Consider the following 115343-nt stretch of genomic DNA (forward strand, 5'->3'; position numbering starts at 1 on the left):
AACGCACATCGGTTAATTAACTGAGTAAAAACGTAAAAAAAAAGCTGGCTTATGCCAGCTTTTTGCGTTTTGAATGCCCTTCCTTACTGGAAGCAAATGTCTTTTTCTAAAGCACTTGATATAGCAGAAATCAGTTTATCGACATGCTGCTCTTCACTTATGTACGGAGGCATCATATAAATTCGATTCATAAACGGGCGAATCCAGACACCCTGCTGAACAAAATGCTCCTGAATCACTTCCATATTGACGTTCTGATGGGTTTCTACAACGCCAATTGCTCCCAGCCAGCGCACGTTATTAACGCGTTTATGAGATGCTAGTTTTGGAAGCTTTTCCGCGAACCAGCTTTCTATGTCCTGTGTTTGTTGTTTCCATTCATTGGTTTCAAGCAGCGCTAAACTCGCACTGGCAACGGCACAGGCTAAAGGGTTGCCCATAAACGTGGGACCATGCATAAAGCAGCCTGCTTCGCCTCCGCAAACGGTATTCGCGACTTCTTTTGATGCCATAGTGGCAGAGAGGGTCATGTATCCCCCGGTAATGGCTTTTCCAACGCATAGAATGTCTGGTTCAATTCCAGCGTGTTCAGATGCAAACATTTTACCCGTACGACCAAACCCAGTGGCAATTTCGTCGAGAATCAGCAGAACCTTGTATTCATCGCACAAGCGACGAACCTCTTTCAAAAACTGGGGATGATATATATGCATGCCTCCAGCACCCTGAACAATGGGTTCTAAAATGACCGCAGCAATATCGCTTTGATGAGTTTTGAGTTTCTGCTCAAAATCTGCGATGTCATCTGGATTCCATTCATCGAAATACCCAGACTTTGGGTTTTCAGCAAAAATGTGTTCTGGCAGAAAGCCTTTATACAGGCTGTGCATGGAGTTATCAGGATCGGTGACGGACATCGCCGCAAACGTGTCGCCATGGTATCCATTTCTCAAAGTTAAAAACTTCGGACGCTTTTCTCCTTTGGCATGCCAGTATTGTAATGCCATCTTCAAACTGACTTCGACAGCGACTGACCCAGAATCGGCGAGGAATACGTGTTCCATTCTACTTGGCGCAACGTTTAATAGCTTCTTACAGAGCTCAATGGCGGGTTCATGAGTCAGCCCACCAAACATCACGTGAGACATTTTATCGATTTGAGTTTTTGCTGCTTGATTCAGAACTGGGTGGTTATACCCATGAATAGCCGACCACCAAGACGACATCCCATCAATAAGGTCTTTACCATCTTCCAAGTGGATCTTAACTCCATTGGCTGATACGGCTGGATAGCAGGTCAGAGGTGTGAGGGTAGAAGTGTAGGGATGCCAGATGTGCTCTCGGTCGAAGGCTAAATCCATGGTGCTCTCTTTAATTTTAATTGTTTAAAAAATGAACAATTGTAAACCTTGTTTGGGTTTGCAATGTTGACAGTCTATCGGTTGTCAGTACACTAGCCAAGTAGCAATTAACAATAATCAAAATTAAGGATACGCACGTGGAAGTACGTCATAACTGGACTCATGCTGAAGTCAGAGCCCTTATGGACAAGCCGTTTATGGATCTGTTGTTTGAAGCACAATTGATTCACAGACAACATCAGCAGCACAACCATGTTCAGGTAAGTACCCTGCTTTCAATCAAAACCGGTGCGTGTCCCGAGGACTGTAAGTACTGCCCTCAGAGTGCCCGTTACACAACTGACGTCGAAAAAGAGCGTTTGATGGAAGTGGAACGAGTTCTCGATGCGGCTCAGAAAGCCAAAAATGCTGGTTCAACTCGTTTTTGTATGGGAGCGGCCTGGAAAAACCCAAAAGAAAGAGACATGCCACACCTAACCCAGATGATCAAAGGGGTAAAGGGTATGGGTTTAGAAACCTGTATGACTTTGGGTATGTTAACGCCGGATCAAGCTAGTGAACTGGCAGATGCTGGTCTGGACTACTACAACCACAACCTAGATACTTCACCTGAATTCTACGGCAGCATTATCACCACTCGTACTTATCAAGATCGTCTGGATACGCTTTCGCATGTTCGTGATGCAGGTATGAAGATCTGTTCTGGCGGTATTATCGGTATGGGTGAAAGTGTAAATGACCGTGCTGGTCTTTTGGTTGAACTGGCGAACTTACCAGTTCACCCTGAGAGTGTTCCTATCAACATGTTGGTTAAAGTGAAAGGTACGCCACTTGAGAGTGTGGATGACGTTGAACCCTTTGATTTTATCCGTCTGATCGCTATTGCGCGTATCATGATGCCGATGTCGGCAGTTCGCTTATCAGCAGGTCGTGAAAACATGAACGAGCAGATGCAGACGTTATGTTTTATGGCTGGTGCTAACTCTATCTTCTATGGCTGTAAGCTACTGACCACACCAAACCCTTCCGAAGACAAAGATATGCTTCTGTTCAAAAAGCTTGGAATCAACAGCCAGGCTGTTAGTCAGAAGCCAGACGAAATTGAAGAGAATGAATTGCTTGATAGGGTAGTGGAACGTGTAGCAGCACGCCCAGCAAAAGACGATTTGTTCTACGATGCAAGCGTTTAAAGACCGAATCCAGTCCCGGCTAAAAGAGCGTGAGGAGAAAGGGCTATCCCGCCGCCTCACGGCTTTGAGTGGGGCAAATAGCTCAGGTTTTCAACGAGATGGTAAGCAATACCTAAATTTTTCCAGCAACGATTATCTTGGTTTGGCAACAGAGCCAAGCTTAGTGTCTGCATGGCAGGAAGGGCTGAGTTTATACGGTGCGGGAAGTGCGGCTTCTCCGCTTATTACTGGCTTCTCGGATGCTCACTGCAAGCTAGAGGAGACCTTGTGCGAATGGCTGGGTTTTGAACGAGCCATCTTGTTCAGTTCAGGTTTTAGTGCGAATCAGGCTGTGCTTTTTTCCCTTTTGGAAAAAGATGATCTTCTGATCCAAGATAAACTAAACCACGCGTCGTTAGTGGAAGCGGGGATGCTTTGTCCGGCTTCCATGAAGCGTTTCAGGCACAATGACATCGACCACCTTAATTCACTTGTTGACCCTTCGAAATCTACATTAGTGGTGACCGAAGGAGTGTTCAGTATGGATGGAGACCTGTCTCCATTGTCTTGTCTGGCAGAAAAAGCAGAACAGAATAATGCTGCTTTGATGGTGGACGATGCCCATGGAATTGGCGTACTGGGCGAAGAAGGTCGGGGTAGTTGTGAACACGCTGGTATTAAACCAGACATTCTGGTGGTGACATTTGGTAAAGCCCCAGGCTTATCTGGTGCGGCAGTTATGTGTAACGCCAATTTGGGTGATTACTTTACGCAATTCGCTCGTCATCATGTTTATTCGACCGCAATGCCGCCTTCTCAGGCGCACGCTCTGACTCACTCTGTTTCATTGATGCGTACACAGCAATGGAGAAGGGACAAACTAGCTGAGTTGTCAGGTACTTATGATGAAGCGCTTGCCGATTTACCTGGATTCATACACACAGATGCTCCGATTAAACCTTTTCTTTTTGGGGAAGCAGAAGTAGCGGTAGATGTCGCTCATAACCTGAGAGAGCAGGGGATTTGGGTGACGGCCATTCGTCCTCCCACAGTGCCTAAAGGTCAGGCGAGGCTGCGCATTACATTGACAGCGAATCACTCGATAGCAGACGTAGCAAAGATGGCAAACAAGATTAAACAAGTAGTAGCGAGTCGCGTATGTTAGAACAAGCGGTTTTAATCTCTCATCACACATCCGATAAACGAGCCATTTCCGAATCTTTTGGGCGTGCTGCAGCAACGTATGATCAGCATGCTGCGTTCCAGCGCCAGGTTGGCCATCTTCTTCTTGATAAAATGCCTGAGGATCTGACAGGAAAAGTCATACTGGATTTAGGCTGCGGTACGGGTTACTTCTCTGAAATTCTGGCTATCAGAGGTGCTAAGGTGGTGGCGGCAGATTTATCGGAGGCAATGTTGTCCGCGACAGAACACCGATGTGAGGGACTGAACGTGCACTGCGAAAATGTCGATGCAGACTCTCTACCATTTTCTGACAACAGCTTTGATTTTGTTTTCTCCAGCTTGGCATTGCAGTGGTGTGATGATTTATCCGTGCCGCTAAGGGAGATTCAACGAGTAGTAAAACCGGGTGGGAAAGCATGGTTTTCTACTCTTCTGGATGGCTCATTGATAGAGCTAAAGAACGCATGGAGCAAAGTTGATGCATATCAACATGTGAATGCATTTTTATCCAGTAAACAGGTAAAACTTGCGTTAGCGCAAGCAGGATGCAGTACTCATCACATAGACTCGTTTCCCATCACTTTGAGATACAACTCTGCTCTGGAGTTGATGCGAGACTTAAAGGGCATCGGTGCTAACTATGTCGAAGGTCGCTCAGTTGGTCTGGTTACAAAATCCAAGCTGAAAGACGTAGATAAAGCCTACCGACGCTTGTATGCCCATCAAGGTCTATTACCTGCAACTTACCAAGTTTGTTTAGGAGAGATATCAGCATGCTAAATGCATTTTTTATTGCCGGTACGGACACCGAAGTGGGAAAAACGGTTGCTTCAAAAGCAATTCTCCAAGCCCTTAATGACAAAGGATTTTCAACCATTGGCTACAAACCGATTGCCTCGGGGTGTGAGCTGACAGAACAAGGGAAGAGAAATTCAGACGCTCTTCACCTGCAAGAAGCTTGCAGTCTTGATGTAAGCTACGATGATGTAAATCCATTCCCAATGATGATCCCTGCTTCTCCACACATTGCGGCTAAGCGCGACGGTATGGAAATTGATTATGACGTGCTAAGCGAGAAGCTTTCTCAACACAAACAGAAAGCGGACGTGGTTCTGGTTGAAGGAGCGGGAGGCTGGAGAGTTCCAGTCTCAGATTCTGATTGCCTGTCGACTTGGGTTAAGAAAGAAAAACTGCCTGTAGTGCTGGTGGTTGGGATTAAGCTTGGTTGCCTGAGCCACGCGATGTTGACGGCTGAAGTTATCAAAAATGATGGTTTGGAGCTTGTAGGCTGGGTGGGTAACCGAATTAATCCAGGTACTGAGCATTATGCTGAAATCATCAAGATGCTTGAAGACAAAATCCCTGCACCTAAGCTGGGAGAGATCCCATACGTACCAAGTGCCAAGAGCAAAAATATTGGTAAGTATATTGATGTGTCGGCTTTGGTTGAAGAAGCCATATTGGCTTAATTGACCACTGCTTTGAACAACAAAAAACGGCTGCTCAAAAGCAGCCGTTTTTTGTTTTGGAATTTCTTATTTTTCTGCAGTTAGACCCATCAATGCTTGCTGAGTGTCAGTGATCTGCTGCTGGCGTTGAACGTCTGACTTCAACCCTAGCTGCTCACGTGCCTCATCTTCGGTTAAACCCAAGTGGCAGCAAAGCATATCAATAGCCATCTGAAAATTTCCGTTGTCATTCATGTTTCCATTCTCCGTGGATATTCTATTTGGGAATCGCTTTCCGACGCCCCAACTCTAGATCTAGTGTCATTCGACGGCAATAAGACTATGGTCTAATACCCGAGTATCAGACCGCTTGTTTGTGCGATAACTTCCTGAAGTTCTTAAGATTGAATGAATATTCACAATTTGAGCATCTCAGACATCAAATGTTGCAATTTTGCTCTTAACCTTGTTTTTAAAATTTAAGACTATATGTATATGTTACATTCTTGGGTGTTTTGTCGAGCGCTTATAAGGTATAAGAAAGCTCTTCATCCTAGGGTCAACAGATCCTAAAGTATGACTAGCCGAAGAGTTAGATAAAGTAAGCTTCCTATTTGGAGAAAAATTAATGAAGCGTGTGATGTTATTCTTGGCAACCAATTTAGCCGTTATATTGGTGCTAAGTATCGTATTAAACATTGTTTATGCTGTAACTGGAATGTCACCAGGTAGCCTGTCTGGTTTACTTGTCATGGCAGCGGTATTTGGTTTTGGTGGCGCGTTTATCTCACTGCTGATGTCTAAGAAGATGGCATTGCGCTCTGTGGGCGGTCAGGTCATCGAAAGCCCACGTAATGAGACAGAACACTGGTTGCTTGAAACCGTTCAGCGTCAGTCTCAGCAGGCAGGTATCGGTGTGCCACAAGTTGCTATCTATGATTCACCTGATATCAATGCCTTTGCAACAGGTGCAAAGCGCAATGATTCTTTGGTCGCGGTATCGACAGGTCTTCTGCACAATATGACCCGAGATGAAGCTGAAGCGGTAGTGGCTCACGAAATTAGCCACATTGCTAACGGCGATATGGTTACCATGACTTTGATGCAAGGTGTTGTGAATACCTTCGTTATCTTCTTGTCTCGCTTTATCGCTAACATTGTCTCCTCTAATGACGATGAAGAGGGCGGTACTAACATGATGACGTATTTCGCGGTATCTATTGTGTTGGAGCTTGTATTTGGTTTCCTAGCTAGCTTCATTACTATGTGGTACAGCCGTCGTCGTGAGTTTTATGCTGATGCCGGAGCTGCGGATCTGGTTGGTAAGCATAAAATGATTGCTGCGCTGGAGCGATTGAAAGTCAGCCACGAGCCGAAACTGGAAGGTTCGATGATGGCATTTGGTATCAATGGTAAGAGTGCACTTTCGGCACTTATGTCTAGTCATCCACCTCTAGATAATCGTATCGCTGCTCTTAGAAACAGCTAAAACATACTGAATAATAAAAGAAAAGGTCCGATTTTTATCGGGCCTTTTTTGTTTGTGATCCGTTTTGATTTTCCCCTCGTAAACAAAACTGACAGCAAAAGTTATACAAAAATATATTTGTACAACTTTTACAGCTATATTAAATATGTGTACAAAAAAAATAATTGTATAACTACTAGGAAGTCAGTAGCGGGGTAAAGATGGATATTGAGCATGTAGCAGATTTTTACCGTTCACTTGGGAAGCATAATTTAGGCACGGTGAAAGAACTTTATCATCCAAACGTGGTGTTTGAAGACCCTGCTCATCGTTTAGAAGGAAATGGCGTTCTTTATGCCTACTTCGAAAGCCTGTACCAGAATGTTCAGCAGTGTGATTTTCACATTCACGAGAGCCACCAGTTTGGCAACACAGGGTTTATCGTTTGGACCATGTCACTGAAGCACCCCAAACTAAACCGAGCTAAAGAAGTAAAAGTGGATGGCGTTAGCCAGATCTCCTTTGAAGATAACAAGGTTAAACACCATAGAGACTACTTTGATTTGGGATCAATGATTTACGAGCAAATTCCGGTGCTCGGCTTACTTATTAAGAAGATTAAGTCGGGGTTAGGGCAATGAGCAAGCAGGTGGTATTGATTACCGGAGCGACTTCAGGCATCGGGCTTCAGCTTGCTAAGGATTATGCACAGTCCGGGCATCAGGTATGGGCATGTGGTCGAAACCACAACCGATTGCAGGAACTGGAACAACACTCAAGCAATATCAAAACGTTGCAGTTTGACGTCACCGACAGTGAACAGACCGCGAAAGCCATCAATGAACTATCACCGCGCCCAGAGCTCTGGATATTTAATGCTGGCGATTGCGAATACATCGATAACGGCGAGGTTAGCACTCAAGTCTTTCAGCGTATTGTAAACGTCAACTTCCTTGGTGTTGTTAACTGCTTAGAAGCCAGCCAGACACAGGTTATGAAAGGTGATCATCTGGTCATTATAGGTTCTATTGCCAGTGAAATTGCGCTTCCTAGAGCAGAAGCTTACGGCGCATCCAAAGCCGCGCTCAGTTACCTAGCCAGAAGTCTGGCTTTACCGAAGAAGAAAGAAGGTGTCGACGTTTCCATGGTTTATCCAGGGTTTGTTGAGACACCGCTTACCGATAAAAACGACTTCCCAATGCCATTGATGGTCAGTGTGGAAGAAGCATCTGAAAAGATTCGTCTTGGTGTTCATGAGAGACGAGAAAGTATTTATTTTCCCAAAGCGTTCACTTGGATTCTAAGGACGATTGGGCTTTTACCTTACTCGTGGCAACGAAGAATTGTCTCGAAGTGGGTGACAACGGGATAGGGTTGGAGGACAAATGAAGATTGCTATTATTGGATCGGGTATATCAGGGCTGACGTGTGGATACTATTTGCATCAAGAACACGATATCACGATTTTTGAAGCCAACGATTACATTGGCGGGCATACAGCCACAATTGATGTAGAGCGAAAAGGCAGAACTTATGCTGTAGATACCGGCTTTATCGTTTACAACGATCGCACATACCCTAACTTTATATCAATGATGAATGAGATAGGGGTGACAGGTACTCCAACTCAGATGAGCTTTAGCGTGAGCAATCAAAGCAACGGGTTGGAATATAACGGTCACACGCTTTCTACACTATTTGCTCAAAAACGTAATTTTCTCAATCCCAAGTTCTATCATTTCATTTACGAAATTCTTCGTTTCAATAAGCTCGCAAAAAAGGCAGTAGATGAAAATGATTGGGTAGAACAGACCCTTGGAGACTTTCTTCAGCAGAACCGTTTCAGTCATTACTTCGCCGATAACTATATTCTGCCAATGGGAGCGGCGATATGGTCTTCTACACTGGCTGATATGCGAGCGTTTCCTCTGCAGTTTTTCCTTAATTTCTTTTTGAATCACGGTCTGCTTGATATTACTGACCGACCTCAATGGTACGTGATCAATGGAGGATCTAAAGCCTATATTGATCCACTTACCAAAGGCTTTAAAGACAATATTCGTCTTAACAGCCCGGTGGAAAGCGTAGAAAGAAAGCATAGTGGAGTACTGATAAAGTCACGACACGGAATGGAGCATTTTGATGCTGTCGTATTTGCCTGTCATAGTGATCAGGCTCTCAGGCTGCTGAGTGACCCGTCTGAGAAAGAGCAGTCTTTACTGTCAGATATGCAATACCAAGCCAATGAAGTTGTTCTTCACACCGATACCCGACTGCTTCCTGAAAAACGCGCGGCTTGGGCATCTTGGAACTATCTTCTCTCTGGGGAAGATGGCGAGGAGCAATCCTTACCTTCTTTGACCTACAACATGAACATTCTCCAGCATATAGAAAGCGATGAAACCTTCTGTGTTTCCTTGAATTCGAGTGACAAGATTGATGCGTCAAAGGTTATCCGACAATTCACTTACCACCATCCTGTATTTACTAAAGAATCACACGAAGCACAAAAGCAGAAGACCTCAATCGATGGCTTGAATTCGACCTGGTACTGCGGGGCATACTGGTACAACGGGTTTCATGAAGATGGTGTTCGAAGTGCGATAGAAGTGGTTGAAGGCATCAGAATGCAAGCAGCGGCACTCAAGAAGGGGGTCGCATGACTTTCTCAAGCTGCATGCTAGAAGGCGAAGTGACGCACAGGCGGTTTTCCCCTGTGAAGCACAGCCTGAGATATCCGCTGTTTATGCCTTGTTTGGATCTGGATGAAGTAGAACATCTGAAAGAAAAACTGATTGGATTTGGTGACAAACGTTGGCACTGGGCTCGTTTTCGCCGAGAAGATTACGTGGGTTCTGGTGATTTGAAAGGAGCAGTTCAGCAAAAAGTTCGAGACCTGACGGGTGTAAAGCTAAAAGGAAAGGTGAAAGCTGTCTGCCATTTGAGGTATTTCGGCATCTACTTTAGCCCGGTCAATTTTTACTACCTATACGATGAACAAGATGAATGGCGCTATCTTCTGGCAGAAGTCAGCAATACCCCCTGGAATGAGCGACATTACTATGCTGTGAAAGCCGATCCCGGAGAGCAACGCGAAAACTGGAAACACGATAAAGAATTTCACGTATCTCCTTTTAATCCAATCGAACAACAATATGTTTGGTCGTTAAAACCCTTGAATAACAAACTGATGGTACATCTTGAGTGCCATCAGGAAGAAAAAGTGTTTGATGCTTCCATGGCGATGGATGCGAAACCTTTGAACCGATGGACGCTGATTCGATACCTGGTAAAAACTCCAATCATGGCTGTGAAAGTGGTTGTGGGCATTTACTGGCACGCACTCAAGCTCTGGGTCAAAGGCGCGAATTATTACTCTCACCCTGATAATAAAAATAAGGAAACACCTCATGCTAAATAGCCGTTCCTTTGCCTCTGAAGGTGTCCTGTCTGTTCGTCAGCAGGCTTACCGATCTCTGGTTTTAAAGTTGTTAGGTAATTTGTCCAAAGGGCAGGTCACGATTACCGAAAGATTTGGTGAGCAAATGGAGTTTGGAGACCCATCTGCTGAACAAAGAGCAATCATAGACATTCTGGATGCCGATTTTTACGAGCGGGTAGTAAAAGGAGGAAGCATTGGTGGAGCAGAAGCTTACATGGACGGTTTATGGGATAGCCCGAATTTAACTCAGGTAACTCGTGTAATGGCGGAGAATCTGGATACTCTGGATGCGGTGGATAAAAACGTTGGCTGGATCCAGAAAGCCGGATTACGGGTTGCACATTGGCTGAATCGAAATTCACTTACTCAGTCAAAACAGAACATAGAAGCGCACTACGACTTAGGCAACGATCTATATACATTGTTTCTTGATGAGAACATGTTGTACTCGTCGGGTATCTATAATTCAGAAAATGATTCGTTAGCTTCGGCACAAATCAACAAGATGGAACGTCTTTGCCAGCAGCTCCGACTGAATAAAGACGATCACGTTCTCGAAATCGGTACTGGGTGGGGAGGGATGGCGATTTACATGGCATCCCGATACGGATGTCAGGTTACCACCACTACGATCTCAGAAGAGCAGCATGCATACGCCAGAGATCAGATAATACAGGCTGGGCTAGAAGATAAGATCACACTGCTCAAAGAAGACTATCGTATGCTTGATGGTCAATACGACAAGGTCGTGTCGATTGAAATGATTGAAGCGGTAGGCAAACAGTATCTGCCTTCTTATGTTGAGAAATGTTACTCCCTGCTTAAACCGGGAGGGCTGTTAGCCATTCAGGCGATCACCATTGCGGATCAAAGGTTCGAACAATACAGCAAACAAGTCGACTTTATTCAGAAGTACATCTTCCCAGGCGGTTTTTTGCCGTCCGTTACTCACCTTTTGGAACAAACGACACGTCATAGTGGTTTTGTTGTCAGGGACTTATATGACATAGGGCAAGATTATGCCCGTACGCTCTCCGACTGGCATCATGCCTTTAATCAAGCTTATCCTCAAGTGATTCAGCTTGGATACGACGAAAGGTTCGTGCGTATGTGGCGCTATTACCTGAGCTACTGTGAAGGTGGTTTTCTGGCGAATACGATAAGCACCGTTCACCTGACATTCCACAAGGTGAGCTGATTATGATCAGCAAGAGCAATGTACCTGTTATCGCCAGCAGCTTATGGTTTCAGGGGCTTTGGTTCCTTGCTGTTATCGGTAGAGAAAACACTCAGATATGGTTAGTTGTAGCTAGTGTATTGACTCTGTTGTTCTGCTTTGTTGATGAAGTGAAAAAGCTGAGGCTAATTTTTGCCGTTAGTGCGCTCGGTATTTTAGTCGACCACATTAACTGGCAAACAGGGCTTTTCACTTTTCCTTCTGTGTCCTTCCCTGTCTGGCTTACGTTGCTCTGGGGGCTGTTTGGTTGGTATGCGGTGCAAATGAGAAGTCTGGTGAACCGATATCCAAGAAATTTCGTATCGCTATTAGTAGGGGTTTCTGGAGCATTAAGCTACTTCGCTGGCTTTCGCTTAGGGGCGGTAGACTGGGAGCTTGGCGTCTTACTCACCCTCTCCATTTTGTTCTTGGAATGGTTTTTGCTCGGTTATTTTGTGACCAAATTACTAAGCTCTCGCTGGGGGATGTTATGAAAAAGTACGTAGGTATTTTGATGTTCGGGATTTTGATGGCTGCTAATGCTCAAAGCTCGACACCAAGCTCACAAGATAACCAAGACTGGGACGGATGGAAAACCGTTGGTAAGTCCAGCTTAAGCTGGTTGTTTTTCGATATTTATAAGTCTGAGCTAAAAACCCCTGATGGCATATACAAAGAGAGTGGTGATGTGTCGCCTCATCCTATGGCGTTGCTTATTAACTACCTTCGGGATATTCCTAAGCAACAATTGCTGGATGTAACTCAGGAGCAATGGGAGCATTTGGGTTATAGCAAGGAACAAAGAGACGATTGGATCGCGACTTTGTCAGGTATATATCCAGACATCAACAAAGGTGAAAGGTTGGTGTACGTGTCTGATGGCGAGAATGGTCAATTCATTTTCTACGATTCTCAGAACAAAGCGAACCACCTTGGTGATATAACCAGCGAGCAGTTAAACGACGCATTTCTTTCTATTTGGTTTTCACCCAATACCGAATACCCGAAACACAGACAACAATTGATAGGTCAACAGACCTTAGGAAAACGTAGATGAAAAAAATCCTGATTCTCTGGCTGATTACTCTTTTAGCCGCTTGTTCAGCCGACATCGATGATTATCAGGCGGCGACGCCGAATTTCGATTTATTTGGCTATTTTGAAGGAGAGTCTCAGGCCTGGGGAATGATTCAGGATTATACAGACAAGCAGACACGCCGCTTCACGGTTGATCTGTTTGGTACTGTAGAAGAAAATACGCTCACTTTGGTCGAGGACTTTGTATTCGATGACGGAGAAAAAGACCAAAGGATATGGGTTATCACTCGAGAAGACGATGGCAGTTATATTGGAAGAGCCGATGATATTGTTGGAGAGGCGATGGGTGTCGAATCAGGTAATGCTCTTCATTGGCGCTACGACTTTTTGCTCGAATTTGATGGTTCGACAGTTGAAGTTCATTTCGATGACTGGCTATACCGTCAGGATGAGAAACACGTGTTCAACCGAACTTCAATTCGAAAGTTCGGAATCGAAGTCGCTGAAGTGACGATATTTTTTCAAAAGTGATCTATGTGGTTCAGATCTATTCTGAGTCCAGCTTCCTTTCTAAATCTGCTTTTACGATCTCCAGTGCAGCCAATGCTGTCTTGGCTTCAATTTCATTCGATTCAAGAAGATAAATAAGGTCGACAGCCAACTTGATTTCGTCAGGTGCTGAATCTAGTGGAGTAGGGTTGCTCATGGCTGATTACGTTCTCTATAAGTAATTTGATTTTCGAGTTTTAGCTTGGATTCCTGACAGCGCTTTAGCCTCTGTTCTGTGGCTACTAATGCTTGTTGCGCCTGACCCTGCATATAGGCTGGCGAGGCATCCAGTTCTCGTTGTTTTTCTAAAACCAGCTCCTTGAGGCGACGTTCCCATTCTTGGTGCTGAGCCATTTCCTGATATAGCTGGTTAATCGGTTTTTGAAAGTGGCTGGAATGCTTAATTTCACTTTTACGTATGGTTTGAGTTGACAGCTCTCTTTGAATGGCTTCCATCTGAGCAACCATCTGAGAGGTTAAATGCTCTGCTCTAAGAGCTGTTAATCGCCCGCTTTCTTGCTCTCGGACGATAGAATCATAAGTCGCTTGGAGTTCTTTTACGCATGGTACAAGAAGACGAGACCGACTGTGAAAAAGCCTTTCATCAAACAACGGCTGATGGTGTTCGCCTCTCCGCCTGTCGAGTTGTGCAGCTTGTTCACTAAGCTGCTCGATTTTCTGTTTTAACGATCTGAAATTGCTCATAGGCTTACAAACCATGCATCAAACGCTAATTTTCCAGCCAGAACTACGACAACGGTAATGAATACTGGTCGTATGAACTTTGCTCCGAACCTGATGGCTGAGTGAGCGCCTACATAGGCACCTGCCATTAAGCATACACCCATAGTGAGCCCTAGTACCCAGTTAATGTGACCTAAGATTGCGAAAGTAATCAGAGAGGTGAAATTACTGGTAAAGTTCATGGCCTTTGCCAGTCCAGATGCCAGCAGAATGTTCATTTTGTACAAAGCCATACTACTGACGGTCCAAAATGCCCCGGTTCCCGGACCAGCAACCCCATCATAAAAACCTAAAGTGAGGCTTTGTAGCCACTGCTTTCGAGTCAGGCTTGGGCAAGGTTCAGGAACGGCATTATTGGATGCATTTACGGGTTTGTGCCAAATGGTGTAAAGCGCTGAGAGCAAAATGACTAATGGAAGAACTTTTTCCAGCCACTCTGTGCTGATCGCATCAACAACAAGTGTTCCCAGTGTCGCGCCTATTAACGTTCCTATAAATGCTTTCTTCCAGCATTCAGGTCTGAATAGACGTTTTTTATAGTAAGTGACGGCTGCAGTCGAAGAAGCAAAAGTTGCAGCGAGTTTATTGGTACCTAGTGCAATATGTGGCGGCAGACCCAGCGAAAGCAGGGCAGGGACAGTAAGCATACCGCCTCCACCAGCTACAGCATCGATAAATCCGGCTAAGAATGCCACTAAAGCGAGCACCACCAACATTGTTGGCTCAATGAATTCCATGTATTAGTTTTTCTTTATTTATAATCGACACGTCGTTATTAGTATTCGATACGTCGTTTGAATGGGGGCAATGAGTCAATCAAAGACTTGCCATATCGCTTGGTGACAAGTCTTCTGTCTAAGATGATGACTCTACCAGAATCTCTTTCTTTACGCAGCAATCGACCGACAGATTGAATCAGCTTTTTACTGGCTTCAGGCACAGAAATTTGCAGGAAAGGATTACCTCCTTTTCTTTCTATATATTCTGCGTGTGCTTCCTCTACTGGAGATGTCGGAACGGCAAACGGAATTTTTGTGATGATGAGGTTTTCAAGTAGTTCTCCCGGCAAATCTAAGCCTTCAGAAAAGCTGCCTGTTCCAAATAGAATGCTGGTCTTTTGTTTTTCGCAATAAAACTTATGCTTCTTCAGAATTTCATTTCTCGAAGATTCCCCCTGAACTTGTAGCATCCATTTTTCAGATTTGGCTTTCTTCGATATTCCTTGAGCAACTTTATTCATTTGCCAGTAGGAAGCAAACAGAACAAGGTTAGCTTTTCCTTCTTCTATATAAGAGGGGAGAACTTCGATTAAATAATCGGTAAATTCGTTAGCTTGAGGTTCGTAAGTCAGTTTAGGAATATATAGCTCCCCTTGATTCTGGTAATCAAAAGGTGATGCCAAGGCAAGAAATTGAGTGCCTTCATCTGGTTTATCGCTGATTCCTGCTTGTCGACAGAAGAACGAAAAAGAGTTTAATGCCCGAATGGTTGCAGAAACCAGCACTGCACCTGCACATCGGCTCCATAACAATTGGTCGAGTTGCCAGCCGACTTCCAGTGGCGACACAGACACAATAAAGTCACCTTCTCTCTCCTCTGAAAGTTCAACCCATCGAGCCAACGGTGCACCTTTTTCCCTAGTAGGTTCTGCCATTAAGCTCCAGACTTTGGCGAGGTTTTCAAAACGCTGGAGAAAAAAGCCTATTTCCGCCAACGCTGGCTCTGCCAGTTTATTGGATAGCTCTCCTTCTTTTACTCGCTCTGATATGAGATCCGCGATTTTTCCCAGAGACTGCGCCCCTTTTTTACTGGATTGTTTTAGACCTTGCGCTTCAGTTTCTAACCAGTCAGGTAATTCTCCATGCTCAAATCGATAGGCTTTTTCGACAAAGGCTGTCGGGGAGAACTGCTTAGCGAGCTGATTTAAACTTGGCACCAACAATTGAATGGCATCCTGGAGTTCATTTCTGAAGCGATTCACTCGCTTCTCATCTGCCATACTGCAGAGCTTCGCGGATTGAGTGTTCAATTTTTCCAGCCAGGAAGCAGCACCCTTCAACGAGGCCGAAGCTGAAGAATGATCGCGAGCGACCGTGGGTAAATGATGCGCTTCATCAAATACGAATATGGTTTGCTCAGGCTCTGGCAAGATAACACCACCACCTAGCTCGGCGTCGGCCATGACTAGGCTATGGTTCGCGATGATGACATCTACTTTATCCAGCTTTGAGCGTGCTTTTTGAAATGGGCAGTCTCTATGGACTGGTAGCGTGGCGTTGCAACTGTGTTTGTCGCTGACAATCTTGGACCAAATCTCGTTTGAAATCGGTGAAGGCCAGGAATCGCGTTCACCATCCCATTTGTTTTCACAAAGCGACTGGTACATCTCTTTAAGGGATTCAATATCTTTGCTGGATGGCTTACTTTCAAACATCGCAATCTGTTGTTCAGAGCCGCCACTGGCAATGGCTAGTTTCTCTGCACAGCAGTATCGTTGACGACCCTTAGCTAAAGCAAATGAAAAGGGCGAGTCGCTTATACGTCTAAATAAAGGAAGGTCCTTATTCATCAACTGTTCCTGCAGTGCAACGGTTGCAGTTGATATGACGACTTTCTTCTTGTTAAAGGTGGCGTATGGGATAACGCTCATTAGATAGGCGAGAGATTTACCAATTCCTGTTCCAGCTTCAGCAACTATCATTCTGTTGGCTTTGTGGTATTGCCCTGACAAGGTACGCGCAATTTCCGAGACAAGGTAGTTTTGCGCCCGTCTCGGTATAAAGTTTTCTAAATGATTTTGCAGGTTGCTATAGCTGCTACGAATGGACTTTTGAATAGTTGTATTAAGCATTTTCTGCCTCTAATTTGAACGCGCGAGATTGTAGCACAATCCTGCTGTTGCATGTGTTTTCGTCAGAATGGCGTGCTTTTTAGGCAAATCTAGATCTCAATCACAAAAAAAAATTGAACGATCATGGGGTTAGGTAAAGTGTGGAAATGATATAGACATTTATATCAAGAAAGACGTTGGATTGGTTTATTGTTCTGTTTTTTGTGTTTTATTTTTCATTTATTAATTTTTTGTACTAAAAAAATAAAAACTACAGGTTAAGATTTTTGATGGTTAATTGGTGTGATTTTGTTCTAAAAGTTTATGTTATCAATGTAAGTTGTTGATATTTTTTGTTTTATGAATTTTTATTTTTATTTTTTTAGTCATTTGACATGTAGCGGATTCTTCTGCAATCTTAACATCGAAATTTAGAGGAGTTGTGCCTTGAACTTCGGTTTAAGATTCAACTTTGATAAAAACTAAATAAGGGAACCGAAAAGGAATTCCCAGCTAAGAAAAGGCAGTGGATTATTATGAAAAAGACTCTAGTAGCTCTAGCAGTTATGGCGGTTGCAGGTTCTGCAAACGCAGCTATCGAACTTTACAACAAAGATGGCGTTACAGCTAACCTGAAAGGCGACATCGAAGTTCGTTACAAGAAAGGTACGGCTGACGGCGCTGAGCTGACTCAAGAAGTTGATGACGCGGATTTCGCTTTCGACCTACGTTACGCTCTAAACGATGACCTTAAAGTAGGCGGCTTCTTCGAAGTTCAAGACACTGGTACTAAAACTGGTGATGCTTACATCGGTTTCTACTCTGCTTCCGCTGGTGATCTAGTATTTGGTCGTACAGCAACTATCCTTGACGATCTAGGTATCGGTAACGACTACCTATTCGGTATCAAGTCTAAAGTTGACGAGTTCGATTTCTCTGGCGACGAAGTTGTTAAGTACACTATCGACAAAGGTCAATTCTACGGTGGTATCGCATTCCTTCAAGACAAAGCTAAGAACAACGATAAGCTGAAAGACACTGACAGCAACCACATCGATGCTAAGCTTGGTGCACGTTTTGGTGACCTAGACGTTCAAGGTTTCTACGGTAAAACTAAAGGCACTGCAGCTGGTAACGACCAAACTGTTCTAGCTCTAGAAGTAGCATACACAATCGATGCTCTTAAACTAGAAGCTTTGGCTTCTCAAGGTAAGCTTGACAAGTCTGGTTCTTCATCTAAGACAAACGTATTCGGTCTAGCGGCTACTTACACTATGGATGCTTGGACATTCGGTGCTGGCTTCTCTAACTCTAAGACAGAAGATGCTGATGCTATCAACGATGGCTTCGTAAACGCTGGTTACGCTCTTACTTCTAACGTAACAGCATACGCGGAAGTTGGTCACACTTCTGCAGACAACACTGAAACTGGCTACGGCTTCGGTGTTAAAGCGTCATTCTAATTCGCTTTAAAGTATTGTATAAAAGCCACCTTAGGGTGGCTTTTTTATTATGGAGAATTCATGAAGTTTAGAAATACGTTTATCATTCCGTTGGCAATGTGCTTTTCTACTTTTTTAAGTGCAGCACAGTTAGAGCTAAAACCTGGTGTCGATCTTTTGGTATTGAATGGTATGGAGAGTTCAGAGTTTGAAGAAGGTTTCAAACTATCTGAAGGAACCAATCAGGCTGTAGTTAAAATGTCCAAATCTTTCGGGTCTGGTGGTAGTAAGGATATATTTACCTCCAGCCCTTATATTGTGTCTTTCCAAGCTAGTGGTAAAGACATTACGATTGCTCATCCTAAAGTTTATAGTGTTCAGCATGCTCGAAATTTGTTCAACAAGAACCCTCAGTGGTTAGTCTATGAAGACGGCGATCTAATTGATAGCGAGACTGTATTTTTAGAAGGCAAAGGGGGCTTTGTTCCTTATTGGGATGTTAAGGCTCTGGTTAGAGATTATAACGAGAAAAACGGTATTACCTTTGCTGCAGTGAGTGCAGGTACAGTAGCCGTTGCTGAAGTTAAAAGTGCTACTAAATCTAAAGCTGTAACGCCTGAGAAAGTAGATGCATCTCAAGCACTATCACAGCTTCAAGCATGGTACTTAAAAGCATCCAAAGAAGAGCGTAAAGCATTTCGCAAATGGATGATCGATCAAGAATAAGAATTTAACGGAATAGAGGGGTGTTAGCCGCTCTATCCTGTTTCCTCTTAATGGAAGTCTCGGGAGTGTGTCCTTAGATCCGCTAAGCTGTCAGTCATGTCAGTTAGCTTTCCTGCAATAACATGGATCACTTCCCCCTCACGTTCCAAAACTCCCTTTACCTTAAGTACCTTGGCGGTAAGATAGGCTTGCTTTTGAGCTCGGGCAGTCGCCCCCCAAACAACGACATTGATATTGCCTGTGTCATCTTCCAGAGTAAAAAAGGTAACACCACCTGCTGTTCCTGGTGATTGCCTCCCTGTAACTACTCCTATAACGGTAATAAGAGACTTGTGTTGTTTGTCTGGGAGTTGACTCATTCTGGAGAAACGAGGTAATAAGCCAGCCTCATTGAGTAAGGTGATAGGGTGTTTGTTTAAAGACAGCCCTGTTGCTGCATAATCTTCTGTAAGATTGCTGAAGTCATCTGGTTGATAGTGATAGGGTTGCGAGGAAGTATCCAGACTTTGTAATAGGGGAAGATCATTGTCATCATCCATGATATTCCAGCGAGCCGAGAATCGATTACCGACAAATGCCTTCAATGCATCAGCAGAAGCAAGAGTTTCTAAGTCTTTCCGTTCAATACCGACGCTTTTTAAATCCGAAATGTGACGATACCCAGATTGAGAACGACTTGCTGCTATCTTTTCAGCGGTTCCTTTCTTTAATCCTTTAATTATGCGCATGCCTAGTCTTATATGGAATCGTTTGTCACGCTTAACGACTAAATGGTCATAATCAGATTGATTCACACAGATAGGCTGAACGGATATTCCGTGACGTCGAGCATCCTGAACGAGCTGAGAAATACTGTAAAAACCCATTGGGTGACTGTTCATCAATGCGGTAAAGAAAGCTTCTGGATAATAATGTTTTAGCCAGGCGGAAACGTACGCAAGTACAGCAAAGGAAGCTGAATGACTTTCAGGAAACCCATATTCGCCAAATCCACAGATCTGATCAAATATCCTGATTGCGAATCCCTCTTCGTATCCCCGCTCTAACATGCCATTAATGAGCTTCGATTTGAATTTCATTAATTGACCGTTTTTCTTCCAGGAAGCCATTGCACGTCGTAATTGATCCGCTTCGCCGCCGCTGAACCCTGCTGCAACCATAGCCAGCTTTATCACCTGTTCCTGAAAGATCGGTACTCCCATGGTTCTTGAAAGGACATCTTTGACTTCTTCTGAAGGGTAAGTGATCTCTTCAATACCATTTCGTCTTTTTAGAAATGGATGCACCATGTCCCCCTGAATGGGACCTGGTCTTACAATCGCAATTTGAATGACCAAATCGTAGTAATTCTTGGGCTTTAATCTCGGTAACATGCTCATTTGAGCCCGGGATTCGATCTGAAAAACACCAATAGTGTCGGCTTTTTGTATCATACCGTATACGTTTGGATCATCCTGTTTACGTGTAATATCGGCAATGCTTAATTCGATATTGTGGAAGGTTTTGATGGTGTCAAAACATTTACGAATGGCGGTCAGCATGCCTAAAGCCAAGACATCGACTTTCATCAAGCCTAGGCTTTCCAGATCGTCTTTATCCCACTGAATGACAGTACGATCGTCCATGGCTGCATTTTCGACAGGTACCAGTTCATGAAGAGGACCAGAAGAAATAACAAAGCCGCCTACATGTTGAGACAAATGGCGTGGGAACCCCATAATTTCACTGACGAGTTTGATAAATAGCTGTCCTTGGTGGGATTCAGGCTCTAGACCCAGTTCAACAATCTGTGCCTGCCAGCCTAAACTTCGATCTCGTCGATTGACGTTTTTGATGAAGAAATCCAACTGGGTTTCAGAGATCCCCAAAGCTTTTCCTACTTCACGCACAGCACTTTTAAAGCGGTAAGTAATCACTGTGGCAGAAAGAGCGGCTCTCTGTCTGCCATATTTTTGATAGATGTATTGGATTACTTCTTCACGCCTCTCGTGCTCAAAATCCACATCAATATCAGGTGGTTCATTGCGCTCTTTGCTGATGAAGCGCTCGAAAAGTACGGAGATTTGCCTTGGGTCTACTGCTGTTATCTCTAAGCAGTAGCAGACAACAGAATTTGCTGCAGAGCCGCGTCCTTGATAAAGGATATGATTGCGCTTAGCAAACATGACAATGTCGTAGATGGTCAGAAAGTAATAGGGGTACTCCAACTCTTCGATGAGGCTCAGCTCTTTGTTTATCAAGTTTTGTACGTGCTCTGGGACTCCCGACGGGAATCGGCGAAGACTTCCTGCTCGCACTTGATCGCGTAGGTATGACATTGGCGTGTAGCCATTAGGCACAAGCTCACTTGGGTATTCATAGCGTAAGCTCCCCATATCAAAGCAACAGCGAAGCTGGATGCGATGAGATTCTTCTAGCCATTCTGATTTGAATACTCGGAGTAGTTTCTCTTTGGAACGAAGTGAATGCTCACAATTGCTTTGTAAAAGCTTTCCCGCTTTGGCAACTGTTGTCCCGTGTTTTATTGCGGTCAGAGTATGTTGTAGAGGTAAGCGCTCCGCTGTATGCATAAGTACTCCTCCACAAGCTGTGATGGGGAGTTGATAAAGTCGACTTAAGCATTCGCAGTGCTCAATAAAACGATGGTCGTTATGTTGCAGATGACGCTGAAGCCCGATCCATAACCGGTTGTTGTGATGTTTAATTAACCATTTTGCCCACTCAAAATCACTCCTTTGGTGTTTTGGAAGCCAAATAACTAAACAATTTCTGGCAGACATGATGTCCCACTCCGACAGGCTGTACTCACCTTTTGCACTTCGCCGGCGAGCATTCGTGATGATTCGGCAAAGTTCGCCATAGGCTTGGCGATCAGGCGCAAGTAGGATGAGTTCAACTTCTTCATTCATCCGAAATAGTGAACCCACAATCAGTTTCACATTGAGTCCCTGATCTCTGGCTGCCGTATGTGCTCTGACTACCCCCGCAACTGAACATTCATCGGTGATAGCAATGGCTGAATATTGTAAAAAGTCGGCTTGAGTGACTAACTCTTCGGGGCTAGAAGCACCTTCAAGAAAAGAGAAATTAGTCTGACAAAATAATTCGGCGTACTTCATGATTCGATCTAACTGAACACGCCGTGAAGAAACCACTGTTGTTTAGGCGTTCGAAAAACCCAAAGCCAGCGACCCTCATTGGTATGTGCGATAAAGTAGTCACGAACCATAGGCTGATTATCCCACCAGCCTGTTGCTACTCTCTCTGGTCCCAAAGACAGCGTCACTTTCTCTTCAAGAGGTTTTGGGTGTAGTAATAAGATGGCAGGTCTGAGCTTTGGTGGAATACTGAGGGTAGGGGACAGTGTAGTATTTGGAGACGTGTACTGATAAGCGATCTCTGGTCGTGGGTCTTCTAAAAGACCAGGGTTGTGCAGTGCTCTTTCACCAAGTTTGGCATGGAGTAAAGACATCAATTCTAATGCGTTGGTTGTACCTTGTTTCCCCTCAAATAAATCTGTGTAACTTCCTTCTTGCTGAGTAATCCGCGCAACATTCAGTGTGATGGCAACAACAGGGGAGTCAATAGAGAGTGACTCGAAAGTTAATTGAGATAGTGATAACCATTTTGATGCAAGATATTCTCCCTGTGCGGAGCAGACTTTAAATTTGGTATTTTGTTTATTTCTCAGTTGTAAGATGATTTGTATTTCATTAGCCAACTGGTCTCGTAATTTTAGAAAATGTTCCAGCTTTTTCAGAAGGTTATCAAGAGGCCTCTCAAGAAACTGAATATTCTCAATTTCATATAATAAATCGAGAGAATATTTAAAAGTTTGAGGAGGATGGTAAAAGTCGACAGGGTGCTTAAATCGCCCAGTAAGTTTGCCAATATAGTTAATGAGATCTATATCAAAGCGCTTGGCAATATCAGCCATGGGAATAGTAAACAAAGCGTCAAAAGTTTCTATGCCAACTCTTGATAACTTATCTACCACTTTTTCAGACAGATCACTCACACCAAGAGGAAGCGTGTAGAGGTGCTTTTTCATTAAGTCAGAGTCATCCGTAATAAACTGTTTTTTTTGCTGAGCCAGTATTTGGGCTGAATAAGGGGAAAATCCAGTAGAAAATTGATAGCGTACGTTAAATTTCTTAAGGTGTTGTTGAACGGTAAGCCAATAATGTTCAAGGTTGGAATAAAGGCACAGCATATTACTGATCTTTAATAGAATTCCATTTGGTTCACAAAGTGTGATATCCGATGTAATTAAATATAACCACTGTGCAATTTCTTTTAATTTCTTATGCTCGATATCAATATCATATGGATAGACTTGCAAATCCTGACAAAGTGATGCGGCAGTCCCTAAACCCATATTGAGTTTGAGCCCTGCGTCAAATCCGCTTTTGGAAAGCTGAATTATCTGGTGATGTTCATCGACGATAGCAATGTTGTTTTCCAAGTCGGAATCGAAAAAACAAGAATCCAGTTGAAGCGATGGAAAGTGAAGATAAAGCCACAGCATACTAACCCCTTTTGAGTAAAGGAAAAGCGACAACTGTGTCTGGCACTTTTGTATGAGTAAGATCTGCCCATTGAGATGACATGTCCAACTGTAACTTAGATATACCCAGCCCACCTTTTCGTTTGTTAATAGTGATATCTAACCCTTTAGAATGAGCTTTTAATGTCATGCTAAGGGAGACGGGTAGTGGAAAAGCTTGTTTTTGTGGCTTAAAGATAATCTGAGAACATTTCCCAGTCTCACTAGCAACCTGTAAGCGTTTGACTTGGTGTATTTCTAATTTCTCTTGCCATAAGACAACATGTGAACATGCACCACTCTTCAGGCATTGCTCTGCAGCCCACAATGCCTCTTTTGTGCTCTTGGTAGAGACAATCAGGATTTTATCCAGAGGTAGTGCTTGGGCTAAAAAAAACTCGCTGCATAGTTTTCCTGGTGGCTGAATAAAGACTCTTAGCCTGTCTTCTTTGGTATTGCTCATGAAGTTTTGCAAAAGTCGCAGCTCTCCAATCCCAATACAGGTATTAATTTCTATGACCCCTTTTCTGGGGAAGCCACCACCCAGCTTACTATCTAGCTCAGGGTAACCTGAGGAGGTAGTGTTGACACTGGTAGAGGTTTCAGTTCCTTTCCAGAGGAGGTTCTTGTGATGTAGTGTTTGTATTATTTCATGCATTGCTCAATAGTCCTGTATAGATATACAGTACTTTGAAGTATATGACTTCAGAAAAGATCTGCAAGCATTTTTCTGGGCTAGTGAGCTACATGAGTAAGAAATGGCAAAAAAATCAAAAACGTAGTAAGTAGATTAGAAAAAAGGAAGCAAGAGAGTAATAATGAGCCTGAATGAATATAGACAGGTTAATTTAATCTTAATAGATATCGATTCTATAAATATTTATTATGGGAATTGAGAATAGTCGTAATGCAAATAGTGGCATTAAAAAAGCCGAAACTTATATAAGTTTCGGCTCAATTTATACTGAACGCTGAAGTATAGAATCGAGGGACATGCTCAGCGTTGCATTAATTTTTGTAACAAACTGAAAATTAGATTAGGAAATCATCCAAAGATTTGCCGGAATCCAATTCAGCTTGAATAGCAGAAGGAGTACGACCTTGACCTGTCCAAGTCTTTTCTACACCATCAACAACATATTTATATTTTGCTGGGCGAGGATCGCGTTTTTTCTTCGCTTTAGATTTAGTTTCACCAGATAGTGCAGCAATTAGGTCATCGACATCGATGCCATCTTTAGCAATCATACTTGCGTATTCAGCTAATTTAGCTTCACGTTCGGCTTTTTCTGCTAATTCTGCAGCTTCAGCTTCACGGCGCTCTTCTACAACGGTAGTTATTTTATCTAGCGCTTCTTCCAATTGCTCTAGCGGTAGATCACGAGCAAAAGCTCGCAGACTGCGAATATTTAGCAGAGTTTTTGCAATATCTGACATGTTCAGTCCCATTCTTATTTTAGTAAACGTACACAATAATAACAGTGTAAGACGAGAATACAATATAATTTTATTTCAAATATATCGAATTTCAAATATACATTTCTAGAAATATATTTAATTTCTTATTAGCCGAATAGAATACGTCAATATTTATTACGCTAAGTGTCAAAAAAGTGTAAGTACGGAGCTTGTAGACCATTCATCTAGATGAAAGTTTCATCATTCTGGTTAAAACTTGAAATTATATGTTGCAAAAAGGTTTGGCATCCGTAGAATGGCTCGCACCTGATTTGGGTGGCGACTTTTTAACCAGGTTTTCGCCCAAGGTAGAGGCGCAATAACTATCAGTAAGCTCTAAGAGAGTGATGTCTAAGATGAGAGCTGAAAGGAGTTATTGCCGAAGTATTGGAAGTTATCGCCTTTCAATGCTGGGGTTATATTCGAATAGATATAACACTGCCATAGTCTATGTTGTTGTTAAACTATGGAGCGCTACTGTAGGGTTGGGTGAAGTGTTCACTTCCCTTTCGCTTGTTCAACTTAAGGTATAACTAATACCGTCTGCAGTAGATCTCTAACCAAATATTGGTTTCTGAAGATCATGAATTTATTAGATTTTGCGTCATCTCCGCTTTCGCTGCTTCCCCCACTGGTTGCTCTGGGTCTAGCCATTATTACACGTCGAGTTCTTATTTCCTTGGGTATGGGAATTTTGCTTGGCGGCTTACTTATCACAGATTATTCACTGTATGAATCGTTTAAATATATCTGGGATAAAGTATATGGCGTCGTTATTGAGACCAATGAAACTGTTATCGATGGCGTTAAAGTAGAAGAAGCCAGCTTAAATAGCTGGAATATGAGTATTATTGCATTTTTATTACTGCTGGGAATGATGACAGCTTTACTGACATTATCTGGTGGTACTCGAGCATTCGCCGAATGGGCTCAAAGCCGAGTAAAAAGTAAGCGTGGTTCGAAATTACTGGCAGCGTTTTTAGGCGTTTTCATTTTTGTTGATGACTACTTTAATAGCCTGGCTGTCGGTGCTATCTCCAGACCAGTTACTGATCGCTTTTATGTTTCACGTTCAAAACTTGCTTATATTCTAGATTCAACCGCTGCACCAATGTGCGTATTGATGCCTGCCTCAAGCTGGGGTGCGTATATTATGACCATTGTAGGTGGCATTCTGGTTACACATGGATTAACGGAATATTCATCAGCCTTAAGTGCTTATGTAAATATGATACCGATGAATTTTTATGCGGTATTCGCACTATTGATGGTATTTGCCGTTGCTTGGTTCCAACTTGATGTTGGCTTAATGCGTAAAAAAGAAATTGAAGCCTCTCAGGGGGTCGGTTTCGATGACGCAGAAAAAGATTCTGCGAATAATGAATTAAGTGAAGATCTTGATATCAACGAAAGTGAAACGGGTCGAGTTTCAGACTTAGTTATGCCTATTGTTGCGCTAATATTCGCGACAGTATTCTTCATGTTATATACAGGTGCACAATCATTAGCGGATTCAGGAAAAGATTTTGATCTGCTAGGTGCTTTTGAAAATACCGATGTTGGTACTTCTCTTTGTTACGGTGGACTGATTGGTTTAATTGTCGCTTTAATTACCGTACTACGTCAAAAAATAGAATTTGTGCAAATTATTCGCACTTTATGGATTGGCGCAGGTTCTATGTTTGGCGCAATATTAATTCTATTCTTTGCCTGGACTATCGGTTCTGTAATTGGTGATTTAAAAACAGGTACTTATCTATCTTCACTTGTTCAGGGAAATATTAACCCACACTGGTTACCTGTTATTTTATTCTTGCTTTCTGGTTTGATGGCATTCTCCACAGGTACATCATGGGGAACGTTTGGTATTATGCTGCCAATCGCAGGTGATATGGCTGGCGCAACAGATTTGGCACTGATGCTTCCTATGCTAAGTGCTGTATTGGCAGGTTCTGTATTTGGCGATCACTGTTCACCAATCTCAGACACAACGATTCTGTCTTCTACTGGTGCTCGTTGTAATCATATTGACCACGTCGCTACACAGCTTCCATATGCCGTTTCTGTTGCTGTTGTTTCGTGCGTAGGATTCATTGTTTTAGGTATGACATCGTCGGTGTTGTTCTCATTCGCGTCAGCAAGCGTGGCATTTGTCATCGTTTGTGGTGTTTTGAGTGTGATTTCTAAACGTCGACAGACTCCTGTTTCAGCATAATCCCGTTTAGCTATATAAGGCAGGTCATACGACCTGCCTTTTTCATTTCTGAATTTCTAACTCAAAGCAATTTTTCACTCAGAAAATTTTTTGGACTTAGGTCTTGCAAATCACCAACGGCTTGGGTTAGTGTGAAGTTAACTCAAGGAGAAAACTAAATATGCGTAAAAGTGTAATGAACATTCATCACCATCATCATCCTGACTAGTCTTTCGGGAGGTTTACGCATACCCGAGAGGCTCAGAACTCTCGGTGGTTGAATCAAAAATATCAGATTTAGACCCTCGGGAGAGCAAAACTCCCGAGGGTTTTTTCATTTTTAACGACTTATAAAACATTAAATATTCACTAAATTTCGCATAGGGACATTGCAATGCAAACACAACGCCTAAGAATTGCCATCCAGAAAAAAGGACGCTTGAGTAAAGAGTGTCTGAATCTACTGAAAAAGTGTGGTGCTAAATTCAACATCATGGGAGAGCGCTTAGTTGTGCACTCTGAAAATATGCCTATTGACCTACTGCTTGTTCGTGATGACGACATCCCAGGTTTGATCATGGATGGTGTTGTTGACCTTGGCTTTATCGGTGAAAACGAGCTTGAAGAAGTGCGCCTAGACCGTAAAGCATTAGGTGAACCATGTGAATTTGTCTCTCTTCGTCGACTAGATTTTGGTGGCTGCCGTTTGTCCATCGCTATCGATAAAGATGAAGAATACAACGGACCACAAGACCTGGCGGGTAAACGTATTGCGACTACATACCCTCAGCTACTAAAAAGCTATATGGATGAACAAGGTGTCGAATTCAGCACTTGTGTATTGACGGGCTCGGTTGAAGTTGCTCCTCGTGCAGGTCTGGCAGACGCAATTGCAGATTTGGTTTCTACAGGCGCAACTCTGGAAGCCAATGGTCTTAAAGAAGCAGAAGTGATTTTCAAGTCAAAAGCGACATTGATTCAACGTGCTGGTGAATTTGACGCAGAAAGACAAGCTCTTATAGAGAAACTTCTGACTCGTATGCAAGGCGTCCTACAGGCAAAAGAATCCAAATACATCATGCTACACGCTCCAACAGATAAGCTTGAGCAAGTGAAAGCACTTCTTCCAGGGGCTGAAGACCCAACAGTATTGCCTCTGTCTGCAGAGCAGAATCGCGTAGCCGTCCATCTTGTGAGTACTGAAAATCTGTTTTGGGAAACCATGGAACAACTAAAAGAGTTGGGTGCGAGCTCAATCCTAGTGCTACCAATTGAAAAAATGATGGAGTAACACCATGAGAACCGTTGTTTGGCAATCATTGAGTGAAGAACAGCAAGATGCCGTACTAGAACGCCCTGCGATTACTGAAGGAGCAAATATAACGGCGGCTGTTGCGGAAGTGATTCAAAAAGTACGTGGTGAAGGCGACAAAGCGCTAACTGAACTTACCGCAAAGTTTGACGGAGTGACACCAGAGTCTATTCGGGTTTCAAAAGAAGAAATTCAAGCAGCCTCAGATCGTTTGACCGACGATATGAAAAAAGCTCTAGAGCAGGCTTACTCCAATATTTCTAAGTTTCACAAAGCTCAAAAATCTCAGCCGATAAAAGTTGAAACACAGCCGGGTGTGGTGTGTGAACAGGTTACTCGTCCGATTAATACAGTTGGTCTTTATATCCCTGGGGGCAGTGCACCACTTCCTTCTACCGTATTAATGCTGGGCGTTCCTGCACAAATTGCAGGTTGTCGTAAAGTCGTATTGTGTTCACCACCGCCTATCGCCGATGAAATTCTTTATGTCGCTCAGCTGTGTAATATCGATGAGGTTTACAACGTTGGTGGCGGTCAGGCTGTTGCAGCAATGGCTTACGGAACGGAAAGTGTCAGCAAAGTCGATAAAATATTTGGTCCGGGTAATGCCTACGTGACGGAAGCAAAGCGTCAGGTGAGCAATGATTTCCGCGGTGCTGCGATTGATATGCCAGCAGGTCCTTCAGAAGTGTTGGTTATCGCTGATGATACTGCCGACCCAGATTTCATTGCAGCGGATCTACTTAGTCAGGCGGAACACGGTCCGGATTCTCAGGTGGTTTTGGTGACGCCATCTCCAGTGATTGCAGACAAAGTGACCGATGCCGTTCAGGCTCAGTTGAAAGAGCTGTCACGAGCTGAGATTGCTGAAAAGGCACTGGGTTCAAGCCTCATCATTATTGCCGAGTCATTGACGCAATGTGTGTCTATCTCAAACTTCTATGGACCTGAACACCTGATTGTTCAAACCAAAAATCCTCGTGAGTTGCTTCCTCTACTCGATAATGCAGGCTCTATCTTCCTGGGGGATTGGTCGCCAGAGTCAGCCGGTGACTATGCATCGGGAACCAACCACGTTTTGCCAACTTACGGTTATACGCGCACATATTCCAGCCTGGGCTTGGCTGATTTCTCTAAACGAATGACAGTACAAGAGCTGACTGCTGAAGGTTTAAAAACACTTGCCCCAACGGTAGTAACCATGGCTGATGCAGAAGGGTTAGATGCGCACCGCCGCGCCGTCACCATTCGTGTTGAAAAGCTGCAAGCAGGAGAGAAATAATGGAAAAGTTGGCTCGTAAAAAAGTACAAGAACTGACGCCATATCTTTCTGCCCGGAGAATTGGTGGCGATGGTGATGTTTGGTTGAATGCTAATGAATCGCCATTCAACAACGAATACAAGACGGATTTCGCTCGTCTGAACCGTTACAGCGAATGTCAGCCAAAAGAGCTGATTGAAGCATACGCTGCTTATGCCGGCGTTAAACCAGAACAGACACTGACTTCTCGTGGGGCCGATGAAGGGATTGAGCTCCTCATCCGTGCGTTTTGTGAGCCGGGTGAAGATGCCATTCTGTTCTGCCCACCGACTTATGGCATGTACGCCATCAGTGCAGAAACCATTGGTGTTGAGCAAAAGAAAGTCCCATTAACGCAAGATTGGCAATTGGATCTCGAAAATATTCAAACCAATCTTGAGAATGTAAAACTGGTGTTTGTGTGTAGCCCGAACAACCCGACAGGCAATTTGGTTAACCGTGAAGATATTGTCTCTTTACTCGAGATGACCAAAGACCGAGCCATTGTGGTGATGGACGAAGCCTATATCGACTTCTGCCCAGAAGCGACGACTGCTGACCTTCTTGGACAGTATCCAAACCTCGCCATTTTAAGAACCATGTCGAAGGCGTTTGCTTTGGCAGGGCTTCGTTGCGGCTTTACTTTGGCAAATGAAGAGATCATCAACGTACTGCTAAAAGTGATCGCACCTTACCCAGTGCCAATTCCGGTTTCTGAAATTGCCGTGCAGGCATTGTCTGAAGCAGGTCTGGCAAGAATGAAGTTCCAGACGCTGGATCTCAACGCCAACCGCGCTTACATGCAAGTTGGGTTGAGTATGCTGCAAGGGGTCGAAGTGTTCGAAGGGTGGGGTAACTACCTGTTGGTTAAATTCCCTGATGGCGATGCTATTTTTAAATCGGCATGGGAAAGCGGCATCATTCTCAGAAACTCCCCAATTGAAAACTGTGTTCGAATTAGCGTTGGTAACCGTGAAGAGTGTGAAAAAATCGTCGCGTTTATCCGCAATCAATTAGCTAAAAGTGTCGCTTAAGAAAGGAAATCGTAGTGAGCAAGCAACAAAAAATTCTATTTATTGACCGTGATGGCACCTTAATTGTAGAGCCGCCAGAAGACTTTCAGGTAGACCGCTTAGACAAGCTCAAGCTGGAGCCGTTTGTCATTCCAAGTTTATTGGCTCTTCAAGACGCCGGTTACCGTTTGGTGATGGTGACTAACCAGGATGGCTTGGGCACAGACAGCTTCCCACAAGAAGACTTTGATGGTCCACATAACATGATGATGGACATTTTCTCTTCACAGGGGGTCATTTTTGACGAAGTACTTATTAGCCCATACTTCGAAGAAGACAACAGCGATTGCCGCAAACCTAGGTTAGGCCTGGTAAGAGAGTACCTTCAAGGTGGAAAGATCGATTTTCAACACTCAGCTGTGATTGGTGATCGTATTACGGATGTGCAAATGGCCCAGAATATGGCGATTCGTGGCATTCAGTACAACCCAGAAACCATGGGTTGGAAGCAAATTGTCAAAGATTTGACCGTAAAAGCACGTGTTGCGGAAGTAGTACGCACAACCAAAGAAACCGATATTAAAGTATCTGTGAACCTTGATGAGCAAGGTGGCAACGAAATCAAAACTGGTTTGGGCTTCTTCGACCACATGCTGGATCAGATTGCAACGCACGGCGGATTCCAAATCAAATGCAGTGTAGACGGTGATTTACACATTGACGACCACCACACTATTGAAGATACCGCTCTGGCTTTAGGGCAAGCACTGAAAGAAGCTTTGGGTGATAAGCGTGGCATTGGTCGCTTTGGCTTCAGCTTGCCAATGGATGAGTGTCTAGCACAATGCGCACTCGATTTGTCAGGCAGAGCTTACCTAGTTTTTGATGCTAAGTTCAGCCGTGAAATGGTGGGAGATTTCTCAACGGAAATGACGGTGCACTTCTTCCGCTCATTAGCTGACTCTATGGCGTGTACATTGCACCTGTCTTCTACAGGTGACAATGACCACCACATTGTAGAGAGCCTGTTTAAGTCATTTGGTCGCACGCTTCGCCAAGCTATTAAGGTAGAAGGCAACGAATTACCAAGTAGCAAGGGCATGCTTTAAAAAGGAAGAATCACGTGGCAAAACAAAAAGTCGTCATTATTGACACCGGATGCGCCAACGTATCCTCAGTTAAATTTGCTATCGAACGCTTGGGGCAATCAGTCACTATTTCAAAAGACCCAGATGTTGTTCTGGCTGCCGATAAACTCTTCTTACCCGGAGTTGGCACTGCTAGCGAAGCCATGAAAAACCTGCAAGAGCGTGACCTGATTGATCTTGTGAAAAAGGTCGAAAAGCCTCTGCTGGGGATTTGTCTAGGTATGCAACTGCTGGGCAAGTTTTCTGAAGAAAAAGGTCAGAAAGCCGACGAACGAGTGGATTGCCTGGGTTTGTGTGAAGGTGAAGTCAAATTGATGGAAACAGGAGACTTACCTCTTCCACATATGGGCTGGAATACCGTTACTTCTGCCCCTGACCATCCGCTTTTTAAAGGGATTGAAGAGGGAGAGTATTTCTACTTCGTTCATAGCTTTGCTATGCCTGTTGGTGAGTACACCATTGCCCAGTGTGATTATGGCAAGCCATTTACGGCGGCAGTACAAAGTGGCAACTACTATGGCGTACAGTTTCACCCTGAACGCTCATCAAAAGCCGGCTCAAAGCTGATTGAAAACTTTCTGAATTTATAAAGGGAATTAAAGTGATTATTCCAGCTCTCGATTTAATAGAAGGTCAGGTTGTTCGCCTTTATCAAGGAGACTACGGTCAGGTAACTGAATATAAAGTTGACCCTGCTGAGCAATTTAACCTGTACCACCAAGCCGGTGCGAATTGGCTGCACCTTGTAGATTTAACTGGCGCGAAAGACACCTCTGCACGCCAGTTGGACCTTATTGCCAAACTGTTAGCCAGCACGCCAGCCAACATTCAAATTGGTGGTGGCGTGCGTAATGAACAAGACGTTGTGGATTTGTTAGAAGCAGGTGCTCAGCGTGTCGTGGTCGGTTCTACCGCGGTTAAACAACCGGAGCTTGTAAAAAGTTGGATGGAGAAATACGGCGCTGAGAAAATTGTGCTGGCTCTGGACATCAACATTGATGAAAGCGGCACTCGTAAAGTGGCGATTTCAGGCTGGCAGGAAGATTCCGGTGTCACGATTGAAGCATTGATCAACGACTACTTGACCGTTGGTCTAAAGCATGTTCTTTGTACCGATATTTCACGCGACGGTACGTTAGAAGGTTCCAACGTCGAGCTGTATATCGATTTGTGTAAGCAATACCCACAAGTTCAATTTCAGTCTTCAGGTGGAATTGGCTCACTGGCGGATATTGAAGCTCTGAAAGGAAGCGGTGTTTCCGGTGTAATTGTCGGTCGTGCACTGCTTGATGGTAAGTTCACCGCAGAGGAGGCATTTGCATGCTGGCAAAGCGAATAATTCCATGTCTCGATGTTCGTGATGGACAAGTGGTAAAAGGCGTTCAGTTTCGTAACCACGAGATCATTGGTGACATTGTGCCTCTGGCTCAGCGCTATGCAGAAGAAGGGGCTGATGAACTGGTTTTTTACGATATCACAGCGTCAAGCGATGGACGTGTAGTTGATAAAAGCTGGGTTGCACGAGTTGCTGAGGTGATTGATATTCCTTTCTGTGTCGCTGGTGGAATCAAGTCCGCTGAAGACGCGGCACGTATTCTGGAGTTTGGTGCGGATAAAGTATCCATCAACTCGCCTGCACTCGCTAACCCGGAGCTCATCACTAATCTGGCGGATAAATTTGGTGTTCAGTGCATCGTGGTCGGTATCGATTCCTACTACGACAAAGATACGGGTAAATATCAGGTTTACCAGTTCACTGGTGATGAAGCGCGTACCAAAGCCACTCAATGGGAGACGCGCGACTGGGTTCAGGAAGTGCAAAAGCGCGGAGCGGGTGAAATTGTACTGAATATGATGAACCAAGATGGTGTTCGCAATGGCTACGATATTGAGCAGCTCAACATGGTACGTGAAGTGTGTAATGTGCCTTTGATTGCTTCTGGTGGAGCGGGCGCGATGGAGCACTTTGCAGAAGCTTATCAAGCTGCGAATGTAGATGGGGCACTGGCTGCTTCAGTCTTTCATAAGCAAGTCATCAATATCGGTGAATTAAAACAATATCTGAAAAACGAAGGCATTGAGGTACGACTATGAGTTATGGAACCGCCGAAGTAAGTGCGTTGTCCGAGAAAATTAACTGGGACAAGGTGGACGGTCTGGTACCTGCTATTGTGCAAGATTTCCAATCTAGCCAGGTGCTGATGATGGGTTACATGAACCAAGACGCGTTGGCGAAAACAGGAGAAACGGGGCAGGTTACGTTTTTCTCCCGTACCAAAGCACGTCTTTGGACCAAAGGGGAAACCTCTGGCAACGTACTTCAACTGAAAAACATGGCGCTGGACTGCGATAACGACACTCTACTTGTGAAAGTTGAGCCAATCGGTCCTACTTGTCACTTAGGAAATACCACATGCTGGGATGTCGATCCTCAAGAGGAGTCGCAAATGGTGTGGCTTCATCAACTTGAGCAGCTACTGGCTGCCCGCAAGAGTGCCGACCCGGATTCTTCCTACACCGCCAGCCTATATGCCCGTGGCACCAAGCGTATTTCGCAAAAAGTGGGCGAAGAAGGGGTTGAAGTTGCGCTTGCGGCGACGTCGGGCGACAAGGCGGAGTTAGTATGCGAATCTGCGGATTTGATTTACCACTTGCTTGTGCTGCTACAAGATCAGGGGTTATCAATGAGCGATGTCATTAATAAGCTCAAAGAACGCCATAACTAATCGCAGTTCTTTTAGAGTCTAGAAATCCTATTAAAAAGCCTCTGAAATCAGAGGCTTTTTTATGTCAGATATCTAAATTGCTACCCGCAGCATTTCTTAAACTTTTTACCACTGCCACAAACACAGGGATCGTTACGTCCTACTTTTAAATTCTTGATAGGTTGCGTTAAGCGTGGGTCTTCTGGTTCTGGCTGCTCTTCTTTAGGAAACGTTCCATCAACGTAATACCAAAGCCCATCTTCTCTCAAAAACCTTGAACGTTCACCCAAGCAATATTGGTGTCCATCTTCATTGAAGTAGGCTTTAAACTCAACGTAACCTTCATCATCATGACTGCCATTTTCGGTGTTAATAACGTCCAGTTTGCACCAGTCACTATTTATAGATTCAGCGATACCTTGACGTTGCTCTTCCGCGTTTTTTGAAGGGTGGTAGGTATCAACAACAAAGTCCACAAGCTTCTTTACGTGAGCACTGTAACGAGCACGCATCAGTTGCTCAGGCTTTTCAGCCGCAGAATGATTGAGATGAACTTTTTGGCAGCAGTCTTGGTAAGACAGTGTATTTCCACAAGGACAATGAGACATGATGATTTTACCGAATAAGCGTGACAGGATCAGAGCTAACGTCACTTAAAGTTGGAGCAAAGGCTACCACGCTTTTATCGGTAAAGGTAGAGGAAGGAAATCAGTCGACTTCCATCAGCTCCTGAGACCAGTTGATCGCCCCGCGATAGCACTCTGCAATGCAATTCTCTTCAAGTTTGAGTTCTGTTCTTTTCGCGATAGTCGTATCCCAGTCAGCCTGCTCAAATGCTTTCACCAATGTAATGATGTTTCCCAATACACCCGTTTGGTTAAGAAGCGCTTCTTTCACCGATGGATCGACAGGAATCGAGTGCAATATGTCTTCCATTGGCTGATCAAGTAAGGAATCTAATAAAGAAAGCATGCCAGTTAAAAAGGCAAGACTCTTGTCTACTTGCCCCTTATAAAGATCAGCGACAAGCTCGCAGAAACGCGCACGAGTAATGGATAGGGTATATAGGGAATTTGGCTTGCCTTCATTGGCGTTTGATACGGCAACCAGAGAGACAAACTTACGCAATTTATCTTCACCAAGATAAACCAATGCCTGTTTGAATGATTTAATTTCATTGGCAACACTGGAGGTCGAATTTACATACCTCAGCAGCTTATAAGAAAGCGAAACGTCAGACGAAACCAAACGCTCAATCACATCGTAATTCAGCTCATCATTCGAAATTTCTTTACACAGTTGAATGACATTAAGCAATGAAGGCTCAATGGCACGATGCTGGATCATTTCAGGTTTGGCAAAAAAGTAGCCTTGAAACAGAGTGAAGCCCACTTCTTTAGCTTGTTGGAACTCTTCGTAAGTTTCTACTTTTTCAGCAAGGAACTGAATCTTTGTACTTTTCAGTTTGGCGATAAAAAAAGACGCCTTGCCGATAGGAACAGTGCGAATGTCAAACTTGATGATAGAAATCAGCGGCAGAAAACGCTTCCAATCTGGATTTGGAATGAAATCGTCTAGTGCGATTTTATAGCCCAGACGGTAGAGATCTTTTAGCGCGTCATACAATTCATCTGTAGGTTCACAGTCTTCCAGAACTTCTATGATGATAGAACTGCGCGGAAACAGAGCTGGGATCTGGTTGATCAGGCTTTGATACGGGAAATTAACAAAGCCCTTTTTTGTACCCAGATTATTTTGATTTGGGCTCAGGAACTGGTCGGAAAGCAGTCTTTTAGTTGCCAGCTCAGGTTCGACGTCAGGAAATGTGTTTTTAGGACCATCGCGAAACAGCAGTTCGTAACCCATGGTTTGGCGGTCAGAGTCAAAAATAGGTTGTCGTGCTACGTAAGAGTATTTCAATGGTATTGTCCACGTCTAAACATCAATAATGGAATGCATAATAAACATACGGAACAATTAATCTATATTTAGCTCAATAGCGCGTTACGCTGTGTTACATTCGAGCTTGTTTTTAGCCACCTGACAGTGGAAAAGTAATGATTTCCTGACCTGATTCGCTGTAAGACAAAATGTAACCATGGGTATACCAGTCTCCTAGCACAACCCTTTTCCCAACGGCGTTGCTTAGCTGAACATCATGCTGAGCGGGGCGATGTGTGTGTCCATGAATCATCAGTGGTGCATCGTAGCTCTCCATCACACGAGTCACCTCGCTTTGTGTTACATCCATGATGTTGAGCGACTTTTTCTGCTTATCACTACGGGTCTTGTTCTGAACGTTTTTTACTATTTTTTTTCTGAGGAAAAGAGGCACACATAGAAACAGTTTCTGCAGCCACGGCTGATGCACTTTTCGCCTAAATTCCTGATACTTCACATCTTCGAGACACAAGGTGTCCCCATGTAAAAGAATAGCAGGGGTGCCATAGAGGTCAATTTTTGTCACTTCAGGAAGAAGCTCAATACCTGTTTCTTTACTGAACCGCTTATTGACCAGAAAGTCACGATTGCCATGGGTGAAATAGCACTTCACGCCAGAATCAGTCAGGTCTTTGAATGCATCGATAATGGAACGGCTGAAAGGAGAATTATCATCATCACCTATCCAGAAATCGAATAAATCCCCGAGCACATAGACTTTCTCGGCTTGATAGGCGTATTTTTCAAGGAAATGGAAGAAGCCTTCAGTGATTTCAGGGTGGGTAGGGGATAAGTGCAGGTCGGAAATAAAAAGTGTGGTCATAAGCCCTAAACAAAGGGGAGCGTGATGCTCCCCAACGCAATTATTCTTCGATTGTCGTGCCAGTGATAACGACTTCCTCTAGCGGAACGTCTTGGTGCATTCCCATAGAACCAGTAGCAACGCCTTTGATCTTGTTAACGATCTCCATGCCTTCTACCACTTCACCAAATACACAGTAACCCCAACCGTCCAGACTTTCAGATTTGAAGTCCAGGAATGTGTTGTCGTTTACGTTGATGAAGAACTGAGAGCTAGCAGAATGCGGTTCCATAGTACGAGCCATAGCAAGAGTACCCACTTTGTTGCTCAAACCGTTGTTTGCTTCGTTTTTGATTGGTGCACGAGAGTCTTTTTCTTGCAGACCAGAAGTCATGCCACCACCCTGGATCATGAAGCCATCAATGACACGGTGGAAAAGAGTGTTGTCATAAAAACCATCACGGCAGTACTGTAAAAAGTTAGCACTGGTTTCTGGTGCTTTTTCATCATTCAATTGGATCTTGATGTCACCAAAGTTCGTGTGAAGGGTGATCATGATTACTTCCTTTAAATATTTAATGGGAATGGAAACAGAATTCTAGCGTAACCTCAAATTTACACAAGTCATACGCCCTCTGCGTGCTTAGGTTAACGACCCCTAAGAACAAAACCTGTTCAATTAGAACGAAATAACATTTTCCGAAGCGATTTCTGAAATTGAGCTATTACTTAACGTCAGTTGAATTGATATACTCGGGCGTTCTTAAAACCACTAACCGAATTTAAAGAGATCATGCTTAAGATATTTAACTCACTCACCCGACAGAAAGAGGAATTCAAACCCATCCATGCTGGCAAAGTTGGCATGTACGTCTGTGGAGTAACTATCTATGATCTCTGTCATATCGGACACGGTCGTACCTTCGTTTCGTTTGATGTGGTTTCTCGTTACCTGCGTTACTTAGGCTACGATCTGACATTTGTTCGTAACATCACAGACATTGACGATAAGATCATCAAGCGTGCGGCGGAAAACGGCGAAAGCTGTGACTCTCTGACAGAACGTTTGATCGGTGAAATGCACGCTGATTTCGATGCGTTAAATATGAAGCGCCCAGACGTTGAACCTCGCGCAACACAATTCATTCAGGAAATCATTGATCTTGTTGAAACACTGATCGAACGCGGTTTTGCCTACGTTGCAGACAATGGCGACGTCATGTTTGAAGTGAAGAAATACGACGAGTACGGAAAACTGTCTCGTCAGGATTTGGATCAGCTTCAGGCAGGTGCCCGTGTTGATGTTGAGCTTGCAAAACGCAGCCCGCTGGATTTCGTTCTTTGGAAAATGTCTAAGCCAGGTGAACCGACATGGGAATCACCATGGGGTCCAGGTCGTCCTGGCTGGCACATTGAATGTTCAGCGATGAACTCATCGATTCTTGGCGATCACTTTGATATACACGGCGGTGGCTCTGATCTTCAATTCCCTCACCATGAAAATGAGATTGCTCAGTCTTGCTGTGCGCACGACACGCAATACGTGAATACGTGGATGCACAGTGGCATGGTGATGGTAGACCGTGAGAAGATGTCAAAATCTCTGGGTAACTTCTTCACTATCCGTGACGTTTTGGGTCACTACGATGCGGAAACCGTGCGCTACTTCCTGATGTCAGGTCACTACCGCAGCCAGCTAAATTACAGTGAAGAAAACCTGAATCAGGCACGTGCTTCTCTTGAGCGTCTCTACACTTCATTACGTGGCCTTGACCTTTCTGCTTCTCCTGCTGGTGGCGAAGAATACGTTACTCGCTTTACCGAAGCGATGAATGACGACTTCAATACACCAGAAGCGTATTCGGTACTGTTTGACATGGCTCGCGAAGTGAACCGAATCAAAGGTGAAAACTTAGAACAAGCCTCAGCACTTGGCGCTTTACTGCGTGAATTGGCGGACGTGATCGGTATTCTTCATCAGGATCCAGAAGCCTTCTTGAAAGGTGGTGCGGCCGATAACGACGACGAAGTGGCAGAAATTGAAGCGCTGATTAAACTTCGTAATGATTCTCGTGCAGCAAAAGACTGGGCGAATGCTGATATGGCGCGCGATAAGCTGAACGAGATGGGCATTGAACTCGAAGATGGTCCGGAAGGAACCACTTGGCGTCGTAAGTAACGTAATTCACATTTTATAAAGGGCTGAAGTTTCAGCCCTTTTTTCTGATTTTATTTTCTTGGAAACAATCTGTGGCACAAATGTATTTTTATTACTCAGCGATGAACGCGGGTAAATCTACAACACTTTTACAGTCCTCTTTTAACTATCAAGAGCGTGGGATGAATCCGATGATTTATACCGCAGCACTGGACAACCGCTACGGAATAGGAAAAGTAAGCTCTCGAATCGGTTTGCAGTCTGAAGCCCAGTTATTTCATCATGAAACGGATTTGTTTGAAGAAATAAAGAAACACAATGAAGAACAAAAACGCCATTGCATCCTTGTGGATGAGTGTCAGTTCCTGTCAAAAGATCAAGTTTATCAGCTAACAGAAGTCGTTGATAAATTGGGTATTCCTGTACTGTGTTACGGCTTGAGAACAGACTTTCTTGGGGAGCTATTTGAAGGCAGTAAATACCTGCTTTCATGGGCTGACAAGTTGGTAGAGCTGAAAACCATCTGCCATTGCGGGCGTAAAGCGAACATGGTGATTCGAACGGATGAGCATGGTAATGCCATTGCAGAAGGCGACCAAGTAGCAATAGGCGGAAACGACCGTTACGTATCTGTCTGCCGCAAGCATTACAAAGAAGCGTTAGGTAAGTAACCTGAGCCCGGGATAAGAGCAGGCTTAAAGCATGAATAGCAAAAGAGCACCTGAGTGGTGCTCTTTTTTCGTTTGGAGGGAAGAGTAATCAGCTTTGTGAACCAAAGGTTTTGGCTGCATAGGCAACACGCTCAGCTGGTTTTGGATATTCTGCGGGTTCTCCCAGGCTTTCGATATGACGAAGCCGAGGCAACAGACCACTGCCATTAGCAATTTGAATCGCCAGCCCCGGGCGAGCATTCAGCTCCAACACCATAGGACCTTCTTCTTTGTCGAGTACCATATCGGTTCCCATATAGCCCAGCCCTGTCATCTCCCATGCGCTTGAAGCCAAAGTCAGCAATCGTTCCCAATGTGGGACTTGCAAAGTCGCCAGTTCTTTCCCCGTGTCTGGGTGATGTTTAATCGGCTGATCAAACTGCACGGCGCGAACGGCCTTGCCTGTTGCGATGTCGATGCCTACGCCTACTGCACCTTGGTGTAAGTTAGCTTTGCCGTCCGAATCTGAAGTCGATAAACGCATCATTGCCATTACAGGATAGCCCTTAAACACGATGATCCTTACATCAGGCACGCCTTCATAACTGAAGCCTTCAAAGCAATCGTCGAATTTAATCAGGTTTTCAACTACCGCCACATCGTTCTTTCCACCCAAAGAGAACAGACCCGCAAGAGCGTTACTGATGTGCCTTTCAACGTCTTCTTTGTTGATCACCGATCCAGAAGGCTTCATGTATTCGCCATCTTTGTGGGAGGTCACCACAAGAATGCCTTTTCCACCGCTGCCCTGAGCAGGTTTAATCACAAATCCCGGCCAGTCTTTGACCATCTTATGAATCGATTTCACCTCTGCCTGATGGCTGATGACACCAATCAGCTTTGGTACGGTTGCGCCAGCTTGCTCTGCAATGAGTTTGGTTTTCAATTTGTCATCGACCAATGGATATTTTGAACGATCATTGTATCGCCCGATATAGCTGTGGTTACGCTGATTCATTCCCATGATCCCTTTGCTTTTCAGCTTGAAAGGGGAGGTGAACTGACTCCACATACTTAATCCTCCGCCAGCGGCTTAAAGCGACGCAGTTCTGTCAGACGATAGCCCGTGTAGGTACCCAGAAGCAAAATCAGAGCAAGAACGATCAGTTGCAAGCCAATGAAGTTAAAGGTCAGATGCTGAACAAACGGATTGGTCATCGCCAAATACACTAAGACTGCAGTAAGTAGGGAACCACCACCTTGAATAAAGACTTCTTTTCCGCCTTCTTCTTCCCACAAGATAGACATACGTTCAATGGTCCAAGAGAGAATGATCATTGGGAAGAAAGTGATAGTCAGACCTTCATTCAATCCAATATTGAAAGAGACAATCGTGAAGATTGAGATGATCAGAATAACCGTGATGATGACGGCTGAGATTCGGGCAACTAGCAGCAAATTCAACTTAGACAAATAGCCGCGAATAACCAGCCCCGTTCCTACAATCAGCAAGAAACCAACAATACCAGTCAGTAGCTGGGTTTGAACGAATGCCACTGCAATCAGGACTGGCATAAAGGTGCCAGAAGTTTTCAACCCGACAATCACACGCAGGAAGACCACAATAAGCGCGCCAATAGGGATCAGCATAATGGTTTTAAACATCGACTGTTCGGCAATTGGCAGGCTGTGAATTGAGAAGTTGAGCAGGCTGTCTGCTTCTACTTTTTTGGAGGTTGCCTGTTGTGGAGTGACTTCCTGAGCAATCATTGAGAACAGCACCTGACTGTTCTTACCGCCAATCACGTCAAGTAGGGATATATTCGAATCGTCCCATACAAGCCAGTTTTTCTGTTTACCTTGTACACCAGAATGGGTGTCGAACAGTTCCCAGTTTTCGCCATCCCACACTTCGACCATTGGAACAATGTTCTGGCGACGACGTCCGTCTTCCAACTGAATCACGCCTACGACTTTGTTTGGAATGGCAGCGTAACTCAGCAATTTAGACGTGGTGTTTACCTTATCCTCTGTGTTTAAAAGCAATGCTGCATTTTGGTTATCACCATCATTCAACTGCTTAATCAGCTCTCTTGCCAGAGTTACATTGTCTGCGCTTCTGTCCGTAGCTTGTTGCAATAGCGACTGTGCTGCAGCATCTTGAGGACCATCAAAAATCGGCTTCTCAATGGGATCATCAGACGGTGGAATAACCGCTACGTTCGCTTGCTCATCCACCAAGAATTGCGCTTTGTAATAAATAATCTGAGGACCAGTTGCGCTTCGGATACTCCACTCTGCGCGTCGCCCGCTTTCAGTACTGACGTAGGCAACACCATAACCCGGAGATGAAGTACTCTCGTTAATCAATGTAAAACCAGACTGTGTTGCAGGAGCGGCTAACGACGCTTTCACAGCATCGCCATTTGCAGAGAACTCAACACGTGCTTCTACATCCCAGACTTGTCTGGTTTCACCTGGCGTCCATGGCACGCCATAATCGGTATGGCGAAGAATACTGAGTGCAATCCCTGCAACGATAAGAAGTGCGACCGCAAGATAAAAGGGCACTTTGGATGTCATGGCTTTGAATTCCTTAACGTTTACTGAGTGTTAGATTGCAGGTAAGTTTTGCTGACATCGACGAGAGCGATGTCTTTAATAAATTCACGACCAAGCAGAATTGGGTGGCTCATTTGAGATCGGTCAGCCAGCGTGAACTGTGCTTTTTCGTGGATCATGCCAACTTGAACCCACAGTTCGACAACCGGTCTGCGTTGAGCTTCTTCACTGGTAGACTGACGAATTTTCGCGTATCTGAGTACAGGCGATTCAATCCAGAGCTGATCTTCTTTCTTGGTCTTTTCGTCACTGATGTGAAACTTCACCCAGGTTTTGCCGTTTCGCTCGAATTCCTGAATATCAACAGCATTGATTGAAGACGTTGCGGCACCTGTATCTACTCGGGCATCAAACTGCTGCTTAATCGTATCGATTTTCACTTTTTCTATCGCGCCAAGCACAACGGTCTGAGTTGGTTCTGGTGCTGGCTGGGTTTGCTTAGGCTGTATAGGCGCGGCTTTTGGGGTTTTCAGCTTCTTGAACTGCTTAGCCTGTTCTTGTCGAAGCTTGGCGACTTCGTTATTTAGATTGGTCAGCTCAATACTTAAGTAGTTAATGTGATCGTTTTGCTTATCAATTTGGTCAGCGTAAGTTTGAAGCTGGTTGGTCAGGTTTGACTCTGATTGTTGAATGGCAGCTTGGGTAGATTGAGTGTATTTCTCTCCGTCGATCAGCGTGCATCCAGACAACACTGTCACGGCAGCTAAGGCGGCAACCTTTTTAAGCATAATGACCTTATTTTTAGCGGGTTAAAGCAGGAAGTGACACAAAGTGTATATTATAAAAAAGGATGCGTGAAGCACCCTTATGTTAATCTGATGTCAGAGCTGCCTGAGCCGGACAATAATTAGACCTATGGATTCCTTGCCACTAAAACTGCGCGCCTTGGTGCCGGGTAACCTTCAACGGTTTTGCTAGGATCGTTCGGGTCTAAATAGTCTGGTAACGAGTTATGTGTCATCCATTCTGTTGTGCGTTGTTCTCCGACGGAAGTGACGTTCTCATCTACAATACGAACATCTTCAAATCCGCATTTTTCCAGCCACACTTTTAACGCCTTCGCAGATGGGAAGAAATACACGTTGCGCATCTGAGCATACCTATCAACAGGAACCAGCACTGCATTCTCATCACCCTCGATAACCAGAGTTTCAAGAATCAATTCCCCTCCAGATACCAGTTGATTTTTAAGCTGAATCAAATGATCCAGTGGAGAACGACGGTGATACAACACGCCCATGCTGAACACGGTGTCAAAAGCCTGTAATTCAGGAAGTTGCTCGATACCAAGTGGCAATAAATGCGCACGTTGATCGCCGCCCATCAACTTTCTGACTGCTTCAAACTGAACCAAAAATAGATGAGACGGGTCGATACCTACACACAAACGCGCGCCTTCACCCAGCATTCGCCACATGTGGTAGCCATTACCACAACCTACATCCAGCACACTGCGATTTTTCAGCGGTGAAATATGTGGAAGAACGCGATCCCATTTCCAGTCGCTTCGCCATTCAGTATCAATATGAATGCCATGCAGGTTGTATGGACCTTTACGCCAAGGGTGGAAAGTCTTAAGCAGGTTTTCTAACTTTTTCAGCTCACCAGTATGCAAAGGTTCGTTATTTGATAAAGAGACGGAGTCTTTCAAATCAATGTTGTCTGGTGTGCCTTCCTGAATTTTATTCAGCGCACGCAGCCAGCGTTCAAAGTCGCCATGTTCTGCATTTTGCCAATCCGTCAGCTGCTGAGGAAGAATGTTCAGCCAAGGCTGAAGGCGAGTATCTTGAGCGATAAGTTGGTAGAAATTAGCAAAGTTGAACATGGTTTAAGTCGTAATCGTCGTTAATTTAAAGTCAGTGCAGGTAAGCGATGTTATTTGATGGCGAACATAGAGCCAAAGTTAAAGCATTGAAACCACACTTCGTTGCTTGAAAATCCAATGCTCTCAAAGCGATCTTTATGCATTTGAATGGAATCAGGACGCATCACATTTTCGATGGCGCTGCGTTTCTGACTGATTTCCAGTTCGCTATAACCGTTTGCACGTTTGAAGTCATGGTGAAGGTCGATAAGAAGTTCGTTTGCGGTTTCGTTTTCAAATACGTACTTCTCTGAAAGAATCAAAATTCCGCCTTTTCTTAATCCACGATAGATTTTCTCTAGCAAATTTTGGCGGTCTTCTGGTGAGAGAAACTGCAGTGTAAAGTTCAGAACCACCACAGAAGCGTTCTCAATATCAATATCCCGGATATCTGCTTCTATTACCTCAACAGGGGTATCAGAGCGGTAAGCGTTGACGTGTAACTTACAGCGCTCGACCATTGCTTCAGAATTGTCGACCGCAATGATCTTACAACCTTCTTTGCTGATATGGCGGCGCATGGAAAGCGTTGCAGCACCAAGAGAGCAGCCCAGATCGTAGATATTAGATTGCGGTTCGACAAAGCGCTCTGCCAGCATTCCAATGGCAGAAATGATGTTGCTGTACCCTGGAACTGAACGTTGGATCATATCCGGGAATACTTCGGCAACATTGGCATCGAAAGTAAAATCTCCAATCTTTTCAATAGGTGCAGAAAAGATGGTGTCTTTGTGGCTCATAGCAAACTCGCAATTGCAAACTCAGGAACATTAACTTTACCCGTGATAAACATTCACAGTAAGGGTAAGCCAGTCTCTAATCCTTAGCTCAGGTTAGATACACAGCTCGAAAAGGGGCGTATTCTAAGAAAATTTTGCCCCCGTGTCATCAGGGTCTGTTGACCTTTCGAGATGATTTTTGCAGCGATTTGTGGGTTCTTTATACAAGGCGACGCTTATTCGGTGTAGTCGCTCTACATCAATAAGCGGTAACACAGTAGAAAGGAGCCACAAACGCTGCCCAAAGGGTTCGGCTAAAAGCGTTTTACTCTTTGTTGAGAGGTCTTTGCTTAGAACGACTAGGCGAAAAACCCCTCGCCGCGATTAAAACGCTTTTATCTCGAACAAAATTTAACCACGAAAGGTCAACAGACCCTAGGAATAAATGGATGCGCTTTTAAGCCATTAAAACATACTGATTTGTTTATTGTCTGAAAGGGCTGGTGGGTGCGCTAGCTCTGGCAGATCCACAGCTTTTTGAAGTTCACCATACAGGCGGCGAGCAAATTCAGGTGACTCATTATTATCCGGCGTATGGATCATCAAATACGGCTGTTTCCCTTCCGCAATCCAGTCAGGCAGCTTTTTTATCCAAGGTTGAAAAAATGGCAGGTTGGCTTCGAATTCAGGGTGCCCAATAAAGCGAATCATAGGGCGATTACTGGTAGACACGGCGTGCGCGGGAACTTTAGGTTTTTTCTTGTGGGCATCAATAACGGCATCAGAGATAGGTTCTGCGGAGTGAACAGGTCGGCTGTCCATAATGATTCGGTCGATGCCTTCTTCATGCAGCCATCGGTTAAGCTCCTGTTCTTCTTGTCCTTTGTTGAAGAAATCCAGATGGCGCACTTCGACCCCTAAAGGAAATTCTTTGGGAAACAGACGACAAAAAGAGCGCAGAGCAGGGAGATCTTTGGGGCTAAACTGTGCAGGCAACTGAATTGTCCACATACCAACTCGATCATGAATAGGTTGCATCACAGCCATAAAATCCTTTAGCAAGCCTTCGCAACCGCGAAGCTTTTGGTCATGGGTGATACTTTTAGGGAGTTTGAAAGTAAATCGAAAGTCATCGTGTGTCGCTGCCCGCCAGTTTTGTACCGTTGAAGCCGAGGGCGTGGCGTAAAACGTGGTGTTCCCCTCTACGGTATGAAATACGCGTGCGTACTTTTCCAGTCGCTCTGAATTTTGCGTTCCACTGCCATAAAATCCAGCTTGCCATGCACTGTGTGACCACATGGTTAATCCTAATCTTAATGGCAAGGTGTTCATATCCAGTGATGTCCTATGCTTAAGCTCATTAAACCCTAACTGTAATCGGAGCATGGATGTTCCTTAAAACGAATGCCCGTACCCAATCAGTAAGGTGAAAAGTTTTCCTCTCAGTTTGTGTGATAACTATATCATTTGAGCGTAATAAACATAGGTACAATAACAGCTACCGATAATTGGTAGCTGCCCTTTTAAGATTTATCGAAGCACTTATGACGACGACTTACAGGCTCCCCTGGCCACAGAGACTTCCATTCAGTTAGGATTTCATTATTTTCTTTGGTCAACTGTACTAGATTTTCATTAACCTTATATACTTGAACACCATAGAGATTTTTGAAACTCCCATCAGCATATGAGGCAAATAGAATATTTAGCGTGCCGTCGACTAGTTGACTCTGACACATGATGTTTTCATTCGTTTGAAAGCCTAAAATTGTAAGTGAACAACTGTTGTTTTCAATTTTAAGTTCATATTCTGACCATGTGTTCAGACCTGAATTACTTTTCCCCATATCAAGCTCGCAACCATAAGTCCCATCCCACTCATTAGAAACTGAAGCAGATGAAGCGAAACTCGCTGAGAGTAATATACCTAGAATCCAATTCATTTTTAGCCTATGTAACCCGATTTTAGCCCTTTGTGATACTTTTGAGATACTTTTATAGAAATCTCACTCAGAGTTATATTTCCGTCTTTATTTTTGTCAAATCCCGAGTTTTGCTTGTAGGCAATGGTACCTTTCTTAAATAAAGCATGTGACGTGGGTTTACCTATAGCTGCTGGGTATAAGATCGCCATGTAAACATCTTCCAGTTTCTTTATTCGATTCCGGTATGGCCAAAAATACTTTTTAACATAGTCCAGTTGTTTTACTGGCGTCATTTTGGCTAGTTTTTCTGTAGTGGTACCCAGTCCCTTAGCGGTTGACGGCATAAATTGGATTAGTCCGGTAGCCCCGCTGCCAGCAGCGTTTTTGATTTTTGGGCTGAAAGTTTCCCCAGTTTCAAATGCCATACAAGCCATTAAAAAGTCGGGATTTATTCCCAGCTCTTTACAAACTAGAACAACCTTATTCTTAAAATCAGGTGAAACTTTCGCTCCCCAAGCAATACTCCGCCTAAGTGGGCTAAGTGATATCTTAGGTTCCACCTTTTCATAATGTTTTGTATTAAATAAAGAAGCAAAGCCTTTAGCTTGTTCTTTAGGTTTAGCTAGGAATAGAGAAAGCGCCTTCCAAGTTTTTCCTTTTGTGTCTATCAATGAATCTGGCTTACGAAATTTCAGTATTTCCTTTTGAAACCAATGAATTCGGTGTCTAGTATTGGGACCGCATTTTCCATCAATACTGAGTAAGCTGAGTGGTCCTAGAGATGCACGATTCAATGCTTCTTGGACTTTTTCTACATCGGCTTTCTTATTGATTCCCTTTAAACCAACAGAACTTGAAATTTGCATTTTTATCATCCACTTATGGCAAGAATTGAAAATCTACAAAAAATCAAATTTAACTTCTTCATGTAAATTAAGAATTTAGAAGCTACGTCAATTAAACATGTAACTGTTTGAAATGTAATTTTCTATAACTGCTTATTTCTAACTGGTCTTCTAGCTTATTCGACAATTCGAAGATTTAGTGCTGATTCTTGTTATTTAAAGTTTGAGCCGTGCAGAAGGTAGGCTTCGTGTTCTTGAATCTATGCTATTTGGATTGGGTTTAAAGAAGTTTTCACGCTATAATCTGCCCCAAATTTTTTACTGTTTTGTCGTTTTTAGGCGGGTTCTGCCTAAAAAAGTAGCAAGGCAAGATAAAACACAATGAATTGTGCGTGTAATGGTCGATTTATGTGAACATTACGCGTATAAATGGCACTTTGCTCTGTCGATAATCTCAAGCATCGGCAGCTTAGAAATTGATAACTAATTAGAGATTGGGAAATTCATTATGCGTACCCATTATTGTGGTCACCTGAACAAGTCCCTTGCAGGACAAACTGTAGAACTGTGCGGCTGGGTTAACCGTCGCCGTGATTTAGGCGGTCTTATCTTCATTGATATGCGAGATCGCGAAGGCGTTGTTCAGGTAGTGGTAGACCCGGATATGGCGGACGCATACGAAGTGGCAAACCAACTTCGTAATGAATTTTGCATCAAATTGACAGGTGAAGTTCGCGCTCGTCCAGACAGCCAGGTAAACAAAGACATGGCGACGGGTGAAGTTGAAATCCTGGCGAAAAGCCTGGAAATCATCAACCGCAGTGACGTTCTTCCTCTGGATTTTAACCAGAATAACTCTGAAGAGCAGCGTTTGAAGTTCCGTTATCTGGATCTTCGTCGCCCTGAAATGAGCGACCGTATTAAGCTTCGCGCAAAAGCATCCAGTTTTGTTCGTCGTTTCCTTGATGATAATGGCTTCCTAGACATTGAAACGCCTGTACTGACGAAAGCGACGCCAGAAGGTGCACGTGACTACCTGGTACCTAGCCGTGTACATAAAGGCAGCTTCTACGCGCTTCCTCAGTCTCCTCAGTTGTTCAAACAGCTTCTTATGATGTCTGGTTTTGACCGTTACTACCAAATTGTTAAGTGTTTCCGAGACGAAGACTTGCGTGCAGACCGTCAGCCAGAATTCACTCAAATCGATATCGAAACCTCTTTCATGACGGCAGACGAAGTTCGTGCAACCACGGAAAAAATGGTTCGCGATATGTGGCAAGAGCTACTAGACGTTGATCTGGGCGATTTCCCGGTAATGCCATTTAGCGAAGCCATTCGTCGTTTCGGTTCGGACAAACCCGATCTGCGTAACCCACTAGAGCTGGTTGATGTTGCAGACCTAGTGAAAGATGTCGAATTCAAAGTCTTTTCTGGTCCTGCAAACGATGAAAAAGGTCGTGTAGCCGTGATTCGCGTACCAGGTGGTGCAAAACTGACGCGTAAGCAAATCGATGGTTACGGCGAGTTTGTAGGCATCTACGGTGCGAAAGGCTTGGCGTGGATGAAAGTGAACGATCGCGAAGCTGGCTTGGAAGGCATTCAGTCTCCGGTTGCTAAGTTCCTGAATGAAGAAGTAATCAACGGCATTCTTGAACGTACTGGTGCTCAAACTGGCGACATCATCCTATTTGGCGCAGACAAAGCAAACACTGTCGCTGAAGCCATGGGTGCACTTCGCCTGAAGCTGGGTACCGATCTTGAACTGACCGATACCAGCGCATGGGCGCCACTTTGGGTTGTTGATTTCCCAATGTTTGAAGAAGATGACGAAGGTAACCTGCACGCGATGCACCACCCGTTCACTTCTCCATTAGGTGTGACGGCAGAAGAGCTAAAAGCAAACCCTGCTGCGGCGAACTCTAACGCTTACGATATGGTTCTGAATGGCTACGAAGTGGGCGGCGGTTCTGTTCGTATCCACAATGCAGAAATGCAAGCAGCAGTGTTCGATATCCTAGGTATTGAAGCAGAAGAGCAGCAGCTTAAGTTTGGCTTCCTTCTGGATGCACTTAAGTATGGTACGCCACCGCACGCTGGTCTTGCGTTTGGTCTGGATCGTCTGGTTATGCTGCTTTGTGGCACTGAGAACATCCGTGATGTTATCGCATTCCCTAAAACGACTGCGGCAGCGTGCTTGCTGACGGATGCACCAAGTTTGGCGAACCCAGCAGCGTTGGACGAGCTTGCGATTGCAGTAACGGCAGCAAAAGAAAAAGACGCAGAGTAAGCGCAAATAAATGAATGAAAACTCCCGCATTTGCGGGAGTTTTTGTTTTAATGAAGATATATCGCTCTCAGGTGATTCAAAGGCAGCATTCAATGTCGCTCCACCTGAGTGCTTCAATCATAGAAAAGGTGAATTATGGCTGGTCACAGTAAATGGGCGAACATTCGTCACCGTAAAGCCGCGCAAGATGCAAAACGCGGCAAGATTTTCACAAAGTTAATCCGCGAAATTGTGGTGGCAGCAAAAGAGGGGGGCGCAGAGCCTGAAAACAACCCTCGTTTGCGTGCCGCTATCGACAAAGCACTGTCGAATAACATGACCCGAGACACAGTCAACCGAGCCGTCAGCCGTGGTGCTGGTGGGGAAGGTGATGACAACATGGAAACCGTCATCTACGAAGGTTATGGTCCGGGTGGTACGGCTGTTATGGTTGAATGCTTAACCGACAACCGCAACCGTACCGTTTCTGGTGTTCGTCATGCCTTTTCCAAAGCTGGCGGCAATCTGGGTACGGACGGCAGCGTAAACTACCTCTTCGAGAAAAAAGGGGTGATTTCGTATGCGCCGGGTTTGGACGAAGATGAAGTGATGGAAGTCGCGCTAGAAAGTGGTGCTGACGACATCGAAACGGGCGAAGACGGCGCGATAGACGTATATACCGCACCGGCGGACTTCGGTTCGGTGAAAGATGCGTTAGATGCCGCTGGTTTTGAAGCCGCAAATGCAGAAGTTTCGTTAATACCTTCGACGAAAGCGGATTTGGATTCGGATACCGCTCCTAAACTACTACGTTTGATTGACGCGCTAGAAGATTTGGATGACGTACAAGAGGTCTACCACAACGGTGATATTTCGGATGAAGTGGCAGCTGCCCTTTAATCCTATGAAAGGCACAAAGTGTAGCGATGCATTTTGTGGCGGTCCTTTAAAAATAGGAAACCTTGTATGTCGATAATTCTGGGTATTGATCCCGGTTCAAGAATCACTGGCTACGGCGTGATTCGTCAGCAAGGCAGACACTTACACTATTTGGGCAGTGGTTGTATTCGTACCTCCCATGATGACTTACCAAGTCGCCTGAAGCAGATTTATGCGGGCGTAACGGAAATCATCACCCAGTTTCAACCGGATGTGTTTGCCATTGAACAGGTCTTTATGGCGAAAAACGCCGACTCCGCGCTTAAGCTAGGGCAGGCGAGAGGTAGCGCGATAGTAGCTGCTGTTAATGCGGATTTACCTGTATTTGAGTACGCAGCCAGGTTAATCAAACAAGCCGTTGTAGGCACTGGTGGTGCAGACAAAGCGCAAGTTCAGCACATGGTGACAAGCATGTTGAAGTTGCCTGCTAAACCACAAGCTGACGCGGCTGATGCGCTAGGTGTAGCGATTTGTCATGCAAACACCAATAAAACCTTGGTAGCACTTGCTGGGCAGGCAACCAGCGCGAAGAAAGGGCGCTACCGCTAATTCATCATAAATCATTTAAGCGGGAGCCAAGGGGCAACAGACCCTAAGCGTTCCCACTTTTCTTTATTGAACTGGCTATCCATCCAGTAATCTATTATCATCATTTTTCATTGAATTTTTATTCCTAAGGACAAGATTGTGATCGGACGCCTTCGCGGTATTTTGATAGAAAAACAGCCACCAGAACTGCTTATTGAAGTCTCAGGTGTGGGTTATGAAGTGCAAATGCCAATGAGCTGTTTTTATGAACTGCCCAATGTGGGCGAAGAAGCCATCATCTACACTCATTTTGTGGTGCGCGAAGATGCTCAGCTTCTTTATGGCTTTAATACCGTTAAAGAACGCGCGTTGTTCCGTGAAGTAATTAAAGCCAATGGTGTTGGTCCTAAGCTTGGTTTAGGTATCCTTTCCGGCATGACGGCAGGGCAGTTTGTGTCTTGTGTTGAACGTGAAGACATTTCGACTCTGGTCAAGCTGCCGGGTGTAGGTAAGAAAACTGCCGAGCGCCTTGTGGTTGAAATGAAAGATCGTCTGAAAGGGTGGGGAGCGGGCGACCTGTTTACACCTGCTACAGATGCTGCTCCAATTGACTCAGCGCCAGAGGCAGACAATCAAAATGCCGATGATGAAGCCGTGAGCGCACTATTGGCACTGGGTTATAAGCCACAAATCGCATCGAAAGTGGTGTCTCAAATTGCTAAGTCCGGCATGACGAGTGAAGAAATTATCCGTGAAGCATTAAAATCCATGGTTTAAACCGCGGATTGAACGAACCTTAGAATAGTAAATATATGATCGAAGCAGACCGACTTATTGCTCCTGAAAATCCAAGCTTCAAAGATGAAGATGTGATAGACAGGGCGATTCGCCCCAAAAAGCTCGAAGATTATCAAGGTCAGGACCATGTTCGTGATCAAATGGAAATCTTCATTAAAGCTGCACAGCTAAGAAACGAAGCACTCGATCACCTGCTGATATTCGGCCCTCCTGGCTTGGGTAAAACCACATTGGCTAACATCGTAGCCAACGAGATGGAAGTGAACATTCGGACCACTTCTGGTCCAGTGTTGGAGAAGGCTGGAGATTTGGCGGCGCTTCTTACCAATCTTGAAGAAAACGATGTGCTTTTTATCGATGAGATTCATCGGCTTAGCCCCGTGGTCGAAGAGGTTCTCTACCCTGCAATGGAAGATTACCAGCTTGATATCATGATTGGTGAAGGGCCGGCTGCTCGCTCCATCAAGATTGACTTACCACCGTTTACCTTAATTGGTGCAACCACTCGTGCAGGCTCTCTAACATCGCCTCTGCGAGACCGTTTTGGCATCGTTCAGCGGCTAGAGTACTACAACGTTAAAGACCTTCAGCACATCGTGCAGCGCAGTGCGAACTGCTTAAATCTTTCTATGGATGCGGAAGGCGCGTTAGAAGTAGCAAGACGAGCACGTGGCACACCACGTATCGCAAACCGCTTGCTCAGGCGTGTACGCGACTACGCAGAAGTGAAAGGTAACGGACATATCTGCAGTGACATAGCAGACAAGGCTCTAAACATGCTGGATGTCGACAACCAGGGCTTTGATTACATGGATCGTAAGCTGTTGCTGGCGATTATGGAAAAGTTCTCTGGCGGTCCTGTCGGCTTAGATAACTTAGCAGCAGCGATTGGTGAAGAGAAAGACACCATAGAAGATGTTATTGAGCCCTATTTGATACAACAAGGCTACCTGCAACGCACCCCACGCGGAAGAATAGCGACCGATCGCGCTTATTTACACTTCGGGTTGGATAATCCAACAAAATAACAACAATTTCCCCATCTGTTTCACATGTTATCCAGTTGGCGTTATTGCCAACTGGCTTCAAAAACTTCATTTTTCGACGTGCTACAAATTTTTTGCAAATTTTCTCAGAACATTTTGGAATAAGAATCTAGCACGTAATTTCCCTCCAAATTTTATTAATGTGATCTATATCAATATAAACAGTTCAAGAAATTCTACCTTGATTGATATGGATCAATTTGGTTGATTTTTAGCCGCCGATTACCGTCGATTTTTGACCTAAATCAAAGCAGATCTCTGGTATAAATTTTTTGAAACATACTGATTTTATCGTTAATATTAGACCAAGCTATATTAGCTGATACTTAACATTAAACTAACCATTTGGGCACATAATTGCAACAATACGCAGCTAATTCACAACATTTAGAGTTGTTTGTTAGCCACTGTTTCAATGGTGTAACCCAACATACGCTGCAATGTGAATCGGTGTCATTCAGCCGACACGAAAGGAGTTACCATGATTGACGTAGTTGATCTGTCGCGGTTGCAATTTGCGCTTACTGCGATGTATCACTTCCTATTCGTTCCATTGACTTTAGGCATGGCTTTCCTACTTGCCATTATGGAGTCTCTCTATGTAATGACCGACAAGCAAATCTACAAGGACATGACTAAGTTCTGGGGTAAGCTATTCGGTATTAACTTCGCGCTCGGTGTTGCCACCGGTTTAACCATGGAATTCCAGTTTGGTACTAACTGGTCATATTATTCCCACTACGTAGGTGACATATTTGGTGCACCTCTCGCCATTGAAGCTCTCGTCGCTTTCTTCTTAGAGTCCACTTTTGTCGGTCTATTCTTCTTTGGCTGGGATAGGTTAAGTAAACGCCAGCACCTTGTAGTGACGTGGCTGGTTGCATTAGGTTCGAACTTCTCAGCGCTTTGGATTCTTATTGCAAACGGATGGATGCAGAACCCTGTTGGTGCAGAGTTCAACTTTGAAACCATGCGTATGGAGATGGTTAGCTTCTCCGAGGTTGTTCTAAACCCGGTTGCACAGGTTAAATTCGTACACACGGTTGCGTCTGGCTATACCTGTGGCGCCATGTTTGTTCTTGGCATCAGTGCTTACTACCTATTGAAAGGGCGTGACATTGCGTTTGCTCGTCGCTCGTTTGCAATCGCAGCTTCTTTCGGCATGGCAGCCATTCTTTCTACTATTGTTCTTGGTGACGAATCTGGTTATGAGCTTGGTGAAGTTCAAAAAGTGAAGCTTGCAGCGGTTGAAGCTGAGTGGCACACAGAACCAGCTCCTGCGGCATTTACGGTATTTGGTCTTCCTAATCAGGAAACCATGGAAACTGACTACGCCATTAAGATTCCTTATGTAATGGGCATTATTGCGACTCGTTCTTTCGATGAGCAAGTGACGGGTCTTCGTGATTTGCGTGATGACCACGTTGAACGCATTCGTACTGGTATGTACGCGTACGAGCTTCTTGAAAAGCTTAGAGCGGGCGACAAATCTGAAGCTAACATGGCGGCATTTGACGAAGTCAAAGGTGACCTGGGTTACGGACTTCTGTTGAAGCGCTACACAGAAACGGTTACAGACGCGACGGAAGAACAGATTCAGGCAGCAGCCGACGATTCTATCCCGACAGTATGGCCGCTATTCTGGTCGTTCCGTATCATGGTGGCGTGTGGCTTTATCATGCTATTCGTATTTGGTGCTGCGTTTGTCCAAACGTGTCGTCAGAAGATCGAACAGAAACCTTGGATCCTTAAAGCTGCTCTTTGGAGTATCCCATTACCTTGGATTGCTATCGAAGCAGGCTGGTTTGTGGCTGAATACGGTCGTCAACCGTGGGCTGTAGGTGAAATCCTGCCAGTACACGTTGCTGCCTCTGCTCTTACCGCAGCAGAAATCTGGACATCCTTATTTGCGATTCTTGCGCTATACACTGTGTTCTTAATTGCTGAAGTTTACCTGATGGTGAAGTTTGCACGTAAAGGACCAAGCAGCCTGAAAACAGGTCGCTACCACTTCGAACAAAACGCTGACTCTGTCGAAGACAAAGTTGGTCGCCAAGTAGAAGCATAAGCAAGGAGAATAAAGATGTTTGATTACGAAATCTTAAAATTCATCTGGTGGGTGCTGATTGGTGTCCTATTTATTGGCTTCGCAATTACAGATGGTTTCGACATGGGCGTAGGTGCTTTAGTACCTGTTATCGGTAAAAACGACACCGAGCGCCGTGTGATGATTAACTCTATCGCCCCACACTGGGACGGTAACCAGGTATGGCTAATCACTGCGGGTGGTGCACTGTTTGCAGCCTGGCCATTGGTTTACGCCACATCATTCTCTGGCTTCTACTTAGCGATGATCGTAACTCTGGCAGCCTTGTGGCTTCGTCCGGTTGGTTTGGATTACCGTTCTAAGATAGAAGATCCAAAATGGCGTCAGTCATGGGATATTGCTATCTCTATCAGTGGTTTTGTTCCACCACTTATCTTTGGTGTTGCATTTGGTAACTTGCTTCAGGGTGTTCCGTTTGAATTGAGCGACTTCCTAATGCCAACATACAACGGTTCGTTCTTTGGTCTGCTTAACCCGTTTGCATTGCTGTGTGGGCTGGTGAGCTTGTTCATGATCATCATGCAGGGTGCAACCTGGCTTCAAATGAAAACAACAGATGAAATCCACAACCGAGCTCGTCTGGTTGCTCAGATAACGGGTGCGCTAGTTGTCGTGACATTTGTTGGTGCCGGTTTTTGGGTTCAACACATTGATGGTTACGTGGTTGTTAGCGGGTTGGATATCGCAGGTGAGTCAAACCCACTGAAAAAAGTGGTAGAGGTGCAAGAAGGTGCCTGGATGCTGAACTTTGAAAAGTATCCTCTAATGTGGGCTGCACCAGTTCTGGGTGTGGTAATGCCGCTGCTTGCTATCGTCGCTTCTCGCTTTGAGAAAGGTGGTCTGGCGTTTCTGGCTTCAAGCCTGACTAACGCAGGTGTTATTTTGACGGCAGGTTTTGCAATGTTCCCATTCATCATGCCTTCAAGCGAATCACCGAACCACAGCTTAACAATGTGGGATTCCACATCGAGTGAGCTGACACTGAACCTGATGACAGGTGTGGCATTTGTGATGGTTCCAATCATCCTGAGCTACACAGCGTGGACTTACTACAAGATGTTTGGTCGTCTTGATTCTAAGTTCATCGAAGAAAACAAAAACTCGCTTTACTAAGGAGCATTACTATGTGGTATTTTGCATGGATTTTGGGTGTATTGCTGGCATGTGCGTTCGGCATCATCAATGCTCTTTGGCTAGAGCACACAGAAATGATGGATAAGGATAGTGAAGAATAATTTAGCGATCTCTATTGCTAAACTCCACGAACCTATGGACAGAGCCCTTTTACGGGCTCTTTCCTTATTGTTGGGGTTTGGTCATGTGGCTCTGTTTATGTGGGAGCCAACACAATACGCAGAAGACATTGGTGGTTTTGATGTATTCCTTGGACCACTTTTCGTGTTTTCTGTCTGTTCGAGTATGGTTTACGGTATCGGATTTAAGCCAAGATTCTGGTTGTGGCAGGTAGTCTTCAGCCCATACATTTCAATGCCAGCGCTTATCTTCTTTACTGTAATGCGCTTTGTTGCTTAGTAAGTGTATAAACCTTCACCTCTAAGAGCAGTTCTCAGCCAACTGCTCTCATTTTTTTGTAGTTAGCCACAAAAAACTTCTTTATTTTTCCTGACGCAGCGGCAACATAAGGTATAGTTACGTTTTATTTATTTTGTGATTGGTGTCTTGGTGAAAGGGGAACAAACGAGCATCTTTGAGTGGTCGATTCGAGTTTACTATGAAGATACAGATGCTGGTGGGGTCGTATACCACTCCAATTATCTTAACTACTTTGAACGTGCTAGAACGGAACTTCTGAGATCTCTCGGAGTCTGTCAACAAAAGCTTCTTACTGAAAACCTCGGCTTTGTTGTTCGTCATGTTGATATGGATTTTCTACAGGGCGCAAGATTAGACGACTCCCTGACAGTAAGAACATCAATTTCTGAATTAAAGCGTGCTTCTTTGGTATTTTGTCAGGAGTTAGTTAATCCTGACGGCAAAGCATTGTGCCAAGCAAAAGTTAAGGTAGCATGCATTAACACAGCAACCATGAAACCTCAGGCAATCCCAAGCTCAATGACTGCGGAGTTAATAGACAGTGACAGCTGATATTTCAATTTTAGATCTTTTCCTACAAGCCAGTTTACTCGTAAAGCTCGTAATGCTGACCCTTCTTGGTATGTCAGTTATCTCTTGGGCAATGATTATCAAACGCAGCAAAATATTAAAAGAAGCGATGAAAGATGCTGATCGCTTTGAAGACAAATTCTGGTCTGGTGTTGACCTTTCTCAGCTGTACCAAGAAGTCAAAGCTCGAAAAGACAACATTTATGGCAGCCAGCAAATTTTCTATCTAGGCTTTACCGAGTTCGCGAAGCTTCGCCGTTCTCCAGGTACTTCACCTGAATTCGTTATGGAAGGAACAGGGCGAACCATGCGTGTTGCTGTTGCCCGTGAAGTGGACGATCTGGAACACAGCCTGCCATTTCTGGCGACAGTTGGTTCTATCAGCCCATACATTGGCTTGTTCGGTACCGTTTGGGGCATCATGCATGCTTTTATTGCACTCGGCGAAGTTAAACAAGCGACACTTGCTATGGTTGCACCTGGTATCGCTGAAGCCTTGATTGCGACAGCAATGGGGCTATTTGCTGCGATTCCTGCGGTAATGGCTTACAACCGATTTAGCAATCAGGTATCTAAGCTGGAACATACCTATGCGACGTTTTCTGAAGAGTTTCACAGTATTCTTCATCGTCAAGCCATTGCAGGTAAGGACCAGTAATGGCAGGTTACCAGCGTAAAAAGAGAAAACTGACGGCGGAGATTAACGTTGTACCTTATATCGACGTTATGCTGGTGCTTCTGATCATCTTTATGGTGACCTCTCCCTTTGTTACGCAGGGGGTAGAAGTAGAGCTGCCAAAAACGTCGACAGCGAAGCCAGCGTCTGATTTAGCAGGAGACAGTGAAGCCAGCTTTATCATTGTCGAGATAGATAAAGAGGGCAATTTAGGTTTAAGCGTGAACGATGAAGATGTGATTCGCGGTCTCAGTATTGAAGACATCATTGTTCGTGTAAAAGCGGAGATTTCTCTGGCTCCAGATTCTCCAGTTGCGGTGGGTGGTGATGCTGCTACACCATATGCTGAAGTAGTACTGGTGTTGGATGAACTAAATCGAGCAGGCATTCCAAAAGTTGGGCTGCTAACGGATTTGAAATAGGGAACCATCGGTTAATCGATGAAAAACAAGAATAACTACACTAGCGCGATTACGATATCAGCTGTTTTACACGGTGTGCTGATAGTCGGTTTGTTGTTTGGAACGGATTTTTCCATGCCTGAACAAGACCAGACAGGCAACATGGTGCAAGCTGTAGTGATCGACCCTCAAATGGTTCAACAACAGGCGAGAGAGATTCGCCAACAGCGTGAAGCCGCTCAGAGAGCAGAGCAAGAAAGGCTCGACAAACTCAGAAAACAGAGTGATCAGCTCGAAAAAGACCGCAAAGCGGAAGAAGAGCGTATTCGCAAGCTGAAAGAACAGAAAGTTAAAGCTGAAAAAGAGGCTCGTGAAGCCGAAAAAGCGCGCCAGAAAAAAGAGCAGGAGCGCAATGCAGCAGAAGAACGTGCGAAGAAAGAACGTGAACGCGTTGCTAAAGCCGAAGCCGAGCGAAAAGCGAAAGAAGAAGCGGTTAAGAAAGCAGAGCAAGAACGTCTGAAGAAAGAGGCGGCAATTGCTAAAGCAGAAGAAGAGCGTGTCGCTCGTGAAAAAGCCGCTAAAGAAGCGGAAGAAAAAGCTCGACGCGAACGCGAAGCCGCTGAAAAAGCCGAAGCTGAACGAATAGCCAAAGAAAAAGCGGCGAAAGAGGCTGCTGAAAAAGCAAGAAAAGAAAAAGAGCGCTTAGAACGTCTTGAAAGGGAACGAAAAGAACAAGAAGCTGCTCTAAATGACATCTTTGCAGGTTTGGAGAGTGAATCTTCTCAAAACTCTGCTGCGAAACAGCAGCATGTAACCAGCGAAGTTCAGAGATATGGAGCTATTTATAAGCAACTGATCCAGAGCCGCCTGCTGAAGGATGACTCATTTTTGGGAAAGTCGTGTAGAGTGAATATGCGCCTGATACATACAGGTAACAGTGCCATTGTAAATGGCGTTAAAGTATTAGGCGGCGATTCGCGCGTTTGCGCTGCAACGAAAAGTGCGATTGCTCAGGTAGCATCTTTTCCAGTTCCAAAAGAAAAAGATGTGGCTGATCAGCTTAAAAATATCAATCTAACCGTTGAATTGGATTAAAAGGACTAAGAAGTGATTAAACGCCTTTTATTAGGAATACTGGTCATATGCGCCAGTTTGGCAAATACTGCAAATGCGGCCTTAGAGCTGGTGATTACCGATGGTATCGACTCCGCTCGCCCCATCGCCATTATTCCATTTAAGTGGGAAGGTGAAGGGAAATTACCGCACGATATTAGTGCTGTTATCGCGTCAGACTTACAACGAAGCGGAAAATTTAGCCCTGTTGCACCGAATAAAATGCCTCAGACCCCTTATTCTGATGAAGATGTCGAATTTTCTTCATGGACGGCATTGGGTGTAGATGCACTTTTGACGGGTACGGTCACCAAAAATGCTGAAGGCAGTTACCTGATAGAATACCAGCTCGTGGACGTAGTTCGCGGTCAGCTAACCAGTGGACAAAGCAAAGCATTAAGTGACACTGGCGAACTGGTGCTTTCGAAAGATCACGTTTTATTTAATAAGCGTGCTACTGTCCCGGGTCCAAGGCTACGTGAATACGCTCACCGTATTTCAGATCTTGTTTATGAAAAGCTAACGGGTGAAAAAGGTGCATTCCTGACTCGTATTGCGTATGTTGTTATTAACGACAAAGAGAAGTTCCCTTACCAGCTCAGAATCGCTGATTATGATGGCTATAACGAGCGTTTGGTTTTGCGATCTAAGCAACCTCTTATGTCACCTGCATGGTCTCCAGATGCGAGAAAACTTGCTTATGTAAGCTTTCAAAATGGACGTGCAGAAATTTATCTGATGGACATCTATACCGGGAAGCGTGAAAAGCTCACGTCATTCCCTCGTCATAATGGTGCGCCAAGATTCTCCCCTGATGGGAAGAAATTGGCATTAGTGCTGTCGAAAACTGGCAGTCTTCAGGTCTACATTCTCGATCTACAAACCAGAAAACTGGAACAAATAACGAGAGGTAGAGCAAATAATACAGAACCATTTTGGCATCCTGATGGACAATCGCTAATATTTACCTCGGATCGGGGTGGTAAACCTCAGATATATCGAGTAAATTTGTTAGATGGTGCGACCAACCGTCTAACTTGGCAAGGCAGCCAGAACTTGGGTGGACAAATCACACCAGATGGAAAGTTCATGATTATGGTTAATCGGAACGATTCCGGGTTTAATTTGGCCAAGCAAGATTTGGAAACAGGAGCCGTACAAGTGTTGACTAAAACACAACTGGACGAGTCTCCAAGTATTGCGCCAAACGGTGGTATGGTCATTTACAGCTCCATGTATAGGAAGAAGAATGTACTTTCTATGGTCTCTATAGATGGTCGCTTTAAAGCTAGATTACCGGCAACAAATGGGCGTGTTAGAGCTCCCGCCTGGTCACCATTTTTGTAGAAATAACCGTTTGTGTGTAGTTCGGCAAATCGGTTAAAACAAAGTTTCGGACAAATAAGGAAGAATAAGATGCAACTTAATAAAGTTCTTAAAGGGCTTATGATTGCGCTACCAGTACTAGCTGTTACGGCATGTAGCTCAAGCGACAAAGCAGCAGAGGCCTCTACGACTTCTCAAACAAATAATACTGAGCAAGTTGTAGAAGACAAAACAACTCAGGTGACGCCACTTGAGCAAGGTTCTCAGCTGACTGAGCAAGAGATCAAAGAAGCGCAACTTCGTGAAACTCAGACAATTTACTTTGCGTTTGACAACGCGACCATTTCGTCTGACTACGAAGACATGCTAGCTGCACATGCTGCATTCATCAGCAAAGACCCAGCTCTTAAAGTACGCATCGAAGGTCACGCTGATGAGCGTGGTACTCCAGAGTACAACATCGCGCTAGGCGAGCGTCGTGCTGAAGCTGTTGCTAAGTACCTGCAAGCTCTGGGTGTTCAGGCAGACCAAATCGAAGTAATCAGCTTCGGTGAAGAACGTCCTCTACTACTAGGTCAAAGCGAAGAGGTTTACGCTAAAAACCGTCGCGCTGTTCTAGTTTACTAATAGGAATTTTCCTATGTTCAGTAACTCTAAGCGATTCATCTCGCTTACGTTGCTGGCAAGTGCGGCGAATCTTGCGTTCGCCGCACCAGCTCCAGTAACCGATCTCAATAGCTCCACTGTATCAACGACTACCGCTTCCACTTCTGCCCGACCTTCATCCGCAAATGAAACCGAAGTTCAGCGTCTCGAGCGATTGCTTCAAAACCGCGCTAAGATTCAGATTCAAATGCAGGGACAAATCGATGAACTCAGTGCAGAGGTTGGTGAATTACGCGGGATTGTAGAACGCAACTCCTACGAAATGAATCAAATGCTTCAGCGCCAGCGTGAATTATTCGTTGAGCTGGATAGCATGAGACAGCAACTTCAACAGGCTCCTGTTGTCGCTGCGAGTACAGATTCCGGAAACGACTCAACAGGCACGTTTTCAACCAATAAAGATGAGCAAACGGCTTATCAAGATGCGGTCGACCTCATTCTTAAGCAACGCGATTACGCGGGTGCCATAACCGCTTTCAAGCAGTTCCAGGTAGATTTCCCAGACTCGAAATTTGCTCCCAATACGCATTACTGGCTGGGTCAGCTTTACTTTGCGAAGAAGCAAGATGTCGATGCAGCTAAAAGCTTTGCCTCTGTAGTGGCATACAATGAGTCCAATAAGAGAGCAGACGCATTGCTTAAACTTGGCGACATTGCCAAGCGAAACAAAAAGCCAGATGCCGCTGTAAAATATTACCAGCAGGTCATCAGTGAATATCCGCAAAGCGCCTCAGCGGATATGGCGAAAAAACAGATGCAATAAGCATGAAAAATTCAGGGTCATTTCGACCCTGAATTGCTTTTCAAGCCTAGATTTTGTGTATTCTTAAAGCCCTTCCGACAATATCTTTCAATTTGAAATAACAAATTCATCTCTGAGCTATACATCCTCTAGAAGCGTGAAGTCGTTTGGGTATACAATACCCGGATTACTTGGAAGTTGCGTAGAGCAAGAGCAATGAGCCACATTTTAGACACTATCGAGACCGTTTACCCTTTTCCTCCAAAGCCTGTTCCACTTACTGGTGACCAAAAACAACAGCACATAAACAATATTAAAAAGTTGTTGAAGGAAAAAGACGCGGTATTGATTGCACATTATTACACCGACCCTGAAATTCAGGCCCTCGCGGAAGATACGGGCGGTTTCGTAGGTGATTCACTGGAGATGGCAAAGTTTGGTAACCGCCACCCAGCAAGTACTCTCATTATTGGTGGCGTTCGCTTTATGGGTGAATCCGCTAAGATCCTGACACCAGAAAAGCGCATTCTTATGCCGAATATGGAAGCGGAATGTTCACTTGATTTAGGGTGCCCTTCGGACAAATTTACTGAATTCTGCGACGCTCACCCTGACCATACTGTTGTGGTGTACGCGAATACGTCGGCGGCAGTAAAGGCACGTGCTGACTGGGTAGTGACATCCAGTATCGCCCTTGAAATCGTTGAGCACCTAGACGCAGAAGACAAGCCTATAATTTGGGGACCAGATCGTCACCTGGGTTCTTACATTGCCAATAAGACCGGAGCAGACATGCTGTTATGGCAAGGTGAGTGTATTGTTCATGATGAATTCTCTGCCGATGCGCTCAGAAAAATGAAGAACCTTTATCCTGACGCGGCCATTCTGGTTCATCCGGAGTCGCCAGCCAGCGTAGTAGAGCTAGCGGATGCCGTCGGGTCTACCAGTCAGTTAATTAAGTCTGCCAAAGAGCTACCTCATCAGCAAATGATTGTGGCAACAGACAAAGGTATCTTCTTCAAAATGCAGCAATTGGTTCCTGAAAAAGAACTGATTGAAGCTCCAACCGCAGGTGCGGGGGCTACATGCCGTAGCTGTGCTCACTGTCCTTGGATGGCAATGAACGGATTAGCGGCTATTGAGAAAGCCCTGATTGAAGGTGGGGAAGAGCATGAAATATTTGTGGACGAAGAAGTGCGTGTGAAGTCTTTGATTCCTCTGAACAGAATGCTGGATTTTGCCGAGCAGCTCAATATGCAGGTGAAAGGTAACGCTTAATAACTGAAGCCAATTCAAATAGAAATGCCGCGAAAATATCGCGGCATTTTTGTTTTGAGGTTATCTTATTGGCTTTCTGCCAGAGTTACGCCGCGCTGAGTTAAACCACAAAGCATGACTGGAAGGGCGTTGAAGATTTCTTCAAATTGTTCAAGACCTTCAATACCTTGTTGAGCAAGAGTCGTGATCGCGGTTTCCGGATCGTAAAGCATGCTCATAGACAAAATAACGCCACCTAAAAGCGCGTTATCTTCGCTGTCTTCCGGCATCAATGTTTCCCAGTCATCACGTGATACTCCCCAACCCTGAAGCAGACCTTCTGTGAAGTCGCGTGCTTGTTGGTTTACGATCTCCTCTTCATCCAGAGCGCAGCCTTCTGGCCACTGCCAGCTACCTTCCAGAAGTTGAGGGCGAGCATCATTCCAGATGTTGATGACTTGGTTTGCAAACGCTTCAAGTTGCTCATGCGCTGAAAAAGGCGCAGTTTCTTCACCGCCCCATAAAAATGCCAGCCATTCAGCAGGATCGATAACGTTCGGTGCTGCAGCCATGGAAGTAACAAATCCACGGATCTGGTATTCATTTAAAATTTTGCCTTCCATTTCAGGTAAAGCGAGCAATTCTGTTAAAGTCAAAGCAAGTTCCTGTAAAGTGTTATCCCGCTATTGTAACAAGCTCAAGTAAGTGGAAAAAGACTTGATGAATACCATACTAAGATCTAGGTTTTTTAATATGTGCATTGTTGGCTAAGATTATGGCGATCAAATCTTCACTAAAAAAGAAAAGTATCATCGCTTTGGGTTTGTACCTCTGTTTCTTCATCGCGACAGTAGGCAGTATTACCTATGTTGTGGTGGAATACCCGATTAAAAGCAAGCTTGAGAGAAACCTCGATTTGAGAACCGAGCTTCTGGCTACAAGTTTGGACGAATCGCTTAACGGCTCTCTGGGTTTACTGCATAGTATTGCGGCCATAGGTGAGGCAACGGGTGAGTATGAAGAGCTCAAAACTCTGCTGCCAACCATGATCGCTCAGAGCACCAATATGATCGTCAGTGGAGGGATATGGCCGGAACCGTATCTGATCGACCGAAGTATAAGGCTAAATAGCCTTTTCTATAACAAGAACATAGAAGGCGGTGTTGACCTTATCCATTCCTGGAACAACCCTGAATCCGGTGGATACAATATCGAGCCCTGGTATACGTCTGCTATTAATATCCAGCCCCAACAGGTCTCTTGGTCTGACGTTTACATTGATCCCTACACCCATGTCCAGATGATTACCGCGTCAACCCCTTACTTTAAAAATGGCAAAGTGCAGGGGGTAGCGACCATTGATATTTCTCTCTCAGAGCTGATCAAGTACGTTCAGAACCACGCCAATCAATACGACATCGGTGTCTTGATAAGAGATCAGAACGGAACATCCATCACCGAACACAACTTTCTCCTTTCTAAAAATATTTATATATCTCAGTTGAAATTTGGTACCTACAACTGGGAAATAGACGTTGTGAATTCGAAACGCCTGGTAGCGGAAGAGACGTTCGAGCTGGTGATGAGTTTAGAATTCATCATTGCTCCGTTCTTATTAGCCTGCGTGATGATCGGTTATTACATGATCAACCGCTACCTGATTCGCCCTATTGTGGTGATTGCAGATAAGGTTTCAGATTCAACCACCAGCGGTATCATCGAGATGGATTACAGAAGTAACGATGAAATCCGCCACCTGATAGACAGCTTCAACCACAACACCATTTACCTTCAGGAAGAAAAGGTCAAAGCACAGGCTTCCACCAAAGCAAAATCCGCATTCCTGGCAACCTTATCTCATGAAATCCGTACCCCAATGAATGGTGTGTTAGGCACGGCACAAATTCTGGCGAAAACCGATCTGAACGATCATCAGAAAAAGCTTCTGCACAGCTTGTATGACTCAGGCGAACACATGATGACTTTGCTTAACGAGATCCTGGATTTCTCCAAAATAGAGCAGGGCAAACTGGAACTCGATTCTTCACCATTCCCACTCTCCAGTATCATCGGCAGTATCAACAGTGTTTACTACACCTTGGCAACAGAAAAAGGATTGAGCTTCAAAGTGTACAGTGAAGTGCCAACCGAGCGTTGGTATAACGCCGACAAAGCAAGAATGAGGCAAATACTCTTCAACCTACTGAACAATGCAATCAAATTTACCTCCCGTGGCTTTGTGGAGGTATATCTCAATGAGTACGAGAGGGATGGCAAAGTGTACCTGTCCATTCAGGTCAGAGATACCGGAATAGGTATCTCCAAGTCGGCTCAAGAGAAAATCTTCAAACCTTTTGAACAGGCTGAATCCAGCACTACTCGCCGATTTGGTGGTACTGGGTTAGGGCTGGCTATTACACAGAAGATCGTTCAGGGAATGGGCGGCAATATTACGGTGAAAAGTGAAGAGGGCATAGGCTCGAGCTTTTTTGTGAGCCTGCAAGCAGACGTATGCGAGCCTGAAAGCACTCAGGATACGGTACATCAGAAGTTCGATTGTAATGGCTTAACCGCCCTTATCGTTGAAGATAACAGAACCAATACCATGATCATGGATGCGTTCCTGCGCAGTAAAGGCTTTGAGACAACCAGTGTGGTAGATGGAGCCAAAGCCGTCGATATTCTTTCGCAATGTACATTTGATTTGGTTCTGATGGATAACCACATGCCAGTGATGGATGGAATCGAAGCGACGGAACGGATACGAAATTTAAGTCATCCCTCTTCAAAAGGTTTGATTCTTGGCTGTACAGCAGATGTATTTAAAGAAACCAGAGAAAAGATGCTAAAAGCCGGTGCAGACCACATCCTTGCCAAGCCAATAGATGAAAGAGAACTGGATGACGTATTAATAAAGTTCTCTGATCGATTAACGCGTTCGTTGCCACACGCTAGCCACTCATCCACTCAAGAGCCTCAACCCTCGAATAATGAGAAGCTTCTGGTTGACCTTTATGTGTCGCTGGATAACCAGGACTTTGAAAAAGCAAAAAGCATACTCAGAGTCATTGTTAGTCAGGATAGAAATAAATTTAACAACGAAGAGCGCGAAGCCATAGATAAGATCTCGGCAGCACTTGAAGGGAACAATGTCCCTTCAGAAGACGACATAAACGTGCTGACACTCAGTTTGGCTGAGTAATTTTGTAAATTAACTACAAATCAACATCCTAAGCCAAGCAAAAGCTTGGCTTTTTTACATCTTAACCCTTCATGTTGGTATGGTTTAACCCTAAAAGCTTTCATGCCAGTGAAAATCTCTAACTTTCGAACATAACTTGGTTGTAAAATTACAACAAAAATAAAAATTTGAAATATAAAACTAAATAATTCGTGATTTAATGGTCTTATTATCTAGTCATTATGCATTTGTCTAGATTTCTTGTTTGTATTTTTAATAATATTCTAGTTATTAGTTCTTTAAAGGTAAGGTAATGAGTTCGAAAGCGCCTTTTTGCATTCGCCACGCAGTAGCGGATACATTTGCAATGGTGGTGTTCAGTTTTGTCGTCGGCATGCTGATTGAGATTTTTGTATCTGGAATGACTTTTGAGCAGTCTTTGCAATCCAGAACGCTTTCGATACCGGTAAACATTGCCATAGCCTGGCCATATGGCGTATTCCGTGATTGGGTATTGAACCAAGGTGGTCGTATCCATACCGGAGAGCTAATGAAGCGCATTTCAGATGTCGTTGCGTACGTTTTATTCCAATCACCAGTTTATGCCGCCATTCTTTGGTTTGTTGGTGCCTCGACCGATCAAATCCTGACAGCAGTTGCAAGTAACGCCATAGTATCTTGTGGCTTGGGCGTTCTGTATGGCTACTTCTTAGATAATTGCCGTAAATGGTTCCGTGTACCGGGTTATGCTCAACGAGTTTAAAATCATACAAACTGTATGGAAAATGAGTGTTTTAGTTAATTTCTGAGCGAACAGACATAAAAATACATTTTTTTTCCGATAAGCACTTGACCCTCAACCGCATAATCATTAAATTAGCGCCCCGTTGAGACGCAAAGTTCAACAACAATTCGGTGAGTTGTCCGAGTGGCTGAAGGAGCACGCCTGGAAAGTGTGTATACGGCAACGTATCGAGAGTTCGAATCTCTCACTCACCGCCACATTCGAAGCCCCAGCAGAAATGCTGGGGCTTTTTCGTTATGTGCTCTAAACCAGTTTTTTGATCAGTGAGGTGAGTGAATACAATTGAGACTTGCAATTGGTCTGAGAAAACATCTATTAGACTGCTAAGTACCATTTAGATCAGTACGTAATATTTAGAGGGGCAAGTACTGTTTTAACTCAACTAGATTCTTCACGACAATTTGTTGACCTTGCGGGTTGTATTGTTGAATGTTCACATCAATCTTGTATGCGCTCAGCATATAACCCACCAATGATGCATTTGTTGGAATTTTCAACACACCATTTGTCATTGCGTAGTCGCGCTCAATAACTGCTTGCTGTTTATCATTTAAGCGCTGATCTGGGATCAGTTCAATTTCTACATCTGTATTCCAAAGCGAGTCATCTGATAGAGCATAAGCGGCTTTATTTTCAAGCACAGGTTCCCCATGAATTCGGCTCAATACAAAGTCTCGATAACCCTTAGCATGTTCACAGTATGCTCGGACATGCCAGCGCAACGGTGTGCAAACGAGAGTGTGAGGTGAAATAATTCTCTCAACTTGTTCACCGTCTTTAAGTGGTGTGTAGCATATATCGACACGTTTTTTTTCGCGAATTGCTTGAACCAGCGGACGTAAAACTTGAGGTGCAATGTTGCGTGTTGCTGGACGAACCATAGCAACATTCTCAAAACCCATATCGAGCTCATCGAAAGTCACGGTCATATCTTCGCTGCGTGATAGGATATGCAGGTACTCATCAGCATGACCACTCGTAAGCTTTGGGATAAAGCTATCGCTAGGCTTGTAGCCTTTTAGCTGTTTATCATAAATAAGGTTTCCTGGAGCGATATCGGCTAGATAGGTGTTGATGTCTTTAGATGCTTGTTGTCTGCCAATGCCGAAGCTTTGAATTAAATGGTTGGTAGTGAGTCGCCCTTCCCATAATGCAATGATTTCTATCATTCTGTAGCGGAACAGTAGATCCCAGCGTATTGGCCATTTACTCATAATGTAACTCCTGTCTATTTATGCTACGTGTATATGTAATCAGTATTTACCTGTCGTTAGTGGCGTCATATTATTGTTCGAACTGAGAATCGTCAAGAAAGTAACTAGAACAGCACAGCGCACTAGCGGGTGGTCTTTATGAATTACGTTAATAGCGAAAACAAAAATGGATTGTGGGAACTTGAAATTAAAGGCATTGAAGGTCCAATATTAGCCAGTGAGTATCTAAAGCTTTATGGTTCTACTCCTGATGAAGCTCGCACGGCATCAATAAAGAGGAAAATTGTAGTTTATAACGCGGAAGGTGAAGACTTTATTCAATGTGGTTATTGTGGTCTCCCAGTAAGGTATCGGGCGCGAGGCGCGACTAGTAGGGCAGCTTTCTATCACAAGCATATTCCGGAGTTAGAAGAGGTAGATTGTCCATTTCACAGTGATTACAAAGGTGACTTTGTATTTTCTGAAACTGAAATGTACGAAACTCAATGGCACTTTCGCACAAAACACTTTATAGCAGGCACATTGAGGGAGTCAGATAAGATAAAGCGTGACTCTATCCAAGTAGAAAAGTTTGTGTTTGCAGAAAAAGGCACTTCTAACAAATGGCGCAAACCTGATATTTACTTTGAAGACGCCAGTGGTAATCGATTTGCTATAGAGTTGATTCAGGGTTGGTTAGACCCAGAAATAATCCATGCTCGAGAACAGTTCTTCTTAGGGGAAGAAATCAATTTGATTTGGTTGTTTAGTGAGGGGCGAAGCGATTCTATCTTCTATTACATCATGTACGGTTCTGCCTTAGAGACCCACCCCAAGAGTTTTGCTGAGTTTGAGAGCAAAGTGAAAGACATCCAATGCAATGCCTTTGTTTTCTCTCAAGAAGCGTTAGATAAAAGCCAAGAAAGTGGAGAGTTCTGCTTCGAAGCACACTTCCCCGAGTTTGATTTTAAATCAACAGAGCTTTTTTTAGAGATGAGCTATGGACATCAAATGGTGACATTGAATGGCTTAATGTTGTCTCCAGAAAGGCTGCCGTATGCAATAAATACAAGAGCTGCTTTGCATGGAAAGCAACAAGAGTTGTCCGTCGCTAAAGAGGAAAAGGCTCAACGAGAGTCTCAACAAGCAGTAAAACGAATCTATCAAGTTGTTGACCAAATTGCTTTTCGTGGTGAGCAAGGTGAACTTGCGCTGCCAACACTTACACAGCTATCAGATGAAATTACCGAATGTCTTGAATATGTACTACCAGAATATTATGAACGAGATTCGTTACTTGAAGTAGTCCATCAAACAATCATTCGAGAAAAGGAGAGGCTTGAAGACCGACAAAGGAAAGCTAAGCGTACAGAGTATGCTAAGGAGCTTAGAGGGTTACGGCATCAATTGGTTTACGTCCGAAGAGCGCTCAAACAAAGTATTACAATCCAAGAGCTAATAAAGCTCAGATATCATTTGTCAGATGTAGCTAGTAACTACTGGAGTATTATATCTAGTGATCTTTCTTCTAGCGTTTGGGAGCGTTATTTGAATTTCCTTTTAGGAAATATCGGAAAACAAACAGCTTTGCTCGCCAAAGATTTACCCAAACCAATCGCGCTATGGAGAATCACCAATGAGCTTCTTAGCTATCCACTTGAAAAGCGATTGCAGCTGTTTGAGACTCATAGCCCATTGAATATCGAGATGTCACATCAGCTATCAGCATATTCTGTCAACAAATCACCTCAAGAGACTCAAGAGTTAGAAGATAAACTAGATGAGATTAAACGCAGAACAAAAGTGCAGTTCTTAAACAAAAACTGGAAGGCGTTAATGGGGAACTGGGACCCGGGATATAGCTATCTTGATACTTTTCTTCAAGCGGGAGACCTCTTATGCAATATGGATGCATCAGAACTTCAGGGACATGAGCAAGATTGGGTTGAAGATGCTTTGAATAACTTTGTAGGGAGGCTGGCTATCCAGGTAAATGAGTTCTACTCAGCAGCTTTTGAAAGGTCTTATGCGAGGGTCGATAAAATTAGGCTAGGTAAGTTGCTGGTGTTTTGGGATTGGCTTGAACAAGGTGGATTTCTCTTCGGTCAACCTGATTCTGCAAAGAAAGCAATTGAGCTAAGGAAATATCTGTTAGAGCAAAATCACGACGAAAGTAAAGTAAGATAGACCATGTACAAACTTAACTCCCTCAGAACTGGCACAAAACTCAACAACACAGTCCTATGCGAAGTCAGCATGCTAGGGATAAGCAGCAAAGGTATGTTGTCGTTGTTCATGGGCACCCTGGTGCCGGCAAGACGTTACTGGGCATTAGTTCTGTTGTGGAAATCGCACTCACAGAGAGCGCAAAGCAGAGTGAACCTATTTTTCTTTCTGGCAATTGACCTCTCGTTCAGGTCTTACAACATACGTTAGATTACAGTGGTAAGCAGTCGAACAAGCTTTTGGCAGACAAGATGAAGCGCATCAATGCAATTCAAAAGGATGTCTTTAATCTTAAAACACCGATAAGGCGGTCTTACACAGCGTACCTAGATAAATGGATTGAAGCGGTTTTGTCAAATGACCCAGAGACAGCGAAGAGGTTGCATTGACTATTCAATCTGATTATCCACTACGAGTTACCCGGGATAAACAAGCTGCCGAAGACTACGCACGTGCGCTGCAAAATACCATGCACGAAGGAAACAAGCTAAAAGATACATTTAGAACAGGGTGGTTGATGTCTAGCCAGGACAGCAAGTTCATTGAAGAAGTGCAGAAGAGTAAACATAAACCAGGAAAGCATAATGAACCTTAGTATGTTGAACCACCAAGATCCGAAAATTCATGCTGCCAGTTTGATGCGGCTTGCACCGAGTTTAGTTGCCGGGGTCTGGAGTTGTCATGAGCACTGTTCAACTGGGCGCAAGACATAGCATATCGTAATGGAAAGCTGGTGGTTGCTGAACGACGTCAGTACGAGCATAACACCGAGGGTAGTTAAAGGGTATTACTCAGCCGCGGGTGTAGTGGACTAGTGATTAAGTGTGATGACCAGGAAACGTTCGAATACTTGAAACAATGTGGTATGCAAGTGATGTAATTTGTTATCGCACATTGTTTAGGCATTCGTTTAGTCTTGCAAACAAATGAAGGAGTGGGGTTATACGCAGGAAGATCAACGCTTATTAATCCGTCAAGTTGATCGGTAGGTACCTAGAGTAAGCTAATAGCTGCATTAGGCATGATTTCTAAATTAGGTTATACCATGGCTGACTAGTATAAACCTGTTGCACATAACACTTTCGTACCACTCTATTTGACGTTATGAAAGTTCCATATGTAATGTTGTGTTTAACTTATTGTTGCTATTGATTTTATTTGCCTTTCGGATGAAAGGTTTGGTTTAAATCACTTTTGAGTTAAACAAATGGAATTACGAAGTGTTCTAACTGATTTGAGAAAGTTTGTCGAAGATGAACATAGAGCAAACTATGAAAAACTGTATGAAGTCTGGGAGAAACCGCTCACCCAAAAACTTACAAAAGGTGAGTCTCAACAAATTCGTTATGTCCGAAAAGAAGGTAAAAATCATCTGCTTGTTACCTTGGGCGAAAATGAGTCGAGATTTCGTGAAGGGGACATGATATGCCTTCATTTAGGTGAGCCGAGCAAAAAGAGGCATGTTCAGCAAGGTACCATCGAAGCAGAAAATGAAGATGAGTGGTTGGTTCGAGTCCACCAAATAGATGACCAAGAGCTGCAGGAGGTTATTTCCGGTTGTTATGCTGATCCAGACACGATGGATCTAAAACCATTTTATGATAAGGCATTGGATGAAATAGCCGAGTCCAAACGAGGTAGAGAAATAGTACTACCGTTGCTGGCAAATAAGTTGGATACAGGTTTTATCTTTGAAGATGATTACGATGAAGCAGCTGACTTTGCCGAAGAGTGTGGTTTAAATGAGCACCAAGCGGATGCTGTTGGTAAAGCTGTTGCTGCTAAGTACTTGGCTTGTATACAAGGACCTCCTGGGACCGGAAAAACGAAAGTAATCAGTCTGATTACAAAGCTATTAGTAGAGCAAGGCCAACGAGTATTGATGACTTCACATACTCACATGGCAATAAACAATGCCCTTAATAAGATCGCTGGTGAAAACGTTCCAGTGATCAAGGTTGGAGCAAAAGGTTGTACTAAGGGCCTTGATAAGAGTGTTAAGCATTTTGAATATGGTGATGATTGGGAGCACAAACCTGATTCTGGGTACGTGATTGGTGCAACTCCTTTTGCAACGTGCAGTTCAAGGTTAGAGCAATATGACTTCGATACAGTCATTTTCGATGAAGCAAGTCAAATCACTCTTCCACTAGCAATTATGGCAATGAGAAAGGCAAAGCGATTTATATTTGTTGGTGACCACAAGCAATTACCTCCAGTAGTACTTTCGGTCTCTGTTCTGGATGACTGCTCTATCTTTTCGCGGATGATATCTGGTAACCCTGATGTTTCAGTGATGCTTAGCCAAACATATCGTATGTGTCACGCTCTATCTAGTTGGCCTAGTCAGATCTATTATTCTGGGCGTTTAGTCTCGGCTGGCCCCAATGCTAAGCGCACTTTCAATCTGCCTAATCAGCCTCAAAAGTATGCTGAAGTCTTATCTGCTGAATCCCCCTTTGTGTTTATTAAGTCTCCCGCGATAAATGCACGAAATGTTAATAGGTCTGAAGCTGAACTTGTAGTTGAGCTAATTGAAACTGCAATTGAATCAGGGTTGAGTGCTGGTGAGATAGGTGTAGTAACGCCTTTTAGGAGCCATGCTAAAGCTTTGAAATCTCGACTAGCAGATAGGAAAGGTATTTTTTCGTCCGAGACTATTATTACTGATACAGTTGAAAGAATGCAGGGGCAAGAAAGAGAAATGATCATTATTTCTCTTTGTTCCACCGATCCTCAGTACATAAGTGCTATCGCTGGATTCTTTTTTCAAGCTGAACGCTTAAATGTAGCAATCACTCGTCCACAAACAAAACTCGTATTAGTTGGTCCTGAGATCTCCAGTTCTTTTCTCCAAGAGTCAAATGACGAGAGCTTACTTAAAAGAGTTGAAGAATATCGCTCTTTGATTAACTCAGGACATAAATATAATAATTAGGAAATGTTATGGCACAGATGGAATCAATCACGGGCTTAGATCGTAAGGTTAGAAGGCATTTTAAAAAAGTACTCAGTAGATTGTCAGACGAATTCATTATCCGAGAACCATTACTGGATGAATCAAAAGTTGCACCAATCGTATTGGAAGGACCTTGTAAAAGTTGGTTGATGATTGGTTGGCACGAAAAGCAGCCAGGTGAAACTGAGCTTGCAAAATGGGGGCGGTTCAATTCAGCTTTACAATCTATGGGATATCAACCAATCAAGTATCTTGCTGTAGTTGAAGAGGAATTACAACAAAAGGCAACATGTGAAGATCAGGCTTATAGATTCATCCATATCCTTGACCAAAAGGGCTTTTATATAGATGGCGAGAAGCAAATTGTTGACCTTTTGACTGAGTCTCCACTTGAAAAGTACTACTGGGTAAAAAAGACACTTTTCCCTGAGTCAGCAATCCATTCTCGATGTACGACGAGGAGGAGCGTTTCAAGAGTGGATAATACAGCAAGTCTGCAACAGTTTTTCTTAGATTATGACCAAGAGTTGGCAACTCGTTTTGACATGCTTGAACAAGCTGACTCTAGCGAAGAAAGTCAAGATGATTTCTCTGTAAGGCTCATTAATGGGGTTGCTGGTAGTGGGAAAACACTGATCTTGATAAATCGTGCTATGGCATTTTGTAAAAAGCACCCTGATAAGAAAGTATTACTCGTTATTCATAACAAACCAGTCACTTCAGATATTAAGCATAGATTTGAAGAGTGGCTAGGTGGAGCCCCTTCGAACCTGAAGATCGAGACATTTCATCAATTTGCTCTAAATCAGCAAAAGAAAGTTTCTAATAATTGGAGGCTCACCCCGTTATTTGGAGACAAAGCTGTAGAGCCCCTTCGCGCTCAAATCTTTTGCGATACCAATGAGAGCTACACTCAATTGAAGTTAACTGATGGGCAGATCTGGTCCGAGTTAGAGTATATCAACGAATATCTAATAAAAGATGAGGATGAATATTTAGAATATGAACGTCAAGGCAGAGGCTTTGCTCTTCAAAAATCGCAGCGTATGCATATTTGGAAGCTCTACGAAATGGTAGTTCAGACAATGTCTAGTCCTAAAGGTTATTTACCAAGCCTTTATGTTAAGAACTTAGCTTTACTCGAAGATACCACTGGGTTGGAAAAGTTTGATCATATTTTGGTCGATGAGGCTCAGTTCTTTGCGCCTTCGTGGCTCCAGTTAGTCAAGATGTCGTTAATTTCAAACGGTGCAATATTTCTGTGTGCAGACCCTAACCAAGGCTTTCTAAAGAGCCGATTGAGTTGGAAAAGTGTTGGTTTCAATGTTCGAGGGCGAACAAAAAGGCTAAATTATTCATACCGTACTACTTATGAAATTATGGTTGCTGCGAATGCATTGATCGAAGGTATTGAAAATGACGCTGATGATTTCGTAAAGCCGGATTTAGAAAGAATGGTGAGAGGAGTAAAACCTCAGATAATCTATAGTCATACTCTTCAAGATGAAAAGACTCGTTTTTTAAATGAGTTAAATGAATGTTGTAGATCCGACGATATACCTCTTCAACAAATCATGGTGCTTTGCAGTGGTAGCTATAGTCCTTGGAGCCTTAAACGCGATATTGAGAACACGCTAGGTAAAGGATCTGTGGTTAACTGTAATGATTGGAAAGACATTAAAGATAATATTGGTGGGAAAATCCGCCTAATGAATATTAACAGTTGCACAGGGATGGAATCAGGAGTGACGTTCGTTCTTGGGGCTGGTGAGCTGATGAATCAAGCTAAGAATATTGATTTAGATGATGCTGAAAGAGAACTCGCTCAACAAGAATCCCTTAGAAAACTATATGTATCAATGACTCGTGCAGGGCAACGACTCGTTTTGTTTAGTACTGAGAATTTACCGGAGCGGATAAACGAATATGTTGAATTGTCAGGTGTTGCGCTAAGTCAATAGTAGTCAGGACATAAAACAATCCGCTTAGCGGCTCTCTAGAGTGGTTCGTTGCTAATATCTTGGACTTGGTGCTTAAGTAGAACTCAAAAGCCGGATATGACAATGATACTTATCTCATGATAGAAGTGGTCATTTTATTGACTCCCAAAATGCAAAAGAGAAGATGGATATAGTGAAGTTGGTGGGTGTTGTATCGGGCATTGATTTCGAACTCGTTCGAGATAAGTAAGCAGAAAGCGGCTCTTACTCAAAAGGCTTCTTGGTTTAACATCTAACGCATCATAGTGATGCGCCATTTTAGTTTGGAGGAAATTTGAGCTATTCACTTGATGTTTCCAGCGAATATGCAGCTGGTGCTAGTGCTATTGGTTTTAACTTTCAAGAGTACTTTTTCTTATTAAAACTACTAAATTTAAAATCTGGTCAAACTGTAGGGTACGAATGTAAAGATGATGTTCATACCGAATTAGAAAATGATGTTCAAGTACTCTATCAGTTGAAGCATACTGTGCAAACTAAAGATAATGGTGATCCTATTAACCTTAGGACATTAGACTCAGATCTGTGGAAAACCTTATCTAATTGGACAAGTATTATTTGTGATGTTGAACTGAGAAAAACCAAAGAAAGCCAGTTACATTTCTTAGAAAAGACATATTTTGTATTGGCTTCAAATAAAAGTGAGTCACGTAATAATAAGTTGACAAAAATTATTTCTCAACATAAGTCTGGACTAATTGATATAGGGGAAGTGAGAGAGGAAATAGAAGCAATAAAATTAGACACATCCGATGAGTTAATTGCTAACTACATGTCTAATTTTCTCATGTTAGATGATTATTTACTTTCAAAGTTCATATATTCAATCAGCATGGAGCTAGAGATTGACAATATCGTTGATAGTTGCAAAGAAGCTATAAAAGAAAAGATGGTAGGAGATAATGATCTAGATCTGACTCTTAATTTTCTTTGTGGTGCCATTAATAATGATAAATTCTTTGTCATAAAGAATAATGGGCATTATTCACTTTCTTTTGATGAGTTTCGTTTAAAATATCGTTCATTATTTGACCGTATGAGTAGTAAGAACTTAGTGATTGAACCATATCAATCAGAACTTAAAGATACTGTTGAAGAGCAGATTTTTATTAAGCAGTTGATTGATGTTGGAGATGTAGTTAGTACTGACAGTGAATTGATATATGAATATACAAAACAAAAACTAAAGGCACTCTCAAATATAAATAGATGGTTAAACAATGGTGAGATTACCAGCATTGATTTAGATGAACTATTCTCAGATGCAAAATTAAAATGGAGAAATACACATCGCTCGTCTCATCGTGATACGAAAGATAGTGATTCTGATAAAAATAATGCTCTGAAAGTATTGGATGTAATGAGAGACTATGAACTTGAATTGTTAGGTAGTAACCTAAAAACTTCTCTATCAAATGGATATTATTATCATTTGTCAGATATTCCAGAAGTAGGTTGGATAAAAAAGTGGGAGGTATATAAGAAATGATATTGCCGTATAAGAACTTTCCATCTTGCGTTTTAGCTATTTATTCAGTATTAAGGGAAACTGAAGTAATGACTATGACTCAGGCAACTATCGTTTATGCGCTTGTTTCAGATAAAAAACTACTTTCTTACTTATCAAAGAAAGGAAGAATAGTTAGGAATGTAGAGCAGCTGGTAATAGACAATCCTGATAGCATATCGAACTTTAGTAGTAAGTATATAAGTTATATCCCAGTTGTATTTAACGCGATCCAATATTTGAATGATATGGATTACATAGATCTAAAGGAAGAGAACTTAGTTCTAAAGAAAAAGAAAGAAATACCGAAACCATCCGAGATAGGAAAATCTGCAGATAAATACTTCAAATCTTCTAAAAATATATCAAATATTTTGTCTGATAATATAAGTGATGTTTTTTTGAACTTAAGGATTGAACTGTGAACTTTTATATACACAAAATTGTAATTTGGTTGAAAAATGGTAGTAAACGTGAAGTCGAGTTCAAAAACAATAAAGTAAATATTATTACTGGCTCTAGTAACACTGGTAAAACTGCGATATTAGATATTCTTGATTATTGTTTTTTTGCTTCTGAAAGTAATATTTCAGAGAGTGTTATAAATGAAAGTTCAGTATGGTATGGAGTTAAAGTAGGAATAAATGACAAGGACTTTACCTTAGCTCGTAAGGCACCGAATAGAAATAAAGTATCTAATGAGTATTATTACTCTCCGAAAGGCTATATCCCAGAAGAAGTCACTGAGACAGTACCTGGTGCTTGGGTAAAAAAAATATTTGAATCTGAGTTCTCTATAGATGGAAGTGCAAAGATTAGTTATGGAAATCGTTTCATTAAGTCAAATTCAAAAATTTCTCTACGATATTTTCTTCTATTTAATACGTTGTCTGGAAACATAATTGAAAACGACGAAGATGTATTTTTTGATAAAATGACACAGGATAGATATCGTAACGCCTTACCTAGAATATTTGATTTAGCTGTTGGTATTGAAACAATAGAAAATATCCTTAAGAAGGAAAAGATCGAAGATATCGAAAGAAAAATATCTCGATTAGTTAAAAAGAAAGAAAAGTTAAATGATGGAGAAGACTCCTTCAGGAAAGAGCGCCTTGAATTAATTGGTGAGGCTAAGGGGTTTCTTCTAATCCCTCAGGATTTGAATGAAGAGGATGCTTGGGGAAAAATAAAGCACTACGACTTTGAAGCAGAACTTAGTTCAGAATCTGGAACAGTCAGAGAAAAATTGGAAAGGGATTATTTTGATAGTGTTAGGAAACTAAAAAAATTAAGAGAATTTGATTTAGAGTACGATCGTTATAAAAACTCTTTAAAAGATCTCTCTGATGAGCTTAAACCGGTAACATATTTACTTAATAGCGATAAAGACTTAGTTAAGACATCCATATTCTCTGAGATTTTAGATTCATTTAAATATGATATTGGTCAAATTAAGAAGCAGCGAGTGGGCAAAACTCCCATATCTATTCAGGTTAGTGACGAAATAAAATCACTAGAAAGTAAAGTAGAAGAGTTAGGTTTAGAGCTGCTAGCATATCCCAAAGATTCGTCATCTTTTCAAAACATGAAGGACAAGTATTTCTTCCTTGGCAAGTTACATGAAAAATTAGGATTATTCGAGGAAAATAATGAGAGTGTTGATTATAGTGACAAAATTGATTTCTTAGAAAAACAACGCTCTGAGATAGAGGTAGAAGATACGACAGAACGTAAATCACTAACCATTCGTACCATTGAAGAGATAATAGAAGACTATATTGAGTTTGTTGGCAGTGCGTTGGAGAACTATCGGGGCTATCTTCCCGCGTTTAATTATTCCAACAAGTCGTTGCATCTTCGTAGACCAAAGTCAACTCATACCGAAAACATCGGGAGTAGTTCTAACCATATGTTTTTGCATTTATTTTTTAGCTTAGCTATGCATGAGATAGCGTTTAACAATCGGTCTCCATTCATTGCTCCATTCTTGATAATAGATCAACCTAGTCGTCCTTACTATGGTGAGGAAAACAATGATGAAAAATTTAAAGACCAGAGTGATGAAGCAAAGATCACAAAAGCAATTGCTCTGTTAGACAAATTTATTGCAGATAGGATACAGAACAATGGAAGTTTTCAGTTCATTGTCTTGGAGCATATACCTAGACGAATTTTTGAAAAGATGAGCAACGTTCATCTTGTTGAAGAGTTTAGAAACGGCAATGCTCTGATTCCCACATTAAATGTTAGAGTCGACAATAGCAACTAGTACTATATTTGTGATGTTTGACACAAAAATGTCATATGTGAAAGAGTGCGTAGTTCCGAAAGTCGACTTGCTCACTGTCCGCTACATCCAGAAAAGACGCCTTTGGACGTCTTTTCTACTTTCCATCGTCACTCCCCAAACTTCCTCAAATACCTGGGCAACATAGTTTCGTTACCTAGCAACCCACCTTGGTGTACGTAGAGTAGCGCCCCATGCTTTTCCTTTTCGTACTCTTGTATTACGCATCGCCACATCAGCGGGTCGTAGAGTAGGTCAAACTCCACATCGGTTTGTGTTTTTAGCTTGTTCCAAATTTCAAAATCGACTTGGTAGAGTTTGCCGAAATGGTGCTTTTTTCCTGAATCGAGAATGGTGGGAAAGCTGGGTTCTTGAAGCGATTGCCATTGCTGTTTTAAATAATCGTTTCCGCCCACGCAGGCACAGGTTAAAACTTGGATGTTGTATGGCTTTAAGTGCTTTTGAAGGTAAAGCGATGTTGTGCCAGTTCCGGATGGCAGTGCGACGGTGAGCTTGTTGATATTTTCCTCTTGCTGCAATGTGACTATTTCTTTTGCTAGTTGCTTTACACCAAACTCGGCTAAATCACATCTTCCGCCTTCTGGTATAAATAAGCACTTTTCATCGGGCTTTCTTATTTCGTGAATGTAGCGCTCGCAGCTAAGCCCGTTCGGGGTAGTTTGCTTACTCAGGTCAATGATAGAGGCACCAAGCTCAAGAGCGGCGCGATAGTTTCCCTTTGGGTTTTCCGTCACATAACTTGGAATATGGTCAACATAGTATTCCAGCTTCCACCCTTTTAGTTTGGCTAGTGCTGCTAGTGAATACAGTGAGTTTGCCTGAACAGAACCGTATCCGATGAGCATGCTAATGCCTTGTCGCCCTTCTTCTAACAACTTCATGAATTTTCGTGCTTTGTTGCCACTAAATTGAGGGTGCAGAAGCTCGTCTCTTTTTAGGTAAAAGGGAATGTGTTCGAACTGGTGATATGTGACCGGACTGGCAGAGAGTTTCATTGAGGTAAGCAGTTAGATAAAAAAGCAATCTTACCAATTTTTAGGGAAGATTCGGCAAATTCAGGTCATCGCTTCTTAGGCGTAACATTTTCTTTCTGAATACTGCATCTTAAAGTGACTTGGGTATATAATGCTGCCTTCGTGCGATATCGAGCGCACGGTTTAGACCTACATCTGCAGTAAAACTGAGTTTCTACAAGCCTTACTCTTTTTTGTTTGAGTCAGGCGATAGTGTTTTTGTGTGTCATTGAGCAGGTCTAGGGATTCGAATTCAATCATATAAAAGAATGAACTTACTCAAGTTTTGTATATCTCAGGGTAGGGCATTTGAATTAATAGAGGTAGAGAAGTGAAGCTAACTTCCAAACATTTATGGTTTTTGCTAGGAGCAGCCTTGCTAATCAGGCTTGTGTCTCTTGGCATCATGCCATTAATGGATACAACTGAAGCGAGATACGGCGAACAGGCTCGAATTATGGTGGAAACAGGAAACTGGTTAACACCTATGTTCGATTACGACGAGCCATTTTTAGGCAAGCCGCCTATGTTTACATGGCTAAGTGCCGTGGGTATTGAAGTTTTCGGTGTGTCAGAGTTTGCAGTGCGATTCCCTCACTGGGTTGTTGGCGTAATGACTATCGCATTAGGTTGCTTCTTCGCTAAACGAGTAGGCATCGACCCACTTAAAACTGCGGTAGTAATGGCTACCATTCCAGTTTTCTCTATCTCCTCCGGCGCTGTTATGACCGATATGGCGCTTACGTTCTCTTTAACCCTTGCCATGATCGGCTTCTTCTTTAGTTGGCAGGGCGAACGAATCTGGGGCTACATTGGCTTCATTGGTTTAGGGCTGGCACTGCTTTCTAAAGGTCCGATGGCGATTGTTCTGATGGGGCTTTCTATACTGCCATTCCTAGCGATTCAACACGGTTTCGTTGGTGCTTTCGTTCAACTTTGGAAACGCATCCCAATTGTGGGTGGTCTGGTTCTGATGTGCGTGATTTCGTTCCCTTGGTACATCATGGCGGAACAGGCGAACCCAGGGTTCCTTGAATACTTCATTGTTGGTGAGCACTTTAACCGGTTCTTAGTAAGTGGTTGGGAAGGGGACCGTTACGGTAACGCTCACGACGAACCACGCGGCATGATCTGGCTGTTCCTGATGCTGGCAGCATTGCCTTGGTCTGTGGTTTTGCCTTTGCTTGCGGTGTTCCGCTTTACCCGATTGAAAGAGAAGCTGTCTGAACTTCCGGGTGTGTTTGTCTTCCTGCTGTTCTGGGTGCTATCGCCACTCATTCTGTTTACTTTCTCAGGAAACATTCTGGCGACTTACGTTCTGCCGGGTATGCCAGCGTTCGCTCTATTGGTCGCGTATCTGACGGAAAGTAAAGTCAGCTACAAAGTCACTTTCTTTAAGTTCTTAGCGATTACTGGTCTCGTGATTACCGCGGTTTCTGTTTACGTCGCAACAGAGCTTAAGAACGATGCAATCATCTACTATGTTGCGGGTGCTGCCATTCTGGTTGCTGGGATCGCGTTCCTGTTTAAAGATAAAACGTTCAACTTCAACTGGTTTACGTTTACGTCTTACATTTCGCCTATCATCCTGATCATTGCGATCTGCGTGGTGATGTTTAAGACAGGTAATGAGCGAAGCGACAAGATGTTGTTTGTCGATGTGGATCATTCTAAGCCGACTTTCTATGTGGAAGGTGGTCGTCCGTTCTCTGGTCAGTACTACAGCTTTGGTCAAGCCAAGCGCCTTCACAATATGGACCAGCTAAAGGGGCATGAAAACGGCTACTACATTATTGGTCCTAACGAACGTATTGAAGGGTTTGTCGAAAGACACAACCTAAGCTGTACGTTTGAAGTGGCGTCACCTAAGCGTTCTCGTTACCTATGCCAGTAATTTTTCAGCATCGTCTGTTTAAATTTGCGCTTGTCGGCGGTATCGGCTTTGTTGTCGATACCGCTGTGTTTGCGCTGTTTCTGTATGTCATTGAAACTCCGATTTTTGCAGCCAGGGTGATAGCCTTTATTGTGGCTGCGACGGCAACCTGGCTGGGCAACCGTACGCTCACATTTGGTGATCGCGAGAAAACCGACAAGGCAAAACAGTGGCAAAAACACATGGTTGCGGCCGCTTTTTCTGCCATCCCTAATCTAGGTGTTTTCAAACTGGTGATTGCGATATTTGGCGAGCAGGGCTACATGCCATTTGTTGCCCTTGTGGCAGGTATTCTGGTGGGAATGTTCAGCAACTACTTCCTGAGTTCCAAGTGGGTGTTTGCCGACAAACAAGCTTAGAACTTAACAGAATTGGATATTAAAAATGCGACCACTTGGTCGCATTTTTATTGGAGTAAATTTAAGGTCAACAGACTCTAAGCTCGGCTTCTCTGCTTGTGTTTAGGTTTGTTGTTCCCTTTTGGTTTAGGTTTCCCTTGCTCTCTGGAATCCTCTTTCTGCGCTTTTCCTTTACGTGCCTGTTCTTTGCGAGCTTGGTCTTTACGAATATCTGGCTGGTTTTTCGTGTGTTTTGTTGCAAAGCGATTCGCACCGTGGCGACCAGAGCGTCTGCGCTGTGCTGGTGTTTTCGAATCCACGTCTTCAGCAGGGATCAGGCAACCCGGTTTGTCACCGATAAGATGTTTCTTACCCATAGATATCAGAGCCTCCCGAATCATTGGCCAGTTTGCTGGATCGTGATAGCGCAACAGGGCTTTGTGAAGGCGACGTTGCTTTTCACCCTTGGCAACGGGAACATCCTCACGCTGTTTGTACTTCACTCGCTTAAGCGGGTTGGTTTCCGAATAGTACATAGACGTGGCATTACACATCGGAGAAGGGTAGAAGTTCTGAACCTGATCGCACTCGAAGTTGTTGGCTTTTAACCACAACGCCAGGTTGACCATGTCTTCCTCTTCTGTACCCGGGTGGGCAGCAATGAAATAGGGGATCAGGTACTGCTTTTTACCTGCTTCTTTGCTGTATTTTTCAAACATCTCTTTGAATCGGTCATAGGTGCCCATGCCCGGTTTCATCATTTTGTCCAGAGGTCCTTTTTCGGTATGTTCAGGAGCAATCTTCAGATAACCCCCTACATGGTGAGTCACCAGCTCTTTCACATATTCAGGAGACTCAATAGCCAGATCGTAACGTACACCAGAAGCGATCATCACTTTCTTGATGCCTTTTACCTGTCTTGCCTCGCGATACAGATCAATGGTGTGTTTGTGGTCGGTATCCAGTTTGTGGCATATTCCCGGGAACACACACGATGGGCGACGACAGTTAATTTCTGCCTTAGGATCGGAACAGCCTAGTCTGTACATGTTCGCTGTCGGGCCACCAAGATCAGAGATAGTGCCAGTAAAGCCCGGTACTTTATCGCGAATCTCTTCCAGCTCATTGATGATCGATTCTTTAGAACGGTTTTGAATGATTCGACCTTCGTGCTCAGTGATAGAACAGAAGGAGCAGCCACCAAAACAGCCACGCATGATATTGACCGATGTCTTGATCATGTCATAAGCCGGGATTTTTGCTTTGCCATACATCGGGTGCGGGACACGTGCATAAGGCAGCCCGAACACAAAATCCATCTCCTCGGTGGTAAGAGGAATCGGCGCCTGGTTCACCCAAAGCTCGCGGTCACCATGCTTTTGGATGAGTGCGCGACCCGAGTACGGGTTGGTTTCCAGATGCATGATTCGGCTAGCATGGGCGTACAGAATGCGATCGTTTTTTAGCTTCTCAAACGGTGGTATGCGAACTGCGGTGGTTTTGGCATCGTGTCTTGATGGCTGAACGGCGACAACCTTGGCTTTCTCTTCTTCTTTTGGTTTCGTCTCGCACTGAGTTTCAACCTGATACGGATTGGTTGGTACAAATGCTTTGCCGGGCTTTTCGATTCGGGAAGAATCGATGACTTTGAAATGTTCAGGCGCTGTCGGTAGGTTCACCGCGGTGCCCCGAATGTTGGTTAATGTGGTGATGTCCTCGCCATTTGCAATGCGGTGCGCGACTTCCACCAGCGCACGCTCTGCGTTACCGAACAGCAGAATATCGGCTTTGGCATCAAACAAAACCGAGCGACGAACTTTGTCAGACCAATAATCGTAGTGTGCGATGCGTCTAAGGCTGGCTTCAATACCACCCAGAACAATTGGAGCGTCTTTATAAGCTTCGCGGCAGCGTTGTGAATACACCAGTGTTGCGCGGTCGGGGCGTTTTCCGCCTTCGTTATTAGGAGTATATGCGTCGTCGTGGCGAAGTTTTTTGTCGGCGGTGTAACGGTTGATCATGGAGTCCATGTTGCCCGCAGTAACACCGAAAAACAGGTTAGGTTTTCCTAACTCCATAAAAGCGGATTTATCCTTCCACTCTGGCTGTGCCAAAATGCCAACACGGAAACCTTGTGATTCAAGCAGGCGACCGATGATTGCCATACCAAAACTTGGGTGATCGACATACGCGTCGCCCGTCACAATGATGATGTCGCAACTGTCCCATCCAAGTGCGTCCATTTCTTTCCTGCTGGTGGGAAGAAATGGGGCGACGCCGTAGCACTCTGCCCAGTATTTTGGATATTGGTTGATAGGAGTTGGTGTGTTGTGCATTTTTTAACCTCAGCGTTAGGAGGCGGGAATTATAACGGCACAAAACCCTTCTGACTAGGTTATCATTTTACATGAGAATTATTCGCATTAACTTCGCCGTAAAGCCTTGTTCAGAAAGGCTTCAGGGAAATTAGTTACAGGTAGGAAATAGGTCAGTTTAGGTACTGGTTTAGCTTGGTAAACAGCAACTCCTGCTGGCTTGAAATACGAGATATGATTGCCGCATCAGGGGCACTGTTTTCAGTTTTTACGTGCTGTTCGATTTCATCCATCACCGAACTGAACCTCTGAGCCCCAATCAAGCTGCTGGTTCCTTTCAGAGTGTGCGAGTGAATTTTTATGTCTTCAACGTTATCCGCGCTGATCGCTTCAATCAATTGCTCAATTTGATCGGGTGCTTCTTCCACAAACGCGCTGATGACCACGTTCAATGCCATGTCGTCATGGTAAACCCGCTCCATCGCATCGCTTTTATCCCATACTCGCCCCAGCTCTGTGTCTTTCTCGTCCATATCCGGTTCACTGGATTCTTCAGTGTATGTAAGTGAAGACGCATGGCTAAGCCATTTAGACAATACTTCTTCCAGACTATCAGGGTTTACCGGTTTACTGATGTAGTCACTCATTCCGGCGGCGAGGCATTTTTCCATGTCGCCTTTCATGGCATTGGCAGTCATTGCAATAATGGGGATACCTCTGTACTGCTTTCCGCCCTCTCCATCGCGAATTGCCATTGTTGCTTCATAGCCATCCATCTCTGGCATCTGACAATCCATTAAGATGAGCTGGTAAGCGCTGGCTGGTTGGTTCAACGCCTCCAAAGCCTCAATTCCATTGCCAGCAATATCCGAGTGAATTCCGATGTTTTCCAACATGCCCTGTGCAACGATCTGGTTGATGTCATTATCTTCAACCAACAAAATTCGATTTTCTGATAAATTCTGCATTCTGGATTCCTTTGACGTTGCATGCAGGTTCTCATCTGGAACCTCGTTATTATTGTGTGTGTCCGTTGTCTCTTCTGTGATTTCACCGTGTCGAAGCACGACAGAGAAATGGAAAGTCGAACCTTTGCCCCATTGACTTTCTACTCGGATCTCTCCATCCATCAATCTGCACAATTGCCGAGTGATGGAAAGCCCCAGCCCAGTGCCACCAAACTTTCTGGTGGTTGATGTGTCTGCCTGAGTGAAAGCATCGAACAATCCTGCAAGCTGCTGCTGTTTTATGCCAATACCTGTGTCCTTGATTGAACAGTGAAGCTGTAACGTTTCCTCGTTTTGGGTGTCAACCCAGGCTTTGACTTGCACACTGCCTTCCGAGGTAAATTTAAACGCGTTGCTGGTCAGGTTGTTCAGTATCTGGCTGAGGCGTGTTGGATCGCCTTTTACTTTTTGAGTGCTTATGCCTTGGGTGTCGATGTCGAAAAGCAGTGCTTTCTGAGTGGCTTTGAGCTGGTGGATTTCTTTTATGTGTTCAAACAGTTCTAACAGGTCAAAATTCACTTCTTCCAGATCAAGCTTGCCTGCATCTATCTTGGAGAAATCCAATATGTCGTTAATGATGGTGAGCAATGATTTTGCACTGGACATCGCGAGACCCAATTGCCGTACTTGCTCTTCTTCTAATGCGGTTTGGCTCAGGAGTTCCAGCATGCCTAAAACGCCATTCATTGGCGTACGGATTTCATGGCTCATATTGGCAAGGAACTCGCTCTTAGCAACGGCGGCTTCTTCCGCTTTGTTTTTGGCATCAACAATGGTTTTTTCATGCTCAATTTGGTCGGTTATGTCCCTGAAGCTCCAAACCCGCCCAACCAGCGCACCTTCTTGCAACATTGGGTGAGAAATGCGTTCTATCACCCGCCCGTTTCTTAAGTCGAGAGTGTCAAACGAACGCTCCAGGCTGCCAGACGACAATTGCTCCGGCGACAGTGTGAAAGAGGCGGGATCAACAAGCTGGTCACGAACATGAGAAATGAAACTCAGCGAGCCACCTTCATCTAAGTATTGATTAGGTAACTGCCACATTGCGCAGAACTGCTGATTCATTTTCAGGTAATTGCCATGCCTGTCGGTGACCAGCAGGCCGTTGTCTGCTGAGTGCAGAATGGTCTCCATCAGGGAGAGTGTCGCTTTAAGTTTGATTTCCGACTCTTTGATGTTGGTAATGTCTTCAACCGAAACAAAGATCCCTGCGACTTCATCATCAACAATATCGGGAATGTACGTTGCCCGAATGTGTTTTTCCTGCCCGATGCCAACCGACATGTGGCTTTCAAACTGATTTTTGTTTCCTTCCAGCGCTTGTTGTACGAAAGGGTAAACCTCGTTGAAAATCGTTTCCCCGAGTACGATCTTAACGTGCTGATTGAGGATTTCTGATTCTGGTATGCCAAACCAGTCCTGATAGGCTTTGTTCACAAATCGGTAGTGCAGATCTTTATCGACATAAGAAAAAAGCTGGGGAGCGTTGTCACTGATGCCGCGAATGTACTTGTTGGCTTCTGCCAGTTGAATGTCTTTGATTTCTTTTTCTTTTAATGCAGCTTTTCGGGCGAATATTTCTTCATTCAGACGTTCTATAGAGGTTGTTTTCGCCTGTAATCCATTGACCATGCCATTGATGGCATTCCCTAGTTGTGCGAGTTCATCGGTGCCTAAATTGGGGATATTGACGTTCAAATCACCCTGACCAATCTGATTAGCAGCTTGATGTAAAACGGCAAGCCGGTGCAGAACCAGATTTCGCAACAGGATGACGATAACAATGGCAATCACCACGCTGCCTACAAAAAAAGAGAACAGTACAAAATGGTTAGATTCGTAAATGGGCTGAAACGCTGAATCTTTGTTGTAAACCACGATGGCTTTGATCACCGCATTGGTTCTGGCGAGGGGCTGGCTGGTTATTAAATGCTGTTCTTCTGGCTGATAAATCTGCCCAGTCTGATACCTGGGTGGAAGCGCACCCATTTGCGAATATGAAGCGTAAATTTTGTCTTGGATGTCTGTAAGCAAAAGCAGCTCCAAAGGTCGTCCTGCACTGGTTATAGAACGGGTTACTTCACTTAACAGGTTGTAAGCAATTTCAGTCCAGTTAGCTGAAATGACAACCTTGCCAAAGGTTTTTCCTCTGACTTGTATGTGCGCAATAAACCATTGGGATAAATGCTGATCCATTCCAAGCTCGGGAAGATAGGGATCCAGTATTACCTCGCCAATCACAGTTTTTGTGCCGTCAGACTCTTTGTACATCGGATGAGAATGAACACTCTCTAGCAGCAGTTTTTCTCCGTTAATCTTCTTGCCCTGATGATCCCGAGTTGTCGTGGCAAACACCGTGTTTTCTTCATCCAGCACCAGAATGTAGTTAATGAAGGGATAGATTTCGAGCTGATCGTTAAGAATCTGATTGATTCCCCGGTTTTCCAGCAAATCCAGCGCTTTGGCGATATCTCGGTTTCGGGCAATGACTTGTGCAATGGCAACGTTATTCTCAATGCTATTGTTGAGCGCATTCAGCGCATATTTGGAGTCAATGGTCATCTCATTGAACAACCGCTCCGACATGTCTTGCTTGGTACTGGATACGAGCAGATAACCCATAGCAGCCATAAGCATACTCAGGGTAGAGATAACGGTGAGAACAACTTTGGTGGTCAGCTTCATTCTGAAACCCAGGTGACCATGTCACCAATATCATCAGGAATGCGGATGTTCAGAAGTTGCATGGCTTTTCGGTTCACCAGAAACTGCGGGGGTTCCTGTAACTCAGAGGACAATTGAGTTGGAGGAGTGTTATTGATTAATATTTGCCCGGCTTTACGCCCCGCAATTTTGCCAAGGGTATAGAAGTCGGCGACAGGTCCAAAAGTCGAACCTTTCAGAATCCCGGATTTGTTGGAGCTTAATATCGGCACCTTAAATTCGTGTGACACCTTAATGAGTGCTTCTTCACCACCAGACTGCATCAGAGTGTCTGTGGTTGTCATAAACGCATCGACTCGCCCGGCGTATTGCTGCGCAAGCCCAGTAAGCTGGGGGATACTTTCTACAGAAATGATATTGGCTTCTATGTTTTCTCGCTTAAGAAGGCGGAGCATGTTCGCTGCCTGAATCTTAGAGTTAGGCTCGCCATCTCGGTGAAATATGGCGATTCTCCGGGTATTGGGCAGAAGCTTTTTCAGCAGCGTCACATAGTGTTTGTTGGAGACATAATTGCTGGTTCCAACCAGGTTGTTTCCTGAATATTCAAAGGATTCAATCAAGCCGGAATCGGCAGGGTAGGTGACCACTGAAAAAACGATAGGGGTACTGGCAGGCAACAGTTTTTTTACCAGTGTAGTCCCTGTTGTGGTGACGGAAAAAACCAGATCGGGGCGAGCTTCTTTTAGCTTGAGAGTACTGTTTTGTTTTTGTTCTTCTCGCGTTCCCGGATCGCCAGTGATCAGCGTAAGGTTTTTACCTTCTAACAGACCAAATTCTGCGATGCCGTCTTTAAATCCTGCGACGCTGCTTTCATAACCTCCCCAGGTGGCTAACCCGATTGTGAATTGCTGGTTCTTATCTGACGCCTGACAGTAAAAAGAAAGGATGAGTGAAAATAAAACAGTCATGGGCAGATGCATTCGGAATCTTGGTTTCCAAATCGATTCATGAAGAAAAGCGAACTGAGCTAAAGCGAAACGTTCCATTTCCAGTGTCTCTTTGTATCTAATTTGATTGAATTACGGTTCAGAGGCGTTAACTACTTATTTTTAGTTCTAAAGATAAGGCTAGGAGAGATTGAAGTTGTTTCAAGTTTGAGAGAGAAAAGATTCCTTTCAAAATTTCGTCGAATTGGTGCGCTCTAGGGAAAAGCGACCAGCTTCACACCTCGGGACTTTTTTTGGGTTAAAACCTGCTTTTTCAAACAAATGCTGATCCAGTCACGCGACATATTCATACGGTTTGCTTGAATGTATTTATGATTCGTATAGTTGCAATGTAAGGAGTTGCGCCAAATGGATACATCGCTGATTTCAATGTTGAAAGCCATGAGCATCTCTTACGGTGAAGAGGAAGGTAAACCGGGGTATAAACCTGCTCAGTGGCAGTGGAATGCAAAGAGCGATGAATTTCAGTTTATCGACACCTATTTGGTCGAAATGATCAACTCCAGGCTAAATGTGAGAACCATTTCTGGTCTGTTGGATATCATGTCGGCTAAGGACAGGAAAAAATTAGTAAACGCACTTCAGTCCACTCACGAATGCAACTCCAAACGTTCTCTTTTCAGCGTGCTCACTCCTTCTAAAGGTTTCATCATTTATTGCGAGATCGAAGTCAGTCACGCGAAAGGAGACGAACTTTACGGGCATATTCGACCCCTGTTTTATCTTTCTTCAATGTACGAAATGGGGCAGATTTTTCAGGCTGTTTTTGAAAATCGACATCATGGCATTGTTATCACCGACAGCGATACCCGAATTCTGGCTTGCAACCCTTACTTTATCGATCGCTCCGGATACGAACTGAGTGAACTGCTGGGTAGAAAGACGAATCTGTTTAATGCAGGAAAACACAGTGATACATTTTTTGAGGAAATCTGGCGACAGGTTTATCGGGAAGGGCACTGGAGTGGCACCATACTTTCTAAGCGAGCGAACGGAGACACCGAGCCACAAGACCTGACCATTCAAAAAATCGAAATGGCAAACGGGAAAACTTATTTTGTCGGCTTCACCGTGGACCTGTCTAATCATTTGTACCGGATTGCAGATACGGAATACGGCGGGATAGAGTTACTCACTCAGTTGCCCAACGAGAACGAGTTTGGGATTAAACTTGCAAATCTGGTTCGTCACTATTCATCTTCTCACACCATTATTGTACTGGCTGTCGCTCCGGACTTTGATGAAGCTTCCACTCTCGATCAACGTGTTGCCTTTTCTAATGCTGTTGCACAGGTCGATGACCACTACCTTTGTGGATACAAGGGCGACAATCTTTTTGTTTGCGCACTTAAGTGCCCGAATTCTGGTAATCGAGTTCGAGCCATTCACACCGAAATTCGCCGCTTTATGGCGGCTATTCGCCAGTTCGGTAATGAACATCTGTTCCAGCTTGTCGCCAGAGGCAAAGTAGGGGTATCAGTATTGGGCTACGATACGTCAAATCCCAAAATGCTGGTCACCCACGCAACACAAGCCATGTTGGAGCAGCACTCCAGCAAGAAAGGCAACAATATCAGTTTCTTTGATCGCACCATGCATGAAGAAACGGTCAGGCGTAAGAAGCTGGAAGAAATTCTGACCAACTTCATTAAAGACGAAAACATCGACGTTCACTTTCAGCCAATTGTTTCCACCGAGACATGGCAGGTCGTGAAGTTTGAAGCTTTGTGCCGTTTTCCCAGCTCCGAAGGGCTTCGCTACACACCACAGGAAATGATCAATATTGCCGAAGATTTGAATCTGGTTGCGGCGTTAGACAAGATCATAGGATCTAAGTCATTAAAATATTTAAGTAAAATCCATCAGCATTTTGGTAAACACGTTGGCATTACCATCAATCGTTCTCTGAACACCAGAATGAGCGCCCAACAGGTTTTAACGAATGCGCTGAATATGGTTGAAGAGTCAGGCGTGAATCCCAAACTGGTGACGATAGAGCTGACTGAGAGCGCCTATTTCGATAGCGAAGACAGCCAGATTGAGGCATTAAAAGCGTTACGCCAGAAAGGGGTACAGGTTGCGATTGATGACTTTGGTACGGGATATTCTTCGTTTACTTACTTGAGTAATGGACACTTTGATTACCTGAAAATTGACCGAGAGTTTATTTTTAATATTGAAATCGGTAGCCACAAATATTTTATTGTGAAGATGCTGGTGGATTTGTCTCATACACTTGGGGTAACTGTGATTGCAGAGGGCGTTGAGACAATTCAGGAAATCGAAGTGCTAACCGGGTTAGGGGTCGATTACATTCAAGGATATTACTTCTCTAAACCTGTCCCGATTGCTGAGATTGAACGTGCACGTCACTATTTGAATAAGAGAAATGAGCTAAGGGCTTACACATTACCCAAGCAAGGGGCGGGGATACTCAGTCTGCATGAACAGATGTCACCGTTTCTGGAACCCAGTACAGCGATGAAGGAAGTCCACGAGATTTTCATGAGAACCGATCTGGATGTTTTGGTTGTGACAGACAGCCAGCACTGTGTCGGAGTTGTTGACCGAGAGGTGTACAACCTGCATATGACCCCAACATTCGGCACTAAGCTAGAAACTCAACGAGATTCCCAAATTCTGAAACGCAAGCTAAGTCAGGTTATGAAGACGCAATTTACCGTTCTGAGCCATGCCACTTTGCTAAAAGATGTTCCCGGTCTGGTCAATAAAGGTGTGCCGCTTCCATGGGTAATCGCCGGAGATAAAGGGGAATGCCTGGGTGTGGTTTCTAAAGCCAAAGTTCTTAAGTTCTTGGCAAAATAACCTTAGCTCTGAATACTTGAAAAGTATTCCCTGTTAGAAAACGGCGATCTAGCGATTTGAATCTGCTATTATCCGTGCCACAAAAATAGAACAGAATCACTGAAGAAATGTTGGATTACCTTCTTGCTCAACTGCTCCCAATGACTCTTGGAGCACAACTTGTTATCACCCTTGTTTTGCAGAAAGGGGATATATGCCCCGGTCAAAGAGGTCGTTTACATAAGCTTCTTCCCGCTTTTATCGCCTTATGGATCGCCACCTCGACGTTAAGCCTGTTAGGTCTCGTTACCGCTGGATTGCTGGTTGCCTTCTATTCAAAAGTTCAGACGGGTAAAACGCGTAACACAGGGTCATTTCTGGTGCTGAATGTTGCTGGAATCGCAGGTTTGGGAGCACTTGTACATCTCATCTTGAAAAGCTTCACCGTGTGGGGAGGCGTTAGCGTTGCAATATCTAGTATTTTACTTGGAGCAGCCTTCGCACAACTTCTGCTAGTGATTTCTCGTTCAAGGTTGCAGGCTTTCCATCGCATTTTACCTGTAGTTGGTGTAACAAGTGGAATGCTGTTTGCCTTAGTGTCTCTACTGCAGGCTTATCAGTTATCACCTGAAGCCATAGAGCATTTTACTACTCATATTTTAGCGGGCTTTGCCATGCTGATAACTGCGATACTGGTGTGGTGCTGGCATATCATCTTTGCCCAGTCTCCGACTAAGGTGCAGTTGGGCGTCACTATCTGCTGTTTGATTGCGTCACAATATGGATTCCAGTCTTTGATTTAAGACAGTTTCCTGTCAATTACAATCCGCTCCTAATGGCACAATTCTCACTAAGCGCTAATCTTAATTATAGAAAAGCGAAATGGAGAAAGTGCCATGGACTTAAGTAACATTACCAATTTAGATAGCATCATTTTGCTGGGTATTGTGAACGAAAAGCTCCGCTTGGAGTGCGACTCATTTGAAGAGTTAGTCACAACTTACGAAATGGACGTAGAAAGTTTGATTGGCAAGCTGGATGTAGAGGGTTACCAATACGATCCTCTTACCAATCAGTTTAAGTCTTACGAAAGGTAAATAGGGTTTAAATCCCTTTGTTTACGCCAGCTTAATTCCCTCAAGATGGCTTCTGCATTGCTGACGTGCGGTGTTGAAGAAAGCTTGTAGGTATCTTTTTTTGCTTTCATTGCTGCGGGTTGCCGCAAACAGCCGACGCCAAAGCCCGTTCGAAAGAGGCTTACTGGTAATTAACCCCTGACGAGAGAATTCAATTACCGCCCAATTAGGCAATGCAGCAACGCCCAGCCCGGCAGAGACCATTTGCACCAGCATTAACGTGTTGTCGCACTGCTTCCATTTGGCGGGTTCGACACCTGCGGGTTGCAGGAAGTGCTTAACAATATCCAGCCGCTGCTTTTGTACCGGATAAGTGATGATGGTTTGATCCTCTAAATGGTGAGGCTCAATACTTTCTAACTCGGCTAAGGGGTGGGTGGTCGAAGTAACTAATCTCATCTCAAAATCAAACAGAGGTTCGTAATGGACTTCAGACTTAGGTTGAATGTCTGAGGTGATAACCAAATCAAGCTCGCCACTAAGCAGGGCAGGTAAAGGTTCAAAACCGAAGCCGGACGAAAAATCTAAAGTCACGCTTGGCCATGCCAGTTGATATTCTTTTAGTGCTGGCATTAGCCATTGGAAGCACGAATGGCACTCGATTGCCATGTGCAATCTTCCATTCACATCTTCTTTCAAGCTTGCCAGTTCACTTTCCGCCATTGCCAGCCTTGGCAATATTTCGTCTGCCACTTTCAACAGAATCTCGCCTTCTGAAGTGAATTTCACCGGACGGGTTTTGCGTAAGAAAAGCTGACCACCAATGCGGGATTCCAGATCTTTTATCTGATGTGATAAAGCCGATTGAGTCAGGTGGAGCGCGGTCGCAGTTGCGGTCAAAGAGCCTGTATCTCGCAACGACGTTAATGTTCTTAAATGTTTGAGTTCTATCATGAGCTTTTCTCACCAATCCATGTTCGCTATGACATTTACTCATAAAAATACGAGTTTTTCTGAGTTATGTAAACGTCTAGACGTCTAAATCTGATTCAAACATGAAAAAAAATAATAAACAAGTTGAATAAATGGAATTTGCTCAACTAAGTGTTTCGAGAGATATTTTAGCCATCCAGACTTCTTAAAGTTTATGTATAAGGAATAACAACTATGGCTATTACAAAGACTCATATCCTCGGCTACCCACGTGTTGGTAAAAAACGAGAACTAAAATTTGCACAGGAAAAGTACTGGCGAGGTGAGATTTCTCAGGAAGAACTGAAAGAAGTCGGTAGTGAATTAAGACAACGTCATTGGAACGATCAGTCAAACAGTGGGCTAAGCTATGTAACAGCGGGTGACTTTGCTTGGTATGATCATGTGCTGACCACTAGCCTGCTATTGGGTCATGTGCCTGAACGTCACAACAAAGGTTTTCCCGATCTGGATACGTTATTCCGTGTAGGTCGTGGTCAGTCTCAGTCGAGTTGTGGATGCGGTGCAGCGGCATCAGACATGACAAAGTGGTTCAATACAAACTACCACTACATTGTGCCTGAATTCAGCAGTAACGATTCATTTGAATTGAGCTGGCCTCAGCTTTTCGAAGAAGTGAACGAAGCGCTTCAAGCGGGACATGATGTGAAACCAGTGCTCCTTGGCCCTGTTAGTTACCTATACCTGGGTAAAGAAGTGGAAGAAGGGTTTGACCGCCTTACTCTTCTTCCACGTCTTCTTACTGCTTATCAGGCAATTTTGGCTAAGCTGTCTAAACTTGGCGTCGAATGGGTGCAGATAGATGAACCTATTCTCGGGCTGGAGCTGGACAAAGCTTGGTTGGACTCCTTCAAACTGGCTTATCAGGTCATTCAAAGCGATGTAAAACTGCTTCTGACAACCTACTTCGACTCGGTAGACGAACACTTAGACTATGTCACTGCACTGCCTGTTAATGGTCTTCATGTGGATCTTTCTGCGGCTCCAGAACAGTTGGAAACGATTGTAAACAAACTGCCTGAAGGGTGGGTTTTGTCGGCGGGTGTCGTCAATGGTCGCAACGTCTGGCGTGCTGATGTAAACGCATGGCTAGAGAAGCTAAAACCAGTGAAAGAGAAGCTGGGTGAAAACTTATGGATTGGTTCGTCCTGTTCACTGCTTCACAGCCCAATCGATTTGGAATTAGAAACTGAGCTTTCAGAAGAAGTGAAGAGCTGGTTTGCTTTTGCAAAACAAAAGCTGGATGAAGTCAGCCTTCTGGGTGCAGCGCTAAATGGCGACAAAGAAGCGATTTCAGAGTGCGAAGAGTACAGTAAACCTATTGTGGCGCGTAAAACAGCGACACATGTGAACAAGCCTGCGGTCAAAGCGCGAGTGAACTCAATTACAGCTTCGCTTGCAGAGCGTAGTGCGCCGTACGAAGAGCGGGCTCACCACCAAGATGAAGTATTGGGCTTACCTTTGTTACCAACAACAACCATTGGTTCTTTCCCGCAAACCAGCGAAATTCGTACAATTCGTAGTGCCTTCCGTACTGGTAAGCTATCGGAGTCGGATTACAACGTAGCACTGAAAGGTCATATCCAAGATGCGGTAGAGCGTCAGGAAGCGCTGGATCTGGACGTGTTGGTTCACGGTGAAGCAGAGCGTAACGACATGGTTGAATACTTTGCTGAACATTTGGCTGGTTTCCAAACGACCAAATTTGGCTGGGTTCAGAGCTACGGTTCTCGATGTGTGAAGCCAGCTGTTGTGGTTGCCGATATTGAGCGAGAAGAACCTATGACAGTAGGTTGGTCAACGTATGCGCAGTCTCTGACTTCAAGGCAGATGAAAGGCATGCTTACAGGACCAGTGACCATTCTTTGCTGGACGTTCCCACGTGAAGACATCACTCGTAAGGAAATTGCACAACAACTGGCATTTGCGCTTCGTGATGAAGTGAGTGATCTCCAAGACGCAGGTATCAACATCATTCAAATCGATGAGCCAGCGATTCGAGAAGGTCTGCCTCTTAAGAAACGCGATCATGAAGAGTACTTAAACTGGGCGGTTGATGCGTTTAAAATCTCAGCGGCGAGTGCGAAACCAGAAACTCAGATTCACACTCACATGTGTTATAGCGAGTTCAATGAAATCATTGAGTCTGTCGCAGCGTTGGATGCCGACGTGATCACCATCGAAACATCTCGTTCGAATATGGAGTTACTGAAAGCGTTTGAAGAATTCAACTACCCGAATGAAATTGGTCCGGGTGTTTACGACATTCACTCGCCAAACATTCCGTCGGAAGAGTGGATTGTCAGTTTGCTAGAAAAAGCCGCAGCTAAGATCCCAGCTAAACGTTTGTGGGTGAACCCAGACTGCGGACTGAAAACCCGAAACTGGGCAGAAACCGAAGCATCTCTGAAAAATATGGTATCAGCAGCCAAAACACTACGCGCACAATGGCAGTAATATTTGAATACAGCGTGTAATTTAAAAGCCCCGACTTTTTGAGTCGGGGCTTTAACGGTATTTAGATCTTTAATATCAATAAGGAATCAGTTTACCCAGTCACGAAGTTTGAAGGTCACCTGGTGATCATTACCTACTAAAACAAGTGTGTCTTTGGTTAGCGTTATGTCACTCCAGTCATTCAGCGTGCTAGAGATAACTTGCTCTGTATTCATCATATCGTCCGGGCACATCATCATGGTCATTCCCATATCCACAACACGGAACTTACCGTCTTTTAATTCACCCTGACCAAAGTAACCGTTACAGCCAGCAAAGCCATTTACTGTCATGTTTTCACCCACTTCAATGCTTGGGTGTTTGCCGTGTTCAGGTTTCACGTATTCCTTTCCATCGACCTGAGCCAGAATCCAGTGATGATGTTGTAAATCTTCATTGGTAACCACTGTTGCATCTCCATTGCTGGTACAAGCTGCCAAAAGAACAGGTAAAGCGATAAGAGCGAGTTGCTTTTTCATTCTAAGCTCCAAGAAATGTTTGTTTAACCGATGCAGTATAAACAACAAGTGAGCCAACTTGTCAGTACGAAGTCATAAAATCTGAATAAAACGAATGAGATAATCAGCATTAATAGAACAGGCGAATAGGTTCATATTCTCAATCTGGTTAAGCAGTCAGAAATAGTCGATTCTGGCTAAGTATGCTGTATTGTTAGTAAAGTGTTATGCTTAATCTATAACCGCTTTACCGTATCTAACAGGAGGGAGAATGGAACAGCTCGAATTTTTTTCCGTGCCCAGTCCTTGTGTGCGGGTGTGTACCACAGATGAACGTGGATATTGCCACGGGTGCATGCGCAACCGTCAAGAGCGCTTTGAATGGTTAACCATGACCCCGGCACAGCAACTTCATGTTATTAAACTGTGTCGACAACGTTATCGTCGGAAAATGTTGAAGCAGAGGAAGGAAGAACTTCAGTCAGAAGCAGAAGAAAATAGCCCCCAGCAAGATCTGTTTTAAATAGCCTTTCCCTTTATATAGCTGACCTCGCGCCAATTTTTTACAGTACGACAAGCCCTCAAATAAGCACTTCTCTACCGATTTTAATCCAGAAAAAAAGCAATTCTAGTTGCTAGGAACATACGTTTTCTAGCAGTCACTCGCAAATACTTCATAAATAACATTTACCTGTAGAAAATTGTTCTTCTTAGCACAGTAATACTAGTTGCATTAACTATAGTTTCTGCGATTGGATTTCTCAGAACAGTTTTATCTGCTGGGTTGCAGGTTGTTCTGGCGATCTTGTCACTTGATTCTGTTTCTTGCTGGTTGGAGCGAGAACAGATGTTTTTACAGATGCGAGATTTAAGCATCTGATTTACAAGAACAAGGAATTGATGAAATGTTGAAGAGAACACTTATATCAACGTTAATTGGCTGCACAATGGCAACCAGTGCGTTTGCTATGAATGTACAACCAGATCCTCAGAATCCAAATGGGTACATTGTATCCAGAGCGGATTTGCAGGCTGCGGAGCAAGCTAAAACAGCGGATCCTATGTACGCAATCTGGGCAAAGGCATTGGAAACTCGACCAAATACAGTGGTTGAAGCCATTGACGAAGGGTTAGCAAGCAACCCTGCCAACGTTAAACGTGTGGAAAAAGTTTTCCCAAGAGCTGAGTGGGATTTCCTCACTCAAATGGCGGCACCAGAATACAGCTACACCAAATTCTTGCGTGCAATCGGTAAGTTCCCAGCGTTCTGTGGCGATTACACGGATGGTCGTGATGCAGACGCGATCTGTAAGAAATCTATCATCACAGCCTTTGCACACTTCGCCCAGGAAACGGGCGGACATATCGCAAAAGACAATATTTGGGATAACCCGCTAGCTCTTGAAGAGTGGCAACAAGCTCTAGTTCACGTACGTGAAATGGGTTGGTCTGAAGGTCAACCTGGGTACACGACAGGTTGTGGTCAGAACGACTGGCAAAACCGTCGCTGGCCTTGTGCGCCTAACCAGGGGTACTTCGGTCGTGGTGCTAAACAATTGTCTTACCACTTCAACTATGGTCCATTCTCTGAAGTGATGTACGACGGCGACGCTACCGTACTTTTGAACAACCCAGCATTAGTTGCTGATACCTGGCTAAATCTGGCGTCTGCAATCTGGTTCTACCTAACACCACAAGCACCTAAGCCAGCAATGCTGCATGTTATTGACCGCACCTGGAAGCCTTCTCAACGCGAAATTGACGCAGGTATTGGCTATGGATTCGGTACCACAATCAACATCATCAATGGCGGTATTGAGTGTGGCGAACAGAACAAAAACAAAGGTCAGCCAGTTAACCGAATCAAATACTGGGAAGGGCTTGCTGCTCACTACAACATCCCTGTTGAAGCGGACGAGAAAAATACTTGTTGGCAGCAAACACCGTACGGCAGTCTGAACCTGAATGGTGCAACTGATGTACTTTACACTAATTGGGAAGCGGATTTCTCATACCACGCTGACCGCCCAGAAGGCGTATCTTACGAGTGTAAGCTGGTAGGCTACCAAACGGCATACTCTGCATTGGTTCCAGGTGATTACGAGAAGTGTGTGACTAACTTCTACCTATCTCATCAAACTTGGCCTGAGGTGAGAGTAGTAGACAAATTAGATCCGGTTCCAACACCTGATCCAGGTCCTGGTCCGGGTCCAAACCCAGATCCCAACGGCTTCATCGTTTGGGAAGCAGGTAAAACAGATGTCGGTGCTGGCGCAAAAGTGACTCACAACGGCAAATGCTTTGTTGCGAAAAATGACCCAGGCGTTTGGGAAACACCAACTCAAACTAACTGGTTCTGGGAAGAAGTTGCTTGCCCGGCAAAATAAGATAAACCTATAAAAAGGTGAAACCCCAGTTGTTGGTAGCAACTGGGGTTTCTAATTTTTAGAGCTTTCGGTTGGTAAGTCCGAGAGTCTTATATATGCAAAAGGTAGGATCTATCCAATTAATTCCCTGGTAAGGAATTAGATGCGGATGAAGTCCATGTGCTCAACTTTTGGCTTGAACGCGTGACGTTGTACGTCTTGCGGCTTAACCTTAACTTCTGCACCGTCAATCACTAGAGTGATTGTCTCGTAGAACTCAGGCTTGTCCATTTGGTTGATAACATCGTCGTGGTTTAGAGCGATAGAAACAGGTGCTGCTTCACCACCGTAAACGATTGCTGGGAATTGACCAGCGTGACGTAGGCGGCGGCTCGCACCCTTACCTTGTTCAGTACGTACTACTGCTTCGAATTTCATATTATTTACTCTCAAATAGTAAAATTAAAACTTCACCATCAACATAGCGACCTAGTTGATGATGCTTTGCTCAGTTGTCAAAACAATGACAACGAACAGCGAGCGCGGATACTAACATTCTCCCCATTCTTGAGCAAGATAATTCATTCATAAACAAGGTACTTCAGAGAATCATTGATTTCACGTTTACAGAACAATGAACTGAATGTGAACTTTACTATCACAAATAGTTAATGACAGCCTTGTTAATTTCACTCTGCAATCTAAAAGACAGAGGGAAATCTTATGAAACCAATCAGCGTTATTGTCATTACATTGAATGAAGAAAAACGAATTTCAAACTTACTAAAAGATCTAAGTGCACAAACTTATCGCAATTTTGAAGTGGTGGTCGTTGACTCAAACAGTGACGACGCGACTTTGGAAATCGCCGAGACATTCAAAGACTCTTTGCCGGCTCTGAAGACTCACAATATGGGGGAGCGTGGCGTCAGTTTGGGACGAAATACCGGAGCATCGCTGGCAACTCACAATCGCTTGTTGTTTTTAGATGCCGATGTTCGCCTGAGACCTTCATTCCTGCAAAATGCGATGGAGAAACTGGAAGAGACCAAGCTTGAAGTCGCAGGTGTCTACATGGGCTCCAAAGGTTTACCAGTGGCACACAAAGCAGGATACGCATTATTTAATGCTGGATTATTCACCACACAGTTTTTCTTTCCAACCGCAGTCGGTGCTTGCATCTTCTCCACCAAGCGCGCCCACGACGATCTGAAAGGCTTCGACGAGGAGATCACCTTATGCGAAGACTGTGACTACGTAAAACGCGCTAGCCAGACCTGGCGTTTTCGATTCTTACCAATGACATTCGAATTCGATCCCCGCCGACTGGATCAAGATGGCTTTGTTTCGACAGGGGCGCTGTATCTGAAAGCGAATCTTCGCCGTTTCTTCTTCGGAGAGATGCGAAATCAGGAAATGGAATACAAATTCGGACATTACACTAGCTAATGGATATTTTAATGCTGTTCGGTGGCGCATTCTTGGATGCGCTGATCGGACCAAACCTAATTGTCATGGGGGAGCCCTTTCTTCTCGCCGCTGGCTATTTGTTACAGCAGGGCACTACATTAGGGGTTATAGCTGTAATTGCAGGTGCAATCGTCGGCGATCATCTTAGCTTTGGATTGGGAAGGTATTGGGGGAACCCTATTCAGAAAAAACTTATCAGAAAATTCCCTAAATTACGGAGGGTGTTCGCCCGTGCCCGGATTCTTATGAGAAAGAGGGGAGTGTGGGTTATCACTCTTGCCCGTTTACTAGGACCAATATCTTGGGTCGTTCCTTTTATCGCAGGCAGCCACGGTTACAAGTGGAGAAAGTTCGCCATCTACGACTCAATTGGCATCTTACTTGGCGTTGGTCAATTTGTTGCTTGGGGCTATCTGATTGCAGCAGGGCTAGAGACATTCAACTGGCTGAACGATGCTAAAGTATTTGTGGTTGAACATAAGGTATTGCTTGGATTCTTATTCGTTTTCAGTGTGCTTGGGATATATTGGCTTAAAAACGCTGGATTGAAGAAAACCGCAATTCGTATGGCTTTCGTTGGCGTGATAGGCATGTTGTCGATTAACTATCATCATTTCTTCATTCAAAACTTGCCAGCGAAGTCCGCTCAGGTATCGACATACGATCAAAAAAACTGGTTGGGTAAGAATTTTCAGGCATTTCCTGGGCTTTCTAAAGTCTACAGTGCTCAGGCAGTGAACTTAATTTACGTTGGCGAATCCCCCAATGATCTCATGAAAGAACTTGGTTGGATTGAGAATCAAACATTCAGCCGAGACAAATTCCGCCTAACAGAATATGTTGATTTGTTGAAGAATCAAACACCTCCCATGTCCGATTTGTATTGGAATAATGAACCTCAGTGGTTTGCATACCAACAAAAAGGAGATTTGCTCAATCGGAGCCATGTCCGTTGGTGGTATGCAGGGCATTCATCACAGGCAGGACAACCGGTTTGGGTAGGAGCGATAAGCTATGACGCAGGTCTAAAAGTCTCTCACTACAAAGGCATCGTAACCGTACTTCATAAAGTTGATCCCAATGTTGATGAAGAGCGAGACCGGCTTGGTGATGCTATCGCAACCAGCCAGCCGTGGGAATCTACGCCATTAAAAGTCGCTGATCCAAGTATTCTCAATGACCAGCAAGATTATTACTCAGACGGTTATGCTCTTGTCATCCAGCCTAGAACCATACAATTTAATACCGCCAGTCTCATAACCCGTTAAAGTAAAAAGCCCTTGGATACTTCCAAGGGCTGAATCATATCTAAATTTGTTTCTTTCTTCGTACCATCGCTAGTGTTAACAAGCCAAGCAACCAGAAGACAGAAGAAGAACCACCACTAGATCCACTACCTTCATTTTCATTTTTTTGAGTAGGTGCAGGGTCAGTACCATCAGGCAAGCCGTCTTTATCAGTATCCGGGTCAAGTGGATTGGAGTTTGCTTCCAATACCTCTTTACCGTCTGAAAGCCCGTCTCCATCAGAGTCGGAATTTAACGGGTCAGTCTTTGTCTGGTACTCTCTAAGATTACTTAGTGAATCGCCGTCTGAATCTTTTGCTGCGTCTGTTGGGTCCGTTGGATCAAGTTTATGTGTATGCTCCCAGTCATCGGGCAGGGTATCGCCATCTGAGTCTCGAGAATTTGGATCGGTTTTGATGTTGAATTCTTGCAATGCTGTTAAGTTGTCGCCGTCTTGGTCTAAGTTCGAATCGTTAACGTTAGGATCAAGGTTGTGAGATACTTCCCATCCATCAGACATTCCATCTTCATCGCTGTCAGCATTCATTGGGTGCGTCTGGGTTAAATATTCCTGGATGTTTGTTAAACCATCCAAGTCAGAGTCCAGCTCTTTATCTAATACATTATTTGGATCCAGCCCGTGATTAAATTCCCAAGCATCTGGTAGCGTGTCGCTGTCACTATCGCTAGAACGAGGGTTACTGCTTGAAACTTTAACCTCGGTATGGTCTGAAAGGCTATCTCCGTCACTATCGCTCAAATCTGGAAGAGTATTGGCATCATGCTCTTCGAGATTGGTGAGCTTATCTCCATCATTATCCAAAGATGCGTCTGAAGCATTGTTTATATCTAGACCATAACGATTTTCCCATGAATCAGCCATGCCATCATTGTCAGTGTCTTTGGCCGCGAATCTAACGTTATCGATCCATGCCATGTCTTTGCCATTCGAGATGGAATAGTCCTTATGGTATTTGAATTGTACTTGACGTAAACCTTCAGAAATTGTTATTTCAAAAGTGCCTGAATTGTAACCAGAGATCTGTTCTATAACATTTCCATCGATAATCACTGACAAGAAGTCGTATGAAGGCTCTGAGTCAATAAAATAATCTAAAGAAAGTGTTCCCTCAGCAAAATACTCTTCAAATTGAATACCTGCTGACTGACCATCAATTATGCTTTCTGACGAGATGCTTTTTATACCATCAGTAGTGTTTTCATCTGAGATACCCCAACCTTTATCGACACTATCAGGTTGTGTCCAATTAGCGGGAACTCCAGTTTCAAACGACTGATGTAAGGTAAAGATGAAATTAGGATAAGACTCTGCATTGTCAGGATTTGTTCCCATTCGGAACTCTTCTGTATTCGTAAAACCGTCAGAGTCTTTGTCTAAGTGCGCATCACTTGAATCAAGTGGATCTAGGTTGTTTTGGGATTCCCATCCATCTGGCAATCCGTCAGAGTCGGAGTCAGAATTGTTCGGGTTAGTACCAGAAACCATTTCGTCCATATCAGACAAGCCATCGCTATCTGTATCTGTATTTTGAGGATTGGTTTGGTTTATATATTCCTCGAGATTACTGATTCCGTCTCCGTCGAGGTCTGTCGAGGCGTCTTCCGGATTGGTTGGATCCAAACCGTTCGCGGTTTCCCATCTGTCGTTCATACCATCATTATCTGCATCTGCTGTAGTGACAGTAAAATTATCGATCCAAGCTGAGTCTAAGCCTTCATTGACGCTACCATCTTTTTCGTAGCTGAAAACTATTTCATTGAATCCACGGGTTAATTGTGTTTCAAATCTACCTGAGTCTTCTCCGGATACTTTTAAAACTTCGATTGAGTTGAGAGTAACTATAAAGAAGTCATAACTTGATTCTGACGAAACTTTATAGTCGAATGCTAATACTCCCCCCTCGAAATTATTGACATACTTAGTCTGAGCTATACGTGAATGGGTGATTGTCTCTGCCTTGAGGCTGTGTAATCCATCGGTACTGTAGTCTGACGATATTTTCCAAGGTCCATTTGAACTTGATGGAATTGTCCAGCTAATCGGTAAACCTGATTCAAACGAAGCTGAGTAATTTGAAACAAATTCAGGAGTGGAATCAGCATTCTTTGGGTCCGAACCAAGCTTATATTCGATATTGTTGACATAGCCATCTTCGTCACTATCAATATCTGAATCAGAAGAGTCTAGTGGATTCAAAGAGTAAGTCACTTCCCACCCGTCAGGCATTGTATCCAGATCTGAATCATTTTTGGTTGGATCCGTACCGTGTGTATTAACCTCTTCGCCGTCAAAAAGTTGATCACTATCTGTGTCTGAAACGTTCGGATTTGTCTTATTAGAAAATTCAGCCAAGTTGTTAAGCTGATCTCCATCGCCATCCAGCAAGGCATCGCTGGCGTCGTTTACATTAAGACCATACTGAGCTTCCCAAGCATCTGGAAGTCCATCGTTATCAGTGTCAACTGGGATATTTGAGCATGTCACACCAACCTGGTCAAAGGCGTAAAGCACGTCCTGCCAGTTGTAACCTCTGTCCTTGGCTGCCAATATGACGCCACACGCTCCGTCATCATAGGTTGAGCTTGCGGTCCAATAAAAACGGTTGGCGTCTACGTAGCTGGTAAATGCTTTTTGTATGTCCCATCCAGCAGTGTTGGAGAGCAAATAGAAGGCGCGGTTGAAGACACCACTGCTGTAGTGAACACCCAAGCCATCATAGTAATTATCAGCATGCCCTATGGAACTGCCGTCTCTGGTTGGGTCCTCAAAATACCTTAGGGCTGCCCCAGGCGTTTTAAAGATGCTTTCTCCCACCAGCCAGTCGTTCGTTCCAGTCATAAAGTATTCAGCAGCCTCACCAGCTACATCAGAAAATGACTCGTTGATACCACCTGATTGATTAGAGTAAATCAAACCACTGTTTTGCTCGGTAAAACCGTGGGAAACTTCGTGAGCAACAACATCTAAGCTAACCAGAGGGTAGAAACGGTTAGCTCCATCTCCAAAAGTCATTCTGCGACCATCCCAGAATGCATTTTCATAGTTATTGCCGTAGTGAACGCGCATTTCAAGCTTTTGACTCAAAGGAGATAGCTGGAACCAATCTCTGTATAAGTCGAAGACGACTCCGCCAAAGTAATGCGCGTCGTTTAGAGGAGAATAAGCGCCGTTTATTTCTTTGTCGTTATTTGTGTCACAGGTGAACGAATGGACAGAGCCTCCATACTGAGAGTGCTCCATATTGATGGTTGAAACTTTTTCATTCTCTAGAGTACACGTACTGCCATTTTGAGTTACGTCCAGGTACCCATAATCAGTACCAAATTCATAACGTCCTGTTTTGAGGTTACCACCTGGTCCACGACCCTGAGCGTGTGCCATAGAGTTCCAGTGTTTGACCACTTTTCCCGAACTGTCTACTATCGCATTAAATCGAATGGGGGTGCCGACATGACCATAAGGTGTAGCAATAAAGCTGACGTGCTTAGCTTCAATAGCATCGCCTTGAATTTGGATAACAACCGGATTCACATCTTCTCTATCGAATGACCAGAGATTTCCTTTTGCATAAAAGCTATTGAAGTGGGTTTTGGCTATGTCTTTTGCAGAATCAGTACTCAGGTTTCGGTACAACATGCCAGATTGAATGTCCTGACCAGCTCCGACCAATATCTGCCCGCCAAGCCAATAGACGCCATTATCGTCGATATGGACAGTTATTTGTTTTCCATAGACTGGTTTGTTATTAACCGTCTGAACAAAGCGCTGATGTAATTTACCGGACGACGAGTGTTTGCTTTTTAATAAAACGAAGTCTTCATTTACTGAAAGTTTATAAATACTTTTTAGCTGGTTAATGACATCGTCGCTGGAGTACAAAGTCTGGGAAGAAGCTGTACTCAATCCCGAGGAATTACGGGTAATTTCACTGTTCAGTTCATTAATATTAAGTGAAACAACTTCTGCGGAAAAAGCCGGATTTTGGTATGCAGACAGTGTTAAGGTCACTGCAAGAGCAATCTTAGATCGTTGCGGAATCACTGACGAAGACTCCACAACGTTTCGAAGTTTTTGTGACATGAAATTTCCTTTTCATGCAAATCAAAATTTGCACCTAGCCAAATTATATAATTGAGTTTCGATCCAGATACTCAGCAAATGAAACAGCCTATAAGGTCGTGTGTTAAAACGATGTAGTGCTGCGAAATAGTAAAGGCTTGTTATATTTATATCATTCGAAGAGAAGCTAAAATATCTAATGCGACTAAGCAACTAGATGACCTAAGTTGCGTGATCAAAATTGTAAGAATCAGTATTTGGAATGGAAATCCCAACTTTTGATTGATTAAAAGTATCAGCCATTGCTTGCAAAGACCCATTCTTATCTAGTCAACTTTATGTTTTTCAATATGTTAAGAAAAATAGGGGGATTTAGTTACTTCAATAGGCTGACTACTTTGGCGCGTATGGCAAAAATCAAACAATGCAGTTAAGGGCACCGTTTACTAACGTTTGTTTTGGCTATTACATAGATTAATAATCAGCTTGGCTTTGGTACCACCTGAAGAGTTATCTTCAAGAACAAGTTCCCCTCGGTAGCTGTGCGCCATTTCTTTCACAATATTAAGACCAAGACCTGACCCCGGTGTTTCCTCATCTAGCCTTACTCCACGCTTTAAAACGTGCTCTTTCATTTCGTTAGGAATACCAGGACCATCATCTTCAACTACCAAAGCGACTTGTTTGTCAGAGATGGTTTCGCTAAAGACTCGGATTTGTGAGTTTGCCCACTTGTAGCCATTTTCTAGCAAATTGCCGAGCATTTCGTCCATGTCTGTCGATTCAACCGCGACTTTTAGGTCAGCCTCAAGTTCATTGATAAGCAGGATATCTCTGTCTGCAAACACTTTATCAAACGCGATAGATATGGCATCGACTTGTTCGCTTGGTTGACAGCTAACCGCGAGAATGTGCATAGATCCTGCCATGCGAGCCCGACCTAAGTGGTAATCAATTTGTTGCTGCAGGTTTTGTACCGACGGTTCCAGTTTGGCGCGCGTTTCTGGATCAAGCAGTGCCGCTTCATTTTTAAGAACGGAAATTGGGGTTTTCAGCGCATGGGAAAGGTTTCCTGCGTGGTTTCTCGCTCGCTGCAATAGCTCTTGATAATGGAAGAGCAGGGCGTTCAGGTCTGAGGTGAGAGGCTGAATTTCCTTAGGGTAATGGTTTTCAAGAGCGCTTTGCTCACCAGAACGGAGCTTATGGAGCTCCTTCTGCATTTTCCCAAGAGGTCTGAGCGACCACGAAACCTGCAGTCCAATTAACACCAGAATACCAACAAACAGCATAGTAAGTACCAACCATACCTGACCCATCAATGCGTGTAACGTGTCTTCAAGTGGCTGTTCGTCTAGTCCGACGGTGATAGTGATTGGAGAAGAAAAGTCGGGAAGATATATATTTCTCTGAATATAAATAAGCTTTTCACCGTTAGCTCCTCTCGCCCCTTTAAAGCGCTTAAACGTAATAAGCTGATCCCAAAGAGATCGTGAGCGCATGACTTGACTCTCAGTCGCCGCCATCCAATACAACCCACTGTAAGGGCGGTTAAATCTGGGGTCCGATAACCGAAATGGCATCACCATTCTGCCGTGACCATCCACATCAATATTTGCGGTGAGTTCATCCAAAGACAAACTCAATTGTTGGCGAATGTCTTCTCTCAGGTAATCTTTGATTAAGTTTGGGATCAAAAGACCAGCAGCGAATATCATCAGACCAAGCCAGATTACCGCAGCGGATAGCAAGCGGTTTCTCAGGCTTAGGCTGCGAATAAAGGAGGGCTTAATTAGCATTCAGTTGATATCCAAGACCTCGAACAGTCTTGATGACGTCAGGAGCAATTTTTTTGCGAATACGTCCGATAAAGACTTCGATCGTGTTTGAATCTCGATCAAAATCTTGTTTGTAGATATGCTCAACGAGCTCAGTGCGAGAGATAACTTTGTCCGCGTTGTGCATGAAATACGCGACGACTTTGTATTCAAGAGCAGTCAGGCTGACGACTTGCCCTTGCCACAGAACCTTCGATGTTCTCGTATCTAAGCTAAGGTCACCGACCTGCATAACAGGAGATGCGTTGCCGGAGGCTCTGCGCAATTGAGCGCGAATTCGGGCAATGAGCTCGACCATTTCGAAAGGTTTAGTGAGGTAGTCGTCTGCGCCAGCGTTTAACCCTTCCACACGTTGGGAAAGTGTATCTCGTGCACTCAGAATAATCACGGGAGTATTGATGTTCTCATCGCGAATGCCTTTTAACACTGTCAGACCGTCAAGCTTCGGCAGACCAAGATCCAAAACGATCATGTCCCACTCTTCAGAAGTAGCACGATAAAGAGCATCAATGCCCTCCACCGAAAGTTCAGGAACCCATTCAGCCTGTTCTAAAGTTTCAATGATTTGCTCGCCCAGGCGAGGCTCGTCTTCCACAACTAATACTTTCATGTGTTCTTCTTATTGTGAGTGTTTTTTAATAACTTGATTTAGGTTTCTGCCTTTAATTTGCATCAATTCAAGCGTGCTCGCATCGTATTCTACTTTGATGACATTTTCGTCATGAACCAACCTTAGCTCATAAATCCATTGATCGTCATCTTCATCCAGTTCTACGCGAATTACGCGACCATTGAGCTGCTCCGCTACTGCTTTATAGAGTGCAGAAAAAGGCTGAATTCGTCCTTCCTGAACGGCCTCATAGACATCGTCTTGATCTTCATCGATTTCGATACGAGTTCCCTCGTGGGGAACATCAATCACTACAGATTGAGGAGAGACATCTTGAAAAGCATACACATAACCTATCCCAGCAGTGAGAAAAGTTGCGGTAAAGACAGCGATAGGATGTCGAAACATAGACTTACCTTAAAAGCATTAACTTCCATCGAGTATAAACATGTCAAAATGAATGGAAAGTGAACTTGTTCTTAAGGTCTCTGAAATGCGAAAGTCAGCAGAGGATTTGAGGAAAAATGGGAAGCAGTAGCATAAAAGTTGCTACTGCCAGGAGTTTATGAAGAGACAACGCGTTTGCGTTTGTAAGCAATCACAGCCAGTACGATAAAAGCATTCAAGGCGAGCATTTCCTGCTCCTCGGGTATTTTTCCGTAAACATAGGCAAATGCTATTGCAATGGCAGCGATACTCGAGAGTTTTCTGAATAGCTGTAAGAATGTGCTCAAGGTATCCTCTAGGTTAGAAACCATCATCATAAAAAAAGCCCGCAAGTTATGCGGGCAAAAAAGATACTTCAATCATAATCGCAGGACGCCTATGAAAAAGCGAACCTGCGGTAAGTTTGCATAGTATTTCGTTGCCGTTCAATCAAACCAGTTAAACAAGAAAGGCAATCAATTCAGAATGCTGAAACTGGTTAGAAGAAAGGCGCACATTCTACATACGCAATATGAATCCGTCCTTACGGATTAGCTCAATTTTTTATAAAATTAACCATTTATTACAAAATTATACTTGAGTGTAGCAATGGGTTTGCATCAATTGGTTTGGACCAACTGTGTAGTAACAGCATCAATTGCCATGGATACAGATAAAGGTACAGAGGTTTGAAAAGGATGCAGTGCGAACACCGGGCTGGATTTCAATGTATAGCCTTTCATGGCAGGAATTAAATCTGTGCGGCTTTTCATTATTACGTCTGGAACCAGACCAACTCCCATCCCACTGGCAATTAAAGAAGCTGTCTGATGTAGGTTATTTGTATGATGTGATGCAGTGAATGCCAATTTGATTTTTTCACCATCAGAGTCACTGGTTAGTACGTGTGATATGTTCTTACCCTGCCAGTGATTCGCCACATAAGGGGCATTTTTTAGCGAAACGTTTTTGACTAATCCCTTGCAAAGCACGTCACGAATTTTCCCAATCTTTTTTTGTCGATAACTACTGTCCCGAGACTGCCCAACACGTATTGCCAAATCGATGTTATGGGTCATTAGATCGAGTTGCTCATCGCTACCTATCAAGTTGAGCGATACTGCGGGATAGCCACTGAACGCGTTTGAGAGTGCAGGTATCACAATGCTATCCATTAAGGCATGAGGTGCCGTAATCGTTACTTTCCCACTTGGTTCGGTTTGCTGCTTATGTACTTCTTCCCAAGCTAGGTTGGCGATGGTATCCATCTGACAACAGTGCTGATAGAAATTTTCTCCCGCCTGAGTGAGTGATTGTTTTCTAGTGGTTCGCTTTAATAAAATTGTTTTGAGTTCGGACTCAAGTTGTTTGAGGTGCTGACTCAGAACAGATTTAGATAAATCAAGCCTTTCCGCCGCTTTGGTTATTGATCCGGATTCACGATAGTCTTGAAAAGGGTCATTTGACGAAATCTGTCCATAATTGTTCCATTTAGTTAAACAGTGATTTCTTGTTAGTTTGTTTTTCTTTACTAATCATATCGGTAAATTTCTTGTTATTCACTCATTCGAAAAATGGAATAAAAATATGTCTCAAAATGTACTTGAAGCGTGTAAAGCAGGTATAGCGGCCTGGCAGCAGGCGTTTAATGATGGCAATGCGAAAGGCTGTGCTGCTCAGTATGCAGAGGGAACAGAGATGGTTGCAAAACCATTTGGTACTTTCAAAGGGACCCAAGAGATAGAAGCGTTTTGGACGAACCTGATTCAGCAAGGGTTTTCTCTGGTGGAGTATTCAGATGTTAAGTGGCAACCGGAGGGAGAAGATGGTTATATTCTGACTTCCAAATGGCAGATGAACAAGGCATATGGGCTGGTTCATCGCGAGCATTGGAAAATCCAAAGCGATGGCGACGCTCGCCTAGTTTACGATGAGTTTGAAGTACTCGGTGAGCGGTAAGTGCTCACATGAAAAGAGTTAACGATTATTGAGTCAGCTCGTCGGCAAAGATCTTATCTCGCATTTTCCAGAATCGCCCGGATTTACGGGCAATCACAAACTGAGGTAGGCGAAACCGATGTTGGTGATTGACCACCTTTGTGGGAGAGCTTTCTTCAAACGGGCGATGCTTGTCGGCAAGATGGGGTCTGACAAAGGCTTTGTGGAAAGTTTCTTTCTGCTTTTTCGTCGTTAATGACCAAAACTGATGGACTTGCGCATTGTTGTCGCCGAAATAAGTTACTTTTAGCTGCGACTTGCCTTTGTCATCCTTATGGACGGATAACTGCATATCCGTACACTCAAAGACTAAAGCATCTTTAAGGTTTAGCGCCTCTTTTAGCTTTTTATCTGGATCAACGAGTGTGGCGTCGCATTCATGGCAAATGCGTGCTGCAATGTCATTGTCAGCGCCACACTCGGGGCAGTATTTTGCGCGAAAACGGTAGTCGCAATGTTCGCGAGTTCCGTCTTCATCCTCAAAGTAGCCTTGGCACTTTCTGCCGTAGTGTTCAATAAGGAAACCCGCAGAGTCGAGTTTGCCCCAAAAACTATTATTGAAGCCGCATGACGGACACGGGATAGTGATGATCTCACTTTCTGAATCTGGTTTAGGATTACCAATTTCTGGCTGATAGAGATCGTAACTGTTCCCTGCGTAATCCAATACCAGACACTCAGTCTTGCCCTCTGAAAGACGAAGCCCTCGACCGACAATTTGCTGATAAAGGCTGACGGATTCAGTTGGGCGCAAAATTGCAATTAAATCGACGTGAGGTGCATCAAAACCCGTCGTCAGAACTGATACATTAACCAGAAACTTTATGTCGCGGTTTTTAAATGCCTGAATGATGCTGTCGCGCTCTTTGGTTTCCGTATCGCCAATCACAATCGAAGATTGGTTTTTTGGGAGTAAATTTAAAATTTCCTGAGCGTGTCGAACGGTAGCGGCAAATATCATCACTCCATGCCTTTGCTCGGCGTGATGAATGATCTGCTGAACAATTTGAGGAGTGGCTCGTTTAGATTGTTCTATCACCATGTCCATTTCGGACTCTTTGTAGCGCCCGGTGGATGCAGGTTTTAACTGAGAGAAGTCGTAGCTTAAAACTGGGGCATCAACCATTTTTGCTGGGGTGAGAAAGCCTTCATCTAACAGGTAACGAATAGGAAGCTCGAATATACAGTCGCGGAAAAATCTGGGCTCCTCACTTCGGACTAAGCCGCGAGTGTGGTATTGGTAAATCCAGCCCATACCCAAGCGATAAGGTGTTGCGGTAAGCCCAAGTACTTTGATCCCCGGGTTGATGGACTGAACATGGCTGATCACTTTGCGGTAACTGCTGTTGGTGTTATCTGGTACGCGGTGGCACTCGTCAATCACCAGAAGAGAAAACTGATTGGCAAAAGCATCCAGATTACGAACGACGGACTGAACAGAAGCGAATACTACCTGTTGATCGGTTTCTTTTCGCCCAAGACCTGCCGAGTAAACTGAACCTTGCAAGCCGTATCCTTCATATTTGGCGTGGTTTTGCTCTACCAGCTCTTTTACATGCGCAAGGACTAATACTCGCCCCTTCGCTAGCCTGGCGAGTTCGGCGATAACCAAACTTTTACCAGCGCCGGTGGGCAACACAATAACGGCAGGGGAGCTGTTTTTGCGAAAGTAATGAACTACCGCTTTTACGGAGTCTGCTTGATAGGGGCGAAGGGTGTACATGTAATAATGAAAATCGTCACTTATTTTTGTTTGCTGGGTATAATACCCGACTTAGTAAAATTGAGGTATCCATGCGTTTAGACAAATTTCTCTGTGATGCTCTGGGAGCAACACGTAAAGAAGCCACCAAAATAATCAAAAGCGGTGACGTGACCGTTAACGGTGTAATGCAAAAGAGTGGCGCATTTAAAGTGACCAAAGATTGCGATGTAGAATGGCAGGATCGACCTATTGCGATGCAAGGTCCACGTTACATCATGCTTTTTAAGCCTGATGGTTTTGTTTGCTCACATGAAGACGGTTTTAACCACACTGCCTTTGTTCTTCTAGACGAAGTAAAAATGGAAAACCTTCATTTCGCAGGTCGCCTGGATGTAGACACTACAGGATTGGTTTTGATAACCGACGATGGAAAGTGGTCTCATCGCATTACATCTCCTAAACACAAGTGTGAGAAAACCTACCGCGTCTTGCTTGCCGATCCAGTTAAACAGGAGTATGTTGAGCAATTCAAACAGGGTATTGAACTGAGAAATGAAAAAGAACCCACACTTCCTGCTCACCTTGAGATTATTGACGACAATGAAGTGTTGTTAACCATTCATGAAGGAAAATACCATCAGGTGAAACGCATGTTTGCCGCACTGGGAAACAAAGTGGAAGCCTTACATCGTGAGCGCATCGGTGACATTTACCTGGATGAAGATCTGGAGCCCGGTGAATACCGCTATCTGACTCAAGAAGAAATAGATTCCGTTTGGTAGAAAAGCAGTCTTTATGCATCGCTGCCTCTGAGTACTGACGCGTCCAGCTTTGGGCTGATAAAACTGTTTTTAGCCTACTCTACTTTCTCTAATTAGGAGAATTATGCCGTCTCAAACGACACCGCAACTCGGACTGTTGCTGTTTATTATTTTAGGCGCTATTGGTGCACTGACACCTCTAGCCATTGATATGTATTTGCCAGCAATGCCTACGATCGCAAAAGATCTGGGCGTGACTGCTGGCGAAGTACAAATGACTTTAACCGCCTATACCCTTGGCTTTGCCTCAGGCCAGTTGCTACATGGTCCATTAGCCGACAGTTATGGTCGTAGACCGGTTTTATTAATTGGTGTGACTCTGTTTGGTCTCGCTGCCATTGTATCGGCTTCGACCAATGGAATTGATGCGCTGATGACAGTGCGCGTAGCTCAAGGTTTTGCAGGGGCGGGAGCCGCAGCCGTCATTCAGGCAGTGGTTCGTGACATGTTTGACCGCGAAGATTTTGCGCGCACCATGTCGTTTATCACCCTGGTTGTCACCTTGGCTCCTCTGGTTGCTCCAATGATTGGCGGGCACTTAGCCGTGTGGTTTGGTTGGCGCTCCATTTTCTGGACACTGGCTATATTTTCGGCGATTGTCATTGCGGCTGTACTTTGGAAAATCCCAGAGACTCTGGCACCTGAAAAC

General features: G+C 44.0%; 105 protein-coding genes, 1 tRNA gene, 3 pseudogenes, 1 riboswitch and 1 other annotated feature (2 of these 111 only partly in view). Of the genes and pseudogenes, 68 read left to right on the forward strand and 41 right to left on the reverse strand.

The window, feature by feature from the left end; genetic code table 11:
* Positions 1-16, forward strand: the end of a protein-coding gene (gene serS / locus QMG91_RS05770) for a serine--tRNA ligase (RefSeq protein WP_281829527.1). 1292 nt of this gene lie to the left of the window's left edge; the window shows 16 of its 1308 coding nt (coding positions 1293-1308); its start codon lies off the left edge, out of view; its stop codon occupies positions 14-16.
* Between the two features lie 67 nt (positions 17-83).
* Here serS and bioA read toward each other — a convergent pair whose 3' ends face one another.
* Positions 84-1361 (reverse strand): adenosylmethionine--8-amino-7-oxononanoate transaminase, encoded by a 1278-nt coding sequence (gene bioA, locus QMG91_RS05775; RefSeq protein ID WP_281829529.1) that lies wholly within the window; start codon positions 1359-1361, stop codon positions 84-86.
* Between the two features lie 137 nt (positions 1362-1498).
* Between bioA and bioB the strand changes: the two genes are divergently transcribed.
* Genes bioB through bioD form a run of 4 tightly spaced genes read left to right on the forward strand, consistent with a single transcriptional unit; the run spans position 1499 to position 5184 of the window.
* Positions 1499-2551, forward strand: a complete 1053-nt coding sequence (gene bioB, locus QMG91_RS05780; RefSeq protein WP_004406037.1) for a biotin synthase BioB — start codon at positions 1499-1501, stop codon at positions 2549-2551.
* Positions 2538-3695 carry an 8-amino-7-oxononanoate synthase gene (gene bioF / locus QMG91_RS05785; protein ID WP_281829531.1) on the forward strand — a complete coding sequence of 386 codons (1158 nt, stop codon included), beginning with the start codon at positions 2538-2540 and terminating at the stop codon, positions 3693-3695. The genes bioB and bioF overlap by 14 nt, the downstream gene beginning before the upstream one ends.
* Positions 3689-4495: a malonyl-ACP O-methyltransferase BioC gene (bioC, locus tag QMG91_RS05790; protein WP_281829534.1), complete on the forward strand. Its 807-nt coding sequence runs from the start codon at positions 3689-3691 to the stop codon at positions 4493-4495. Before bioF ends, bioC begins: the two co-directional genes overlap by 7 nt.
* Positions 4489-5184, forward strand: a complete 696-nt coding sequence (bioD, locus tag QMG91_RS05795; RefSeq protein WP_022604335.1) for a dethiobiotin synthase — start codon at positions 4489-4491, stop codon at positions 5182-5184. The genes bioC and bioD overlap by 7 nt, the downstream gene beginning before the upstream one ends.
* A gap of 66 nt (positions 5185-5250) precedes the next feature.
* On the opposite strand, the gene QMG91_RS05800 is transcribed toward bioD, so the two are convergent.
* Positions 5251-5418, reverse strand: coding sequence for a hypothetical protein (locus tag QMG91_RS05800; RefSeq protein WP_004406033.1), 168 nt, complete (start codon positions 5416-5418; stop codon positions 5251-5253).
* A gap of 373 nt (positions 5419-5791) precedes the next feature.
* On the opposite strand from QMG91_RS05800, the gene htpX reads away from it, so the two are divergent.
* The 9 genes from htpX to QMG91_RS05845 all read left to right on the forward strand — a co-directional run bounded on the left by htpX (position 5792) and on the right by QMG91_RS05845 (position 12858).
* Positions 5792-6652, forward strand: coding sequence for a protease HtpX (htpX, locus tag QMG91_RS05805; RefSeq protein ID WP_004406032.1), 861 nt, complete (start codon positions 5792-5794; stop codon positions 6650-6652).
* Between the two features lie 200 nt (positions 6653-6852).
* On the forward strand, positions 6853-7272 hold the full coding sequence (locus QMG91_RS05810) for a nuclear transport factor 2 family protein (protein WP_281829538.1): 420 nt from the start codon (positions 6853-6855) through the stop codon (positions 7270-7272).
* Complete coding sequence (locus tag QMG91_RS05815) at positions 7269-8003, forward strand: SDR family NAD(P)-dependent oxidoreductase (RefSeq protein ID WP_281829541.1); 735 nt, start codon at positions 7269-7271, stop codon at positions 8001-8003. The genes QMG91_RS05810 and QMG91_RS05815 overlap by 4 nt, the downstream gene beginning before the upstream one ends.
* A 13-nt stretch (positions 8004-8016) precedes the next feature.
* A complete protein-coding gene (locus tag QMG91_RS05820; RefSeq protein WP_281829543.1) occupies positions 8017-9294 on the forward strand; it encodes an NAD(P)/FAD-dependent oxidoreductase in 1278 nt (425 codons plus the stop codon).
* A complete protein-coding gene (locus QMG91_RS05825; protein ID WP_281829545.1) occupies positions 9291-10052 on the forward strand; it encodes a DUF1365 domain-containing protein in 762 nt (253 codons plus the stop codon). Before QMG91_RS05820 ends, QMG91_RS05825 begins: the two co-directional genes overlap by 4 nt.
* Positions 10042-11271: an SAM-dependent methyltransferase gene (locus QMG91_RS05830; protein WP_281829547.1), complete on the forward strand. Its 1230-nt coding sequence runs from the start codon at positions 10042-10044 to the stop codon at positions 11269-11271. Before QMG91_RS05825 ends, QMG91_RS05830 begins: the two co-directional genes overlap by 11 nt.
* Positions 11272-11273: 2 nt before the next feature.
* Positions 11274-11783, forward strand: coding sequence for a DUF2878 domain-containing protein (locus QMG91_RS05835; RefSeq protein WP_281829549.1), 510 nt, complete (start codon positions 11274-11276; stop codon positions 11781-11783).
* Positions 11780-12346 carry a hypothetical protein gene (locus QMG91_RS05840; protein WP_281829551.1) on the forward strand — a complete coding sequence of 189 codons (567 nt, stop codon included), beginning with the start codon at positions 11780-11782 and terminating at the stop codon, positions 12344-12346. Before QMG91_RS05835 ends, QMG91_RS05840 begins: the two co-directional genes overlap by 4 nt.
* Positions 12343-12858 carry a DUF3833 domain-containing protein gene (locus tag QMG91_RS05845; RefSeq protein ID WP_281829553.1) on the forward strand — a complete coding sequence of 172 codons (516 nt, stop codon included), beginning with the start codon at positions 12343-12345 and terminating at the stop codon, positions 12856-12858. Before QMG91_RS05840 ends, QMG91_RS05845 begins: the two co-directional genes overlap by 4 nt.
* Positions 12859-12874: 16 nt before the next feature.
* Here the strand turns inward: QMG91_RS05845 and rsmS are convergent, their stop codons facing one another.
* Genes rsmS through dinG form a run of 4 tightly spaced genes read right to left on the reverse strand, consistent with a single transcriptional unit; the run spans position 12875 to position 16471 of the window.
* Positions 12875-13033, reverse strand: a complete 159-nt coding sequence (gene rsmS, locus QMG91_RS05850; RefSeq protein WP_022595286.1) for a pleiotropic regulatory protein RsmS — start codon at positions 13031-13033, stop codon at positions 12875-12877.
* Complete coding sequence (locus QMG91_RS05855) at positions 13030-13581, reverse strand: primosomal replication protein (protein ID WP_281829556.1); 552 nt, start codon at positions 13579-13581, stop codon at positions 13030-13032. The genes rsmS and QMG91_RS05855 overlap by 4 nt, the downstream gene beginning before the upstream one ends.
* Entirely contained in the window at positions 13578-14357 is a 780-nt protein-coding gene (locus tag QMG91_RS05860; RefSeq protein ID WP_022613098.1) for a sulfite exporter TauE/SafE family protein, read from the reverse strand. The genes QMG91_RS05855 and QMG91_RS05860 overlap by 4 nt, the downstream gene beginning before the upstream one ends.
* Positions 14358-14395: 38 nt before the next feature.
* Positions 14396-16471 carry an ATP-dependent DNA helicase DinG gene (gene dinG, locus QMG91_RS05865; RefSeq protein ID WP_281829559.1) on the reverse strand — a complete coding sequence of 692 codons (2076 nt, stop codon included), beginning with the start codon at positions 16469-16471 and terminating at the stop codon, positions 14396-14398.
* 515 nt (positions 16472-16986) lie between these two features.
* Between dinG and QMG91_RS05870 the strand changes: the two genes are divergently transcribed.
* Together QMG91_RS05870 and QMG91_RS05875 are read left to right on the forward strand one after the other, a co-directional pair.
* Positions 16987-17913, forward strand: a complete 927-nt coding sequence (locus QMG91_RS05870; RefSeq protein WP_022551148.1) for a porin — start codon at positions 16987-16989, stop codon at positions 17911-17913.
* A gap of 60 nt (positions 17914-17973) precedes the next feature.
* Positions 17974-18618, forward strand: a complete 645-nt coding sequence (locus tag QMG91_RS05875) for a YccT family protein (RefSeq protein WP_281829562.1) — start codon at positions 17974-17976, stop codon at positions 18616-18618.
* 47 nt (positions 18619-18665) lie between these two features.
* On the opposite strand, the gene QMG91_RS05880 is transcribed toward QMG91_RS05875, so the two are convergent.
* The 4 genes from QMG91_RS05880 to QMG91_RS05895 form a co-directional block, all read right to left on the reverse strand.
* Positions 18666-21737 (reverse strand): error-prone DNA polymerase, encoded by a 3072-nt coding sequence (locus tag QMG91_RS05880; RefSeq protein ID WP_281829563.1) that lies wholly within the window; start codon positions 21735-21737, stop codon positions 18666-18668.
* Between the two features lie 8 nt (positions 21738-21745).
* On the reverse strand, positions 21746-23146 hold the full coding sequence (locus QMG91_RS05885; protein WP_281829565.1) for a Y-family DNA polymerase: 1401 nt from the start codon (positions 23144-23146) through the stop codon (positions 21746-21748).
* A gap of 1 nt (position 23147) precedes the next feature.
* Positions 23148-23822 (reverse strand): translesion DNA synthesis-associated protein ImuA, encoded by a 675-nt coding sequence (gene imuA / locus QMG91_RS05890; RefSeq protein ID WP_281829567.1) that lies wholly within the window; start codon positions 23820-23822, stop codon positions 23148-23150.
* Positions 23823-24196: 374 nt separating this feature from the next.
* Positions 24197-24601 carry an H-NS family histone-like protein gene (locus QMG91_RS05895; protein ID WP_004406271.1) on the reverse strand — a complete coding sequence of 135 codons (405 nt, stop codon included), beginning with the start codon at positions 24599-24601 and terminating at the stop codon, positions 24197-24199.
* A 322-nt stretch (positions 24602-24923) separates the two neighbouring features.
* Positions 24924-25107, forward strand: a riboswitch (Lysine riboswitch).
* A 98-nt stretch (positions 25108-25205) separates the two neighbouring features.
* Between QMG91_RS05895 and QMG91_RS05900 the strand changes: the two genes are divergently transcribed.
* The 9 genes from QMG91_RS05900 (at position 25206) to hisIE (ending at position 34315) form a co-directional block, all read left to right on the forward strand.
* The gene (locus QMG91_RS05900; RefSeq protein WP_281829570.1) at positions 25206-26837 is read left to right on the forward strand and encodes a Na+/H+ antiporter NhaC family protein; all 1632 of its coding nucleotides are present in this window, start codon (positions 25206-25208) and stop codon (positions 26835-26837) included.
* Positions 26838-27020: 183 nt separating this feature from the next.
* Positions 27021-27154: a sequence feature (His leader region), on the forward strand.
* 56 nt (positions 27155-27210) lie between these two features.
* Positions 27211-28107 carry an ATP phosphoribosyltransferase gene (hisG, locus tag QMG91_RS05905; RefSeq protein ID WP_004406274.1) on the forward strand — a complete coding sequence of 299 codons (897 nt, stop codon included), beginning with the start codon at positions 27211-27213 and terminating at the stop codon, positions 28105-28107.
* Between the two features lie 4 nt (positions 28108-28111).
* On the forward strand, positions 28112-29410 hold the full coding sequence (gene hisD / locus QMG91_RS05910; RefSeq protein ID WP_022551142.1) for a histidinol dehydrogenase: 1299 nt from the start codon (positions 28112-28114) through the stop codon (positions 29408-29410).
* Positions 29410-30462 (forward strand): histidinol-phosphate transaminase, encoded by a 1053-nt coding sequence (gene hisC, locus QMG91_RS05915; protein ID WP_200766940.1) that lies wholly within the window; start codon positions 29410-29412, stop codon positions 30460-30462. Before hisD ends, hisC begins: the two co-directional genes overlap by 1 nt.
* 14 nt (positions 30463-30476) lie before the next feature.
* Positions 30477-31550 (forward strand): bifunctional histidinol-phosphatase/imidazoleglycerol-phosphate dehydratase HisB, encoded by a 1074-nt coding sequence (gene hisB / locus QMG91_RS05920; RefSeq protein ID WP_281829574.1) that lies wholly within the window; start codon positions 30477-30479, stop codon positions 31548-31550.
* Positions 31551-31564: 14 nt separating this feature from the next.
* Positions 31565-32179: an imidazole glycerol phosphate synthase subunit HisH gene (hisH, locus tag QMG91_RS05925; protein ID WP_022551139.1), complete on the forward strand. Its 615-nt coding sequence runs from the start codon at positions 31565-31567 to the stop codon at positions 32177-32179.
* An 11-nt stretch (positions 32180-32190) separates the two neighbouring features.
* Entirely contained in the window at positions 32191-32928 is a 738-nt protein-coding gene (gene hisA, locus QMG91_RS05930; RefSeq protein WP_281829576.1) for a 1-(5-phosphoribosyl)-5-[(5-phosphoribosylamino)methylideneamino]imidazole-4-carboxamide isomerase, read from the forward strand.
* Positions 32910-33683, forward strand: a complete 774-nt coding sequence (gene hisF, locus QMG91_RS05935; RefSeq protein WP_004406287.1) for an imidazole glycerol phosphate synthase subunit HisF — start codon at positions 32910-32912, stop codon at positions 33681-33683. Before hisA ends, hisF begins: the two co-directional genes overlap by 19 nt.
* Complete coding sequence (gene hisIE / locus QMG91_RS05940) at positions 33680-34315, forward strand: bifunctional phosphoribosyl-AMP cyclohydrolase/phosphoribosyl-ATP diphosphatase HisIE (RefSeq protein WP_004406290.1); 636 nt, start codon at positions 33680-33682, stop codon at positions 34313-34315. Before hisF ends, hisIE begins: the two co-directional genes overlap by 4 nt.
* A gap of 80 nt (positions 34316-34395) precedes the next feature.
* On the opposite strand, the gene QMG91_RS05945 is transcribed toward hisIE, so the two are convergent.
* The 4 genes from QMG91_RS05945 to QMG91_RS05960 form a co-directional block, all read right to left on the reverse strand.
* Positions 34396-34902: a YchJ family protein gene (locus tag QMG91_RS05945; RefSeq protein ID WP_281829579.1), complete on the reverse strand. Its 507-nt coding sequence runs from the start codon at positions 34900-34902 to the stop codon at positions 34396-34398.
* A gap of 100 nt (positions 34903-35002) precedes the next feature.
* Positions 35003-36214, reverse strand: a complete 1212-nt coding sequence (locus QMG91_RS05950; protein WP_004406302.1) for an EAL and HDOD domain-containing protein — start codon at positions 36212-36214, stop codon at positions 35003-35005.
* Positions 36215-36326: 112 nt separating this feature from the next.
* Positions 36327-37058, reverse strand: coding sequence for a UDP-2,3-diacylglucosamine diphosphatase (gene lpxH, locus QMG91_RS05955; protein ID WP_022612855.1), 732 nt, complete (start codon positions 37056-37058; stop codon positions 36327-36329).
* A gap of 40 nt (positions 37059-37098) precedes the next feature.
* Positions 37099-37593, reverse strand: a complete 495-nt coding sequence (locus QMG91_RS05960) for a peptidylprolyl isomerase (RefSeq protein WP_022551134.1) — start codon at positions 37591-37593, stop codon at positions 37099-37101.
* 237 nt (positions 37594-37830) lie between these two features.
* Between QMG91_RS05960 and cysS the strand changes: the two genes are divergently transcribed.
* Both cysS and QMG91_RS05970 read left to right on the forward strand, forming a co-directional pair.
* The gene (gene cysS / locus QMG91_RS05965) at positions 37831-39216 is read left to right on the forward strand and encodes a cysteine--tRNA ligase (RefSeq protein ID WP_004406305.1); all 1386 of its coding nucleotides are present in this window, start codon (positions 37831-37833) and stop codon (positions 39214-39216) included.
* Positions 39217-39287: 71 nt separating this feature from the next.
* Complete coding sequence (locus tag QMG91_RS05970; RefSeq protein WP_004406306.1) at positions 39288-39866, forward strand: thymidine kinase; 579 nt, start codon at positions 39288-39290, stop codon at positions 39864-39866.
* 88 nt (positions 39867-39954) lie between these two features.
* Here QMG91_RS05970 and QMG91_RS05975 read toward each other — a convergent pair whose 3' ends face one another.
* The 8 genes from QMG91_RS05975 to QMG91_RS06010 form a co-directional block, all read right to left on the reverse strand.
* Positions 39955-40917 (reverse strand): alpha-L-glutamate ligase-like protein, encoded by a 963-nt coding sequence (locus QMG91_RS05975; RefSeq protein ID WP_022551131.1) that lies wholly within the window; start codon positions 40915-40917, stop codon positions 39955-39957.
* Between the two features lie 2 nt (positions 40918-40919).
* A complete protein-coding gene (locus tag QMG91_RS05980) occupies positions 40920-42428 on the reverse strand; it encodes an inactive transglutaminase family protein (RefSeq protein ID WP_281829586.1) in 1509 nt (502 codons plus the stop codon).
* Positions 42429-42448: 20 nt separating this feature from the next.
* Positions 42449-43195 carry an ATP-dependent zinc protease family protein gene (locus QMG91_RS05985; protein WP_022590120.1) on the reverse strand — a complete coding sequence of 249 codons (747 nt, stop codon included), beginning with the start codon at positions 43193-43195 and terminating at the stop codon, positions 42449-42451.
* 125 nt (positions 43196-43320) lie between these two features.
* Positions 43321-44292 carry a tRNA 5-methoxyuridine(34)/uridine 5-oxyacetic acid(34) synthase CmoB gene (cmoB, locus tag QMG91_RS05990; protein ID WP_022590121.1) on the reverse strand — a complete coding sequence of 324 codons (972 nt, stop codon included), beginning with the start codon at positions 44290-44292 and terminating at the stop codon, positions 43321-43323.
* Positions 44293-44342: 50 nt separating this feature from the next.
* Positions 44343-45071 carry a carboxy-S-adenosyl-L-methionine synthase CmoA gene (cmoA, locus tag QMG91_RS05995; RefSeq protein WP_200766949.1) on the reverse strand — a complete coding sequence of 243 codons (729 nt, stop codon included), beginning with the start codon at positions 45069-45071 and terminating at the stop codon, positions 44343-44345.
* A gap of 444 nt (positions 45072-45515) precedes the next feature.
* Positions 45516-46382 carry a DUF72 domain-containing protein gene (locus QMG91_RS06000; protein WP_281830443.1) on the reverse strand — a complete coding sequence of 289 codons (867 nt, stop codon included), beginning with the start codon at positions 46380-46382 and terminating at the stop codon, positions 45516-45518.
* A 191-nt stretch (positions 46383-46573) separates the two neighbouring features.
* Positions 46574-46993, reverse strand: coding sequence for a DUF5991 domain-containing protein (locus tag QMG91_RS06005; protein ID WP_281829590.1), 420 nt, complete (start codon positions 46991-46993; stop codon positions 46574-46576).
* Between the two features lie 2 nt (positions 46994-46995).
* The gene (locus QMG91_RS06010; RefSeq protein ID WP_281829592.1) at positions 46996-47841 is read right to left on the reverse strand and encodes a transglycosylase SLT domain-containing protein; all 846 of its coding nucleotides are present in this window, start codon (positions 47839-47841) and stop codon (positions 46996-46998) included.
* Between the two features lie 487 nt (positions 47842-48328).
* Between QMG91_RS06010 and aspS the strand changes: the two genes are divergently transcribed.
* The 17 genes from aspS (at position 48329) to nadA (ending at position 63830) form a co-directional block, all read left to right on the forward strand.
* The gene (gene aspS / locus QMG91_RS06015; protein ID WP_022551127.1) at positions 48329-50107 is read left to right on the forward strand and encodes an aspartate--tRNA ligase; all 1779 of its coding nucleotides are present in this window, start codon (positions 48329-48331) and stop codon (positions 50105-50107) included.
* A gap of 135 nt (positions 50108-50242) precedes the next feature.
* The gene (locus QMG91_RS06020; protein WP_022551126.1) at positions 50243-50986 is read left to right on the forward strand and encodes a YebC/PmpR family DNA-binding transcriptional regulator; all 744 of its coding nucleotides are present in this window, start codon (positions 50243-50245) and stop codon (positions 50984-50986) included.
* Between the two features lie 66 nt (positions 50987-51052).
* The gene (ruvC, locus tag QMG91_RS06025) at positions 51053-51574 is read left to right on the forward strand and encodes a crossover junction endodeoxyribonuclease RuvC (RefSeq protein ID WP_004398535.1); all 522 of its coding nucleotides are present in this window, start codon (positions 51053-51055) and stop codon (positions 51572-51574) included.
* A gap of 138 nt (positions 51575-51712) precedes the next feature.
* Positions 51713-52330, forward strand: a complete 618-nt coding sequence (gene ruvA / locus QMG91_RS06030; RefSeq protein WP_004398536.1) for a Holliday junction branch migration protein RuvA — start codon at positions 51713-51715, stop codon at positions 52328-52330.
* 35 nt (positions 52331-52365) lie between these two features.
* Positions 52366-53379 (forward strand): Holliday junction branch migration DNA helicase RuvB, encoded by a 1014-nt coding sequence (gene ruvB, locus QMG91_RS06035; RefSeq protein ID WP_022551125.1) that lies wholly within the window; start codon positions 52366-52368, stop codon positions 53377-53379.
* Positions 53380-53878: 499 nt separating this feature from the next.
* Positions 53879-55465 carry a cytochrome ubiquinol oxidase subunit I gene (gene cydA / locus QMG91_RS06040; RefSeq protein ID WP_022551124.1) on the forward strand — a complete coding sequence of 529 codons (1587 nt, stop codon included), beginning with the start codon at positions 53879-53881 and terminating at the stop codon, positions 55463-55465.
* 15 nt (positions 55466-55480) lie between these two features.
* Positions 55481-56617 carry a cytochrome d ubiquinol oxidase subunit II gene (cydB, locus tag QMG91_RS06045; protein WP_004398539.1) on the forward strand — a complete coding sequence of 379 codons (1137 nt, stop codon included), beginning with the start codon at positions 55481-55483 and terminating at the stop codon, positions 56615-56617.
* 11 nt (positions 56618-56628) lie between these two features.
* Entirely contained in the window at positions 56629-56739 is a 111-nt protein-coding gene (gene cydX, locus QMG91_RS06050; protein WP_004398540.1) for a cytochrome bd-I oxidase subunit CydX, read from the forward strand.
* The gene (ybgE, locus tag QMG91_RS06055; RefSeq protein ID WP_022551122.1) at positions 56729-57037 is read left to right on the forward strand and encodes a cyd operon protein YbgE; all 309 of its coding nucleotides are present in this window, start codon (positions 56729-56731) and stop codon (positions 57035-57037) included. The genes cydX and ybgE overlap by 11 nt, the downstream gene beginning before the upstream one ends.
* Before the next feature lie 135 nt (positions 57038-57172).
* Positions 57173-57610 carry a tol-pal system-associated acyl-CoA thioesterase gene (ybgC, locus tag QMG91_RS06060; RefSeq protein ID WP_281829602.1) on the forward strand — a complete coding sequence of 146 codons (438 nt, stop codon included), beginning with the start codon at positions 57173-57175 and terminating at the stop codon, positions 57608-57610.
* Complete coding sequence (tolQ, locus tag QMG91_RS06065) at positions 57600-58286, forward strand: protein TolQ (protein ID WP_004398546.1); 687 nt, start codon at positions 57600-57602, stop codon at positions 58284-58286. Before ybgC ends, tolQ begins: the two co-directional genes overlap by 11 nt.
* Positions 58286-58726 carry an ExbD/TolR family protein gene (locus tag QMG91_RS06070; protein ID WP_004398551.1) on the forward strand — a complete coding sequence of 147 codons (441 nt, stop codon included), beginning with the start codon at positions 58286-58288 and terminating at the stop codon, positions 58724-58726. Before tolQ ends, QMG91_RS06070 begins: the two co-directional genes overlap by 1 nt.
* 18 nt (positions 58727-58744) lie before the next feature.
* Positions 58745-59800 carry a cell envelope integrity protein TolA gene (tolA, locus tag QMG91_RS06075; RefSeq protein ID WP_281829605.1) on the forward strand — a complete coding sequence of 352 codons (1056 nt, stop codon included), beginning with the start codon at positions 58745-58747 and terminating at the stop codon, positions 59798-59800.
* 12 nt (positions 59801-59812) lie between these two features.
* Positions 59813-61165: a Tol-Pal system beta propeller repeat protein TolB gene (gene tolB / locus QMG91_RS06080; protein ID WP_004398556.1), complete on the forward strand. Its 1353-nt coding sequence runs from the start codon at positions 59813-59815 to the stop codon at positions 61163-61165.
* A 69-nt stretch (positions 61166-61234) separates the two neighbouring features.
* Positions 61235-61771, forward strand: a complete 537-nt coding sequence (gene pal, locus QMG91_RS06085; protein WP_022590127.1) for a peptidoglycan-associated lipoprotein Pal — start codon at positions 61235-61237, stop codon at positions 61769-61771.
* Between the two features lie 13 nt (positions 61772-61784).
* Positions 61785-62573 (forward strand): tol-pal system protein YbgF, encoded by a 789-nt coding sequence (gene ybgF / locus QMG91_RS06090; protein WP_281829608.1) that lies wholly within the window; start codon positions 61785-61787, stop codon positions 62571-62573.
* 195 nt (positions 62574-62768) lie between these two features.
* Positions 62769-63830 (forward strand): quinolinate synthase NadA, encoded by a 1062-nt coding sequence (nadA, locus tag QMG91_RS06095; protein WP_022551117.1) that lies wholly within the window; start codon positions 62769-62771, stop codon positions 63828-63830.
* Between the two features lie 65 nt (positions 63831-63895).
* On the opposite strand, the gene QMG91_RS06100 is transcribed toward nadA, so the two are convergent.
* Positions 63896-64465, reverse strand: coding sequence for a UPF0149 family protein (locus QMG91_RS06100; RefSeq protein ID WP_022590130.1), 570 nt, complete (start codon positions 64463-64465; stop codon positions 63896-63898).
* Between the two features lie 119 nt (positions 64466-64584).
* On the opposite strand from QMG91_RS06100, the gene QMG91_RS06105 reads away from it, so the two are divergent.
* The 3 genes from QMG91_RS06105 to QMG91_RS06115 all read left to right on the forward strand — a co-directional run bounded on the left by QMG91_RS06105 (position 64585) and on the right by QMG91_RS06115 (position 67992).
* Positions 64585-67011 (forward strand): hybrid sensor histidine kinase/response regulator, encoded by a 2427-nt coding sequence (locus tag QMG91_RS06105; protein WP_281829611.1) that lies wholly within the window; start codon positions 64585-64587, stop codon positions 67009-67011.
* Between the two features lie 292 nt (positions 67012-67303).
* Positions 67304-67753: an L-alanine exporter AlaE gene (locus QMG91_RS06110; protein WP_281829613.1), complete on the forward strand. Its 450-nt coding sequence runs from the start codon at positions 67304-67306 to the stop codon at positions 67751-67753.
* 151 nt (positions 67754-67904) lie between these two features.
* Positions 67905-67992, forward strand: a tRNA-Ser gene (locus QMG91_RS06115).
* Positions 67993-68148: 156 nt separating this feature from the next.
* Here QMG91_RS06115 and QMG91_RS06120 read toward each other — a convergent pair.
* On the reverse strand, positions 68149-69009 hold the full coding sequence (locus tag QMG91_RS06120) for a helix-turn-helix transcriptional regulator (protein WP_281829616.1): 861 nt from the start codon (positions 69007-69009) through the stop codon (positions 68149-68151).
* 138 nt (positions 69010-69147) lie between these two features.
* Between QMG91_RS06120 and QMG91_RS06125 the strand changes: the two genes are divergently transcribed.
* The 8 genes from QMG91_RS06125 (at position 69148) to QMG91_RS06160 (ending at position 79952) form a co-directional block, all read left to right on the forward strand.
* A complete protein-coding gene (locus tag QMG91_RS06125) occupies positions 69148-71175 on the forward strand; it encodes a hypothetical protein (RefSeq protein WP_281829618.1) in 2028 nt (675 codons plus the stop codon).
* 56 nt (positions 71176-71231) lie between these two features.
* A complete protein-coding gene (locus tag QMG91_RS06130; RefSeq protein WP_281829621.1) occupies positions 71232-71393 on the forward strand; it encodes a DNA/RNA helicase domain-containing protein in 162 nt (53 codons plus the stop codon).
* Between the two features lie 206 nt (positions 71394-71599).
* Entirely contained in the window at positions 71600-71809 is a 210-nt protein-coding gene (locus tag QMG91_RS06135) for a hypothetical protein (protein WP_281829624.1), read from the forward strand.
* Positions 71810-72421: 612 nt separating this feature from the next.
* Entirely contained in the window at positions 72422-74152 is a 1731-nt protein-coding gene (locus QMG91_RS06140) for a DEAD/DEAH box helicase (protein WP_281829626.1), read from the forward strand.
* Between the two features lie 8 nt (positions 74153-74160).
* On the forward strand, positions 74161-76134 hold the full coding sequence (locus QMG91_RS06145) for a UvrD-helicase domain-containing protein (protein ID WP_281829628.1): 1974 nt from the start codon (positions 74161-74163) through the stop codon (positions 76132-76134).
* Positions 76135-76447: 313 nt separating this feature from the next.
* Positions 76448-77662 carry a hypothetical protein gene (locus tag QMG91_RS06150; RefSeq protein ID WP_281829630.1) on the forward strand — a complete coding sequence of 405 codons (1215 nt, stop codon included), beginning with the start codon at positions 76448-76450 and terminating at the stop codon, positions 77660-77662.
* Positions 77663-77730: 68 nt separating this feature from the next.
* A complete protein-coding gene (locus tag QMG91_RS06155; RefSeq protein WP_281870196.1) occupies positions 77731-78105 on the forward strand; it encodes a three component ABC system middle component in 375 nt (124 codons plus the stop codon).
* The gene (locus QMG91_RS06160) at positions 78102-79952 is read left to right on the forward strand and encodes a DUF3732 domain-containing protein (RefSeq protein ID WP_281870197.1); all 1851 of its coding nucleotides are present in this window, start codon (positions 78102-78104) and stop codon (positions 79950-79952) included. Before QMG91_RS06155 ends, QMG91_RS06160 begins: the two co-directional genes overlap by 4 nt.
* Before the next feature lie 128 nt (positions 79953-80080).
* On the opposite strand, the gene QMG91_RS06165 is transcribed toward QMG91_RS06160, so the two are convergent.
* Entirely contained in the window at positions 80081-80986 is a 906-nt protein-coding gene (locus QMG91_RS06165; RefSeq protein WP_281829636.1) for a 1-aminocyclopropane-1-carboxylate deaminase/D-cysteine desulfhydrase, read from the reverse strand.
* A 349-nt stretch (positions 80987-81335) separates the two neighbouring features.
* Here QMG91_RS06165 and QMG91_RS06170 point away from each other — a divergent pair, with 349 nt between their 5' ends.
* Positions 81336-82898, forward strand: a complete 1563-nt coding sequence (locus tag QMG91_RS06170) for an ArnT family glycosyltransferase (RefSeq protein WP_409351253.1) — start codon at positions 81336-81338, stop codon at positions 82896-82898.
* Entirely contained in the window at positions 82889-83296 is a 408-nt protein-coding gene (locus QMG91_RS06175; RefSeq protein WP_004400885.1) for a GtrA family protein, read from the forward strand. Before QMG91_RS06170 ends, QMG91_RS06175 begins: the two co-directional genes overlap by 10 nt.
* A gap of 77 nt (positions 83297-83373) precedes the next feature.
* Here QMG91_RS06175 and QMG91_RS06180 read toward each other — a convergent pair whose 3' ends face one another.
* From QMG91_RS06180 to QMG91_RS06190, 3 genes are all read right to left on the reverse strand, one after another.
* Positions 83374-85611 carry a YgiQ family radical SAM protein gene (locus tag QMG91_RS06180; protein WP_281829638.1) on the reverse strand — a complete coding sequence of 746 codons (2238 nt, stop codon included), beginning with the start codon at positions 85609-85611 and terminating at the stop codon, positions 83374-83376.
* 152 nt (positions 85612-85763) lie between these two features.
* Positions 85764-89282, reverse strand: coding sequence for an ATP-binding protein (locus QMG91_RS06185; RefSeq protein ID WP_281829640.1), 3519 nt, complete (start codon positions 89280-89282; stop codon positions 85764-85766).
* Positions 89279-90307, reverse strand: coding sequence for an ABC transporter substrate-binding protein (locus QMG91_RS06190; RefSeq protein ID WP_281829642.1), 1029 nt, complete (start codon positions 90305-90307; stop codon positions 89279-89281). Before QMG91_RS06190 ends, QMG91_RS06185 begins: the two co-directional genes overlap by 4 nt.
* Positions 90308-90616: 309 nt before the next feature.
* Here QMG91_RS06190 and QMG91_RS06195 point away from each other — a divergent pair, with 309 nt between their 5' ends.
* From QMG91_RS06195 to QMG91_RS06205, 3 genes are all read left to right on the forward strand, one after another.
* Positions 90617-93094 (forward strand): sensor domain-containing phosphodiesterase, encoded by a 2478-nt coding sequence (locus tag QMG91_RS06195; protein WP_281829644.1) that lies wholly within the window; start codon positions 90617-90619, stop codon positions 93092-93094.
* A gap of 107 nt (positions 93095-93201) precedes the next feature.
* Positions 93202-93876: a hypothetical protein gene (locus tag QMG91_RS06200; protein ID WP_281829646.1), complete on the forward strand. Its 675-nt coding sequence runs from the start codon at positions 93202-93204 to the stop codon at positions 93874-93876.
* Between the two features lie 93 nt (positions 93877-93969).
* The gene (locus tag QMG91_RS06205; protein WP_004402346.1) at positions 93970-94170 is read left to right on the forward strand and encodes a DUF4250 domain-containing protein; all 201 of its coding nucleotides are present in this window, start codon (positions 93970-93972) and stop codon (positions 94168-94170) included.
* A gap of 21 nt (positions 94171-94191) precedes the next feature.
* Here the strand turns inward: QMG91_RS06205 and QMG91_RS06210 are convergent, their stop codons facing one another.
* Complete coding sequence (locus QMG91_RS06210; protein ID WP_004402345.1) at positions 94192-95103, reverse strand: LysR substrate-binding domain-containing protein; 912 nt, start codon at positions 95101-95103, stop codon at positions 94192-94194.
* 213 nt (positions 95104-95316) lie between these two features.
* On the opposite strand from QMG91_RS06210, the gene metE reads away from it, so the two are divergent.
* Positions 95317-97599 (forward strand): 5-methyltetrahydropteroyltriglutamate--homocysteine S-methyltransferase, encoded by a 2283-nt coding sequence (gene metE, locus QMG91_RS06215; protein ID WP_281829651.1) that lies wholly within the window; start codon positions 95317-95319, stop codon positions 97597-97599.
* Between the two features lie 86 nt (positions 97600-97685).
* Here metE and QMG91_RS06220 read toward each other — a convergent pair whose 3' ends face one another.
* A complete protein-coding gene (locus QMG91_RS06220; RefSeq protein WP_038124943.1) occupies positions 97686-98129 on the reverse strand; it encodes an META domain-containing protein in 444 nt (147 codons plus the stop codon).
* 238 nt (positions 98130-98367) lie between these two features.
* Between QMG91_RS06220 and QMG91_RS06225 the strand changes: the two genes are divergently transcribed.
* Together QMG91_RS06225 and QMG91_RS06230 are read left to right on the forward strand one after the other, a co-directional pair.
* Positions 98368-98619: a DUF1289 domain-containing protein gene (locus tag QMG91_RS06225; protein WP_038195377.1), complete on the forward strand. Its 252-nt coding sequence runs from the start codon at positions 98368-98370 to the stop codon at positions 98617-98619.
* A 382-nt stretch (positions 98620-99001) separates the two neighbouring features.
* A complete protein-coding gene (locus QMG91_RS06230) occupies positions 99002-100483 on the forward strand; it encodes a chitinase (protein ID WP_004402336.1) in 1482 nt (493 codons plus the stop codon).
* Between the two features lie 138 nt (positions 100484-100621).
* Here the strand turns inward: QMG91_RS06230 and rplY are convergent, their stop codons facing one another.
* On the reverse strand, positions 100622-100900 hold the full coding sequence (rplY, locus tag QMG91_RS06235; protein WP_004402335.1) for a 50S ribosomal protein L25: 279 nt from the start codon (positions 100898-100900) through the stop codon (positions 100622-100624).
* Between the two features lie 285 nt (positions 100901-101185).
* Here rplY and QMG91_RS06240 point away from each other — a divergent pair, with 285 nt between their 5' ends.
* Positions 101186-101911 (forward strand): glycosyltransferase family 2 protein, encoded by a 726-nt coding sequence (locus QMG91_RS06240; RefSeq protein WP_004402334.1) that lies wholly within the window; start codon positions 101186-101188, stop codon positions 101909-101911.
* Entirely contained in the window at positions 101911-103200 is a 1290-nt protein-coding gene (locus QMG91_RS06245) for an LssY C-terminal domain-containing protein (protein ID WP_281829657.1), read from the forward strand. The genes QMG91_RS06240 and QMG91_RS06245 overlap by 1 nt, the downstream gene beginning before the upstream one ends.
* Positions 103201-103240: 40 nt before the next feature.
* On the opposite strand, the gene QMG91_RS06250 is transcribed toward QMG91_RS06245, so the two are convergent.
* From QMG91_RS06250 to QMG91_RS28940, 9 genes and pseudogenes are all read right to left on the reverse strand, one after another.
* The gene (locus tag QMG91_RS06250) at positions 103241-105466 is read right to left on the reverse strand and encodes a GlyGly-CTERM sorting domain-containing protein (protein WP_409351260.1); all 2226 of its coding nucleotides are present in this window, start codon (positions 105464-105466) and stop codon (positions 103241-103243) included.
* Between the two features lie 186 nt (positions 105467-105652).
* Positions 105653-106672: pseudogene (locus QMG91_RS06255) on the reverse strand (M4 family metallopeptidase); the annotation flags it as partial.
* A gap of 273 nt (positions 106673-106945) precedes the next feature.
* A pseudogene (locus QMG91_RS06260) lies at positions 106946-107320 on the reverse strand (hypothetical protein); the annotation flags it as partial.
* A gap of 425 nt (positions 107321-107745) precedes the next feature.
* On the reverse strand, positions 107746-109095 hold the full coding sequence (locus QMG91_RS06265; protein ID WP_281829659.1) for an ATP-binding protein: 1350 nt from the start codon (positions 109093-109095) through the stop codon (positions 107746-107748).
* Complete coding sequence (locus QMG91_RS06270; protein WP_281829662.1) at positions 109085-109744, reverse strand: response regulator transcription factor; 660 nt, start codon at positions 109742-109744, stop codon at positions 109085-109087. The genes QMG91_RS06265 and QMG91_RS06270 overlap by 11 nt, the downstream gene beginning before the upstream one ends.
* Positions 109745-109753: 9 nt before the next feature.
* A complete protein-coding gene (locus QMG91_RS06275) occupies positions 109754-110152 on the reverse strand; it encodes a PepSY domain-containing protein (protein WP_281829663.1) in 399 nt (132 codons plus the stop codon).
* A 155-nt stretch (positions 110153-110307) separates the two neighbouring features.
* On the reverse strand, positions 110308-110508 hold the full coding sequence (locus QMG91_RS06280) for a hypothetical protein (protein ID WP_022602110.1): 201 nt from the start codon (positions 110506-110508) through the stop codon (positions 110308-110310).
* Positions 110509-110790: 282 nt separating this feature from the next.
* Complete coding sequence (locus QMG91_RS06285) at positions 110791-111438, reverse strand: LysR substrate-binding domain-containing protein (protein WP_345742278.1); 648 nt, start codon at positions 111436-111438, stop codon at positions 110791-110793.
* Between the two features lie 84 nt (positions 111439-111522).
* Positions 111523-111642 (reverse strand): annotated as a pseudogene (locus QMG91_RS28940) (LysR family transcriptional regulator); the annotation flags it as partial.
* Between the two features lie 115 nt (positions 111643-111757).
* On the opposite strand from QMG91_RS28940, the gene QMG91_RS06290 reads away from it, so the two are divergent.
* Positions 111758-112129, forward strand: a complete 372-nt coding sequence (locus QMG91_RS06290; protein WP_281829667.1) for a Cif family virulence factor — start codon at positions 111758-111760, stop codon at positions 112127-112129.
* A gap of 25 nt (positions 112130-112154) precedes the next feature.
* On the opposite strand, the gene QMG91_RS06295 is transcribed toward QMG91_RS06290, so the two are convergent.
* On the reverse strand, positions 112155-113891 hold the full coding sequence (locus QMG91_RS06295; RefSeq protein WP_281829670.1) for a DEAD/DEAH box helicase: 1737 nt from the start codon (positions 113889-113891) through the stop codon (positions 112155-112157).
* 71 nt (positions 113892-113962) lie between these two features.
* On the opposite strand from QMG91_RS06295, the gene rsuA reads away from it, so the two are divergent.
* Both rsuA and QMG91_RS06305 read left to right on the forward strand, forming a co-directional pair.
* Positions 113963-114655 (forward strand): 16S rRNA pseudouridine(516) synthase RsuA, encoded by a 693-nt coding sequence (gene rsuA, locus QMG91_RS06300; protein WP_281829673.1) that lies wholly within the window; start codon positions 113963-113965, stop codon positions 114653-114655.
* 103 nt (positions 114656-114758) lie between these two features.
* Positions 114759-115343: the start of a Bcr/CflA family multidrug efflux MFS transporter gene (locus QMG91_RS06305; protein WP_281829675.1), read on the forward strand. The gene runs 606 nt beyond the window's last position; 585 of the gene's 1191 nt are visible here — the first part of the coding sequence; it begins with the start codon at positions 114759-114761; its stop codon lies beyond the right edge, outside the window.

It is taken from the genome of Vibrio nigripulchritudo, from assembly GCF_027924785.1.
Classification (GTDB): domain Bacteria; phylum Pseudomonadota; class Gammaproteobacteria; order Enterobacterales; family Vibrionaceae; genus Vibrio; species Vibrio nigripulchritudo.

Coding starts and splice junctions, on each gene's coding strand:
- aspS (WP_022551127.1), top strand. CDS start 48,329: ATGCGTACCCATTATTGTGGTCACCTGAACAAGTCCCTTGCAGGACAA.
- QMG91_RS05845 (WP_281829553.1), top strand. CDS start 12,343: ATGAAAAAAATCCTGATTCTCTGGCTGATTACTCTTTTAGCCGCTTGT.
- imuA (WP_281829567.1), bottom strand. CDS start 23,822: ATGCATGAAATAATACAAACACTACATCACAAGAACCTCCTCTGGAAA.
- QMG91_RS06120 (WP_281829616.1), bottom strand. CDS start 69,009: ATGAGTAAATGGCCAATACGCTGGGATCTACTGTTCCGCTACAGAATG.
- QMG91_RS05820 (WP_281829543.1), top strand. CDS start 8,017: ATGAAGATTGCTATTATTGGATCGGGTATATCAGGGCTGACGTGTGGA.
- QMG91_RS06070 (WP_004398551.1), top strand. CDS start 58,286: ATGGCAGGTTACCAGCGTAAAAAGAGAAAACTGACGGCGGAGATTAAC.
- QMG91_RS05835 (WP_281829549.1), top strand. CDS start 11,274: ATGATCAGCAAGAGCAATGTACCTGTTATCGCCAGCAGCTTATGGTTT.
- hisC (WP_200766940.1), top strand. CDS start 29,410: ATGGAAAAGTTGGCTCGTAAAAAAGTACAAGAACTGACGCCATATCTT.
- QMG91_RS05815 (WP_281829541.1), top strand. CDS start 7,269: ATGAGCAAGCAGGTGGTATTGATTACCGGAGCGACTTCAGGCATCGGG.
- hisF (WP_004406287.1), top strand. CDS start 32,910: ATGCTGGCAAAGCGAATAATTCCATGTCTCGATGTTCGTGATGGACAA.
- QMG91_RS06125 (WP_281829618.1), top strand. CDS start 69,148: ATGAATTACGTTAATAGCGAAAACAAAAATGGATTGTGGGAACTTGAA.
- QMG91_RS06005 (WP_281829590.1), bottom strand. CDS start 46,993: ATGAATTGGATTCTAGGTATATTACTCTCAGCGAGTTTCGCTTCATCT.
- QMG91_RS05960 (WP_022551134.1), bottom strand. CDS start 37,593: ATGATCACCCTTCACACGAACTTTGGTGACATCAAGATCCAATTGAAT.
- QMG91_RS06195 (WP_281829644.1), top strand. CDS start 90,617: ATGGATACATCGCTGATTTCAATGTTGAAAGCCATGAGCATCTCTTAC.
- tolA (WP_281829605.1), top strand. CDS start 58,745: ATGAAAAACAAGAATAACTACACTAGCGCGATTACGATATCAGCTGTT.
- QMG91_RS06270 (WP_281829662.1), bottom strand. CDS start 109,744: ATGAAAGTATTAGTTGTGGAAGACGAGCCTCGCCTGGGCGAGCAAATC.
- cydB (WP_004398539.1), top strand. CDS start 55,481: ATGTTTGATTACGAAATCTTAAAATTCATCTGGTGGGTGCTGATTGGT.
- htpX (WP_004406032.1), top strand. CDS start 5,792: ATGAAGCGTGTGATGTTATTCTTGGCAACCAATTTAGCCGTTATATTG.
- QMG91_RS05800 (WP_004406033.1), bottom strand. CDS start 5,418: ATGAATGACAACGGAAATTTTCAGATGGCTATTGATATGCTTTGCTGC.
- rsuA (WP_281829673.1), top strand. CDS start 113,963: ATGCGTTTAGACAAATTTCTCTGTGATGCTCTGGGAGCAACACGTAAA.
- QMG91_RS06280 (WP_022602110.1), bottom strand. CDS start 110,508: ATGATGATGGTTTCTAACCTAGAGGATACCTTGAGCACATTCTTACAG.
- hisD (WP_022551142.1), top strand. CDS start 28,112: ATGAGAACCGTTGTTTGGCAATCATTGAGTGAAGAACAGCAAGATGCC.
- QMG91_RS05875 (WP_281829562.1), top strand. CDS start 17,974: ATGAAGTTTAGAAATACGTTTATCATTCCGTTGGCAATGTGCTTTTCT.
- QMG91_RS05860 (WP_022613098.1), bottom strand. CDS start 14,357: ATGGAATTCATTGAGCCAACAATGTTGGTGGTGCTCGCTTTAGTGGCA.
- hisIE (WP_004406290.1), top strand. CDS start 33,680: ATGAGTTATGGAACCGCCGAAGTAAGTGCGTTGTCCGAGAAAATTAAC.
- QMG91_RS05985 (WP_022590120.1), bottom strand. CDS start 43,195: ATGCTTAAAAAGGTTGCCGCCTTAGCTGCCGTGACAGTGTTGTCTGGA.
- ruvB (WP_022551125.1), top strand. CDS start 52,366: ATGATCGAAGCAGACCGACTTATTGCTCCTGAAAATCCAAGCTTCAAA.
- QMG91_RS06225 (WP_038195377.1), top strand. CDS start 98,368: ATGGAACAGCTCGAATTTTTTTCCGTGCCCAGTCCTTGTGTGCGGGTG.
- QMG91_RS06245 (WP_281829657.1), top strand. CDS start 101,911: ATGGATATTTTAATGCTGTTCGGTGGCGCATTCTTGGATGCGCTGATC.
- QMG91_RS06205 (WP_004402346.1), top strand. CDS start 93,970: ATGGACTTAAGTAACATTACCAATTTAGATAGCATCATTTTGCTGGGT.
- cysS (WP_004406305.1), top strand. CDS start 37,831: ATGCTTAAGATATTTAACTCACTCACCCGACAGAAAGAGGAATTCAAA.
- QMG91_RS05900 (WP_281829570.1), top strand. CDS start 25,206: ATGAATTTATTAGATTTTGCGTCATCTCCGCTTTCGCTGCTTCCCCCA.
- QMG91_RS06250 (WP_409351260.1), bottom strand. CDS start 105,466: ATGCCTGACGGGTGGGAAGTGACTTACTCTTTGAATCCACTAGACTCT.
- QMG91_RS06000 (WP_281830443.1), bottom strand. CDS start 46,382: ATGAACACCTTGCCATTAAGATTAGGATTAACCATGTGGTCACACAGT.
- QMG91_RS05870 (WP_022551148.1), top strand. CDS start 16,987: ATGAAAAAGACTCTAGTAGCTCTAGCAGTTATGGCGGTTGCAGGTTCT.
- QMG91_RS05945 (WP_281829579.1), bottom strand. CDS start 34,902: ATGTCTCATTGTCCTTGTGGAAATACACTGTCTTACCAAGACTGCTGC.
- QMG91_RS05810 (WP_281829538.1), top strand. CDS start 6,853: ATGGATATTGAGCATGTAGCAGATTTTTACCGTTCACTTGGGAAGCAT.
- ybgF (WP_281829608.1), top strand. CDS start 61,785: ATGTTCAGTAACTCTAAGCGATTCATCTCGCTTACGTTGCTGGCAAGT.
- QMG91_RS06110 (WP_281829613.1), top strand. CDS start 67,304: ATGAGTTCGAAAGCGCCTTTTTGCATTCGCCACGCAGTAGCGGATACA.
- bioF (WP_281829531.1), top strand. CDS start 2,538: ATGCAAGCGTTTAAAGACCGAATCCAGTCCCGGCTAAAAGAGCGTGAG.
- nadA (WP_022551117.1), top strand. CDS start 62,769: ATGAGCCACATTTTAGACACTATCGAGACCGTTTACCCTTTTCCTCCA.
- pal (WP_022590127.1), top strand. CDS start 61,235: ATGCAACTTAATAAAGTTCTTAAAGGGCTTATGATTGCGCTACCAGTA.
- QMG91_RS06020 (WP_022551126.1), top strand. CDS start 50,243: ATGGCTGGTCACAGTAAATGGGCGAACATTCGTCACCGTAAAGCCGCG.
- QMG91_RS06295 (WP_281829670.1), bottom strand. CDS start 113,891: ATGTACACCCTTCGCCCCTATCAAGCAGACTCCGTAAAAGCGGTAGTT.
- QMG91_RS05975 (WP_022551131.1), bottom strand. CDS start 40,917: ATGTGGAGTCAGTTCACCTCCCCTTTCAAGCTGAAAAGCAAAGGGATC.
- QMG91_RS06275 (WP_281829663.1), bottom strand. CDS start 110,152: ATGTTTCGACATCCTATCGCTGTCTTTACCGCAACTTTTCTCACTGCT.
- bioD (WP_022604335.1), top strand. CDS start 4,489: ATGCTAAATGCATTTTTTATTGCCGGTACGGACACCGAAGTGGGAAAA.
- QMG91_RS06010 (WP_281829592.1), bottom strand. CDS start 47,841: ATGCAAATTTCAAGTTCTGTTGGTTTAAAGGGAATCAATAAGAAAGCC.
- bioC (WP_281829534.1), top strand. CDS start 3,689: ATGTTAGAACAAGCGGTTTTAATCTCTCATCACACATCCGATAAACGA.
- cydA (WP_022551124.1), top strand. CDS start 53,879: ATGATTGACGTAGTTGATCTGTCGCGGTTGCAATTTGCGCTTACTGCG.
- ruvC (WP_004398535.1), top strand. CDS start 51,053: ATGTCGATAATTCTGGGTATTGATCCCGGTTCAAGAATCACTGGCTAC.
- QMG91_RS06185 (WP_281829640.1), bottom strand. CDS start 89,282: ATGAAGCTGACCACCAAAGTTGTTCTCACCGTTATCTCTACCCTGAGT.
- cmoA (WP_200766949.1), bottom strand. CDS start 45,071: ATGAGCCACAAAGACACCATCTTTTCTGCACCTATTGAAAAGATTGGA.
- QMG91_RS05895 (WP_004406271.1), bottom strand. CDS start 24,601: ATGTCAGATATTGCAAAAACTCTGCTAAATATTCGCAGTCTGCGAGCT.
- QMG91_RS06230 (WP_004402336.1), top strand. CDS start 99,002: ATGTTGAAGAGAACACTTATATCAACGTTAATTGGCTGCACAATGGCA.
- QMG91_RS06200 (WP_281829646.1), top strand. CDS start 93,202: ATGTTGGATTACCTTCTTGCTCAACTGCTCCCAATGACTCTTGGAGCA.
- QMG91_RS06165 (WP_281829636.1), bottom strand. CDS start 80,986: ATGAAACTCTCTGCCAGTCCGGTCACATATCACCAGTTCGAACACATT.
- QMG91_RS05980 (WP_281829586.1), bottom strand. CDS start 42,428: ATGACATCCAAAGTGCCCTTTTATCTTGCGGTCGCACTTCTTATCGTT.
- dinG (WP_281829559.1), bottom strand. CDS start 16,471: ATGCTTAATACAACTATTCAAAAGTCCATTCGTAGCAGCTATAGCAAC.
- QMG91_RS05880 (WP_281829563.1), bottom strand. CDS start 21,737: ATGAAGTACGCCGAATTATTTTGTCAGACTAATTTCTCTTTTCTTGAA.
- QMG91_RS05885 (WP_281829565.1), bottom strand. CDS start 23,146: ATGCTGTGGCTTTATCTTCACTTTCCATCGCTTCAACTGGATTCTTGT.
- QMG91_RS05855 (WP_281829556.1), bottom strand. CDS start 13,581: ATGAGCAATTTCAGATCGTTAAAACAGAAAATCGAGCAGCTTAGTGAA.
- QMG91_RS06130 (WP_281829621.1), top strand. CDS start 71,232: ATGCGAAGTCAGCATGCTAGGGATAAGCAGCAAAGGTATGTTGTCGTT.
- QMG91_RS05840 (WP_281829551.1), top strand. CDS start 11,780: ATGAAAAAGTACGTAGGTATTTTGATGTTCGGGATTTTGATGGCTGCT.
- QMG91_RS06290 (WP_281829667.1), top strand. CDS start 111,758: ATGTCTCAAAATGTACTTGAAGCGTGTAAAGCAGGTATAGCGGCCTGG.
- QMG91_RS06240 (WP_004402334.1), top strand. CDS start 101,186: ATGAAACCAATCAGCGTTATTGTCATTACATTGAATGAAGAAAAACGA.
- metE (WP_281829651.1), top strand. CDS start 95,317: ATGGCTATTACAAAGACTCATATCCTCGGCTACCCACGTGTTGGTAAA.
- QMG91_RS05825 (WP_281829545.1), top strand. CDS start 9,291: ATGACTTTCTCAAGCTGCATGCTAGAAGGCGAAGTGACGCACAGGCGG.
- QMG91_RS06190 (WP_281829642.1), bottom strand. CDS start 90,307: ATGGAACGTTTCGCTTTAGCTCAGTTCGCTTTTCTTCATGAATCGATT.
- cydX (WP_004398540.1), top strand. CDS start 56,629: ATGTGGTATTTTGCATGGATTTTGGGTGTATTGCTGGCATGTGCGTTC.
- rsmS (WP_022595286.1), bottom strand. CDS start 13,033: ATGAGCAACCCTACTCCACTAGATTCAGCACCTGACGAAATCAAGTTG.
- lpxH (WP_022612855.1), bottom strand. CDS start 37,058: ATGACCACACTTTTTATTTCCGACCTGCACTTATCCCCTACCCACCCT.
- hisG (WP_004406274.1), top strand. CDS start 27,211: ATGCAAACACAACGCCTAAGAATTGCCATCCAGAAAAAAGGACGCTTG.
- rplY (WP_004402335.1), bottom strand. CDS start 100,900: ATGAAATTCGAAGCAGTAGTACGTACTGAACAAGGTAAGGGTGCGAGC.
- cmoB (WP_022590121.1), bottom strand. CDS start 44,292: ATGTTCAACTTTGCTAATTTCTACCAACTTATCGCTCAAGATACTCGC.
- QMG91_RS05830 (WP_281829547.1), top strand. CDS start 10,042: ATGCTAAATAGCCGTTCCTTTGCCTCTGAAGGTGTCCTGTCTGTTCGT.
- QMG91_RS06105 (WP_281829611.1), top strand. CDS start 64,585: ATGGCGATCAAATCTTCACTAAAAAAGAAAAGTATCATCGCTTTGGGT.
- QMG91_RS06155 (WP_281870196.1), top strand. CDS start 77,731: ATGACTATGACTCAGGCAACTATCGTTTATGCGCTTGTTTCAGATAAA.
- QMG91_RS06175 (WP_004400885.1), top strand. CDS start 82,889: ATGCCAGTAATTTTTCAGCATCGTCTGTTTAAATTTGCGCTTGTCGGC.
- QMG91_RS06145 (WP_281829628.1), top strand. CDS start 74,161: ATGGCACAGATGGAATCAATCACGGGCTTAGATCGTAAGGTTAGAAGG.
- QMG91_RS06265 (WP_281829659.1), bottom strand. CDS start 109,095: ATGCTAATTAAGCCCTCCTTTATTCGCAGCCTAAGCCTGAGAAACCGC.
- QMG91_RS06285 (WP_345742278.1), bottom strand. CDS start 111,438: ATGGATACCATCGCCAACCTAGCTTGGGAAGAAGTACATAAGCAGCAA.
- QMG91_RS06180 (WP_281829638.1), bottom strand. CDS start 85,611: ATGCACAACACACCAACTCCTATCAACCAATATCCAAAATACTGGGCA.
- bioA (WP_281829529.1), bottom strand. CDS start 1,361: ATGGATTTAGCCTTCGACCGAGAGCACATCTGGCATCCCTACACTTCT.
- QMG91_RS06210 (WP_004402345.1), bottom strand. CDS start 95,103: ATGATAGAACTCAAACATTTAAGAACATTAACGTCGTTGCGAGATACA.
- QMG91_RS06140 (WP_281829626.1), top strand. CDS start 72,422: ATGGAATTACGAAGTGTTCTAACTGATTTGAGAAAGTTTGTCGAAGAT.